Raw genomic sequence first — 115,343 nt, forward strand, 5'->3', positions numbered from 1 at the left:
CAGGGTAACCGCATCCCCCACCTTCGCATCCACGCCGGTCACGGTACCGGTAATTTGCATGATCCCGCCGTCGGCTAAAATTTCCTTAATATTAATAAGGTCATCACCCGCGACGGTATCGATATGTACCGTGTTTTCCGCGAAGTTGTCGACATGCACGCTGTGGGTGTCGGTGGCAATCGCCAGATTGCCCACCGCATCGTGAGAGGTGACCGTTACCTTCACGTCCATATAACCATCGACTTTTGCAACGTTGTTGGCAAAATCGGCTGCGTTCACCGCAATACGATAGCCCAGCGTGCTATTGCCGAGATCGATGATCTGACCGTTATACTGGTGGCCATTGATCTCTACCAGTACCGGGTCGCCCGCTTTCGCGTCTTCTCCGCTGACGGTTCCGGAAATCACCTGGTTACGCATATACAGCTCAGCACGATTCAGGGTGTTATCTGTCGTGACATCATCAATCGTGAGGGCGTTATGTGCCTGGGTATCCAGCACCACTGTATGGTGCGCGAACGCAGTCACTTCGTTGCCCGCCGCATCGTGGCTGACCAGCGTCACCTGCACATCGTTAGCCCCCTCTTTGAGGGTTGCGGAAGGCACAACGATTTCATAGCGTAGCTGGCCATGATCGTCGAAAACCGTGCCGTGAAACGCTTTGCCCTGAATGGTCAACGTGACCGGATCACCCGCTTTCGCATCACCGCTGGCAATGCCAGAAATAATGGTCGGCATACGAAACTCATTAGCGTTGACGACATCATCATTCGCCACCGTTTCAATGGTCACGGCATTTTGCGCATACAGGTCGTTATCGACATGATGATCCGTGGAAACAATGGTGGTGTTTCCTGCGTCGTCAGTAGAAGTTAATGTGGCATGAATATTCGGGTCATTCAGTAACCCCTGAGTCAGTACCGGGATGGTATAAGTCAGAGTCCCATTACCGGGGTCGGTAACAACGCCGGTATATTCGTTACCATCAACCAATAAAGTAACGATATCGCCGGGTTTAGCATCGCCGCCGACCGACCCGTGGATCAGCGTTTGCAGCTGACGTGACTCTTCGTAGTTAATGATGTTATCCGGCGTGACGTTATCAACGGTAATGTCGATGTGTGGTCCGGTAATATCAATCAGTGCATGGTCAAAACTTTCTGCCGTTCGTCCCGTCACATCGGTCGCGATTGCCACCACTGTTACATTTCCCGGAACCAGTCCCCCCAGATCGGTATCAATATTCCAGTGCCCGTTGCTCACCGGAACAGTAACGGTAAATGTGTTTTTTTGGCTATCGGTGAAGGTGAGTGTGATGTGATTTTGATTACTGGTGCCGCTTAAATGGGTCTGGTGGAATTCGCTTTTGTTAATGAAACCGTCGTTGCCGGCAAACTCGGTAATTTGCACCTCAGGCGGGAAAACACTCGCGGAACCTGCATCAATTCCCCCAATTGGCAAGTTGATATCCCAGTTCGGGCTTCCCAGACCTTTGGTGTTAAAACCTGCTGTCGGATCAACCACCTGCCCGGTCAGTTCAAGCTGAACCAGAGTGTGCCCCCCGCCGCCGCCTTCTAAGGTTACCGGTGCTTCATTACCCGCCGCGGTGGCTTCCAGCACCTGCGTCGGGTCAGCGCCATCGGCAATGGCCTTTTGTGCGGCGGCAATATCCTGAGCACTACTTTCCGGATGATGGCTAACCTGTAGCCCATGCTCACCCCAATGGCTATTACGGCCTATATCCAGCGTTTTTCCGTCTGGTAAAGAGATACTTACCGCACCGCTGGCACCGGTCACAATTTCTTCACCGCTATATACCCTGTCGCCTTCATGAACCAGTCGTTGTGCACCATTGGCATCAACTACGTAAACCTGTCCAATAATTGCTTTGATCACACCGAGTAATTTGCTCACCGTAACCTCACTTAATTACCATCATTATTTTTATAAACTCGTTAATATATTAACGAACAAATATCACATTCAATTAATGTAAACATTAATATCTCAATGTAGAAAAAAACACATTTTATAGAATGCAATTACATGAGACTTGACTGGCAAATGAATATAATAAAAAATAACCAAAAATAAAACACGATGTGACAAAACATGTCGCTGAATAGCTGATTACAGGCTTCAATTAAGATAATTCACATTTGTTAATTAATATAACGTGTTTGTAAAAATGGATGATAGCGATGACAACTGGATGTCATAACCGTGAGATATAGGGCATTCATGTCATGAAGAAGCTTTTAGTTTTTCTGCTTTCATGTTTTTCAATAAATGCAGTAAATGCAGAAGACTTACAAAATACAGTTAAAGATGCATTAGCCAATCATCCTGAAGTTAATGCTGCAATTAATAGCCGTTTTTCCTCAGAGCAAGATCTGCGGGCCGCACAAGGTGGTTATTTACCATCACTAAATTTAAACGCAGAGGCCGGGCGCAAAAATGTTGATGATGCAACTACCCGCTCGACTGGTCGCAATAACGGCCTGACTCAGTCCCCTAACGAGGCGACTATCAGCCTTGAGCAAAATGTGTTTAACGGCTTTGCGACCAACAGCGAAGTGGCACGACAAAAAGCGACCGTAGACTCACGCGCTTACAGCGTGATGAACACCAGCGAAAGCACCGCTTATGCGGTGATTCAGGCCTATTTCGACGTGCTGCAACGCGAAGAGTTTGTGCGCCTTGCTGAAGACGATCTGGCAAACCACGAGCGCATTTACGACCAGATAAAACTGCGTACCGATCAGGGCGTTGGGCGCTCCGGGGATTTTATGCAGGCCGAAGCGCGTCTGGCGCAGGCGCGAAACAACCTGCTGACCGAGCAGACTAACCTTGAAGACGCGAAAACCACCTTTGTCAGCGTGACGGGCATGGACCCGCAGGGTTTAAGCCAGCCAGAGAGCATTGACTCTCAACTGCCCACCTCGCTGGAAGATGCCAAAAGTCGGATGGAAAAAAATAATCCATTACTGAAGTCTGCCAATGCGGATATCGAAGCTGCGCACCAGCAGTACGAAGCGTCGAAATCCACCTTCTATCCACGTGTGGACGTTGAGCTTTCCCGCGGGATTAGCAACAACACCGATACCACTCGCGCGCACACCGAAGAGTGGGAGGCGATGGTCAAACTGCATTACAACCTGTACCAGGGCGGCAGCGACAAAGCCAACATGAACTCCCGTGCTTATCTGCACAAGCAGGCCCAGGATGTACGTAATAACACGCTGCGCCAGCTGAATCAGGAGCTACGCCTGGCCTGGACCGCACTGCAAAACGCACGCGCTCAGCTTCCTTCGGCGGAAGAATATGCCGACCGCAGCGTCAAAGTGCGCACGGCTTATCAGGATCAATTTAGTCTTGGCGAGCGTACACTGCTGGATTTACTCGATAGTGAAAATGAAGTGTTCTCCTCTAAACGCCGTCTTGTTGAATTACGTTATCTGGCCATGACCAGTGGCTATCGTATTAGCGAACGCACCGGTGAATTAATGAATATTCTAAAAATTACACCTCCGCCATCGGGGCAACCGGTAGATTCAGCAGAAGAAAATAGCTTACCGGAACTTCATTAATAATTATTAATCCCCAATAAATCTCTGACCTGCATGCTTATAATTAGCTTGCTATTATTTAACCGTGCACGGTCAGAATGGTTGCGAAAATGAGTGCACAAGCCGAATTATTAAATGACGTCCCTGAGAATTATGCTCGTCCTAATTCTCAACATCACGACCCACGTAGCCATAATGACGACCCGTTATTAGATAGCTTACTAATTCTGTGTTCTCTGCACGGAAAACCGGCGAGTCGTTCAACATTAAGCAGTGGCCTGCCATTAGAAAACGATCGGCTCACGCTGAATATATTTCCACGCGCGGCGGCAAGGGCCGGTTTAAAGGCGCGAGTCGTCACGCGCTCACTCGATAAAATTCCAGCGATGTCTCTGCCAGCGGTCTTGTTATTGAACTCTGGGGGAACCGGGGTGTTGCTGGCCTGGAACGATGACGGTAGCGCCCGCTTTATGCCCAGCGAAAGCGAAGGTGGAGAAATTTGCGTTGATGCCGCCACGCTTGAGCAAAACTATGCGGGTAAAGTCATTTTTGCGCATCCGCGCCACGAATTCGATTTGCAGGCAGAGGCCTTTCTGCCGCGCACCAAATCCTGGTTTAAAGACACGCTGAAGCTGTCGCGTTTTCTGTATATGGATGCGGTATTGGCCAGTCTGTTAATCAACCTGATTGCGCTCGGCACACCGCTCTTTACCATGAATGTGTATGACCGCGTCGTGCCAAACCAGGCAACGGTCACATTATGGGTGCTGGCAGTCGGCATCTGCCTGGCTTTTGTCTTTGATCTGATCTTAAAAATGCTGCGCGGTATCTGCCTTGATATTGCAGGTAAGAAAAGCGATCTCATCATCTCTTCGACCCTGTTTGAGCGCATTATCGGCATGGAGATGAAAGAGCGCCCGGCGCGCGTGGGCAGCTTTGCGCAAAACATTCACGAGTTTCAGTCGCTGCGTGATTTCCTCTCATCACTCACTCTGACGACAATTATCGATTTGCCCTTCACCCTGTTACTGCTGATTGTTATTGGCATTATCGGCGGCGCGCTGGCATGGATCCCGGTACTGACATTACCGATTGCCCTGTTGTGCAGTTGGGCACTACAAAAACCGGTCAACGCTGCTGTGGCAAAAACCATGAGCCTCGCCAGCGAACGCCAGGCGCTACTGATTGAAACCCTGAGCAGTCTGGATGCCATCAAAGTGAATAATGCCCAGAGCGAACGCCAGTTCCAGTGGGAACAAACGCTGGGTAGCCTGAGCCGTCTCGAACTGCGGGTGAAAACCTTGTCCAGCCTGGCGAGCAATCTCACCGGCTGGTTCCAGCAAATTTCAGGCGTGGTGATGATCATCGTCGGGGTGTACATGATTATCGACGGCAAACTGAGTATGGGTGGCTTGATCGCCTGCTACATGCTTAACGGTCGGGCACTCATGCCGCTGGGTCAGCTCACCGGCCTTATCGCCCGCTATCAGCAGGCGAAGCTGACCATCAAAAACACTGAGAAAATGATGTCGCTGACGCAGGAGCGCCGTGCGGATGAAAACCCGCTCAAGCGTGAACAGTTACAGGGCAGCATTGAATTTCGCGATGTGGATTTCAGCTACCCGGAGCAACAAAACCTGTCGCTGCACAAAATTAACCTGACCATTCAGCCCGGTGAGCGCATCGGCATTATCGGGCGCAGCGGTTCCGGTAAAAGTTCGCTGAGTAAACTAATCGTCAATTTATACCAGCCGAGCGCCGGGAACCTGCTGATCGATGGTATCGACTCTCGTCAGCTGGATGTGAACGATCTGCGCCACAGCATCGGCTACGTGCCGCAGGACATCCAGCTATTCAACGGCACGCTGCGCGATAACCTGCTGTGCGGAGCGCGCTATGTCGATGACGAAACCATGCTGCGAGCGGCAGAACTGGCTGGCGTCAACGAATTCGCACGCCTGCATCCCGACGGCTATAACCTGCAGGTCGGCGAACGCGGCTCCCAGCTTTCCGGTGGGCAACGGCAGGCGGTGGCGCTCGCGCGCGCACTGTTGCTTGATCCCCCTCTCCTGCTACTGGATGAACCCACCAGTTCGATGGACAACACCAGCGAAGAGAAGATCAAACACGCACTGGCCCCCTGCATTGCGGGAAAAACGTTATTACTGGTCACGCACCGCGCTTCCATGCTGTCGCTGGTTGACCGTCTGATTATTGTTGATAAAGGTCGCATCATCGCAGACGGTCCGAAAGGGGTAGTGATGGATGCGTTGAAAAAGGGGCAAATTAATGCGTCTCGCTGATCTCCTGACTCGTGCCCGCAGCTATATGCAGCACTATTTTCGCGGTCGTGATGAAAATCAAACTGACAGTATTAATGAGGTTAGCCAGGCCATAATTGATGACGCCCCAAGAGTGATACGACTGACGCTGTGGGTGATCCTCGCGCTGGTGGTGCTGTCCTTCATCTGGGCTGGTTTTGCAAAAATTGATGAAGTGACACGCGGTGAAGGCAAAGCGATCCCTTCATCAAAACTGCAAAAAATCCAGAACCTGGAAGGGGGGATTGTTACCGAGCTATATGTACATGAAGGGCAAATCGTTAACGCCGGAACCCCATTACTGCACCTCGATGACACGCGTTTCGCCTCCAACGTTGGCGAAACTGAAGCCGACAAACTCGGTCTGCGCGCCAAGGTAGAACGCCTGACGGCGGAAGTTGAAAACCGGGACTTTGTGATTTCACCCGAGATAGCCAGCCAGGCGCCGGATGTCGCCCGGGGAGAAACCGAGCTGTACAACAGCCGCCGGGAACAATTTCACAACGAAATTTCCGGGCTTGAAGAACAACTGGTGCAGAAAAAACAGGAGCTGCGCGACTTTGAGTCAAAGGAGGATCAGTTTAAGCACAGCCTCGGGTTAATCCGTCAGGAAATCAAAATGTCCGAGCCGCTGCTCGCTTCAGGTGCCATTTCAAAAGTCGAACTGCTGCGCCTGCGTCGTACCGAAGTGGAAACCGCCGGGCAGCTCAATTCTATTAGCCTGTCGCTGCCCAAGGCCACGTCAGAAATTAAAGAGATTGAGAATAAAATCGGTGAAAGCCGTGGCCGTTTCCAGAGCGATGCGCTGGCCCAACTCAATGAAGCTCGCACCAATCTGAGTAAAACCCAGGCAAGCGTTAAAGCACTGGAGGATCGGGTGAACCGTACCATGGTCACCTCACCGGTGCGGGGTATCGTCCAGCAGGTAATGGTGAATACTATCGGCGGCGTCATTCAACCGGGCAGCGATCTGGTGGAAATCGTTCCGCTGGATGACAAACTGTTAATCGAAGCCAAAATCCAGCCGCGCGATATCGCCTTCCTCCATCCGGGTCAACATGCGATGGTGAAATTTACCGCTTACGATTACACCATCTATGGCGGTCTGCAAGGCGAAGTAGTGCAGATAAGCCCGGACACCGTTACCGATAAGCAGGGCCGCAGCTTTTATATTGTGCGTTTGCAGACGGATAAAAATTATCTGGGAACAAAAGAGCATCCGATGCTGATCATTCCCGGCATGGTGGCGAGCGTCGATATTCTCACCGGCAAGAAAACGATTCTGAGCTACCTGTTAAAACCGATTATTCGCGCACGCGCGGAAGCACTCAGAGAACGTTGATAGGTTGCGCTCCCTTACATTTTCGCCGGGGAGCGCATGAGTTTATAACGGCGTGCAAAAAGAGAGCTTTCCACGATTCAGGATGATTTTCCCGTCATTAACCAGCTCCTGTAACACCTTATGGATGGCGCTACGCGAGATATGATTACGGGTCAAAATAAAAGTATACACGGACGTTTTCTCACGAACCCCTGGCTCCATTGCCCAGATATATTTCACGTGTTCAATAATCTGCTCACGTATAGTGCGGTGCGACTGCAACGCCTCACGCTGGAAATAACGTTGAAGATGATGCGTTAAGATATCAAACGCCTGCTTCCATAAGTTTTTGGTCGTAAACAGGTGATCGGCATTTTGGACGCTCATCGCCCACATTTCACAATCAGTATCACAACGTAAATAGTGACCAGCCACTTCCGTACGCATTTGTGGCAGGCCGAGAATAGCAGGTGCAGAAATACTCACGGTCACTAAATCGTTTTCCACACGATAAACAGAGACAGTCCCTTTCTCCAGAAATAGAATATGTCCATCGGTCTTCAAATCAATACGCTGACGTTTTTTACGTAACGACAGCCAGGCATTATCCGACTTCTTCATTTCATCGCCAACGAGCACTACAGCATTTTCAATTTCTTTCTGGAACATGGGACTCTCTACCGCAAATTATGGCTTAGTCAAAAAGATGGTTAAATTTACTCAGCACTAAAAATAAATGTCAGCTCGCAAACAAGCTGACATTTATTCCCATCTACATCTACCACCGGCATTCCCTGGTGCCATTGACGCGTTAAGGTTCATGCTGTTTTCGCGTGGTGGTGCCAGGCAGTATATGGCGCTGTCCATAAAGAATTAATGGCAATCATCTTTGTCGACATTTTTTCATCTTTCTGTTCTTTGCAGAGTAGCCAAAAAGATACAATTAATTGATTTTAATGGGTTTTATTTTCATTAAAAAGTTATCATTCTTGTTATATCATGATACCAAATTGCAACACTTCGCGGTTCTCGCTGTGGGATCAGGTCCATGCTGGTGGTCTTTATAGGCTCAGTGGTATCATGACTAAACAACCACCAGACGCATCATCAAGAGTAGAGACAATATGTCTGAGACTGGCAATGTCAGTTATCTGATTGAAAATAGAATAATATTTACGCCAGCCACACAATGTCTGGCGCGGGTAGATCACCCCAATCAGCGGATAAAACTCAAACACTCAGCGTCGTTATGTCTTTTATTACTTATTCAACATCGCGGGCAAGTGGTTTCTCAAAACGAATTACTGGAATTCGGTTGGGGTAAAAATCACCGCCAGGTGAGTTTCAACGCCTTTTATCAAAGCATTCTCTCGTTGCGTAAAAGCTTGCAGCAGCTGGAGCTTGAACAACCGCTGATCACAACGATCCCCCGCAAAGGGCTGATCATTCAAGAAGAGTTTGATATTCAGGTCATTGAAACACCGGAGGAGAACTCTGCTTCTGCGGAAGAATCCTTAGCGCCAGATGCCACCATTGAGGAATTTTTGGCTGACACACCGCGTCAACCTTTGATAACGGCTGCAGAAACAGTAATGTTGGCACTTACCCTGATAATTTGTGTGCTTATATTATATCCGTGGCAAGCCAGCGATGATTATTTCTCCGGCTATATCACTGCGGATAAAGCACCCACTGACTGTCAGTATTATTTCAATAACGATGCCAGTAATTTCTCCCGGCATACCGCGTTTATCGACAAAAACCCAGGACTGTGTCAGAACCATAAATTTATCTATATCACGACCTATCCTGAGTCTAAGAAACTGTCCGTGCTGGTGTGTCGCTCACCGATAAAAGCCAGGCAAGAAAATGCCTGTCAGTCGGTATATTATCCACGGTATGATAGCTAATGAACTTATATCCCCGAACGTCCCGCATCCAGACAGGTATTATCCTGCTGCTTTGTTTTGCTGCGCTTATTCTTACTGTCGTCTATCGGTACAGTAAGAACAATGGCGAGTTACATGATCTCACTTGCCGCTCTGCCATCGAAATTGTACGCAATACAAGCTCGTTCCGCGGGATTATTGATATTAAAACCGGGGGCAGTAAAGGTATTGTGAATATTGATGGTATTATCAAAGATGCCGAAAATAATGAGCAAACCGTGCAACGCATGGTACTTTTTACACAATCCAGCTACGGCTCAAGCCCGGTTTGGATTTCACAGAAAATCCAAATTTCCAATCGCGAAACGGCTCCCGCCAGCCTTATTCAGGAACTCCTACCCGACTTTTTCCTGACCAACACCAGCGTATCCAACGTCGATTTTTTTGCGCTGAACAGCGCGACATACCTGATTACCAAAGAGGGGATCCCCTATCTGTACTGCCAGAATTATGCTTTGCCGGAAAATGAATAATCAATAAGCGTTCTGGCGGCAAAACCTACGGATGAATCTCAGTCGTTGTCGGTGATAAGATAGACCATTCAGGTCGAGCCAACGCTCGTCGTTACTGCCCATCAGGCGGCTTTCGAATGACAAATTTGTGGGTTTATGTGAGTTTCCAGGGGCTCACGTGAGACTGCCCAGATCCCCAAAAAGATTAAAAAAAGAGCAAAAGCGATATGAAAGAGTCACTTGATACGGACTTCACGAACCACACCCCAATGATGCAGCAGTATCTCAAGCTGAAAGCCCAGCATCCGGAGATACTGTTGTTTTACCGCATGGGCGACTTTTACGAACTGTTTTATGACGATGCGAAACGTGCGTCTCAGTTGCTTGATATCTCCCTGACCAAACGCGGCGCGTCTGCGGGCGAGCCTATCCCGATGGCGGGCATTCCTCACCATGCGGTAGAAAACTACCTCGCTAAGCTGGTCAACCAGGGTGAGTCCGTTGCTATTTGTGAGCAGATTGGCGATCCGGCGACCAGCAAAGGTCCGGTTGAGCGCAAAGTGGTGCGTATCGTCACGCCAGGTACCATCAGTGATGAAGCGCTGTTGCAGGAACGCCAGGACAACCTGCTGGCCGCTATCTGGCAGGACAGTAAAGGTTACGGCTACGCCACGCTGGATATCAGCTCCGGGCGTTTTCGCGTCAGCGAACCTGCCGACCGCGAGACGATGGCTGCAGAATTGCAACGCACCAATCCCGCTGAACTGCTGTATGCCGAAGATTTCGCTGAAACCTCACTGATTGAGGGACGTCGCGGATTACGTCGTCGTCCACTATGGGAATTTGAAATCGATACTGCTCGCCAGCAGCTAAACCTGCAGTTTGGCACGCGGGATCTGATTGGTTTTGGCGTGGAAAACGCCCCGCGTGGATTATGCGCGGCTGGCTGCCTGCTGCAATACGTAAAAGATACCCAGCGTACCTCGCTGCCGCATATTCGTTCCATCACCATGGAACGTCAGCAGGACAGCATCATTATGGATGCCGCCACGCGCCGCAATCTGGAAATTACCCAGAACCTGGCGGGTGGTGTTGAAAACACGCTGGCTTCAGTACTCGACTGCACCGTGACGCCGATGGGCAGCCGTATGCTCAAACGCTGGCTGCATATGCCGGTCCGTGACACCAAAGTCCTCACTGAGCGCCAACAGACCATCGGCGCGCTACAGGATTCCACCGGTGAATTGCAACCCGTGCTGCGTCAGGTCGGCGATCTGGAACGTATCCTTGCTCGTCTGGCCCTGCGTACCGCGCGCCCGCGCGATCTGGCCCGTATGCGTCATGCCTTCCAGCAATTACCAGAACTGCGCGCACAACTGGAAAGCATAGACAGTGCCCCCGTGCAGATGCTGCGCGAGAAAATGGGTGAGTTTGCTGACCTGCGTGAACTGCTGGAACGTGCCGTAGTGGAAGCTCCACCTGTGCTGGTTCGCGACGGTGGCGTCATCGCCCCCGGCTATAACGAAGAACTGGACGAGTGGCGAGCGCTGGCTGATGGCGCAACTGACTATCTGGACAGACTGGAAATTCGTGAGCGCGAGCGCACCGGTCTGGATACGCTGAAAGTTGGGTTTAACGCCGTCCATGGCTACTACATTCAGATCAGTCGCGGGCAAAGTCATCTGGCGCCGATTAACTATGTGCGTCGCCAGACGCTGAAAAATGCCGAACGCTACATTATTCCGGAGCTGAAAGAGTACGAAGACAAAGTTCTGACATCAAAAGGCAAAGCGCTGGCGCTGGAAAAACAGCTGTACGATGAGCTGTTCGACATGCTGCTGCCGCACCTGGCTGATTTGCAACAAAGCGCCAGCGCGCTGGCAGAACTGGACGTACTGGTCAACCTCGCAGAACGCGCTTATACCCTGAATTACACCTGCCCGACCTTCACCGACAAGCCTGGTATTCGTATTACCGAGGGACGTCATCCGGTGGTTGAACAGGTGCTGACCGAGCCGTTTATCGCCAACCCGCTTAACCTCTCGCCTCAGCGACGGATGCTGATCATCACCGGCCCGAATATGGGGGGTAAAAGTACCTATATGCGCCAGACTGCGTTAATTGTGCTGCTGGCCTACATCGGCAGCTACGTTCCGGCGCAGAAAGTGGAAATAGGCCCGATCGATCGGATCTTTACTCGCGTCGGTGCGGCGGATGATCTGGCCTCCGGTCGTTCTACCTTCATGGTAGAAATGACTGAAACCGCCAACATTCTGCATAATGCCACCGAGAACAGCCTGGTGCTGATGGATGAGATTGGACGCGGCACCTCCACCTACGACGGCCTGTCGCTGGCGTGGGCGTGCGCGGAAAACCTGGCTAATAAAATCAAAGCATTAACCTTGTTTGCCACCCACTATTTCGAACTGACTCAGTTACCGGAGAAAATGGAAGGCGTAGCAAATGTGCATCTGGATGCGTTAGAGCACGGCGATACCATCGCCTTCATGCACAGCGTACAGGATGGTGCGGCAAGCAAGAGCTATGGTCTGGCGGTAGCTGCCCTGGCAGGTGTACCAAAAGAGGTTATTAAACGCGCGCGGCAAAAACTGCGCGAACTGGAAAGCATCGCGCCGAATGTTGCTGCAACTCAGGTCGACGGCACACAGATGTCGCTCCTGTCAGCTCAGGAAGAAACGTCGCCCGCCGTTGAAGCCCTGGAAAACCTCGACCCGGATTCGCTAACGCCTCGTCAGGCGCTGGAGTGGATCTACCGGTTGAAGAGTCTGGTGTAACGCCGTAATGCCCGATGACGCTTTGCTTATCGGGCCTACAACACTAAGAGCGCGCACTTCAGAAATGGGTGCGAGAGGCCGAAACCAGGCCATCAGGACGCGGGGTTTCCCCCGCGTTGTTGCTACTTCTTCGGTTCGTAAGCGAGAACAGCTTTAAACTCCACATTACGCTCTTTGATACTTAACTCGCACAGCGAATCTCGTACCATTAACGTAAATCCCAGCACCGTGAAACACAGTACTACAATCGCCACCAGGGCATATTTTGTCAGCATGTCTTGCCTCCCTGCAAAGAAGAGACTAACATCCAAATGGTCTAGGTTTGTACGTTAGCCTCAGGTTGATAGAATTATCTCCTGGGGCTTTTGTCTTTCCGGGACCTTGCAAATGCTCAAAGCCCAGAAAGCCTCAAGCACCCGCAGCTATTCTATTCCAGGTGTCATTTCTTCAAATAAATTAAGCCATTTGCTACGAGCTTGCTCGCAAAATACCGCTGTATGTAGGCCGGGTAAGGCGAAGCCACACCCGGCGTGTTGATTAGCGCTTATCTTCTGCCAGCAGCGGTGGAATACTCGGCACCATCGGTGCGTCATCAATATCTTTTTGCGTCATGCGAAACGCTTGCGGGTAGTGCTCGCGGCAGGTACGGCGTAGAGGCTCAGTATCACGCCAGGTGTATAGACAATGCTGGCACTGATATACCGTCCAGACATCTTTTACCGGCGAGTTTGCCATCACTTCAATATGTTCATCGGCACAACGTGGACAAATCATCTGCTACTCCTTATTTACGGTTGGCCAGCATGGCGGTCAGTTTTTCTGCCCAGGCTTTCGTTTCTGGTAAATCGCATACCGGCTGGCTGTAGTGCCCACGGTTATCCGGCGCAACCGGCGTAGTCGCATCAATAATTAACTTGTCGGTAATCCCCGCCGGACTGGAACCCGGATCAAGCTCCAGCACCGACATATTCGGCAATTGCACCAGATCGCCCGCCGGATTGACCTTCGAAGACAGCGCCCACATCACCTGCGGCAGATTGAACGGATCAACATCCTCATCAACCATAATCACCATTTTCACGTAACCCAGGCCATGCGGCGTCGTCATTGCGCGCAACCCTACCGCACGGGCAAAGCCACCGTAGCGTTTTTTGGTGGAGATAATCGCCAGCAAACCGTGGGTATACATGGCATTCACCGCCTGCACTTCCGGGAATTCAGCTTTCAGCTGTTGATAAAGCGGTACGCAGGTTGCCGGACCCATCAGGTAGTCAATCTCCGTCCACGGCATCCCCAAATATAACGATTCAAAAATCGGTTTGGTGCGATAAGAGACTTTATCGATACGCACGACCGTCATATTACGTCCACCGGAATAGTGCCCGGTAAACTCGCCAAACGGCCCTTCGATTTCACGCTTACGGCTTTCAATTACCCCTTCGAGGATCACTTCTGAACCCCATGGCACGTCAAAGCCGGTGAGCGGCGCGGTAGCGATCGGATACGGACTTTCACGCAGCGCTCCCGCCATTTCGTATTCCGACTGATCGTACTTCAGCGGCGTGGCCCCCATGAGGGTAATGATCGGATCGTTACCCAGCGTGATGGCAATCGGCAGATCTTCACCGCGCTCTTCGGCTTTATGCAGGTGCAGCGCGATATCATGCATCGGTACCGGCTGCAGGCCAAGCTTGCGTTTGCCCTTCACTTCCATACGATAAATGCCGACATTCTGTTTACCGAAGTTGTCCGGATCCAGCGGATCGCGCGACACCACGCAGGCTTTATCAAGATAGAAACCGCCGTCGCCATCGTTCAGGCGAAACAGCGGCAGAATATCAAACAGGTTGATCTCATCACCATCAACACAGTTTTCAGCCCATGCCGGATTGGCGCGACGCTCCGGCGTAACCGGAAATTTATCCCAACGGCGAATAAACTCATCAATCTGTTTTTTCACCGGGGTATTTGGCGGCAGGCCTAAAGAGATGGCGTGATTCTGCCACGAACCGATAGTGTTCATCGCCACGCGGGCATCGGTAAAACCACGAATATTGTCAAACCACAGCGCTGGCGCACCATCACCAATGCGTCCGGTCGCATTGGCTGCCGCAGCCAGATCCGGCTCGGCGTTAACTTCTTCACTGATTTTCAGCAATTGCCCCTGGTCATCCAGCGCTTGTAAAAAGCTGCGCAAATCATCAAATGCCATTATTCATTCTCCTGTGAAAAATTCTGCGCCTGCCGTAAACCCTGCCAGCGACGGGCGTTGGGGTGTTCCAGACCAAACTGATCGAGCACACGCGCAACGATATGCTGCGTAATGTCATCGACCGTTTGCGGGTGGTTGTAATACGCGGGCATCGGCGGGACCATCGCCACGCCCATGCGGGAAAGCGCGAGCATGTTTTCCAGATGAATCGTGCTAAGCGGCATTTCACGCGGTACCAGAACCAGCTTGCGCCCTTCTTTCAGCACCACATCAGCAGCCCGACCCACCAGCCCTTCCGCGTAGCCTGCACGAATACCGGCCAGGGTTTTCATACTGCAGGGGATAATGATCATGCCGTCAGTGCGAAACGATCCAGAGGAGATGGTCGCCGCCTGATCCGCCGGGTTGTGGCAATAATCGGCCAACGCAGACACATCACGGACGCTGTGCGGCGTTTCCAGTTCAATAGTGGTTTTGGCCCACTTTGACAGCACCAGATGGGTTTCCACTTCGGGCATTTCCCGCAACGCCTGCAATAGCGACACGCCAAGCGGTGCGCCGGTTGCCCCGGTCATTCCGACAATTAATCTCATTTAGTTTCTCAATTTTTGTTCGTGTACGAACGTTTTGATTAAAATACTCTCACATAACATTTCGGGCAAGGCCATCGCGCACAGATCGCTAAAGCCGCAATTGTTAAAAAAAGATGCGTAACCCGCTATGATAGAGACTGACAGGAATTCCGGAGCGCTCATGCCGTTACGAAATAAAGCATTTCACCTTTTACGTCAGCTCTTCCAGCAGCATACGTCCCGCTGGCAACATGAATTACCGGACCTGACCAAACCACAGTATGCGGTAATGCGTGCCATTGCTGAACGTCCCGGCATTGAGCAGGTTGACCTGACCGAAGCCGCAGTCTGTACCAAGGCAACCCTTGCGGAAATGCTAAGCCGAATGGAAAAACGGGAGCTGGTCAGGCGTGAACATGACCCGGCAGATAAGCGTCGGCGGTTTGTTTATTTGACCGCACAAGGAGAAGAATTACTGGCCAGCGCAACTCCGTTAGGCGATAGCGTGGATGATGAGTTTCTGGGGCGATTATCTGATGAAGAACGTGAGCAGTTCACACGTCTGGTGCGTAAGATGATGAACTAATCTGCCGGATGGCGACATAAATGTCTTATCCGGCCTACAAAGTCCTGCTCCCCGTAGGCCTGATAAACGCAGTGCCATCAGGCAACAAACATAGAAAAAGGCCAGTCTCAATGAGACTGGCCTTTCTTGATAGAACTTGTGCTTACTCGCGGAAAAGCGCTTCGATATTCAGTCCCTGAGTCTGCAGAATTTCACGCAGACGACGCAGACCTTCAACCTGAATCTGGCGAACACGTTCTCGGGTGAGACCAATTTCACGGCCCACATCTTCCAGTGTCGCAGCTTCGTACCCCAGCAGACCAAAACGACGTGCCAGCACTTCACGCTGTTTGGCGTTCAGTTCGAACAGCCATTTGACGATGCTCTGTTTCATATCATCGTCTTGCGTGGTGTCTTCCGGGCCGTTTTCCTTTTCATCGGCCAGAATATCCAGCAACGCTTTTTCGGAATCGCCACCCAGCGGGGTGTCTACCGAGGTAATACGCTCGTTGAGTCGGAGCATACGGCTGACGTCATCAACCGGTTTATCCAGTTGTTCAGCAATCTCTTCTGCGCTCGGTTCGTGGTCCAGTTTATGCGACAACTCACGCGCGGTACGCAGATAGACGTTCAGCTCTTTTACAATGTGAATTGGCAGTCGGATCGTACGGGTTTGGTTCATAATCGCCCGTTCGATCGTCTGGCGGATCCACCAGGTTGCGTATGTTGAGAAGCGGAACCCGCGTTCCGGGTCAAACTTCTCGACTGCACGGATCAGTCCCAGATTGCCCTCTTCAATCAGGTCCAGCAATGCCAGACCACGATTGCCATAACGACGAGCAATTTTCACCACCAGACGCAGGTTACTTTCAATCATGCGACGGCGGGATGCGACATCCCCACGCAGTGCGCGACGCGCAAAATAAACTTCTTCTTCGGCTGTTAACAGTGGTGAATAACCAATCTCACCAAGGTAAAGCTGAGTCGCGTCCAACACACGCTGTGTGGCCCCCTGCGATAACAGCTCTTCTTCAGCCAGGTCGTTATCACTGGGTTCCTCTTCACTCAAGGCTTTTTCATCAAAAGCCTCTACTCCGTTCTCATCAAATTCCGCATCTTCATTTAAATCATGAACTTTCAGCGTATTCTGACTCATAAAGGTGGCTCCTACCCGTGATCCCTAACGGAACTAGCACGTGAAAGCCTGGTTCCGCCGAATTATCGCTGCGGTAAATAGCGCAGCGGGTTTACGGATTTCCCCTTGTAACGAATTTCAAAATGCAAGCGTGTTGAACTGGTTCCGGTGCTACCCATGGTAGCTATTTTCTGCCCCGCCTTGATTTCTTGTTGTTCCCGGACCAGCATTGTATCGTTATGGGCGTAGGCACTCAGGTAATCATCGTTATGTTTGATGATAATAAGATTACCGTAACCGCGCAGTGCGTTACCGGCATATACGACGCGTCCATCTGCGGTCGCGACAATAGCCTGTCCTTTACTGCCTGCAATATCGATCCCTTTATTGCCACCTTCAGTAGCCGCAAAGTTTTCGATTACTTTGCCGTCAGTCGGCCAGCGCCAGGTAGAGATTGGCGAGCTGGTTGACGTTGAGCTTGCAGTTGATTCGGTTGCGCTAACTGCTGGAGCCGTTACAGGCGCTGTGACAACGGTCCCAGCAGGCTTGTTGTTCGGCAACATTTTATTAGCACTTTGTTCACCTGAATCCTCAGAATACGTAATTGTTGGTTTCGAAGCAACAGCAACGGTGGAATTTTGTGCAGAGTTGGTCACAACTCCTTGCTGTGCTGCATCCGCCTGGGTAATAGCATTACCACCAGTAATCGGTGTACCCGACGCGTTGCCCACTTGCAGAGTTTGACCGACATTCAGGCCATACGGGGCCGGAACGTTATTGCGTTGTGCGAGATCACGGAAATCGTTCCCGGTAATCCAGGCAATATAGAAAAGGGTATCGCCTTTCTTAACAGTATAGGTACTGCCGCCCGTATAGCTACCTTTCGGAATGTTCCCATACTTACGGTTGTACACAATACGACCGTTTTCCATCTGCACAGGCTGTTCCGCGACAGGCTGGATCTGTGTTGACTGTGTGGTCGGACGCTGCACCGGCTGGATCTGTGGCGTTTGCTGTACTGTCGACGTCGAGCCCATTTTTGGTGGAGGCGTAATCAGCATGCCGGAATTGGTGTTCGTTGATGCACTGCCACCAACCGAGTTGACCGGCGCTGGTGGATTCGAGGTATTTGAACAACCTGCCAGCCATAATGAAACCAGTGACAATGCCGCAATGCGGCGAACGGTAAATTTGTGGCTTCCCGCGCTCATTTATCCCCCAGGAAAATTTGGTTAAAACCAGTGACGTAATCACCGTGCAAGGCATCGGACTGGGCACTGGAAACGTGACCACGATACGCTTACTAATTCCAGAATATCCAGGAAAACTCCAGGTATTCAGAGCCTGTATCTACGCAAGCTCCCCTTTTACTAAGGGAACGAAACGTACGGCCTCCACGGTATCGATAATAAATTCGCCTCCCCGACGACGCACCCGTTTCAGAAACTGGTGCTCGTCGCCCACGGGTAAGACGAGAATACCGCCTTCATCCAACTGCATCATCAATGCGGTTGGGATCTCAGGCGGCGCTGCCGTAACAATGATAGCGTCAAACGGGGCTCGCGCTTGCCAGCCCTGCCATCCATCACCATGACGGGTAGAAACATTATGTAAATCAAGCTGTTTAAGTCGACGACGCGCCTGCCACTGCAAACCTTTAATGCGCTCAACAGAGCATACATGGTGCACCAGGTGTGCCAGAATCGCCGTTTGGTAACCAGAGCCGGTACCAATTTCCAGCACCCGGGACTGCGGCGTTAACTCAAGCAGCTCGGTCATCCGCGCAACCATATAGGGCTGCGAAATCGTCTGCCCCTGACCAATCGGCAGAGCAATATTGTCCCAGGCCTTATGTTCAAACGCCTCATCAATGAATTTTTCACGCGGCACGGCGGCAAGTGCATCGAGAACAAGCTCATCTCTGATGCCCTGCGCACGTAATTGTTCAAGAAGAGTGTGTACGCGTCTGCTTACCATTGCGTGTCGGCTCCCACGCTGTCTAACCAGTCAGAAACAACTTCATGCGCGCCGTAGGCGGTTAAATCGACATGCAGCGGCGTAATGGAAACATAGCCTTCATCGACGGCGGCAAAATCTGTATCCGGTCCGGCGTCGCACTTTTCGCCCGGCGGCCCGATCCAGTACAGCGTATTACCGCGCGGGTCCTGCTGTGGGATCACCTGATCCGCAGGATGGCGGCTACCGCAGCGGGTGACGCGGATACCTTTAATCTGATCCAGCGGTAAATCCGGCACGTTGATATTCAAAATTCGCCCGGTGCGCAGCGGTTCACGACTCAGCGCCCGTAAGATACGGCAGGTTACTGCGGCAGCAGTATCGTAGTGTTTATGCCCATCAAGTGAGACCGCCAGCGCAGGAAAGCCCAGGTGACGACCTTCCATCGCCGCCGCAACGGTACCGGAATAGATAACATCATCGCCCAGATTAGGACCTGCGTTAATACCAGACACGACAATGTCCGGACGCGGACGCATTAATGCGTTCACGCCCAGATAGACGCAATCGGTAGGTGTACCCATTTGTACGGCGATATCACCGTTATCATAGGTGAACGTGCGAAGTGAGGATTCCAGCGTCAGCGAGTTAGACGCGCCACTGCGGTTACGATCCGGGGCAACCACCTGTACGTCAGCAAACTCACGCAGCGCTTTCGCCAGCGTTTGTATACCGGGTGCGTGGACCCCATCATCGTTACTCAGCAATATACGCATAATCACCCATTGTGTTAATAAGTTCCCTTACAACACTGGTGGCGAAGCTACCTGCCGGTAGCCAGAAACGTAACTCAACGGTTACGTCATCCCACCAGTTCCAGCTTAATTGTTGTGGATACAGCAACATAGCACGACGCGATGCGTCGACTTTCTCGCGCAATAACAGCGACTGCAGCGCGGTTTCATCAGCAATAGCGGCTTCTTCAAACGCCAGCGCGTCGCGCTGAGTTCCCCACTCACCGCTACCCGGTAATGCCGCTGTAATCATCAATTCTTTATCATCGACGCGACGCTGTAATTCGGTTTGTTCTTCCTGCGTGGCGACAAACCAACTTCCGCGTCCCGACAATTGTAGCGCATCACCGTCAACAACTTGATTAAAGTCTGTTTTTTTCAAGCGTTCACTGACTATCTGATTAAACAACGCGCTACGGGCCGCCGACAACCAAAAACTGCGCTTATTGCGATCGCGCACTGGCGCATCGCTTTGCGCCCAACGCAGCGCCCCTTGCAGGTTGCTGCCGCCAATACCAAAACGCTGAGCGCCAAAATAGTTCGGTACGCCGCGCTCGCTAATCGCCTGCAAACGCGCTTCAACGTCCTCTCGCTGGCTCACTTCACGCAGCACCAGCGTAAATTCGTTACCTTTCAACGCCCCTAAACGCAGCTTACGCTTGTGGCGCGCGTACTCCAGCACTTTACAGCCTTCGAGTTCAAATTTGCTTAAATCAGGCATTGCATTGCCCGGCACGCGCGCGCACAGCCACTGTTCCGTGACTGCATGCTTGTCTTTCTGGCCAGCAAAGCTCACTTCACGGGCGTGAATTTTCAGGAACTTCGCCAGCGCGTCAGCCACAAAACGGGTATTACAGCCGTTTTTCAGGATACGCACCAAAATGTGCTCGCCTTCGCCATCCGGTTCGAAGCCTAAATCTTCGACGACGACAAAGTCTTCCGGATTCGCTTTCAGAACGCCATGGCCTTGTGGTTTGCCATGGAGATACGTCAGATCTTCAAACGCAGTCATTTCGTTGCCTTAATGAGTAACGCCACCGCTTCACAGGCAATCCCTTCCCCACGCCCGGTAAAACCGAGTTTTTCCGTGGTGGTCGCTTTCACGTTAACATCATCCATATGGCAGCCGAGATCTTCGGCAATAAACACGCGCATTTGCGGAATGTGCGGCAGCATCTTCGGCGCCTGAGCAATAATCGTCACATCCACATTACCAAGCGTATAGCCTTTGGCCTGAATACGCCGCCAGGCTTCACGCAATAATTCACGACTATCTGCACCTTTAAAGGCCGGGTCGGTGTCCGGGAAGAGTTTACCGATATCCCCCAGCGCAGCCGCGCCCAGCAGAGCATCGGTTAACGCGTGTAACGCCACGTCGCCATCAGAATGCGCCAGCAATCCTTTTTCATACGGGATGCGCACACCACCAATGATAATTGGGCCAACTCCGCCAAAAGCGTGTACGTCGAAACCGTGTCCAATTCGCATTATGCCTTCTCCTGATATACACAACATCCTCCAGGCAGCCTGAAGAATGATGTATCTAGATAGTTCGGGTCAGATAAAATTCCGCCAGCGCCAGGTCTTCCGGGCGGGTGACTTTGATGTTGTCAGCGCGTCCTTCGACCAGCAGCGGATGAAAACCGCAATATTCCAGCGCCGAGGCTTCGTCCGTAATGGTTGCGCCTTCGTTTAGCGCACGGGTCAGACAGTCATGCAACAGCTCGCGAGGGAAAAACTGCGGCGTCAACGCATGCCATAAATCGGTGCGATCGACCGTATGTGCGATGTCTGTTCGGCCCGGCTCCGCGCGTTTCATCGTGTCGCGCACCGGCGCAGCAAGGATCCCGCCGATGCGGCTGGTTTCACTTATTGCCAGCAAACGAGATAAATCTTCCTGATGCAGGCACGGACGCGCGGCATCATGCACCAGTACCCAACTGGCCTCACCTGCGGCTTGCAAACCGGCCAGGACAGAATCGGCACGCTCGTTGCCACCATCCACCACGGTAATTTGCGGGTGCGCTGCGAGTGGAAGTTGGGCAAAGCGACTGTCGCCTGGGCTAATAGCGATGACGACTCGCGTCACCCGGGGATGAGCCAGCAGCGCATCAACCGAGTGTTCGAGAATGGTTTTATTGCCAATAGAGAGGTACTGCTTAGGACACTCTGTTTGCATTCGGCGGCCAAACCCGGCAGCCGGCACCACGGCGCAAACGTCCATTAAAGTGGCTGCCATGTTAAATCCCTGGACGGTTTATCGATTGTTTTGCCCTGCAGTCTGAGCGCGTTTAGACGCGTCAGGCACCAGACGATAAAAGGTTTCGCCTGGCTTAGTCATACTGAGTTCGTTACGCGCGCGCTCTTCGATAGCCTCTTGCCCGCCATTGAGATCGTCAATTTCGGCAAAAAGCTGATCGTTACGCGCTTTCAGTTTCGCGTTTGTAGCTTGCTGCGCCGCAACATCATCGTTGACGCGACTATAGTCATGTATGCCGTTCTTACCGAACCACAGCGAATACTGTAGCCAGACTAATAAAGCCAGCAACAGCAACGTAAGTTTACCCATCCTGCCCCCTGAAAAACGGCATCAACATCCCATAAACTCCGCTGACAACTTTACATCAACGGACGGGAATGCCGCGACAACGCGGGCAAATGTACCACATTTGCTCGTTGTTACGTATACCCCGTGTAAGGAGAACATAATCTCATTGTTGGTTACGGTTTGAATTATGGCCAGACAGTGAACAACAGCGGCGATCGCGTGAAAGGACGTATGCCTAACCCAGTAGCCACAGAAACAGTGCGCCAAACATTGCGCCAACCACCAGCAGGGTACAGGCAATACTCAGCAGCAATCTCCCCTTCAATAGCGAATGCAGGGCAATACCCGCGACAATCGCCACGGGCAACAACGCGAGGAAAAAGGGCCAGGTATAGAGGAAGAAAAACAGTGTGTTAGGGCCATACATCAGGCACGGGAATCCCAGCGCCAGCAACCACGCGATAAAACCGACCACGGCTCCTGGGAGTGACCAGGTAGTTTCGTCGTCGGCAGCGAAGGTATCTGACTCTGTAATAGTAATGTTATGGCTGTTACGCATATCTAATCCTGTGACTGTGACTGACCGGGCATGCAAGCTCGGGTGTCTCAGGATCTGATAATATCTTCCTGCCTCAGCAGGTCTAATAATTGAGGAACCAAATTTGTTACCAATTGTTCACCATCAAGATGAATCTCTGGCGATTCAGGCGCTTCGTAAACCGAGTCAATTCCGGTGAAATTGCGCAATTCCCCCGCTCGCGCTTTTTTATACAGCCCTTTTGGATCGCGTGCTTCACACGTTGCTAATGGCGTATCGACAAAAACCTCAATAAAACGCCCTTCGCCCACGCGCTCGCGAACCATTTTTCGCTCGGCGCGATGTGGAGAGATAAACGCAGTCAACACCACCAGGCCGGCGTCTACCATTAGATTAGCCACTTCACCAACCCGACGAATATTCTCCTTGCGATCGGCATCGCTAAACCCAAGATCGCTGCACAGACCGTGACGCACGTTATCGCCATCCAGCAGATAGGTGCTCACCCCTAGCTTATGCAGCGCCTCTTCCAGCGCTCCTGCTACCGTGGATTTACCAGAACCTGACAGCCCGGTAAACCACAGCACAACACCACGATGACCGTGGCGTTGTTCCCGCTGTTGCGGTGTAACAGGATGGGCATGCCAGACGACGTTTTCGTCATGCAGCGCCATTATTTTCCTCCCAGCAGATCGCGCGCACCCCAGTGTGGGAAGTGGCGACGCACCAGTGCATTAAGCTCCAGCTCAAACGCGCTGAACTGAGAAGCTGTGGCAAGCTCCTGGACGATTGGTTCACGCACCAGCCCCGCGCCAACGGTAACGTTAGTCAGGCGATCAATGATAATCAGCCCACCCGTAACCGGATTCTGCTGATAGGTATCCAGCACCAGCGGCTCATCAAAAGTCAGATTAACCAGACCGATGCCATTCAGTGGCAGCGCTTCAACGTCACGTTGGGTCAGGTTGTTTATATCGACCTGATACTGCACGCTATCTACGCGTGCGCGGGTCTTCTTGCCTGCGACTTTTATGTCGTAGCTCTGCCCGGGCGACAACGGTTGTTCCGCCATCCACACCACATCAACAGCTGCGCTTTGTACTGCCGGCAGCGTTTCACCGGCATCAAGCAGCAGGTCGCCCCGGCTGATATCGATCTCATCTTTCAGCACCAGGGTGATCGCTTCACCCGCATGCGCTTCCTGTAAATCGCCATCAAAGGTTACGATCCGCGCCACGCTCGACTCCACGCCGGACGGCAGCACTTTGACGCGCTGTCCGACCTTGACGCTACCGGAGGCCAGCGTTCCGGCATAACCACGGAAATCCAGATTCGGTCGGTTCACATACTGCACCGGGAAGCGCATCGGCTGAGTATCAACAATGCGCTGGATCTCAACGGTTTCCAGCACTTCCAGCAGCGTCGGACCGCTGTACCACGGCATACTGGCGCTTTGCGAAGCCACGTTATCGCCTTCCAGTGCAGAGAGCGGCACAAACCGGATATCCAGACTGCCCGGCAGTTGTTCAGCAAAAGTAAGATAGTCTTCGCGAATGCGGTTAAATGTCTCTTCGCTAAAGTCCACCAGATCCATTTTGTTGATCGCCACCACCAGGTGTTTGATCCCAAGCAGCGTGGAGATAAAACTGTGACGACGAGTCTGATCCAGCACGCCTTTACGCGCATCGATCAATAGGATCGCCAGATCGCAGGTCGACGCACCGGTCGCCATGTTACGGGTGTACTGCTCATGTCCGGGAGTGTCCGCAATAATAAATTTACGCTTCTCGGTAGAGAAATAACGGTACGCCACGTCGATGGTGATGCCCTGCTCGCGCTCGGCCTGCAAGCCGTCAACCAATAACGCCAGATCGAGCTTTTCGCCCTGAGTGCCGTGACGTTTACTGTCATTGTGCAGCGATGAAAGCTGGTCTTCATAAATCTGACGCGTGTCGTGCAGCAGACGGCCAATCAGGGTACTTTTCCCGTCATCCACGCTACCGCAGGTTAAAAAACGCAGCAGACTTTTGTGTTGCTGGGCAACCATCCAGGCTTCAACGCCGCCTTCATTAGCAATTTGTTGTGCAAGTGTCGTGTTCATGGCGGCTCCTTAGAAATACCCCTGACGTTTCTTCAGCTCCATGGAGCCCGCCTGGTCGCGGTCAATCACGCGGCCCTGACGTTCACTGGTGGTTGAGACCAGCATCTCTTCGATAATTTCCGGCAGCGTCTGCGCATTCGACTCCACCGCGCCTGTCAGCGGCCAGCAGCCGAGCGTACGGAAACGCACCATGCGTTTTTTAATCACTTCCCCGGGCTGCAGATCGATTCTGTCGTCATCAATCATCATCAGCATGCCGTCGCGTTCCAGCACCGGACGCTCCGCCGCCAGATACAGCGGCACGATGTCGATATTTTCCAGCCAGATGTATTGCCAGATATCCTGTTCAGTCCAGTTAGAGAGCGGGAAGACGCGAATGCTTTCGCCTTTGTTAATCTGCCCGTTGTAGTTATGCCACAGCTCCGGGCGTTGGTTTTTCGGGTCCCAGCGATGAAAACGATCGCGGAAAGAGTAAATGCGCTCTTTGGCACGTGATTTCTCTTCGTCACGACGAGCACCGCCAAACGCGGCATCGAAACCGTATTTATTCAGTGCCTGCTTCAGCCCTTCAGTTTTCATAATGTCGGTATGCTTGGCGCTACCGTGGACAAACGGGTTGATGCCCATCGCCACCCCTTCCGGGTTTTTATGCACCAGCAGTTCGCAGCCGTAGGCTTTCGCCGTGCGGTCACGAAACTCGTACATTTCGCTGAATTTCCAGCCAGTATCAACGTGCAGCAATGGGAACGGCAGCGTGCCCGGATAAAACGCTTTACGCGCCAGATGCAGCATTACGCTGGAATCTTTGCCGATGGAATACATCATCACCGGATTAGAAAACTCGGCGGCCACCTCACGAATGATATGGATGCTCTCCGCTTCCAGTTGCCGCAGGTGGGTAAGTCGTTTTTGATCCATAACCGTTCCTATGTAATGCCGTTATTTTGCTAACGATGCTCAGATAACCTGACTATAGGGAGGGCTGGAGGGCGAATGAAATTACGAATTGGAATGAGTAGTTCCTCAAAGGAATAACGATCCGGAAAAGCAAATATCAAAAAGTGCTTAAGCTACCGGAATTCGGGCATTTAGGAGCAAATGAAATTGTTTTACCTCGATCACGGTTTCATACTAGCGGCTAAAAATTTCTGCTTGGTATTCAGAGCCTATCCCATTAGGCGTACATTGTTGCTGTCAGTTTGGATACGGACAGCGCGGAACAACCGGAGCGTACATGCAGTACGTGAGGATTGTGAGCACTGCCCGGATTCAAAATGACAAATAAAATAGCCAAATGGGATAGGCTCTTAAGGACTCATTATGTTTCTCGCATCGCGCCACCTGACTACCGCCCTGGCGCTCGGCGCGTGCTTCATCTTTCCCGCACAGGCAACATCTTCGCAGCCCGGAGATATCGCAAATACCCAGGCTCGATATATCGCAACGTTTTTCCCTGGCCGCGTGACGGGATCTCCGGCTGAAATGTTGTCTGCTGATTATATACGTCAACAATTTCAGCAGATGGGCTATAGCAGCGATATTCGGACGTTTAATAGCCGTTATGTTTATACCGCCAAAGATAACCGTAAAAACTGGCATAACGTAACGGGAAGCACCGTTATTGCAGCACATGAAGGTAAAGCGCCGCAGCAGATTATTATTATGGCGCACCTCGACACCTACGCCGCACAAAGCGACGCCGATTCCGATGCCAATCTGGGTGGATTAACCCTGCAAGGTATCGATGACAACGCCGCAGGTGTTGGCGTAATGCTGGAACTGGCAGAAAAACTCAAAAACGTGCCGACGCAATACGGTATTCGATTTATCGCCACCAGCGGCGAGGAAGAAGGCAAACTGGGCGCGGAGAACATCCTGAAGCGAATGAGCGCCGCCGAGAAGAAAAACACGCTGCTGGTTATCAACCTCGATAATCTGATCGTCGGCGATAAGCTCTATTTCAATAGCGGTAAGAAAACCCCGGAAGCGGTGCGAAAACTGACGCGCGACCGGGCACTGGCTATCGCGCACAGCCGCGGTATCGTTGCCAGCACCAATCCAGGTCTGAACAAAGACTATCCGAAAGGCACTGGATGTTGTAACGATGCAGAGGTCTTCGACAACGCGGGGATTGCCGTTCTCTCCGTTGAAGCGACCAACTGGAACCTGGGCAAGAAAGATGGCTATCAGCAGCGCGCCAAAAGCGCCTCATTCCCGGCAGGCAACAGCTGGCACGATGTGCGACTGGATAATCAGCAGCATATCGATAAAGCGTTACCGGGCCGGATAGAGCACCGTAGCCGCGACGTGGTACGCATTATGCTGCCACTGGTAAAAGAACTGGCAAAAGCGGGTAAATCCTGAAGAAGGGATCCGGTAGGATGTAAATCTTACCGGCCCCCTTTCCTGTTACCCTTCGTGCAGTCCGCACTCACGCTTCAATCCGAAGAAACGCGTCTCTTCTTCCGCCATACCCGGTTCCCATTTGCGGGTGGTGTGGGTATCGCCTACCGACAGATAGCCCTGATCCCACAACGGATGGTATTTCAAACCGTGTTTTTGCAGATACTGGTAAACCGTACGGTTATCCCAGTCGATGATCGGCAGAACTTTAAACACACCGCGCTGGATAGCCAGCACCGGCAAATGCGCACGACTGCCCGATTGCTCTCGACGCAGACCGGCAAACCAGGTTTGCGCGTTCAGCTCCTGCAGCGCCCGGTTCATCGGCTCGACTTTGTTGATGTCATTGTATTTTTCAATACCTTCAACGCCCTGCTCCCACAGTTTGCCGTAGCGCGCTTCCTGCCAGGCCGCACTTTCCTTCGCCCGGTAGACTTGCAGATTAAGCTTAAGCTTGTCCGTTAACTCATCAATAAACTGATAGGTTTCCGGGAACAGGTAGCCAGTATCGGTGAGGATCACCGGGATATCCGGGCGAATCTGATTTACCAGATGCAGGCTCACTGCCGCCTGGATACCAAAACTTGATGACAGTACATATTCACCAGGCAGGTTTTCCAACGCCCATGCTACGCGATCCTCGGCGCTCAGTTTTTCCAGCTGGGCGTTGGTTTCGGCCAGCGCTAATACGCGATCCACTTTTGGCAGTTCGTTTAGCTTGTTTAGATCGAGTTGGGACATAAGTTCCTCACTGTATGCCTTGCCTGATGGCGCTTCGCTTATCAGGCCTACGCAGGCTGTAGGCCGGATAAGGCATTTATGCCGCCATCCGGCAATTCAGGTTATTCCCAGAAATCACGCGCTGGATCGAGCACCGGGCGAATAATGCCCGCACGCACCGTAAAGTCACCGAAGCCTTCACCCGCTTCGCGCTCTTTCGCCCAGCGCCCAATCAGTTCATCCAGCGATGCCAGAATTTCCGGCTCGGTGATGTTCTCTTTAAACATCCGGGGAATTCGGGTTCCGATACGGTTGCCCCCTAAATGGAGGTTATAACGCCCGGGAGCTTTACCCACCAGACCAACTTCCGCCAGCATCGCACGACCACAACCGTTCGGGCAGCCGGTCACGCGCATGACAATGTTTTCATCACTCAGGCTGTGCTTCGCCATCAGCGTGTCGATGTTGTCGATAAACGTTGGCAGGAAACGCTCAGCTTCCGCCATCGCCAGCGGACAGGTCGGGAACGAGACGCAGGCCATCGAGTTTTCACGCTGCGGAGTGACCGCGTTCATTAAGCCACTCTTCTGCGCAATCTTTTCGATCTTCGCCTTTTCACTCTCAGGAACACCGGCAATGATCAGGTTCTGGTTCGCGGTAATGCGGAACTCACCTTTGTGGATCTTCGCGATCTCAAGCAGACCGGTTTTCAGCGGTCGGCCCGGATAATCGAGGATACGGCCGTTTTCAATAAACAACGTCAGGTGCCATTTATTGTCGATCCCTTTCACCCAGCCGATACGATCGCCGCGACCGGTAAACTCGTACGGGCGGATCGGCTCAAATTTGATCCCCGCGCGGCGCTCAACTTCAGCTTTAAAGGTCTCAATGCCTACGCGTTCCAGCGTGTATTTGGTTTTCGCGTTTTTACGATCGGTACGGTTACCCCAGTCACGCTGCGTGGTCACCACCGCCTCAGCCACGGCCAGCGTATGCTCAAGCGGCAGATAACCAAACTCGCTTGCCGTACGGGCATAGGTTTTCTTATTGCCGTGCTCAATCGACAATCCACCGCCCACCAGCAGATTAAAGCCCACCAGCTTGCCGTTTTCCGCAATCGCCACGAAGTTCATGTCGTTGGCGTGCAGATCGATGTCGTTCTGCGGTGGGATCACGACCGTGGTTTTAAACTTACGCGGCAGATAGGTTTGACCGAGGATCGGCTCTTCGTCGGTGGTCGCGACTTTTTCCTGATCCAGCCAGATCTCTGCATAGGCGCGGGTTCGCGGCAGCAGATGTTCGGAGATCTTTTTCGCCCACTCGTAGGCTTCCGCGTGCAGCTCAGATTCATACGGGTTGGAGGTGCACAGCACGTTACGGTTCATGTCGTTGGCGGTCGCCAAAGCGTCAAGCCCGACGGAATGCAGCATCTGGTGTACCGGCTTAACGTTCTTCTTCAGAATGCCGTGAAACTGGAAGGTCTGACGGTTGGTCAGACGAATGCTGCCGTAAATGGTGTTGTCATGGGCGAACTTATCGATCGCCTGCCACTGCTTGGTGGTGATCACCCCCCCCGGCAGACGACAGCGCAGCAGCATCGCGTGACGCGGCTCCAGCTTTTGCTCGGCACGTTCGGCGCGGATATCACGGTCATCCTGCTGGTACATACCGTGAAAACGGATCAGCAGGAAGTTGTCGCCTTTAAACCCGCCGGTCAGGCCGTCGTTTAAATCTTCGGCAATGGTACCGCGCAGATAGTTGCTTTCCAGCTTCATACGCTCAGCGTCGGACAGTTTGCCTTCGACCACCAATGGTCCTGGATGTTTTTCGCTCATTAGTAGACATCTCGCTGATAACGGCGCTCAATGCGCAGCTCACTTAAAAATTCATCCGCCGCTTCGATATCCATACCACCGAATTCGGCAATCACTTCCAACAACGCCTGCTCAACGTCTTTCGCCATGCGATTGGCGTCGCCGCAGACATAAATGTGCGCACCGTCGTTAATCCAGCGCCACAGTTCCGCGCCCTGTTGGCGCAGTTTATCTTGTACGTAGACTTTTTCTTTTTGATCGCGGGACCAGGCGAGATCGATACGGCTCAGTACGCCCTCTTTGACGTAACGCTGCCATTCCACCTGATACAGGAAATCTTCGGTAAAGTGTGGGTTACCAAAAAACAGCCAGTTTTTGCCTTCGGCTCCGTCAGCCGCACGTTGCTGCATGAATGCACGGAACGGCGCAATCCCCGTACCCGGTCCAATCATAATTACCGGCGTCTGCGGGTTCGCCGGCAGACGGAAGTTGTCGTTGTGTTCAATGAACACACGAACTTCACCTTCTTCTTCCACGCGGTCGGCAAGGAAACTGGAAGCACCACCAGCACGGGCGCGACCTTCTATCTCATAACGCACCACACCCACGGTAACGTGCACTTCGCTTTCCACTTCCGCCAGGGAAGAAGCAATGGAGTACAAACGCGGCGTCAGCGGACGCAGAAGATCAACTAACGCCTGAGCATCCAGTTGCGCCGGAGAGAAGCGCACCATATCGACGATGGGCGTGGTTGCGGCGTAATGCTGCAACTGTGCTTTGTCACCCACTAACGGCAGCAAAGTTTCGCTGCGGGTTAAGGTGGCATAGTTTTCTACGATATTGCCGGTGTTAACCGTCAGCTCGAAATGCCACTGCAACGCTTCAGCAAGCGACAGGGTTTTGCCTTCAACCGTGACCGGCTCATCACCTTTCAGCCACAGCAGTTCAACCAGTTCTTTAACCAGAGCCGGGTCATTCTGATACCAGACGCCCAGCGCATCGCCCGGTTGATAACGCAGGCCGGAATCGCCTAAATCAATCTCAATATGGCGCACGTCTTTTTCAGAGTCGCGGCCGGTAATTTTCTGATTCACCGCAAGCGACGCCGTCAGCGGCGCTTCTTTGGTGTATAGGCTGGTGTGTACTTCATTTACTGCACCGCTCGCGGCAACTTGCACAGACGGTGCCGCAGGCGCACGCGCTTTCAGGACATCAACGAGGCGAGCACGCCACTGCGCAGCGGCGGCCTGGTATTCGACGTCGGCATCTACACGATCGAGCAGACGTTCACCACCCAGCTCAGCCAATTTGGTATCGAAGTCTTTTCCTGCCTGGCAGAAAAACTCATAAGAGGTGTCGCCAAGACCAAACACGGCAAAAGCAGTGTTATCAAGCTTTGGCGCTTTTTTCGAGAACAGGAATTTATGCAACGCCACGGCTTCTTCCGCCGGCTCACCTTCCCCTTGCGTTGACGCCACCACGATCAGCAGTTTTTCATTGGCGATTTGTTTGAATTTATAGTCGCCAGCGTTGATGAGAGTGACGTTGAGCTTCGCGGCGATCAGATCATCGCGCAGGGCTTCCGCCACTCGGCGCGCATTACCGGTTTGTGAGGCGGAGATAAGCGTAATGCCTGGCATTTCAGCGACAGGCGCAGGCGCCACCGCGTTGCTGCCAGGCTGCTGATTCAGCACGCCCCAAAAATAGCCAGAAACCCACGCAAGCTGTGCGGGAGTGAAATCGGTCGTGGCCGCCTGAAGGCGTGCCAGTTGCTCCGGGTTTAGCGGTAGCAAAGCAGAAGGTGGGGCCTGTGTCGTCATGCGTTGTCATGTTCCAGTAAGCAAAGCGGATTTCAGCAATAAAACCCAAACTGAAGATAAGGTTAACGGCGGGGATAGTAACAACTAAAGAAGGGATGGAAATAACAAATAACCAAATGGACTAACCTGTTTTAGTTATAGTTATTAACTGCAAAACAGATTATATAAGCATTTGATATATAAAAAATTACCAAATATTAACGTCATGAATGAATCGTTCTGATACTCAGCACCCTTTTAAATAATGATAAAATTTCCTCTTTACGGTACCCTACCGCGGTTTTTCGCATTCTTGAGAGTAAATAATGTCCACCACCTTGTTTAAAGATTTCACCTTCGAAGCCGCTCACCACCTGCCGCATGTACCGGAAGGGCATAAGTGTGGCCGCCTGCATGGTCACTCATTTATGGTGCGTCTTGAAATTACCGGTGAAGTCGATCCGCATACCGGTTGGATCATGGATTTTGCTGAGTTAAAAGCCGCGTTTAAGCCGACTTACGACAGACTCGATCACTACTATTTGAACGATATTCCTGGCTTAGAAAATCCAACCAGCGAAGTGCTGGCCAAATGGATTTGGGATCAGGTTAAACCTGTGGTCCCTCTGCTGAGTGCTGTAATGGTGAAAGAGACCTGCACAGCGGGCTGCGTTTATCGCGGCGAGTGATTGTAGGCTTGCCGGATGGCAACGCATCTTCTCCGGCCTGCATTGAGCAATAAACTATGGCCGGGTAAGCGAAACGCCCCCGGCACAGTTATCAGGCAATATTCAGATACTTATGGGTTTGCATCGACAGACGCCAGTTTCGCGCAATACAGGTATCAATGCACAAACGCGTCGCATCCTCTTTCTGGCTGATTGGCTGTAAGGCGATGATTCGCGGTTTATCGTCACTCAACGTCGCCAGCAGTTCATCCAGCGCTTCAATATCGCGGACACGGCCAACCGGATGCTTGATTTCATTCGCGCGCTCCAGTGCCTGTGACAGCACATCATAGCCACCGCGCATATTCACCTTCGGCGATACGGTCACCCAGGTATTCGGCGTACAGCGTACTTCGTGCGTGCCGCTGGTCTCTATCTGGCAGCTAAAGCCGTTCTTTTCCAGCAGATCCGTCAGCGGCATCAGGTCATGAATGCAGGGCTCGCCACCGGTGATCACCACGTGACGGGCGGTATAGCCCTGACGCGAAATGACCGCCAGCAGATCTTCGCTGCTCGCAGCACCCCATTTATCGCTCTCTTTGGTCTTAGCCAGGATGCTGTAAAGGGAGACTTCCCGATCCTCAAGCTTATCCCAGGTGTGTTTGGTATCGCACCAGGCACAGCCAACCGGGCATCCCTGTAAACGAATAAAAATGGCGGGGACGCCGGTAAAGTAACCCTCACCTTGCAGGGTCTGGAACATCTCGTTAATCGGGTACTGCATAGCGCTCTCAATATGGGGATAAACGATAATTATCGCAGATCCCCGCCAAAGTATCATGCCCCATCGATGCTTTACGAGGCGATCGCCGCGACAAAGCGTGCCGTTATCTGCTGCGGGCGCGTGATAGCTCCACCAACCACCACGGTATGAGCGCCTAATGCCAGGCATCGTGCAGCACGTTCAGGGGTATCGACGTTTCCTTCTGCCACAACCGGTACGCTAACTGCAGCCAACACATCACGTAAAAAACCGCAGTCGTTTTCCGCCAGCACATGCCCGGCAGTGTCAGCGGTATAACCGTAGAGCGTAGTGCCCACACAGTCAAAACCCAGGCGCTCAGCGGTCACCGCTTCGTCTACGGTGGCGATATCCGCCATCAGCAGTACGGACGGGTAACGAGCGCGGATTTGCGTGACCAGTTCTTCCAGCGATTGCCCACCGGGGCGCGGGCGCGCTGTCGCATCCAGAGCAATAATTTCCGGCTCAACGGTCATCAGTTCATCGACTTCCTGCAAAGTGGCCGTGATAAACACATCGCTACCCGGATAATCACGCTTGATAATCCCAATCACCGGCAGGGAGACACTCTCTTTGATCGCGCGAATGTCCACCACGCTGTTCGCACGAATACCTACCGCACCGCCCTGCGCTGCCGCCAGCGCCATACGTGACATAATAAACGGGCTGTGCAGGGGCTCATTTTCCAGCGCCTGACAGGAGACAATTAATTTACCTTTCAGGGAATCCAGTACAGTTTTCATTACGATAAGATCTCTTCGACTTCGTTTTTAATGATGGTGACATGCGGGCCATAAATCACCTGAACCCCGTTGCCGCGAATAATGACGCCACGGGCTCCGGTCGCTTTCAGCGCCGCTTCATCGACCTTGCTGCTCTCTTTCACCGTCACGCGCAGGCGTGTGGCGCAACAATCCACCTCTTCCAGATTCTCTTTGCCTCCCAGCCCGGCGATCACTGCCGCAGCTCGCTCACTCTGCGGCAGGCCGGATTCAGTCGGCGCTGCGTTTTCACGACCTGGTGTCAACCAGTTAAAGCGGTTAATCAAATAGCGGAAGGTGAAGTAGTAAAGGAAGAACCACGGGATCCCCACCATGGGGACGTACATCCAGTTGGTTTTAGCTTCCCCCTGTAGCACGCCGAAAAGGAGGAAATCGATAAGCCCACCCGAAAAGGTTTGCCCGATGGTGATATGTAAAATATGCGCCATCATAAACGCCAGACCATCGAAGAAGGCGTGAATGACGTATAACACGGGTGCGACAAACAGGAAGGAGAACTCGATAGGCTCAGTGATACCTGTCAGGAAAGAGGTCAGGGCCGCTGACAACAGCAGACCAGCGACAAGTTTTCTGTTCTCAGGCCTGGCGGTGTGGTACATCGCCAGACATGCGCCAAGCAGGCCAAACATCATGGTGATGAAGCGCCCGGACATAAAGCGCGAGGTGCCCGCATAGAACTGCTGCGTATTCGGATCGGCAAGTTGCGCGAAGAAAATACGCTGAGTACCTTCAACTAACTGGCCGTTGACGATTTCACTTCCGCCAAGCGCTGTCGTCCAGAACGGCAAATAAAAGATATGGTGTAAACCCAGTGGGCCAAGCATACGCAGGATGAAGCCATACAACAGCGTCCCCAGATAGCCTGTCGCATCCACCAGACCACCCAGTCCAAAAATGAGTTTCTGGAAATGCGGCCAAACCACCGTCATGACCGCACCCACGACAATCGCGGCAAGGGAGCTAATAATCGGTACAAAGCGCGAACCGCTGAAGAAACCAAGGAACTGAGGTAATGAGACTTTATTGAAACGGCTATGCAGCGCGCAGGTGACAAGCCCAATCACCACCCCACCGAACACACCCGTTTCCAGTGTCTGAATACCCAGCGTCATCCCCTGGCCTACGGCACCGGGATTCTCGTGCGCCAGCGTTCCGTTGAGCGTCAATAAAGCGTTGATGGTGGCGTTCATCACCAGAAATGCCAGCAATGCCGCAAGCCCGGCGGTGCCTTTATCCGTTTTCGCCAGTCCTACTGCGACACCTACCGCAAAAAGCACCGACAGGTTGGCAAACACAATAGAACCTGCGCTGGTCATGATCGTGAAAATTGCCTGTAACCAGTCAACGTCCAAAAATGGATAAGCAGTCAATGTGTTTGGATTCGACAGCGCGCCGCCAATCCCTAACAACAGCCCCGCAGCAGGCAGTACCGCAATCGGCAGCATGAACGATTTGCCGAACCGCTGTGCCTTTTCGAACCATGCGCCCGATGAAGCGCCGCTAAACATTTGCATCATTTTTTCATCTCTCCGATTAATGATGAAAATTTTTATCATATTTAATATAGATAATGAAAATTATCATCAAAATCCAGGAAGCCGATCATACTTTTTTAAAATGACTGGCATCTCTCCCCTGCTTTCCGCCACACTATCAACAGAGAAACGCATTAAGGATTTTGCATGTCAGAAAATGAAAACCTGCTGCTGAGATTGCGCCAGGGCGTTGACGGATATAGCCGAACACAGCAGAAGCTGGGAGAGTTTGTGCTCAGCGATCCGGCAAAAGTTGTCTACCTGACGATTACCGAACTGGCGCGTGAAAGCGACACCAGCGAGGCGAGCGTCACACGTCTGTGCCGCGCACTTGGGTGTAAGGGTTATAACGAATTCAAAATGGCGCTGGCACTCGATCTCCAGCAAGGACAGCCGGTAGAGCACAGCGGGGATGAAATTGACAATGTGGTCAATGAATCCGTACAAGCGTTGCAGGACACAGCAAAATTACTCGACAGGACATTACTGGAATCCGCCGCTTTGGCACTGCATCAGGCCCAGTCGGTACAGATTTATGGCGTAGCGGCCAGCGCTATACTGGGGGAGTATTTACATTACAAACTCCTGCGCCTCGGCAAACCTGCACAATTGTTCAGTGACATGCATCGTGCAGCCATGAACGCCACAACGCTTAACAAAGACACGCTGGTGGTAGCGATTTCCAGTTCAGGTTCGACGCGCGATCTACTGCATGTCGTTAAACTGGCGCGTAAGCAAGGCGTGCGCGTACTGGCGTTAAGTAATACGCCGCGCAGCCCGTTGGCTTCGCTGAGCGATATTCAACTGGTCGCAGCCAAACCAGAAGGTCCGTTGAGTGCTGGCGCGCTAAACGCCAAGGTGGGAGTGATGCTGTTGGTAGAACTACTGACTACGTCGCTGATTGCTCTGGATGAAAAGTACAGTGATGTGAGCCAGCAAACCGCCAGCGCAACCCTTCCTCTACTGCTTTAAGGGCATAAAAAAACCCGCCGCAGCGGGTTTTTACGTTAAGAGTTAAAGAACAGGATTACGCCTGACCTTTGATCTCTTTACGACCGTTGTACGGTGCTTGTTCACCCAGAGCTTCTTCGATACGAATCAGCTGGTTGTACTTAGCAACGCGGTCAGAACGGCTCATAGAACCAGTTTTGATCTGGCCTGCAGCGGTACCAACAGCCAGGTCAGCGATGGTAGCGTCTTCAGTTTCGCCAGAACGGTGAGAGATGACAGCGGTGTAGCCAGCGTCTTTCGCCATTTTGATCGCAGCCAGAGTTTCGGTCAGAGAACCGATCTGGTTGAATTTGATCAGGATGGAGTTAACGATGCCTTTTTCGATGCCTTCTTTCAGGATCTTGGTGTTAGTTACGAACAGATCGTCACCAACCAGCTGGATTTTGTCGCCCAGTACTTTAGTCTGGTATGCGAAACCGTCCCAGTCAGACTCGTCCAGACCATCTTCGATGGACACGATCGGGTACTGTTTGGTCAGTTCTTCCAGGAAGTGAGTGAATTCTTCGGAGGTGAATGCTTTGTTGCCTTCGCCAGCCAGAACGTATTTACCGTCTTTGTAGAATTCAGAAGCTGCACAGTCCATCGCCAGGGTGATGTCTTTGCCCAGCTCGTAGCCAGCTGCTTTAACCGCTTCAGCGATTACAGCCAGAGCTTCAGCGTTGGAACCCAGGTTCGGCGCGTAGCCACCTTCGTCACCAACTGCAGTGTTCATACCTTTAGCTTTCAGAACTTTAGCCAGGTTGTGGAACACTTCAGAACCCATACGAACGGCTTCTTTCAGAGTCTTAGCGCCAACCGGCTGAATCATGAATTCCTGGATGTCGACGTTGTTGTCAGCGTGCTCACCACCGTTGATGATGTTCATCATCGGAACCGGCATGGAGTATTTACCCGGAGTACCGTTCAGTTCAGCGATGTGTGCATACAGCGGCAGGCCTTTTGCAGCTGCTGCTGCTTTGGCGTTCGCCAGGGACACAGCCAGGATGGCGTTTGCACCGAAGTTGGATTTGTTTTCAGTACCGTCCAGATCGATCATGATCTTGTCGATGCCAGCCTGATCTTTAGCATCTTTACCCAGCAGAGCCTGAGCAATTGGGCCGTTAACAGCTGCAACAGCTTTCAGTACGCCTTTACCCATGAAACGGGATTTGTCGCCATCGCGCAGTTCCAGTGCTTCGCGGGAACCAGTAGAAGCACCTGACGGAGCTGCTGCCATACCAACGAAACCACCTTCCAGGTGTACTTCGGCTTCAACAGTCGGGTTACCACGGGAGTCGATGATTTCACGACCGATGATTTTAACGATTTTGGACATTAGATTTTCCTCAGTACAAGTTAAACTAAAACTCCAGACAAACAATGCACCCTAATGGGTGCATTGCCGTTCTAACTTATTTACTTCTTACTTCGCCTGACGCTTCTGATGTTCACTGGCGGCTTTCACAAAGCCGGCAAACAGCGGGTGCCCATCACGTGGCGTGGAAGTAAATTCCGGGTGGAACTGACAGGCCACGAACCACGGATGATTCGGTACCTCAATGATCTCGACCAACTGATCATCACCGGAACGGCCTGCAATACGCAGACCCGCAGCTTCAATCTGTTTCAACAGCATATTGTTGACTTCATAACGGTGGCGATGGCGTTCAACAATTGTCGGCGCGCCGTACAGTTGACGAACCAGGCTATCGTCGCTCAACTGACACTGCTGCGCGCCAAGGCGCATTGTGCCGCCCAGATCGCTCTTCTCTGTACGGACTTCGACGTTGCCGTCTTCATCGCGCCATTCGGTAATCAGGGCCACCACCGGGTACTTACAGTCTGGCACAAATTCCGTGGAGTTGGCGTTGTCCATACCCACTACGTTACGTGCAAACTCAATCAACGCAACCTGCATACCCAGGCAAATGCCCAGATAAGGAATATTGTTCTCACGCGCAAAACGCGCCGTCGCGATTTTACCTTCAACACCGCGGTAGCCGAAGCCGCCAGGGATCAGGATGGCATCAAGACCTTTCAGGATCTCAACGCCACGCGTTTCGACATCTTGCGAATCGATCAGCTTGATGTTGACGGTGACACGATTCTTCAGACCACCGTGCTTCAGCGCTTCGATAACTGACTTATAGGCATCCGGCAGTTCAATGTACTTGCCGACCATACCGATAGTCACTTCGCCTGCCGGATTCGCTTCTTCGTAGATAACCTGTTCCCATTCTGACAGATTAGCTTCCGGACAGTTCAAGCTGAATCGTTTACAAATATAATCGTCAAGGCCCTGAGATTTCAACAGGCCCGGGATTTTATAGATGGAATCGACATCTTTCAGAGAAATCACCGCTTTTTCCGGAACGTTACAGAACAATGCAATTTTTGCACGTTCATTAGCCGGAACTGCGCGATCGGAGCGGCAAATCAGGATATCTGGCTGAATACCGATAGAAAGCAGCTCTTTTACAGAGTGCTGAGTCGGTTTAGTTTTGACTTCACCTGCCGCCGCCATGTACGGAACCAGCGTCAGATGCATAAACAGCGTGTGCTCACGGCCAATTTCTACGGCCATCTGGCGAATCGCTTCAAGGAACGGCAGAGATTCGATATCCCCAACGGTTCCGCCGATTTCGACCAGAACAACATCATGACCTTCACCGCCTTCCAGAACGCGCTCTTTAATGGCATTCGTGATGTGCGGGATAACCTGAACTGTTGCGCCCAGGTAGTCGCCACGGCGTTCTTTACGCAGAACGTCGGAGTAGATACGACCCGTAGTGAAGTTGTTGCGGCGGCTCATTTTGGTACGAATGAAACGCTCATAGTGACCCAGGTCCAGGTCGGTTTCAGCGCCGTCTTCGGTAACGAACACTTCCCCGTGTTGGATTGGGCTCATAGTACCTGGATCGACGTTGATGTACGGATCCAGTTTCATCATGGTTACATTGAGGCCACGGGCTTCAAGAATGGCTGCCAGGGAGGCTGCGGCAATGCCTTTTCCCAGAGAGGATACGACCCCGCCGGTCACAAAAATATAGTTCGTTGTCATGCTGGACCTGAGAAGTTAGGGTGAAACGATGGAATTACCAAGACGGGAAAGTAGTATACCCGAACATGACGAGCGCCACAAACTTTCATTATTCCTCCTCTTCACCAGGCTCACATTAACATCGGGAGTGAGAAAATAGCCCCTTTGGGGTAAATGTTTTTGACGTAAATCAAGCGCTTGTTATTTAAAAAATCACACAAATCGCCCTTGACCGACGAAATCCCTTAGAGATCAATTTCCTGCCGTTTTACCTGTTGCCAGACTTCTTCCATAGTTTCCAGATCAACACCAGTCATTTCCAGACCGCGCGAAGCCACAATTCGCTCAACTTCACGAAAACGCCGCTCAAACTTCTCGTTCGCTTTCTGCAATGCGGTCTCTGCTTTAGTGCCTAAATGCCGGGCCATATTGACCGTAGCAAACAGCAGATCGCCCATTTCCTCCTCCAGTTTAGCCTGGTCGACAACAGCCTGCTTAGCCTCAAACATGACTTCGTCGATCTCTTCGTAAACCTTGTCGACAACCGGTCCTAATGTTTTCCAGTCGAAACCAACATTTGAGCAGCGTTTCTGGATTTTTTGGGCGCGCATTAATGCCGGTAAACTGCGGGGAATATCGTCGAGTGCGGAATGCTGTGCCTTCTGGGCGCGTTCTTCACTTTTGATTTTTTCCCAGCGGGTCAAAACCTCAGTACTGTTACTGGCAGAAACATCAGCAAAAACATGTGGATGACGGCGTTCAAGCTTATCGCTTATCGCAGCACAAATATCATCAAAGTTGAAGCGTCCTTCTTCCTGCGCCATCTGGGCGTAAAACACCACCTGGAACAGCAGGTCGCCCAGCTCTCCGCGCAGGTCGTCAAAGTCTTCACGCGCAATCGCGTCCAGCACTTCATAGGTTTCTTCGAGAGTGTAAGGAGCAATAGTAGAGAATGTCTGCTCTTTGTCCCACGGACAGCCGTTTTCCGGGTCGCGCAGGCGCTGCATAATACCGAGCAGTCGGTCGATTTGATTCATTGGAATGTCCTGAAATTTCAATATAGTAGACCGGATAACGCGACAACCGACATCCAGCAACATAGCAATGCCTGATGGCAACGCTAACGCGTCTTATCAGGCCTACAAGGTTATCCGGCCTACAAAATCATTAATTACCGTGCAAGCGACGTGCGTCGATCACATCCGGTACCTGGTTCAGCTTGCCGAGCACGCGCCCGAGCACCTGCAGGTTATAAATTTCGATGGTCATATCGATGGTGGCCAGCTGTTGTTTGGTATCACTTCGGCTGGCAACTCCCAGCACGTTCACCTTCTCGTTGGCGAGGATCGTGGTGATATCACGTAACAAGCCGCTGCGATCGTTGGCCTGGACGCGAACCACCAGCGAATACCCTGCCGAGTAGCTTTCGCCCCAGACCGCATCAACAATACGTTCCGGCGCATGGGAGCGCAGCTCAGCCAGCTGTTCACAATCCGCCCGGTGCACGGAAATACCGCGTCCCTGGGTAATAAACCCGACAATCTCATCGCCTGGAATCGGCTGGCAGCAGCGGGCGATGTGGTGCATCAGGTTACCTACCCCTTCCACCACCACACGACCGTCGTCTTTACGACGACTCTGCGGTGCCTGCGTTTTCTGCTGAAGCTGTTTCAGTGCGGCGGCATCCTGTTCGGCAGCGCTTGGCTTATTAAACTGCGCCTGCAGGAAGTTCACCATTTGGTTGAGGCGGATGTCTCCCCCACCAATCGCCGCCAGCAACTCGTCCAGCTCATTGAAGCTGTAGCGCGGTAGCAGGTGTTTTTCCGCCTCTTTCAGGCTGATGCCTAAATGCGCCAACTCATCGTCGAGGATCTGGCGACCTGCAAGGATGTTCTTATCGCGGTCCTGTTTACGGAACCAGGCGTGGATCTTCGAACGCCCACGACTGGTGGTTACGTAGCCAAGGTTAGGGTTCAACCAGTCGCGGCTTGGGTTTGGCTGTTTCTGGGTGATAATTTCAATTTGATCGCCCATCTGCAGCTGGTAGGTAAACGGTACAATGCGCCCACCAATTTTCGCGCCAATGCATCGATGCCCCACATCGCTATGAATGTGGTAAGCAAAATCGAGCGGCGTGGAGCCCGCAGGTAAGTCTACAACGTCGCCTTTTGGCGTAAAGACGTACACGCGGTCATCAAAGACCTGGCTACGGACTTCATCCAGCATTTCACCGGAATCCGCCATCTCTTCCTGCCAGGCAATCAGCTTACGCAGCCACGCAATGCGATCTTCATGACCAGAACGCGCCGCGCCTGAAGCGGTACCCTCTTTGTACTTCCAGTGCGCCGCGACGCCCAGTTCGGCATCTTCGTGCATCTGTTTGGTACGGATCTGAATTTCGATGGTTTTCCCGCCCGGCCCCAGCACAACCGTATGGATTGACTGGTAGCCATTGGGTTTCGGATTAGCAACGTAATCATCGAACTCATCCGGCAGATGGCGATAGTGAGTATGTACTATCCCGAGTGCGGCATAGCAGTCCTGTAAACGCTCTGCCACGATACGCACTGCGCGTACATCGAACAGTTCATCGAAGGCTAATTGCTTTTTCTGCATTTTGCGCCAGATACTGTAGATATGCTTCGGACGTCCGTACACTTCAGCTTTGACGCCTTCCGTTTTCATCTCTGAGCGCAAATGACCGACGAACTCATCAATGTAATGTTCCCTGTCGATACGTCGTTCATGCAGCAGCTTGGCTATGCGTTTGTATTCAGCCGGGTGCAGATAACGAAAGCAATAATCTTCCAGCTCCCATTTTAATTGCCCGATTCCCAAACGGTTGGCCAGCGGCGCATAAATATTGGTGCACTCTTTTGCCGCCAGAACGCGTTCATCTTCCGGCGCGTCTTTCACTTCACGCAGATGGGCAATCCGCTCTGCCAGCTTGATGACCACACAGCGGAAGTCATCTACCATTGCCAGCAGCATGCGGCGGACGTTATCGACCTGCTCGGAAGAAACTGAATCGGTATGCGTGGCTTTAAGCTGGCGTATCGCCGCCATATCACGCACACCGTGGATAAGATGAACAATAGATTTGCCCACGCTCTCGCGCAGGATGTCTTCACTGACCACGTTGGCATCAGCCAGAGGGAACAGCATTGCTGCACGCAGCGTGTCGATATCCATGCTCAACATAGAGAGAATTTCTACCATCTCCACGCCACGCCACAGCAGCAGATCCGCATCCGGATGCCCCTGTGTCTGCTGGAGGCAGTACGCCCAGGTTTCGGCTAAGCGTTCACACGACTGCTGGCTGGAGATCCCCAGACTCGCGATCCATTTCTTTGGATCAAACTCACCAGCTTTATTTATATGTGCACTTCTTACCGCAACCATTGTCCTCTCCTTAAGGGGCCAGGCCTGTCGAAGTCGACAAGCCCTACCCATTGTCTTTCATGCTGCATTACAACCCGAAATCCAATGGGTACAAAATTCATTACAAACGCTCAAACAGGACCATTGATTCCAGGTGTCCAGTGTGCGGAAACATATCGAGCATCGCCAGTCGCCGTATGGCGTATCCAGCGTTGAGCAAAGCATCGCTGTCACGAGCCAGCGTTGCTGGGTTACAGGATACATAAACAACGCGTATAGGTTCTAATTTTATAATATGTTGCATCACACCTGCAGCCCCCGCACGCGCAGGATCGAGCAATACTTTGTCGAATCCGTTTTTCGCCCACGGCTGTCGGGTAACATCTTCCTCAAGGTTTTCATGAAAGAATGTCACATTGTGTAATCCGTTATTCAGCGCGTTTTCTCGGCCTTTTTCCACCAACGCAGGAACACCTTCCACACCAACCACGCTTGCTGCCCGAGTTGCCAGCGGTAGGGTAAAATTGCCCATGCCACAGAACAAATCGAGTACACGATCTTCAGGTTGTACATCGAGCCATTCCAGCGCACGGGCGACCATTTGTTGGTTTACCCCTTCATTGACCTGAATAAAATCGCGCGGGCTGAAGGTTAACCGTAGTCCATTTGAGTCATACCAGGGCGATTCTTCTGATATTGATTCCAGTATCTCGCTTTGCGGGGCCAGAAACAAAGACAGCCCCTGAGAATGCGAAAAGCATTCCAGTTTTTCTTTATCCGCAGCACTCAATGGCGCCGTGTGGCGCAAAATCATCAGGGTTCCGCTTCCCGCCTGTACCAGCTCAACATGGCCTAGATGGCGTAACCCTTGCAGACTTTCCAGACACGCTCTGAGATGGGGCAATAACGCCTCAAGCTGGGGCACCAAAATAGGGCATTGTTTGACATCGATAATGTCGCTGGAACCGGATTTGCGAAACCCCATCTGCAATTTTTGTTCTTTTGGCCGATAGTTCAGGCTTAAACGTGCGCGACGACGATAGCCCCACGGGGCATCAGCTATAACATCCGACACCTCACATTTCATTAAACGCGACAACGCCGCGCTTTTGCTACGCTGCTGCAATGAGATGCTGGCATGCTGCTGCTGGCAACCGCCGCACACGCCAAAATGCGGGCAACGTGGCACTTCACGCTGTGGGCTGTCGTTTAAACGTCGTTTTACTTGCGCGCGGGCAAACTGTTTTTTATCTTCGGTAATCACCACCTCGGCGCTTTCCTGGGGTAGCAATTCCGGTATAAACAACGCCTTTCCGTTATGGCGAGCGACGCCCTGACCAAAAGGATCGAGGTCATTGACGGTAACGGTTATGATCTGACGCGTCGTCACGCGTCGTTTTGCAGAGTAGAATTGCGCCATCGACGAGATATTTCTCTATTTAACAGTGTGACCCTAATTGTCCCATAACGGAACTCCATGACCAACTACAGCCTGCGCGCACGCATGATGATTCTGATCCTGGCCCCGACCGTCCTGATAGGTTTGTTGCTCAGTATCTTTTTTGTTGTGCATCGCTATAACGACTTGCAGCGTCAACTGGAAGATGCTGGTGCCAGCATCATTGAACCACTCGCGGTCTCCAGCGAATATGGCATGAACCTGCAAAACAGGGAATCCATCGGCCAGCTTATCAGCGTGCTGCATCGTCGCCATTCCGATATCGTGCGGGCAATTTCTGTTTATGACGAAAATAACCGACTGTTCGTCACCTCTAATTTTCATCTCGATCCGTCTGAAATGCAGTTGGCGACCGGTTCACCGTTTCCCCGTAAGCTGAGCGTCACCCGGCACGGGGATATCATGATCCTGCGAACCCCTATTATATCGGAAAGCTATTCACCGGATGAATCCGCCGTAAGCGACGCCAAAAACACCAAAAATATGCTGGGGTATGTGGCGCTTGAGCTGGACCTTAAGTCCGTACGATTGCAGCAGTACAAAGAGATCTTTATCTCCAGCGTAATGATGCTGTTTTGTATTGGTATCGCGTTAATTTTCGGCTGGCGTCTTATGCGCGACGTGACCGGCCCGATTCGCAATATGGTGAATACCGTTGACCGAATACGTAGAGGACAGCTCGACAGCCGCGTGGAAGGTTTCATGCTGGGCGAGCTGGATATGCTTAAAAATGGCATCAACTCGATGGCAATGTCTCTCGCGGCTTACCATGAAGAGATGCAGCACAACATCGATCAGGCCACCTCTGACCTGCGCGAAACGCTGGAGCAGATGGAAATCCAGAACGTCGAGCTGGATCTGGCGAAGAAACGCGCCCAGGAAGCGGCACGTATTAAGTCTGAGTTTCTGGCAAACATGTCCCACGAGCTGCGAACACCGCTGAATGGCGTGATTGGCTTCACCCGTCTGACGCTAAAAACCGAACTCAACACCACACAGCGCGATCACCTGAATACCATTGAACGCTCAGCTAACAATCTGCTGGCCATCATCAATGATGTACTCGACTTCTCCAAACTTGAGGCGGGCAAGCTGATTCTGGAAAGCATTCCGTTCCCGCTGCGCAGCACGCTGGATGATGTCGTCACACTGTTAGCACATTCATCCCATGATAAAGGGCTTGAGCTGACGCTGAATATTAAGAATGACGTACCGGACAACGTCATCGGTGACCCGTTGCGTTTACAGCAGGTGATCACCAATCTGGTCGGCAATGCCATCAAATTTACCGAAGGCGGCAACATCGACATCCTGGTCGAGAAGCGAGCCCTTAGTAACACGAAAGTGCAAATTGAAGTACAAATCCGCGATACCGGGATCGGCATTCCTGAGCGCGATCAATCCCGTCTGTTCCAGGCCTTCCGCCAGGCGGATGCCAGTATTTCCCGGCGTCATGGCGGAACCGGGCTAGGCCTGGTCATTACGCAAAAACTGGTCAACGAAATGGGTGGGGATATCTCCTTCCACAGCCAGCCGAACCGGGGCTCCACGTTCTGGTTCCATATCAGCCTCGATCTTAACCCTAATGTTCTCGTTGACCGCTCAACCACACTCTGCCTGGCCGGTAAACGACTGGCCTACGTCGAACCTAACGCCACCGCCGCACAATGCACGTTAGATATATTGAGTGAAACACCGCTGGAGGTGATTTACAGCCCTTCATTCTCCGGGCTGCCGAAGGATCACTACGATATTCTGCTGCTCGGCATTCCGGTCACTTTACGCGAACCGCTCACCATGCAGCATGAGCGGCTGGCAAGCGCAGCGGCGATGACCGACTTTTTGTTACTGGCCCTCCCTTGCCATGCGCAGATTAACGCCGAGAAGTTAAAACAGGGCGGCGCGGCGGCGTGTCTGTTGAAACCGCTCACCTCAACCCGCTTACTGCCTGCGCTGACAGAGTATTGTCAGCTGAACCACAGCGCGGATCCGCTGCTGGTAGACGAGAGCAAAATCGCGATGACCGTCATGGCGGTAGACGACAACCCGGCGAACCTCAAGCTGATTGGCGCATTGCTGGAAGATAAGGTACAGCACGTCGTGCTCTGCGACAGCGGGCATCAGGCGGTGGATCGCGCCAGACAAATGCAATTTGATCTGATCCTGATGGATATTCAGATGCCTGATATGGACGGCATTCGCGCTTGTGAACTTATCCACCAGCTTCCTCATCAACAGCAGACACCTGTCATTGCGGTCACCGCACACGCCATGGCCGGGCAGAAAGAGAAGCTACTCAGCGCCGGGATGAACGATTACCTGGCGAAGCCTATCGAGGAAGATAAGCTACATAATCTGCTGTTACGTTACAAACCGGGTGCAAGCACATCGCTGCGGGCACTCACCGCAGAACCTCTTGAGCCAGTCGTCAATCCGAACACGACGCTCGACTGGCAACTGGCATTAAGGCAAGCCGCGGGTAAGAACGATTTGGCGCGGGATATGCTGCAAATGCTGATCGATTTTCTGCCTGAGGTGCGTAACAAAATCGAAGAGCAACTGGTCGGAGAGAACCCCGAAGGGCTAGTGGATATGATTCACAAGCTGCACGGCAGTTGTGGTTATAGTGGTGTCCCCCGCATGAAAAACCTGTGTCAGCTCATTGAACAACAGCTACGCAGTGGAACCAAAGAAGAAGAGCTGGAACCTGAGTTTTTAGAGCTTCTGGATGAGATGGACAACGTTGCACGCGAAGCAAAGAAGCTGTTGGGGTAATATTTGCCGGAAGGCGGCGTGACCGCCTTATCCGGTCTACAGGTTTCGCTGTTTACCGTAGGCACGATAAGCGTCGCGCATCGGGCACATCGCCGAATGCGGCGTAAACGCCTTATACGACCTCCAACTCAGCGTAATTGCTGCCCTGCTTTGAGCGTTGCAGCCACGTTTCTCGCCGTCATTCGCACGTTGTCGCTCGCGTTCTTTAGCGCTTCATCCAGCGTACAAATGGTATAGATGACGCTGAAAACCGCATCCAGCCCATGCTCATGGACCACACCGACATCGGCCGTCAGGCTACCTGCGATACCGATAACCGGCTTGTTGTAACGCTTTGCGACCTTCGCCACGCCAACCGGAACCTTACCGTGAATAGTCTGACTATCAATGCGCCCTTCACCCGTGACAACTAAATCCGCATCCGCAACGCAGGCATCAAGGTGTAACGCATCGGTCACTATCTCAATACCGCAGCGTAACTTTGCGCCGCAAAACGCATACAGCGCCGCCCCCATACCACCAGCCGCACCACCACCGGCCAGATCCAGCACGTTGACGTCCAGATCGCGGGCAATGAGTTGCGCATAGTGCGTGAGCGCCCGATCCAGGCGGGTAATCATCTCCGGCGTCGCCCCTTTTTGCGGACCAAAAACCGCAGATGCGCCCTTTTTTCCAGTCAACGGGTTGGTCACATCGCAAGCAACTTCAATACAGCACCCGGCAAGACGGCTGTCTAACTGAGAAATATCAATCCGGGACAGAGATTCCAGACCGATTCCGCCTTGCGCAATTTCGTTATTTTGCGCATCCAGCAGTTTTGCTCCCAGCGCTTGCGCCATCCCGGCACCGCCATCATTGGTGGCGCTACCGCCAATCCCAATGATGATATGTTCAACGCCAGCGTCCAGCGCATGACGGATTAACTCCCCAGTTCCCCAGGATGTCGTTTTCAGCGGATCGCGTAACCCCACAGGAACCTGTTCCAGTCCGCTGGCGGCCGCCATTTCGATAAACGCCGAGCGCTCATCACCAGATAAACCATAAAATGCCTGAATTGTGTTGCCCAAAGGGCCGGTAACATCAACATGCACAAGGTGACCTTGCGTTGCGGCAACCATCGCTTCGACCGTTCCTTCACCGCCATCTGCAACCGGAATCTTCACGTAATCCGCATCGGGCCAGATCTCACGAAACCCCTGCTCTATAGCCGTTGCCACCTCAAGCGCACTCAAACTTTCCTTATAGGAATCTGGTGCGATTACTATTTTCATAAAGCATCCTTACGCATGTTGACTATGTTAAGCATACACCAGGAGCAAAACCGCTCACTCTATAGGAGCGGTCCTGGATCACTTAGCGAACCATGCACGGACGCTTATTATCAAACGTCCAGTTCGGGATAAGATACTGCATACCCATCGCATCATCACGCGCACCCAGTCCATGTTGCTGGTACAGTTCATGCGCTTTCATGACCTGATCCATATCCAGCTCCACGCCCAGACCCGGTTTTGCCGGAACCTGCACCATGCCACCTTTGATTTCAAACGGCTCTTTGGTCAAGCGCTGATTGCCTTCCTGCCAGATCCAGTGGGTATCGATAGCGGTTATTTTACCCGGAGCCGCCGCCGCAACATGCGTAAACATCGCCAGCGAAATATCAAAGTGGTTGTTAGAGTGCGATCCCCAGGTCAGCCCGAACTCATGGCACATCTGCGCCACACGGACAGAACCCTGCATGGTCCAGAAGTGCGGGTCCGCCAGTGGGATATCAACAGACTGCAACGACAGCGTATGCCCCATCTGACGCCAGTCGGTGGCGATCATGTTGGTGGCGGTCGGCAGACCGGTGGCGCGACGGAATTCCGCCATCACTTCACGACCTGAGAAGCCCTGCTCGGCACCGCACGGATCTTCCGCATAGGCCAGAGAACCCTTCAGATATTTGCCGATCTTAATCGCTTCATTTAGCGACCACGCGCCGTTCGGATCCAGCGTGACGCGGGCCTGCGGGAAGCGCTTCGCCAGCGCAACGATAGATTCTGCTTCCTCTTCCCCGGCCAGCACGCCGCCTTTCAGTTTAAAATCATTAAAACCATACTTCTCATATGCGGCTTCCGCCAGGCGCACTACCGCATCCGGGGTCATCGCTTCTTCATGACGCAGACGATACCAGTCGCATTTCTCATCCGGCTGACTCTGGTACGGCAGCGGCGTTGCCTTACGGTTACCCACGAAGAACAGGTAACCCAACATTTCAACTTCGCTACGCTGCTGGCCATCCCCCAGCAAAGAGGCGACGTTTACGCCCAAATGCTGACCTAACAGATCCAACATGGCCGCTTCGATCCCAGTAACCACATGAATAGTGGTACGTAAATCGAAGGTCTGCAAACCGCGACCGCCCGCATCACGATCGGCAAAAGTATTGCGTACCGCATTCAGCACGTTTTTGTATTCACCTAACGTTTTACCTACCACCAACGGGATCGCATCTTCCAGCGTTTTGCGGATTTTTTCGCCGCCGGGAATTTCACCCACGCCGGTATGACCGGAGTTATCTTTAATAATCACAATATTGCGCGTGAAGAACGGAGCATGTGCGCCGCTCAGGTTCATCAGCATGCTGTCATGACCCGCAACCGGAATAACCTGCATAGAGGCAACCAATGGGGTAGAAAATTGTGCGCTCATAATTAAGTCCTTATTCAAAATTAGTGGCGGCCGAAAACGGGACGTTTACGGTCAAAAGTCCATCCGGGGATCAGATACTGCATTGGGCCTGCGTCATTACGCGCGCCACCGGGCAGCGCCTTATAGGCTTCATGCGCTTTCTGTACCTGATCCCAGTCCAGTTCCACGCCCAGACCGGGCGCATCGGGTACCGAAATTTTTCCGTTTTTAATCTCCAGCGGATTTTTGGTCAGGCGGCAATCGCCCTCCTGCCAGATCCAGTGGGTATCAATAGCCGTTGGATTACCCGGTGCAGCCGCACCAACGTGGGTGAACATCGCCAGGGAAATATCAAAATGATTGTTAGAATGGCAGCCCCAGGTCAGGCCCCAGTCGTCGCATAACTGTGCCACGCGTACCGCGCCAGAAAGGGTCCAGAAGTGCGGATCGGCCAGCGGAATATCTACTGAATTCAGCATCACAGCATGGCCCATTTCACGCCAGTTGGTGGCTATCATGTTCGTTGCTACCGGCAGACCGGTTGCACGGCGGAACTCGGCCATCACTTCGCGGCCAGAAAAACCCTGTTCGGCGCCGCATGGATCTTCGGCGTAGGTCAGAACATCGTTCAGCCCTTTACACAGGGAGATGGCTTCATCCAGCAGCCAGGCACCGTTGGGATCAACCGTAATACGTGCATCCGGGAAGCATTTTTTCAGCGCACGAGCGGTGTCGATTTCCTGCTCGCCAGGCAGTACACCACCCTTGAGTTTGAAATCTTTAAAGCCGTAGCGATCCTGCGAAGCCTGAGCCAGACGTACCACAGCCTCACTATTCATCGCTTGCTGATGACGCAGGTGATACCACTCATGGTTTCCCGGCGTGCTTTCCAGATACGGTAAATCGGTCTTTGTGCGATCGCCCACGTAGAACAGATAGCCGAGTACGGTGACCGCATCGCGCTGCTTGCCCGGCCCTAACAGTTCACAAACCGGCACGTTCAGCGCCTTACCCAGCAAGTCGAGCAATGCGGCTTCCAGCGCCGCTACCGCATTGACCCGTAGTTCAAAGGTCCAGGCGCCTTTGCCAAAGGTGTCAAAATCAGCGGCCTGGTTGCCTTTATGCACCTGCTGCACCACCTTATTCAGGCGCGCGACTTCCTGGCCCAACACCTGCGGAATCGCATCCACCAGCGTCTGATAAATCACTTCGCCACCTGGCGCTTCACCGACACCGGTGTTTCCGGCATTATCGGTGAGCACCACGATATTACGAGTAAAGTATGCGTTATGCGCGCCGCCAATATTGAGCAGCATGCTGTCATGACCGGCCACCGGGATGACCTTCATATCGGTAATAACGGGACTCGATTGTGTTGTCATCATCATTGTCCTGCGACAGGTTTCAGTTCGATACGTTTAATATCGCCCACCAGCACCAGATAGCTCACCACCGCAATCAGCGCATGTACCCCGACGTAAATCAACGCGCCGTTAAACGAGCCGGTAGTCCCGACGATGTAGCCGATAGCAATTGGCGTGACGATGCCGGAGATGTTGCCAAACATGTTGAACAAACCGCCGCTCAGACCGCTGATCTCTTTAGGTGCGGTATCAGCCATCACCGCCCATCCCAGCGCACCGATACCTTTGCCGAAGAAGGCCAGCGCCATAAAGCCGATGATCATCCACTCCACATTGACGTAGTTACAGAACACCATCACCATCGACAGCAGCATACCGAGTACGATTGGCGTTTTACGGGCGATATTCAGCGAACCGGTACGACGCATCAGCCAGTCGGAAATAATGCCGCCGAGCACGCCGCCGGCGAATCCGCAAATGGCCGGAACCGAAGCAACAAAGCCAGCTTTCAAAATCGACATACCGCGAGCCTGCACCAGATAAACCGGGAACCAGGTGATAAAGAAGTAGGTCAGCGCGTTAATGCAGTATTGGCCGATGTAAATCCCGATCATCATCCGTGAACCCAGCAGCTGTTTGATTTGCCCCCACTTCACGCTAAACGGCACTTTAGTTTTGGCTGCCGCCTGATCCATGTTGATCAACGCCCCACCTTCGGCAATGTACTCCAGCTCTTTTTGGTTTACGCCCGGGTGCTGGTTAGGTTCATGAATCACCTTCAGCCAGACGAAGCTGATAATGATCCCGAGGCCGCCCATAAAAAAGAACACATGCGACCAGCCCACTTCATGGGTCAGCCAACCCATGATTGGCGCGAAGATAACGGTGGCAAAGTATTGCGCAGAGTTAAAGATAGCGACCGCCGTGCCCCTTTCCTGTGCCGGGAACCACGCCGCCACAATACGACTGTTGCCAGGGAAGGAGGGCGCTTCAGCTAAACCGACGAGGAAACGCAGAGTAAACAGCGCAACGATAATGCCGAAACCACTGAAGATATCGACAAAACCCTGCAACAGGGTAAACATGGACCAAATAAAGATGGACCAGAAATAAACGCGTTTTGAACCAAAGCGGTCGAGCAACCAGCCGCCAGGAATCTGGCCGATAACATAGGCCCATGAGAAAGCGGAGAATACATACCCCATCCCTACCGCATCCAGACCAATGTCTTTGGCCATCTCCGAACCGGCAATGGATAAGGTGGCGCGATCGCCGTAGTTGAAGGATGTGACGATAAACAGCATCACCACTATCCAGTAGCGAGCGTTAGTGCGTTTTTCCGCGCTGCTCGCCGCCTGACTTAATGAACTCATTGTTGCACTCCTGAATCCTGGCTTTCGCCAGTTCATTCTGTACAGCACCTGTAGGGTGATCAGAATGAGAGGTTAGTGTGTGGCAGTGTTGGTACAGCTCAGGGCCGTTTTATTCTGACTCGCTGCCATTCCGGGAACTGACGGGAAAAGTATATGAAGGAGTGCCACTTGCCCTCACCGTGCATGAACACAACATTAGGGAGGCAGTGAGAAGTTGTTTGGGGCATAAGCCCAAAGTAGTGGAAGTTAGTTCACGTAATTGGGGTTTTATTGCCGGGTGGCGGCTTCGCCTGGCCCGGCTTGCGGTTCAAATGGGGGTTGCAGCCCGTACGGGCGAGGGAGTTATTTAAGCAAGGTTCCCCAGTTTTCTACCCAGGGATTGGATTCGCTTTCCGGTTCAGGATGCTCGCTGGCATCAATCAGCAGCATTTCTCCTACACGGTGGGCGCTTTGTTCCTGCAACAAGGCATCGAACTGTTTGCCGCCATTGCAGAAATTAACGTAGCTACTGTCGCCCAGCCCAATTACCCCGTAATGCAGATTTTGCTGGAAACCGAGATTATCTTTGATCCCTTGAAACAGCGGCACGATGCTATCCGGCAGATCGCCCTGCCCGGTCGTGGAAGTCACCACCAGTACATATTTATCCTGATATGCCTGCCAGTCGTTAAGCTCCGGATCTTCGAACACCGTAGCTTTATGACCCTGCGCCGTCAAAATAGCTTCGGCCTCTTCGGCAACCAGCAGCGCGTTTCCGTACATCGTGCCGACAAAAATTCCAATTTCCGCCATAACCGTAATCTCCTGGGACTTAAGAATCTATCTGCTCATCCTGACCTGACAGCCCGCTGAACTCAACCCTTTCATTCTCAGGGAGAAGTCCACGCCAGCCAAACTGTGATAACGCCTGCATCCAGACGTCATCCAGTCCGGCGCGAATAACCAGCGGTTCGCCGGTGAAAGGATGGGTCAGCGCAAGCTGGCTGGCATGCAGCATCAATCTCTGGCAACCGAAATGCTCTGCGGCGCTGCGGTTTTGCCGCAAATCACCATGCTTGCTGTCGCCGATAATCGGATGGCGCAAGTGCGCCAGATGGCGTCTGAGCTGGTGCTTGCGACCGGTTTTAGGGTCCAGCTCCACCAGCCCGTAACGGGTAGTCGGATAACGCCCGGTCGCTACCGGCATTTCTACCGTTGCCAGGCCACGATAATGGGTGACAGCAGGCTGCGGGCCTTTATCATCGCGGGCAAACTTATCGGCAATCTTATCCAGCTCTTCGACCAGCGGGTAATCCAGCACGGCATCATCCATCAGCCAGCCACGCACAATCGCATGATAGCGTTTCTGAATTTGATGATGTTCAAACTGCTGGGACAGTAAACGCCCGGCTTCGCTGGACAGTCCCATCAGCAGCACGCCGGAGGTTGGTCTGTCGAGTCGATGGGCGGTAAATACGTGCTGACCAATTTGGTCGCGCACCGTTTGCATCACCACCACTTTCTCATCCCGGTCGAGCCAACTGCGGTGAACCAACCAGCCCGAAGGTTTATTGACGGCGACCAGCCATTCGTCCTGATAAAGAATTTCCAGCATCAGGCGTTATCACTTGTAAACAGCGCATCCAGCTCCTGCAATGCAGCCAGGAGAATGTCGCGCTGCGGGTGATCGGCTGCCAGCGCCATTTCGTAATACGGTGCGACGGCAAAAGCCTGCGGAAGCGGCTGCGCGTTATCAATCAACGCATGCATGCGGGGAATCAACACCCACTGCAGCCACTCGACCGGCTCCATGGTATCCATACAAAAAGGCTGCGTACTGGTAAACAGCTGCTCTGCTGGCTCATCCATCCGCCAGTGATGATGTTCACGCAGTAGCGCTTCAAGTGCGTGTAACTGCTGGCGCACACGGTCATGAGTCGTCATGAAATTAACCTCAATGATGAAAAAATCTGGCGCGAAGAATAGCACTAGTGAAGGGAAATAAAAAAAGGGAGCACTGTAAAAACAGTGCTCCCGGTTCGTTTCGCAGCATTCCAGCTACTTTTAGTGCTCCCTGCTCATCCGTGACAACTTTTCCTGTGGTCTTACGACCATGTTCATCCTGAACTTTTGCATCCTGCTCACATCACCCCGATGTGAAAACTTCATCCTGAAGTATCCTGGCCATCCAGACCCGCCGAACATCCTGACCGGCTCTCATTCTCCATCCTGGAGGTGTCCTTTAACGCATCCAGCGTCTTCCTCTTTGCTTCGTCCTGAAGCCTGTCCTTGCAACACCGTCCTGGTGTGTCCTGGCGAAGAGCCATCATCCTGATGTTCTCTTCGTTGTGCGACTCCTTGTCGACAGATATAGAATCGCCTGTTTCGCTTTGTCTTACAAGATGCTTACAGGCTTACCCTTACGATTATTTTCGTATGAAAGTTGACAATAAAACACTAACCAATTGAATAATAATAAATTATTATTTTATCAATTCATTAAGTCTTTACTTATCACCTGGCAATGTCCTACAGGGTTTGTAAGAGATCTCTCACAAGATTCAGGGCAAACTGGATTACAGAACTGGCTTAAGTTGAGTGAGGAATTCCGCAAGTGAAGCCGCCAGCACCGTTCGTTTACGGGTTCCCAGCGTTTCTTTGCACACTTCACCGGACAGATTGCACACCGAAATGACGTCAAGCTCATTATCTTGTGTGGCAATAAAAAGCGTAGGTGATAGCTTGAGGCGCTTTTGCGTAACCAGATGACCAATCAGGTTTTCCTGAACGCGCCTGAAGTCATCTTCACTCCAGGTTTGCAGCAGCGTGAGCTTTTCATCCGCAAACTGCGCGTGCATATCACCAGCAAACTGGGTGGTGTAAAAAGCGTGAACGGCAGGTTGTACCACAATATCAAAGGCCCGTTCAACCGCATTGAGGTTATTTTCGCCGACAAAAGGTTGAGGCCGCCAAAATACGGCATCGTCTGTGGAAGAAATGATACACGGAGAAGGTACGCCATACAGCTCTTCGCTGAGCGGCCAACTGTTGTTTTTTTCATGCCATGCGTCGCAATAACGCGTCGTAAAGGCTATCAACGCCTGCGCTGTCAATTCGTCCACTGATTTCTCTCTTCACAAAAGCCAGGATACACTTGTCGCATAGTGTATCTGGTTTATGACGGTGAAACATGTCCTCTTATGAAAATCATCAGGCGCTTAACGGCCTGACTCTTGGTAAATCAACGGATTACCGAGACAATTACGATGCAAGTCTGTTGCAGGGCGTTCCGCGCAGCCTGAATCGCGACCCGCTGGATTTAAAGGCCGATAACTTGCCTTTTCACGGTGCGGATATCTGGACGCTATATGAACTGTCGTGGCTGAATGCCAACGGCTTACCGCAAGTCGCGGTCGGTCACGTGGAACTGGATTACACCAGCGTAAATCTGATTGAGTCGAAAAGCTTTAAGCTTTACCTGAACAGTTTTAACCAGACGCGTTTTGATTCCTGGGACGCGGTACGCCAGACACTGGAAAACGATCTTCGCGCATGCGCTCAAGGTGATGTCAGCGTGGCGCTGTACCGCCTTGACGAACTGGAAGGGCAGCCGATAGCCCACTTTAATGGGACCTGTATCGACAATCAGGATATCGTCATCGACAACTACCAGTTCAGCACTGCGTATCTGGAAAATGCCGTGAGCGGTGAAAAAGCAGTGGAAGAGACGCTGGTCAGCCACCTGCTGAAATCCAACTGTCTGATTACCCATCAACCCGACTGGGGCTCCATACAAATTCAGTATCGTGGACGGAAAATCGACAGAGAGAAGCTGCTGCGTTATCTGGTCTCCTTCCGCCACCATAATGAATTTCATGAGCAGTGCGTGGAACGTATTTTCAATGACATTCTGCGCTTCTGCCAGCCAGAGAAACTGAGCGTCTACGCACGCTACACGCGACGTGGCGGCCTGGACATTAACCCATGGCGCACCAACACCGATTTCACTCCGGCAACCGGTCGTCTGGTACGTCAGTAATCTTTTTTCTCAATTTTGCGTGTCGGATTCCGCGCGCAAGGTTGTGAAAGGTCATAAGCCAGGGCTATTGTAATCAATAGGGAATGACGTGTTGCGTCCCATAAGGAGTTTACTTGATTACACATATTAGCCCGCTTGGCTCAATGGACATGTTGTCGCAGCTGGAAGTCGATATGCTTAAACGCACGGCCAGCAGCGACCTGTATCAACTGTTTCGTAACTGTTCGCTTGCCGTTCTGAACTCCGGCAGTTTGACCGACAACAGCAAAGAACTGCTGTCACGCTTTGAAAGTTTCGATATTAACGTACTGCGCCGCGAACGGGGCGTGAAGCTGGAACTGATCAACCCACCTGAAGATGCGTTTGTTGATGGACGCATTATTCGTGCGCTACAGGCAAACCTGTTTGCCGTGCTGCGTGACATTCTGTTCGTCAATGGCCAGATCCATAACGCTGGTCGTTTTCAGCATCTGGATCTCGAAAGCTCGGTGCATATTACCAACCTCGTATTCTCGATCCTGCGTAATGCACGGGCGCTGCACGTTGGTGAAGCGCCGAACATGGTCGTCTGCTGGGGCGGTCACTCAATCAACGAGAATGAATACCTGTACGCCCGTCGCGTCGGCACCCAACTGGGCCTGCGCGAACTAAACATCTGTACCGGCTGCGGTCCGGGGGCGATGGAAGCGCCAATGAAAGGCGCTGCGGTCGGCCACGCCCAGCAGCGATACAAAGACAGCCGCTTTATTGGCATGACCGAACCGTCAATCATCGCCGCTGAACCGCCTAACCCGCTGGTAAACGAACTGATCATCATGCCGGACATTGAAAAACGTCTGGAAGCGTTCGTGCGTATCGCCCACGGTATTATCATCTTCCCGGGTGGCGTAGGGACAGCAGAAGAGCTGCTGTATCTGCTGGGGATCCTGATGAATCCTGCCAACAAAGATCAGGTTCTACCGCTGATCCTGACCGGACCAAAAGAGAGTGCGGATTACTTCCGCGTGCTGGACGAATTTATCGTGCACACGCTGGGGGAAGATGCGCGTCGCCACTATCGCATCATCATTGACGATGCGGCAGAAGTGGCGCGTCTGATGAAAAAAGCGATGCCGCTGGTGAAAGAAAACCGTCGCGACACAGGAGATGCTTACAGCTTTAACTGGTCGATTCGTATCGCGCCCGATCTGCAGATGCCGTTCGAGCCGTCCCATGAAAACATGGCCAACCTGAAGCTGTACCCGGATCAACCCGTTGAAGTATTGGCCGCCGATTTACGGCGTGCATTCTCCGGTATTGTGGCAGGTAACGTGAAGGAAGTCGGGATCCGCGCTATTGAAGAGTTTGGCCCGTACAAAATCCACGGTGACCGCGAAATGATGCGCCGCATGGACGATCTCCTGCAGGGCTTTGTTGCACAACATCGTATGAAGTTACCGGGCACTGCGTATATCCCTTGTTACGAGATCTGCGCCTAACCTTCAACACCCGCTAGCAGCGCTATAGCGGTGACAGTTTTGTCCATATCAAAGCCGGGTTTGGCGCACTTGCCTCCCGGCTTTTTTTAGTGATACCAGTCACATAGCTCCGACAATCATATAAATGCCAGTGATGATTCATAAAAAACAGCGAGCTACGCAAACGATTACCTTGAAAAACCAACCGTGATTTATCTTAGAAAATTATTATTAGTCGCCGAAATCATCTAAAAACAACAGTTTTTACAGCTGAACACGCCTATCTTCGCGCCTTCGCTTTCATGAGATATGTCGTTAATGTTAGCCTTCGCGCCCGTAAATTCGCTTTGACTATTTTTTAACAGATTAATGGCCCAAATTTATCCACATAAAAGGTGGATTATTGCATTTGGGATCCCGATCACTGATACATTCATTACTAAAATGTATCTTTCCGCCCGAAAATTATTACGGCGAAAAATTATATAAAAATCGCTCAACGAATTTCGATTTACAGTCGGGTACTTTCTCATTGGATTGACCCCAAACCCGACTTTTTAAGCTTCCTCCAGGAGAAATAGATGGAAAACACTCAAACCAGCACTATCGTTACGGGCCAGACCCGCAGCGCATGGCGCAAAACAGACACCATGTGGATGCTGGGCCTTTACGGCACGGCGATTGGGGCGGGTGTATTGTTCCTGCCGATTAACGCAGGCGTAGGCGGTATGATCCCGCTGATCATCATGGCGATCCTTGCCTTCCCAATGACCTTCTTTGCACACCGTGGCCTGACTCGCTTTGTGCTGTCCGGTAAAAATCCGGGTGAAGACATCACCGAAGTTGTAGAAGAACACTTTGGTGTTGGTGCAGGTAAACTGATTACCCTGCTCTACTTCTTCGCTATCTACCCGATTCTGTTGGTTTACAGCGTAGCCATCACCAACACGGTTGAAAGCTTCCTGACCCACCAGCTGGCGATTACGCCGCCACCGCGCGCAATCCTGTCACTGATCCTGATTGTCGGCATGATGACCATCGTGCGCTTCGGTGAGCAGATGATCGTTAAGGCGATGAGCATCCTGGTATTCCCGTTCGTTGCGGCGCTGATGCTGCTGGCGCTGTACCTGATCCCTCAGTGGAGCGGTGCGATTCTGGAAACCATGTCTTTTGACTCTGCGGCAACCACCGGCAACGGCCTGCTGTTGACCCTGTGGCTGGCAATTCCGGTAATGGTGTTCTCCTTCAACCACTCCCCGATCATCTCCTCCTTCGCCGTGGCGAAGCGTGAAGAGTACGGTGATGAAGCAGAGAAAAAATGCTCCAAGATTCTGGCATTCGCTCACATCATGATGGTACTGACCGTTATGTTCTTCGTCTTCAGCTGTGTATTCAGCCTGACTCCGGCAGACCTGGCAGCAGCGAAAGAGCAGAACATCTCGATTCTGTCTTACCTGGCGAACCACTTTAACGCGCCGATTATTGCCTGGATGGCACCGATCATCGCGATTATCGCTATCACCAAATCCTTCCTGGGCCACTACCTGGGCGCACGTGAAGGCTTCAATGGTATGGTGATTAAGTCTCTGCGCGGCAAAGGCAAATCCATCGAAATCAACAAACTGAACAAAATCACTGCGCTGTTCATGCTGGTAACCACCTGGATTGTGGCGACGCTGAACCCAAGCATCCTCGGCATGATTGAGACCCTGGGTGGCCCAATCATCGCGATGATTCTGTTCCTGATGCCGATGTATGCCATTCAGAAAGTACCGGCAATGCGTAAGTACAGCGGCCATATCAGCAACGTCTTCGTTGTGATTATGGGCCTGATCGCTATCTCCGCTATTTTCTACTCTCTGTTCAGTTAATTCCCCTGCGCCGCTCCTCGGGGCGGCGCACCTCGATACACAATGGACGCCTCATGATTAGCGTATTCGATATTTTCAAAATCGGCATTGGCCCTTCCAGCTCCCACACTGTTGGCCCGATGAAAGCAGGCAAACAATTCACGGATGACCTGATTGCACGCGGAATTCTCACTGACGTAACCCGCGTAGTGGTTGATGTCTATGGCTCTTTATCTCTGACGGGGAAAGGTCACCATACCGACATCGCGATTATTATGGGCCTGGCGGGTAATCTGCCGGATACCGTAGACATTGATGCCATTCCGTCCTTTATCCAGGATGTGAATACTCATGGGCGTTTGCTGCTGGCAGACGGTCAACATGAGGTCGAGTTCCCGGTCGATAAGTGCATGAATTTCCATGCGGACAATCTGTCCCTGCACGAAAACGGGATGCGCATTACCGCACTGGCGGGCGAAAAGGCCATTTACAGCCAGACTTACTATTCCATTGGCGGTGGGTTCATCGTTGATGAAGAACATTTTGGTTTACCGAACAACTCTCCGGTAAACGTGCCATATCCGTATAAATCCGCAGCTGATTTGCAACGTCATTGCCAGGAAACCGGCCTGTCGCTTTCCGGTCTGATGATGCAAAACGAACTGGCGCTGCACAGCAAAGAAGAGCTGGAACAGCACTTTGCTAACGTCTGGGAAGTGATGCGTAGCGGGATTGAACGCGGCATCACCACCGAAGGTGTATTGCCGGGCAAACTGCGCGTTCCGCGTCGTGCTGCTGCGCTGCGCCGCATGCTGGTCAGCAGCGACAAAACCACCACCGACCCGATGGCGGTTGTTGACTGGATCAACATGTTCGCGCTGGCCGTGAACGAAGAAAACGCAGCCGGTGGACGCGTGGTGACTGCACCAACCAACGGTGCATGCGGGATTGTTCCTGCCGTACTGGCGTATTATGACAAGTTTATCCGTGAAGTGAACGCTAACTCGCTGGCACGCTACATGCTGGTCGCGAGCGCCATTGGTTCACTGTACAAGATGAACGCCTCTATCTCTGGTGCCGAAGTCGGCTGTCAGGGTGAAGTTGGCGTCGCCTGCTCCATGGCAGCGGCTGGTCTGGCTGAACTGCTGGGCGGTAGCCCAATGCAGGTATGCATCGCGGCAGAAATCGGTATGGAACACAACCTGGGTCTGACCTGCGACCCGGTTGCCGGCCAGGTTCAGGTACCGTGCATTGAGCGTAATGCCATTGCTTCGGTTAAAGCGGTGAACGCTGCACGTATGGCGCTGCGCCGTACCAGTGAACCACGCGTGTGCCTCGATAAAGTTATCGAGACCATGTACGAAACCGGTAAAGACATGAATGCCAAATACCGCGAAACCTCTCGTGGTGGTCTGGCGATGAAGATTGTCACCTGCGATTAATTCTCAGCACATTTTCGTATCTGTAGGCCGGATAAGGCGCTCGCCGCATCCGGCTTTTATTACCTGCTGGCGCTTCGCTTATCAGGCTTTCGGATAGCGCTCTTTCGCAATGCTCGTCTCCACTCGTCGTGAATGTTACCCTACAGACTAATTTGTTAGGGAGAACACCGTGGCCGTCCACCTGCTCATTGTTGATGCACTGAATCTCATCCGCCGTATTCACGCAGTACAGGGCTCCCCCTGCGTGGAGACATGCCAGCACGCGCTCGATCAGCTGATTGTGCACAGTCAACCCACGCACGCCGTGGCGGTATTTGATGACGAAGCGCGTAACAGCGGCTGGCGTCACCAACGGTTACCTGACTACAAAGCCGGTCGCCCGCCGATGCCTGACGATTTACACCAGGAAATGTCCGCCTTACGCGCCGCTTTTGAACAGCGCGGCGTCTGCTGCTGGGTATCCAGCGGGAATGAAGCCGATGATTTAGCCGCCACTCTGGCGGTGAAAGTTAGCCAGGCGGGACACCAGGCGACTATCGTCTCAACCGATAAAGGCTACTGTCAGCTACTCTCCCCAACGCTGCGGATTCGCGATTATTTCCAGAAACGCTGGCTGGATGCGCCGTTTATCGAGAAAGAGTTCGGCGTACTGCCGCAACAACTGCCAGACTATTGGGGACTGGCCGGGATCAGCAGTTCTAAAATACCGGGGGTTGCCGGTATTGGTCCTAAAAGCGCCACACAACTGCTGGCACAGTTTCCAACGCTGGAGGCGCTGTATGAACATCTGGATGACGTACCGGAGAAATGGCGCAAGAAACTCGAAGAACATCGGGAGATGGCGTTTTTGTGCCGCGATATCGCGCGGCTGCAAACGGACTTACATATCGACGGAAACCTACAGCAGCTACGGCTGGCGCGGTAGTCTTATTTCCGGATGGCGCTGCGCTTATCCGGCCTACTTATCGTACAACCCTGTAGGCCAGATAAACGCCAGGTGATTACCAGGCAGTATGGTACAGCTCAACGATATCCCCAAGGCTCGCTTCACGCGGATTTCCCCCGGTACAAACATCGTCAAATGCGGCTTGCGCCAGCGCAGGAATATCCTCTTTACGGACGCCAACATCGCGTAGATGCAGTGGGATACCTACATCGCGATTAAGGGCGAAGACGGCATCCACCGCCGCTTTGCGTGCATCTGCCAGCGTCAGTCCTTCAACCTTAACCCCCATTACCCGGGCAATATCGCGGAATTTTTCCCCGGTGAATTCGGCGTTATAGTGCATCACGTGCGGCAGCAAAATGGCATTCGCGACGCCGTGCGGCGTGTTGTAGAACGCGCCTAACGGGTGTGCCATACCATGCACTAATCCCAGACCTACGTTGGAGAAACCCATCCCGGCAACGTACTGGCCCAGAGCCATCGCTTCCCCCGCCTGGCTGTCGCCCGCAACGGAACCGCGTAATGACCCGGCAATAATTTCGATGGCTTTAATGTGCAGCGCATCGGTAAGCGCCCACGCAGCCCGCGTGATGAAGCCTTCAATGGCATGAGTCAGTGCATCTACGCCAGTAGCCGCTTTTAATGCAGCAGGCATGCCGTCCATCATGTCAGCATCAATGAACGCCACCTGCGGGATGTCATGTGGATCGACACAAACAAACTTACGCCGATTCTCTTCGTCAGTGATCACGTAGTTAATGGTCACTTCCGCCGCCGTTCCCGCAGTGGTTGGGATAGCCATAACTGGCACGCTCGGGAAGCGTGTCGGCGATAACCCTTCAAGGCTGCGTACATCCGCAAACTCTGGGTTATTGTTAATAATGCCAATCGCTTTACAGGTATCCTGCGGGGAGCCTCCACCAATGGCGACCAGATAGTCTGCGCCGCTTTGCTGAAAGACACTCAATCCTTCCTGCACTACCGCAATGGTTGGATTAGGAATAACGCCTGAATAGATTTCCCATGCCAGACCTGCAGCATCCATTCGGGAAGTCACCTTCTCAACAACGCCGCACTGCACCAGATTTTTATCAGTCACAATCAACGCTTTGCGATAACCACGACGAATAACTTCATCGGTTAATGCGCCAACAGCGCCCCGGCCAAACCATGCCGTTTCGTTCAGAATCATTCTGTTCGCCATCGTTTTATCTCCTATTCCTCAATACGCAATCCGTATGTTTTGAATTTTTCCAGCACAATAGCGATAGCCTCATCATCCAGTACCGGAACCGGATCGGTAATCGCCAGCGTGCTGAGATAAAGCTGCGCCAGCACTTCCACTTCATGCGCTAACCACAGGGCTTTTTCCAGATTTTCTTCGCAGGCGATCAGTCCATGATGCTGCAACAGCGTTGCTTTTCGGTTTTTCAGCGCTACCGCAACGTGCTCGGAAAGCTCACGCGTGCCAAACGTCGCATATGGCGCACAGGGAATTGAGTTACCGCCAGCCGCCGCAATCATGTAATGGATTGCCGGGATTGGCCGGTTGAGAATAGAAACAGCAGTACAATGCACGGCATGATTATGGACCACCGCCTGAGCATCGGGACGCGTCTGATAAGCGGCCATATGGAACCGCCACTCGCTGGAAGGTAATTTCCCTTCTTCGTGCTGCCCCTCAGCATTGATGTACACTATGTGGGATTCGGTGAGTTTGTCATAGGGAATACCCGTCGGGGTAATTAACATCCCGTCCTGGTAACGCACACTTACATTACCCGCAGTCCCCTGATTCAGCCCCAGACGGGTCATTTCCAGGCAGGTATTGATAATCTGCCGTGCCAGCGTATTTCGTTCCATTACTTACCTCTCTCAGTGAGTCAAAATGCGACAACAGAACATTGCTAATACCTCGACGCTCTGTTGATTTAAGCGGGTATTTGCTAACTATCATCATGCTGAATAAAGAGAAGGGAATTTTTAGCACTGGATTTTGTGATGTTCATCAACTAATAACGATGAATAAAAACATGCAAGCATAATATTACAATTGCAAAATGTCCGTTCTTAATAAAACCATTGTAAAACGGTCATTTGCGAATAAATTGTTACCATTGCCCGTTTTCCACTTAACTAATTAATTCGGGCATTATCCCTGTGGCTTTTTAATTTATTTTCCTCAAACGGTCATTGTTTTAAAGAAATTAAAGTGATGATAATCACATAAACCCACACCCTGAGCATAAATGTGACCACCATCATATTAATGGCCGGTTTTTATTTGAAAATGAATTCATGAGTTCATTCATGAAGGCCAATTTTATCTGGCAGGTTACCGGAACTCACCTGGATTAGCAGGTTGGTAAAAATCACCAATCGTACTCTTAAGCTGTTGAACATGCTTATGAACTGATGAGGATGCTATGGGAAACACATCAATACAAACACAAAGTTTTCATGCGGTAGAGCGGGGGCAGACAAAAAATTATGTCATTCCCTTCGCGTTACTCTGTTCACTGTTTTTTCTTTGGGCGGTTGCCAATAATCTTAATGACATTTTATTACCACAATTTCAGCAAGCATTTACATTAACAAACTTTCAGGCTGGTCTGATTCAATCTGCTTTTTATTTTGGTTATTTCGTCATTCCAATCCCAGCCGGGATCCTGATGAAAAAACTAAGTTATAAAGCAGGAATTATTACCGGATTATTCTTATATGCCATCGGTGCAGCATTATTCTGGCCAGCGGCTGAGGTAATGAATTACACCTTATTCCTGATTGGCCTATTTATTATTGCGGCGGGCTTAGGTTGTCTGGAAACGGCTGCCAACCCTTTTGTAACCGTACTGGGCCCGGAAAGCGGTGGTCACTTCCGATTAAATCTCGCGCAAACTTTTAACTCATTTGGTGCCATTATTGCGGTTGTTTTTGGGCAAAGTCTTATTTTGTCTAATGTGCCACATCAATCTCAAGACGTACTCGATAAGATGGCACCAGAACAGCTAAGCGCCTACAAGCACAGCCTGGTGTTATCGGTTCAAACCCCTTATATGATCATCGTCGCGGTGGTTTTGCTGGTCGCCCTGCTGATCATGTTTACCAAGTTTCCGACCCTGCAAAGTGACGATCACAGTGACAACGCTCAGAGTTCATTCTCCGCGTCCCTTTCCCGCCTGGTGCGCATTCGCCACTGGCGTTGGGCGGTACTGGCGCAGTTCTGCTACGTCGGTGCACAAACTGCCTGCTGGAGCTACCTGATTCGCTACGCAATCGAAGAGATCCCAGGCATGACGCCAGGTTTCGCCGCCAACTACCTGACCGGCACCATGGTGTGCTTCTTTATCGGTCGTTTCTCCGGCACCTGGCTTATCAGTCGCTTTGCGCCGCATAAAGTGCTGGCCGCATATGCCCTGCTTGCCATGATCCTGTGCCTGATTTCCGCCTTCACCGGTGGCCAGATCGGCCTGCTGGCCCTGACGTTGTGCAGCGCATTTATGTCGATTCAGTACCCAACCATTTTTTCTCTGGGGATCAAAAATCTGGGACAAGACACCAAATACGGCTCGTCTTTTATCGTCATGACTATCATTGGCGGCGGCATTGTGACCCCGGTGATGGGCTTTGTCAGCGATGCCGCTGGCAATATCCCGACCGCTGAACTGGTCCCGGCGCTTTGCTTCGCCATCATCTTTATTTTTGCCCGCTTCCGTTCACAAACGGCAGCCAACTGAATATTTATCCGAATAACGTGAGGAATCTGTGATGAAAAAAATCAGCTTACCAAAAATTGGTATTCGCCCGGTTATTGACGGACGTCGTATGGGTGTACGTGAGTCGCTCGAAGAGCAAACCATGAATATGGCTAAAGCTACCGCAGCGCTTATCACTGAAAAACTTCGTCATGCCTGCGGCGCACAAATTGAATGTGTGATTGCCGATACCTGTATCGCCGGCATGGCAGAATCCGCGGCCTGTGAAGAAAAATTCAGCAGCCAGAATGTTGGCGTGACGATTACAGTTACCCCATGTTGGTGCTACGGCAGTGAAACCATCGACATGGATCCGATGCGCCCGAAAGCGATCTGGGGCTTCAACGGTACGGAACGTCCGGGGGCGGTTTACCTGGCCGCCGCACTGGCAGCTCACAGCCAAAAAGGCCTTCCTGCCTTCTCCATCTATGGTCATGACGTACAGGATGCAGACGACACTTCTATCCCTGCCGATGTTGAAGAAAAACTGCTGCGTTTTGCCCGTGCCGGTTTAGCGGTTGCCAGTATGAAAGGGAAAAGCTACCTGTCTGTCGGTGGAGTATCAATGGGCATCGCCGGTTCTATCGTCGACCATAACTTCTTTGAATCCTGGCTGGGTATGAAGGTGCAGGCGGTTGATATGACCGAGCTGCGTCGTCGCATTGACCAGAAAATCTATGATGAAACCGAGCTGGAAATGGCGCTGGCGTGGGCGGACAAAAACTTCCGCTACGGCGAAGATCAGAACGCACAACAATATAAGCGTAACGCAGAACAAAGCCGCGCGGTGCTGAAAGAAAGTCTGCTGATGGCTATGTGCATTCGCGACATGATGCAGGGTAACAAAAAGCTGGCAGACAAAGGTCTGGTCGAAGAATCCCTGGGCTATAACGCGATCGCCGCAGGCTTCCAGGGCCAGCGTCACTGGACCGATCAATACCCAAATGGCGATACCGCCGAAGCGTTGCTCAACAGCTCCTTTGACTGGAATGGCGTTCGTGAACCGTTCGTTGTCGCGACAGAAAACGACAGCCTGAACGGCGTGGCGATGCTGTTCGGCCATCAACTCACCGGCACGGCCCAGGTCTTTGCCGATGTGCGCACCTACTGGTCGCCAGAGGCGGTTGAACGCGTCACGGGTAAACCACTGACCGGTCTTGCTGAGCACGGCATTATTCACTTGATTAACTCCGGTTCTGCGGCACTGGACGGTTCCTGCAAACAGCGCGACAGCGAAGGTAAACCGACCATGAAACCACACTGGGAAATCTCGCAGAAAGAGGCGGATGAATGCCTGGCGGCAACCGAATGGTGCCCGGCTATTCACGAATACTTCCGTGGGGGCGGTTACTCATCTCGCTTCCTGACTGAAGGCGGTGTGCCGTTCACCATGAGCCGTATCAACATCATCAAAGGGTTGGGGCCGGTGCTGCAAATCGCGGAAGGCTGGAGCGTGGAGCTGCCGAAAGATATGCACGACCAGCTTGATGCGCGTACCAACTCCACATGGCCAACCACCTGGTTTGCTCCGCGCTTAACCGGCAAGGGCCCGTTCAGCGACGTCTATTCCGTCATGGCTAACTGGGGCGCTAACCACGGGGTGCTGACGATTGGTCACGTAGGTGCGGACTTTATCACTCTGGCTGCCATGCTGCGTATCCCGGTGTGCATGCACAACGTGGAAGACGAGAAAATTTATCGTCCTTCCTCCTGGGCCGCCCACGGTATGGATACGGAAGGTCAGGATTACCGCGCTTGTCAGAACTACGGTCCGCTGTATAAGCGTTAAACATCGAGCGATTGCCTGATGGCGGCGCGGCCTACGAAGCACACGGTTTTGTAGGCCGGATAAGGCGAAGCCGCCATCCGGAAATAGGTAATCTCCCAGGAGCAATTATGAAACAAGAGGTTATTCTGGTTCTCGACTGTGGCGCGACCAACGTGCGGGCCATTGCCGTTGACCGACAGGGAAAGATTGTCGCCCGCGCAGCGACCCCGAACGCCAGTGACATCGCCGCAGAAAACAGTGCCTGGCACCAATGGTCGCTGGAGGCCATTCTGCAACGCTTTGCCGACTGCTGTCAGCGGCTTTCCTTACAACTGGCCGCCTGCCAAATTCGCGGGATCGCCGTCACCACCTTCGGCGTGGATGGCGCGCTGGTGGATAAGAACGGAAAACAACTGTATCCGGTGATCAGCTGGAAATGCCCACGTACCGCAGCGGTTATGGAGAATATCCATCGCTACATGTCACCGCAGCAACTGCAGGAAATCTCCGGCGTTGGGGCGTTTAGCTTCAATACGCTGTACAAACTGGTATGGCTGAAAGAGAACCACCCGCAATTACTGGAACAGGCGCACGCCTGGCTGTTTATCTCGTCGCTTATCAACCAACGTTTAACCGGCGAGTTCACAACTGACATCACCATGGCGGGAACCAGCCAGATGCTGGATATCCAGCAACGTGATTTCAGCCAGGACATTTTGCAGGCAACAGGCATACCGCGTCGCCTGTTTCCGCGCCTGGTTGAAGCAGGCGAACAAATTGGAGTACTGCAACGCGAGGCCGCCAACCAGCTCGGACTTCCAGAGGGTATTCCGGTCATCTCTGCCGGACACGACACACAGTTTGCGCTATTTGGCGCAGGCGCCCAACAGGATGAACCGGTACTCTCTTCCGGCACATGGGAAATTCTGATGGTGCGCAGTGCGCAGGTAAACACCTCCCTGCTCAGCCATTATGCGGGCTCCACCTGTGAGCTGGATAGTCAGGCTGGGCTTAACAATCCCGGAATGCAGTGGCTGGCCTCCGGCGTGCTTGAATGGGTTCGAAAGCTGTTATGGACCGAGGACACGCCCTGGCAAACGTTGATTGATGAAGCTCGGGATATTCCCGCTGGTGCCGAAGGGGTGAAGATGCACTGCGACCTGCTGGCCTGTCAGAATGCGGGCTGGCAAGGGGTTACCCTCAATACTACCCGTGGGCACTTTTATCGCGCCGCGCTGGAAGGACTGACAGAACAGCTGCAGCGGAATCTGCAAACGCTGGAAAAAATCGGCCATTTCCAGGCCACTGAACTGCTATTAGTTGGCGGGGGCAGCCGCAACATCTTGTGGAACCAAATCAAAGCGAACGTTCTCGGGATCCCTGTCAAAGTGCTGGATGATGCCGAAACTACCGTGGCAGGCGCCGCAATGTTTGCCTGGTCAGGCATCGGGGAATTTACCTCCCCGGAGCAGGCGCGCGAACAGGTGCGCTATCAGTACCGTTACTTCTATCCGCAAACCGAATCCGAACTCACAGGAGTCGAGTAACATGCTTAAAACGATATCTCCCTTAATTTCCCCCGACTTACTGAAAGTGCTGGCCGAAATGGGACACGGCGATGAGATTATCTTTTCCGATGCCCACTTCCCGGCCAACAGCATGGGGCCGCAGGTCATCCGCGCTGACGGTCTGCTGGTCAGCGATCTGCTGCGGGCGCTTATTCCGCTATTTGAACTGGACAGCTACGCCCCACCGCTGGTGATGATGGCTGCGGTTGAAGGTGACACTCTCGATCCTGACGTTGAGGCTCGCTATCGTCAGGCACTTTCATTACAGACCCCCTGCCCGGACATCACGCGTATTGACCGCTATGCCTTTTACGAACGAGCACAAAAGGCGTTTGCGATCGTTATCACAGGAGAGCGGGCAAAGTACGGGAATATTCTTTTAAAAAAAGGGGTAACGCCGTAATCTCTGGTCAGAATGCCCGTCAGGTACGGGCATTCATCATTAGATGAGGATCAGAACATGAAAGCGGCGCGCCAGCAGGCAATCGTAGATCTGCTTACTAACCACAAAAGCCTGACAACCGAAGCCCTGGCTTTGCAGCTTAACGTCAGCAAAGAGACCATCCGCCGCGATCTCAGCGAGTTACAGACCCAGGGAAAAGTGTTACGCAACCACGGTCGGGCCAAAGTTATTCACCGGGAAAATCAGGACAGCGGTGACCCATTTCATATTCGACTCAAAAGCCACTATGCACACAAAGCGGATATCGCCCGTGAAGCGTTGGCATGGATCGAAGAAGGTATGGTAATTGCCTTAGACGCCAGCTCTACCTGCTGGTATCTGGCGCGACAGTTACCGGACATCAACATTCACGTTTTTACCAACAGCCAGCCCATCTGCCAGGAATTGGCTAAACGTGAACACATTCAGCTTATCAGCTCCGGCGGTCGTCTTGAGCGCAAATACGGTTGCTACGTTAATCCCTCGCTTATCTCGCAGCTAAAACCACTCGAGATTGACCTGTTTATTTTTTCCTGCGAAGGGATCGACAGCGACGGTGCGCTCTGGGACTCAAATGCAACCAACGCAGACTTCAAATCCATTCTGCTTAAGCGTGCATCGCAGTCTTTATTACTGATCGATAAAAGTAAATTTAATCGTTCGGGAGAGGCCAGAATTGGGCATCTGGATGATGTGACGCATATTGTTTCAGATACACAGCTGATTGAAGCAATCCAGGCCGAATAGGGCGATTACGCCGCCATCCGACCTGGGTTGTAGCCTTATCGCTCGTCGCGACGACCGCCGACGGCAGCCCACAGACGACGTACGTGAACGGTTACTTCTTCACGGTCATGATACAACTGACGCGCCTGAATCTGGGCATTTACACCATGTTCATCAAGCTGGGTCTGAATGTAAGCCAGGTTCTGCGATACCTCTTCGTAGCGTTTTTTCATCGGCAGCTTGAGGTTGAAGATCGTCTCACGACACCAGCCGTTGACCAGCCATTGTGCCATCAGCGCGGCAACCTTCGCCGGCTTCTCCACCATGTCACAGACCATCCACGAAATGTTGTTGCGATTCGGACGGTACTTAAATCCGTCTTCACGCAGCCAGGTGACCTGTCCGGTATCCATCAGGCTTTGCGCCATCGGGCCGTTATCCACGGAGTAAACCCACATGTTGCGTTTAACCAGCTGATAGGTCCATCCGCCCGGGCAGGCGCCTAAATCCACCGCATACATCCCGTTCGCCAGACGCTCATCCCATTCATCGGCAGGGATAAACACGTGCAGCGCTTCTTCCAGCTTGAGCGTTGAACGGCTCGGCGCATCGGCTGGAAACTTCAGACGCGGAATCCCCATGTAAAACGGTGAGTTATTGTCAGGCCAGGAATAGCCGGTATAACAACAGCCAGGGGCGATAAAGAAGACGTGAACCACCGGACGCTTTGGCGTTTCATACTTTGCCAGTACGCCCGCTTCGCGCAGCGCTGCACGCAACGGTACGGTAAATTTACGGCAAAATTTAACCAGCTCTTTGCTTTCATTGGTGTCGGCAACTTCTACTCGCAGATCGCCACCCTTTTCCACCACGCCCTGCAACATGCCAACGATCGGCGTAATGCGATCTTCCGGCGGTAAGTATTGCAGCAACTCGCCCACCACAAACATTTGACGAGCAAAAATCAGCGAACTAAACGGCAGCTCTTTCACTAACTTTTCAGCATCGTCCTGCTGATAGCATTCGAAGATGACGTAACCCGCATTGTCTTTCACGCGGGCAAAACCGAAGATTTCCCGGCGTCCTGCTTTATCCGTAATTTCTGCGGCGCACTCTTTTTCAAAACCTGGGCGACACAACAATACAACCTTATTCATGGCTAACGCCCTTACGTTTCAATCGAATAGCGCCCACTAACATCAGCGCCCAGCCTACGAGGAAGCTGAAGCCGCCAACAGGGGTAACAAACGCCCACAGGCGTAAATGAGAGAGCGCGAGACAATACAGGCTGCCGCTAAACAGCACTGTACCTAATGCCAGAAACACGCTACTCCAGTAAAACCAAATACTAATGCGCCGTTGCATGGCGACGGCCAGGCCAAAGATAGCCAGCGTATGAAACGCCTGATACTCAAGGCCGGTCTGAATCCACCCCATTTCAACAACACCGAGGGTTTTACTCAGAACATGTGCCCCAAAGGCGCCCAACGCCACAAAAATAAAGCCACTTACGGCGGCAAAAATCAGCATAAAACGGCTGGTCATTTGAATACCCTACGTAAATTATTGTTCATAACGAAAGCGGAATTTTTCTTGTTCCGTGGCCGCTTTCGCCAGAATCCACTGACGGAAGGCGGCTATTTTACCCAGTTCTGCCTGACTGTCATGACAAACCAGATAAAATGCGTTTTTGCTGACCAGAACATCGTTAAACGGACAGACCAGACGTCCGGCTTCAATTTCGGACTGCGCCATGACGTTGTTAGCCAGCGCGATCCCCTGTCCATGGATTGCAGCCTGTAGCACCATGGCGCTATGGCTGAAGATAGGTCCTTGCTGTACGTTGATATGATTCAGGCCAAGCTGGCGCGTATAGGCTTGCCAGTCTCGTCGCGACGCATCATGCAATAAAGTGTGTTTTGCCAGGTCGTCCGGTGTCTTTAGCGGTTTATCACCGGTAAGCAACAGCGGAGAGCAGACCGGCAATAAATATTCTGCGTACAATTTTTCCACGCGCAGACCCGGCCAGTTGCCACGTCCGTAGAAAATCGCCACATCAACATCATCAGCCAGTTTGTCTTCCTGACGGTCCACCGCCTGGATCCTGACATCGATTCCCGGATAAGCTGAGTTAAAGCTAGAGAGTCTGGGCACCAGCCATTGGATCGCAAAACTGGGCAATAAACTCACGGTAAGCGCACCTTTTGCACTGCGTGCCTGAAGTTTACGCGTCGCGTCGGTTAATTGCGAAAAAATCTCTTTAATGTCGAGAAAGTAGCTTTGACCTTCTTCCGTTAACAGCAAAGATCGATTGCGTCGACGAAACAGTTTTAGCCCCAAAAAATCCTCAAGTGACTTGATTTGGTGACTTACTGCGGCCTGCGTCACAAAAAGCTCTTCTGCTGCGCGAGTAAAGCTTAAATGACGCGCTGCAGCATCAAAAACACGTAACGCATTTAAGGGTGGTAATCGTTTTGACATGACTTTTAGGCTTTGATGTTAAATGAATTTAACAATTAGCTAACAGGCTGTAACCTATTAGTTTTTTTTATCTGAGCCATTATAAATTGTCCGTTGAGGTTCTACCAGCAAATACCTATAGTGGCGGCACTTCCTGAAGCCGGAACGAAAAGTTTTATCGGAATGCGTGTTCTGGTGGGCTTTTGGCTTACGGTTGTGATGTTGTGTTGTTGTGTTTGCAATTGGTCTGCGATTCAGACCATGGTAGCAAAGCTACCCTTTTTCACTTCCTGTACATTTACCCTGTCTGTCCATAGTGATTAATGTAGCACCGCCAAATTGCGGTGCTTTTTTTTGACCACGTTTCGTCGATGGCCGACCTGCTATTATTGCTCCAGTTCTACCATCTCTTTCACGTCAGTACGGTTAATCTGCTGTTTGTTGCCGTTAGCGTCTTTATACGAAATCATCCCCGTCTCATTATCGGTCTGTGGTTTACCATCAGCTACGATTGATCGGCCATCATTGGTGTGCATCACGTAATTCGAACCAGAACAGGCGCTCAGGGCAAAAGTCAGCATACAGGCAGAAATTATGGCGGCAGTCTTTTTCATCTTCTTCTCCTTAAAGCGATTTATGCTATTAAAAACATACTCCGTAACAGGCAAAATTGTTCGCCTAACGCTATTTAGCATAAGACACTGAACGGGCTTTGCCAGGATATCCAGAGTATTCCGATGGTTAGCACAACCCTTGTATCAATGCCCTTTTTGCGCCACGATCGGTTTACTGAACTGAGGAATACCATGAACGCTTTTAACCCCGCGCAGTTTCGCGCACAATTTCCCGCACTCAACGATGCTGGCGTTTATCTCGACAGCGCTGCTACGGCGCTGAAGCCGCAGGCGGTCATTGAGGCAACCCATCAGTTTTATAGCCTGAGTGCCGGGAACGTCCATCGCAGCCAGTTTGCTGAAGCCCAGCGCCTGACCGCTCGCTATGAAGCCGCGCGGGAAAAAGTCGCACACCTGATTAATGCGTCGGATGACAAAACCATCGTCTGGACCCGCGGCACAACGGAAGCGATCAACATGGTTGCCCAAAGCTATGCGCGTCCACGCCTTCAACCGGGTGATGAGATTATCGTTAGCGCAGCGGAACATCACGCCAACCTCGTTCCCTGGCTGATGGTCGCGGAGCAAACGGGGGCTAAGGTCGTCAAACTCCCACTCAACCCCCATTTATTGCCAGACGTTGAGCGCCTCACGCAGCTCATTACCCCGCGCAGCCGCATTCTGGCGCTCGGGCAAATGTCGAACGTCACTGGTGGCTGCCCGGATCTGGCCCGCGCCATTACGCTCGCCCATGCGGCTGGCATGGTGGTGATGGTTGATGGTGCCCAGGGAATTGTGCATTACCCTGCCGATGTACAGCAGTTGGATATTGATTTCTATGCGTTTTCAGGCCACAAGCTATATGGCCCCACCGGTATTGGCGTGCTGTACGGTAAGCCGGAACTGCTGGAAGCCATGTCTCCCTGGCTTGGGGGCGGTAAGATGATTAGCGAAGTCAGTTTTGACGGTTTCACCACTCAGCCCGCACCATGGAAGCTGGAAGCCGGTACGCCTAACGTTGCAGGCGTTATCGGGCTAAGCGCGGCGCTCGAATGGCTGGCGGACGTCGACGTTGCACAGGCCGAAAACTGGAGCCGGGGTCTGGCGACGCTGGCAGAAGATGCCCTGGCGAAACGCCCTGGCTTTCGTTCCTTCCGCTGCCAGGACTCCAGTCTGTTAGCCTTTGATTTCGCGGGTGTTCATCACAGCGATATGGTCACTCTGCTGGCCGAATATGGCATTGCGCTGCGCGCGGGGCAACACTGTGCACAGCCTCTGCTGGCGGAACTTGGCGTATCCGGAACACTACGCGCCTCATTTGCCCCTTATAATACCCAAAGCGATGTGGATGCGTTGGTCGCAGCCGTCGACCGCGCGCTGGAAATATTGGTGGATTAATGACAAGCCCTCTGTTCGCCGGACACCCGTTTGGCACAACCGTAACCGAAGAGACGTTACGCAATACCTTTATCCCGCTTACTCAGTGGGAAGATAAATATCGCCAGCTGATTCTGCTGGGTAAGCAGTTGCCGGCGCTTCCGGATACGCTAAAGGCGCAGGCCAAAGAAATTTCGGGCTGCGAAAACCGCGTCTGGCTGGGGCATACTCTTCATGAGAATGGCACTCTGCATTTCTTCGGCGACAGCGAAGGTCGAATAGTACGCGGGCTGTTGGCGGTATTACTCACGGCGGTCGAAGGTAAAACCGCAGCCGAGTTACTGGCGCGTTCGCCGATGGCGTTATTTGACGAACTGGGTTTACGCGCGCAGCTCAGCGCCTCGCGTAGCCAGGGGCTGCATGCTCTAAACGAGGCGATTCTCGAGGCGGCCCAGAAAGTCGGATGACGACGCAGATACGTCTTATCCGGCCTACAACACTGCACGAACCGTAGGTCGGATAAGCATAGCGCCATCCGACACAATCAGGCCTGACGCGCGGCCTTCGCCATCATCTTCTTCAGCGCATGGGAGACAGCAACAAAGCCAAAGGTGGCTGTCACCATGGTAGCCGCGCCAAACCCGGACGCGCAATCCATACGCTTCGGCCCTTCCGCCGTCGCTTTCATAGCACATACCGAGCCATCCGCCTGCGGGTAAACCAGCGCTTCGGTCGAGAACACGCAGTCCACGCCCAGCTTGCCTTTGCTGTTTTTCACCACGCCAAAATCGCTTTTCAGCCGCTCACGCAGCTTGGCCGCCAGCGGATCCTGGATGGTTTTTGCCAAATCAACGACCTGAATCTGCGTAGGATCGATCTGTCCGCCCGCACCACCGGTGGTCACCAGCGGAATTTTGTTACGCCGACAGTACGCGATCAGTGCCGCTTTTGGGCGCACGCTATCAATCGCATCGATGACGTACGAAAATCCTGCATTCATATATTCAGCAACGTTATCTGGCGTAACAAAATCATCGACCACGTTCACCCGGCACTCCGGGTTAATTTGTCGGATACGCTCCGCCATCACTTCAGCTTTTGCCAGACCGACGTTATCACGCAGCGCATGGATCTGGCGGTTTGTATTGGTGACGCACACATCATCCATATCAATGAGTGTGATAGCGCCAATACCGGTTCGCGCCAGCGCTTCCGCCGCCCATGACCCTACTCCGCCAATCCCAACCACGCAAACGTGCGATTGGGCAAACAGCTGCAACGCATTTTCGCCATACAGACGTGCCGTACCACCAAAACGTTGGCGCCAGGCATCGCTAATAACCACAGACATAGAACCTCAAATTCATTAATACCGAGCAGTCTGACTACCTGATGTCGGCTACGCCTTATCAGGCCTACTCAATAATGTAGGCTTGATAAGCGAAGCACCATCCGGCAATTAACCGCTGAACACGTTACCCGCACCCGGCGCTGTTTTTAGTACCCATACGCGACCGTAGTGATTATACCACCCGGCACGGTGTCCGGCGTCAGCGCCAATACCCTGATAGATGTCGAAGTGTTGCCCTTTAATAGCCCCACCCACATCTAACGCCACCATCAGGCGCAGTTCGTACTGGCCGGTAAACTTGCCGTTATTGTCCAGTAACGGGACTTCCGCCAGTAACGTTGTGCCCGCAGGAATGATACTACGGTCAGAAGCTACGGACGCGCGGCCAATCAGCGGCACCGCGCTGGCCCCTTTCACCGGAGCAAAAGATTGCGGTTTAAAGAAGACAAACGATGGGTTCTGCTCCAGCAGCTCACGCACTTCGGCTTCGCTGTGCGTCTCACCCCAGTGGCGAATAGCCTGCATCGACATATCTTCTTTTTTCACTTCGCCACGGTCGATAAGCACTTTACCGATACTGCGATAGGCGTGGCCATTTTTCCCGGCATAGCTAAAGAAGTTGAGCGGGCTGCCATCGCCAAAATCGATGTAGCCACTGCCCTGAACATCCATAATGAAGTTATCCATCAGGGAGTTGCTGTATGCCAGAATATAATTGTCGCTTAGCGCGCCCGCGTAGATCTCGGCACGAGAGGGTAAGCGCCCACGTTTTGGCGGCATGCGATAGATAGGATACTGAAACTCGCCCTGGCGCGTATGGCGCGCCTGGATAACCGGTGTGTAGTAACCGGTAAACTGGACGTTACCGTAGTTGTCCGCCCCTTCCATTTGCCAGGCATCAATACCAAACTGGCGCATACTGCGCGTATCACCGCCCGCACGTAACCATTGCTGGATAGCGTTGTAGACGTTGCTCTGGTTGCCGTACAAACGTGGCGAAGCGCTGCGAATTTGATTAACCTGCTCGGCGAAATCACCGGCATTGATTGGCGCGCCAACCGCATCAGGCTGGTTCACCAGTGAGAAAGGCTGGGTAAATTTCCCGTCTTTATACTGCTGCCCACGATCGGTGGGTTTTGAGGAACACGCGGCGAGCATCGCGACTACAGCTCCCGCCAGAAGATATTTTGCCCAACGTCCTTTCATTGTTCTCGTCTTATGTTGCCTGAATGCGAGACGAAGATAACAAACCCCCGAACCTAATGAAATGCGTATACATACCCGAACGCAAATTTTGAGCAAAAAATAATCCAGAATGCGTTGTTTTTGTTCATTTTCACCCTAAAAACGTGATCAAGGTGAAAAAAGGGTTGCATGAAAATGCGAGCAGAGTATAGTGCGCATCCACGGACGCGGGGTGGAGCAGCCTGGTAGCTCGTCGGGCTCATAACCCGAAGGTCGTCGGTTCAAATCCGGCCCCCGCAACCAACACATTAAACACCTTAACGGGTGTTTTTTTGTTTCTGTTGCCCATAAAAAAAGCGCTTTTCAGCGCTTTTTTGTTATCCCCTTCTCGCCAGCGTCGCCCCATCGGCAAAGTAGGCTTTAATCCCTGCCAGAATCGACTCTGCAACTTCCTGCTGGAAGGTCGCCGTTTTGAGTTTACGCTCTTCCTCAACGTTACTGATAAATGCCGTTTCGACCAGAATAGACGGGATATCTGGCGCTTTTAGTACCGCAAACCCGGCCTGTTCAACCTGATTCTTGTGCAGATTGTTGATTTTGCCAAGCTTGTTCAATACCGCTTTACCAAACTTCAGGCTGTCGGCGATGGTCAGCGACTGCACCATATCGAACATGGTGTGGTCGACGTAGCGGTCACCGCTCTTACTGACGCCACCAATGAGATCCGAGGCGTTCTGGGTCTGCGCCAGATATTTCGCGGCGGTACTTGTCGCGCCTTTGGTCGAGAGCGCAAACACCGACGAACCGCTGGGTTGTCGACTGGTAAAGGCATCGGCGTGAATAGAGACAAACAGGTCAGCACGCTGCTTCTGCGCTTTCGCCACGCGGACTTTAAGCGGAATGAAGATATCTTCATTTCGTGTCATAAAGACCTTCATGTTGCCCTCTTTCTCTATGAGGGCTCGCAGGCGGCGGGCAATCTGCAGCACCACATCCTTTTCACGCGTCTTGTATTTCCCCACCGCACCGGAGTCTTCTCCGCCGTGGCCCGGATCCAGCATAATGACAATGGGACGATCGCGCCCCGCTTTACCCGGCTGTGGGCCACTTTGTGCAGGTGGCACCTGTTTATCCAGATCGCCCTTGTTGTAATCTTCCAGCAATGCCAGCAGCGGGTCCTGAACGTCCTGGGCATTCGCGGGATAGAGATCCATCACCAGACGTTCTTTAAAGCCTGCCACCGGAGCCAGCGCGAAAAGTTGCGGCTTCACATTCTGTTTCAGCTCGAACACCATCCGCACGGTCTTTGGATCAAACTGGCCAACGCGCGCAGACTTAATATACGGATCGTCAGGACGAATCTGCGTCCCAATGCCCTTGAGCACCGAGTTCAAATTAACGTCTTCAATATCCACAACCACACGCTCAGGATTACTCAGGGCAAACTGTTTGTATTTCAGCAGACGGTTAGATTCTACCGTGACGCGAGTGTAGCTGGACGCAGGCCAGATACGGACGGCAACGACCTGACTCACGGCCGCCAGACCCACCTGGCTGACGCTCAAAAGCCACATAGCACCCGCACCTTTCAATAAACGGCGGCGACTGATTGCTGAATTGGATCCCGACATGCTTCTCCCGAGCAAAGAAATCTTTTTTAGAGGTAATACGTAAAACGTCCGAATTGACCGGAAACTTTAGCGAATGACGCATAATCTGTCATCTATAAAAGGGTAAACATTCTTTTTATATTCACGGCATTACTGAGAAAAATCTTCGGCATGGGTAAAAATTACGCTTGCGCACAGCGCAAAAACAGAATAAAAATACACAAATTACGAATAATCATGCAATGAGGGTGTGCCGTGGTGAAGGAGCGTAGAACCGAACTGGTACAGGGATTCCGCCATTCTGTTCCCTATATCAATACCCATCGGGGAAAAACGTTTGTCATTATGCTGGGCGGCGAAGCCATCGAGCATGAAAATTTTTCCAGTATCGTCAATGACATTGGTCTTCTTCATAGCCTCGGCATCCGCCTGGTCGTGGTCTATGGCGCACGACCGCAGATTGATGCCAATCTTGCGGCGCATCATCATGAGCCGGTGTACCACAAAAATACACGCGTTACCGACGCTAAAACGCTGGAGCTGGTCAAACAGGCTGCGGGTTTACTTCAGCTTGATATTACCGCCCGCCTGTCGATGAGCCTGAATAATACGCCATTGCAGGGTGCTCACATCAATGTGGTCAGCGGTAATTTTATTATCTCTCAGCCGCTGGGCGTTGATGACGGCGTAGATTACTGCCATAGCGGGCGTATTCGTCGTATTGATGAAGATGCCATTCACCGCCAGTTAGACAGTGGCGCAATTGTGCTGATGGGCCCGGTTGCCGTTTCCGTCACCGGTGAGAGCTTTAACCTGACGTCAGAAGAGGTCGCCACGCAGTTGGCTATCAAACTGAAGGCCGAGAAAATGATCGGCTTTTGCTCCTCTCAGGGTGTCACCAACGATGACGGCGATATTATTTCCGAGCTGTTTCCTAACGAAGCTCAGGCTCGCGTTGAGTTGCAGGAAGAGAAAGGCGATTACAGCTCCGGCACGGTGCGCTTCCTGCGTGGGGCAGTGAAGGCCTGTCGCAGTGGCGTACGCCGCTGCCATCTGATCAGCTATCAGGAAGATGGTGCATTGCTGCAGGAACTGTTCTCCCGCGACGGGATCGGTACGCAGATCGTGATGGAAAGCGCCGAGCAGATCCGTCGCGCTACCATTAACGATATCGGCGGGATTCTGGAGCTTATCCGCCCGCTGGAGCAACAAGGTATTCTGGTTCGCCGCTCGCGCGAGCAGTTGGAAATGGAGATCGACAAATTCACGATTATTCAGCGTGATAACCTGACCATCGCCTGTGCCGCTCTGTACCCTTTCCCGGAAGAGAGAATTGGCGAAATGGCGTGCGTGGCAGTGCATCCGGACTACCGTAGCTCGTCACGCGGGGAAGTGTTGCTGGAACGAATCGCCGCGCAGGCCCGGCAAATGGGGTTGAGCAAGCTGTTTGTGTTAACCACACGCAGCATCCACTGGTTCCAGGAGCGCGGCTTCACGCCGGTGGATATCGACCTGCTGCCGGAAAGCAAGAAAGAGATGTACAACTATCAGCGGCGGTCAAAAGTGCTAATGGCGGATTTGGCATAGGAGTGGTTGCCGGATGCGGCATAACAGCCTTATCCGGCCTACATCGCTGGCACATTTTTTTAGGCCGGATGGCGCTGACGCTTATCCGGCCTACATCTACATCATGCCGTCATTAAATAATGCTGACAGTCCGCTGCGACGTTCAGTGCGGGTGGTAATGGCGCGGCTCAATATCCGCTCATCGGCATACAGCGACAAGCGGCGACGCGCGCGGGTAACGGCGGTATAGACCAGCTCGCGGGTAACCACGGGTGAATGCTGGCTGGGTAAAATCAACGCCGCGTGGTCAAACTCAGATCCCTGCGATTTGTGCACCGTCATCGCCCAGGTGGTTTCATGTTCAGGCAAGCGGCTGGGCTGCACCGATTTGATAGAACCATCCGGCAACGCAAACCACACCCTCAGGCCCTGTCCACGGTCGAGGGCAATGCCGATATCACCGTTAAATAATCCCAGCGAACTGTCATTGCGCGCGATCATCACCGGCCTTCCCTCATACCAGCGGCTATGCGTCGAACGATGTATTTTACGTTTTTGCGCCATCACCTGCTCAATGCGTTCATTCAAACCACTAACGCCAAACGGACCTTCCCGCAGGGCGCATAGCAGTTGATACTCATTGAAGGCCTGAATGACAGCTCCCGGCTCTGCGCCCTCGCGCAGCAAATCCAGGTAATGCCCATAACCCGCCAGCGCCTCATCCAGCATCGCGGCGTAATCCTCGCTGCTGTGTAGAGTGCGTTTTTCGATGTCGCTAAATCCCTGCTGGAAAATCGTTTTTATCGCAGATTTATCGCCGCAATTAATCGCAGCGGCCAACTGACCGATTCCGGAATCGCTGCCGAAACGGTAGCTCTTTTGCAGCAGGCACAGACTGTCGCGCAGAGCAGCAGCCTGAGTTCCCGTACCTGCCGGAATAGCGCTTCCGGTCAGGCGACTGAGCTGGCGGGCGCGTTCCGGGGTAAACCCGTCACCGACGAAAGCACAGATATCCCCCAGCACCGCCCCCGCTTCGACGGAAGCGAGCTGGTCGCGATCGCCCAGAAAAATCACCCGTCCGTGCGGCGGCAGCGCATCGATAAGGCGCGACATCATCGGCAAATCGATCATCGAGGCTTCATCCACCACCAGCACATCCAAATGCAGCGGGTTTCCCGCATGATGACGCAGGCGCTGACTGCCAGGCTGAGCGCCTAATAATCGATGCAGCGTACTGGCGTCATCGGGGATGCGTTTCTTTTGCTCATCGGTTAGCGGTAGTTCTCGTAGCGCCGCTCCTAGTGAGGAGGTCAGGCGCGCAGCCGCTTTTCCCGTTGGCGCCGCCAGTCGAATACGACAGCGCTCACCGTCTGCCATTTGAATCAACGCCGCCAGCAGCCTTGCGACCGTTGTCGTTTTTCCCGTCCCCGGTCCGCCGGAGATCACCGATATCCGGCGGGTCAGCGCGACAGCAGCGGCCACTTTTTGCCAGTTAACCCCCTCAGAGGATGGGAACAGCGATGCCAGCGTGTGGGTCAGCCGTTGTTCATCCACTTCAATGGCGTGGTTCACTTCACTAAAAAAGCGAGCTACCGTACGTTCGTTATGCCACATCCGGTTCAGATACAGGCGATCGCCGTACAGCACCAGCGGCGTAGGTTGCTCGCCACGACTTACCGCACTGGAAGCCAACAGACATTCCGCCCAGTCTTCAGGCTCGCCCGTTTCAGCGAGCCAGGCGCTTAACAGAGGATGCGCGTCCTCGCTCAGAGATAACCGTGAAAGCGGTAAGCAGACGTGCCCTTCTCCCGCTTCACAGCTGAGCAACGCCGCAGCCAGCGCAACAGCTGGGTTGTCACTTCCGGCAACCGCCAGCGCGAACTGAGCATCCAGAGGCCGGAGCTGTTTTTGCTCAACAGCCTCCAGAAATCGTTTCTGGATTGTCATAACATCGTCTCCTGCACCGCACCGGCAAACATCTCGTCCATCAATGCAATCAACTCTCCGTCAGGTCGGGTCGCGTAAATTCCCTGCTGCGGATTTTCACTGTCAACGCCGCGCAGGAAGAGATAGATAACGCCGCCAAAATGGCGTTCATAATCGTAATCAGCAATGCGATGGCGTAAGTAGCGATGCAGCGCGAGGGTATAAAGTTGGTATTGAAGGTCGTAGCGATGCGCCTGCATGGCAGAGGCCATCGCCTGCTGCGTATAGGCAGAGCTGTCTTCGCCCAGCCAGTTCGATTTGTAATCGAGCAGGTAATAACGCCCCTGGTGGCGGAATACCAGGTCAATAAAGCCTTTCAGCATGCCGCGAACCTGCATAAAGTCCAACGCAGGGCACCCCGCCGAGAGCGGATCGTATTGGCGAATTAACGCATCAAGCTGGTTGGCCATTAACGGCTGCGAAATCGGCAGATAAAACTCCATCTCCACCTGTTTTTCACGCGCGGATAGCTGGCTCAAACTCACGCCCGTCTCGTTGAGAGGCGCCTGCAAAATGGCGTCCAGCCATTCGGTCAAAACCGGCGTCCAGTGTGCGTCATAACCGCCCAACGCCAGTTGCTCCTCGACCCAATGCGGATCCACCGGTTGCGTAAAATCGAGATCTTCAAACAGGCTATGCAAGAACGTACCTGGCGAAGCGCCGCGCGGGAACTGATGCGGTGTAAGTCCTGATTCTTCAATAACCTCACCGACGCCTGCGGCATCGATATCCAGTCGTGGGATCAGATCCTGCGCGATACCCTGTCCACGCTGTTGCAGACCGGAATAACTGGTCACGCGCCAGCTATCACCGGGCTTACGCTGCAGTATTTTTGCACTCAGTTCGCTGCTAACAGCCTGCGCAACCTGCCAGGGTTCACCGTCAGGCTGCGCGGGAGTCTGGCAAGCAATATCGTTGCTGCAAAGCGCTTCAATCGCGCTACGCAGACCCACGGCATCCATCGGCTCGCCTTTTTGCAACAGGCGACCAAGGGCGCTCTGATGCACATCGGTATCCCCTTTTTTATCGCCCCGACGTCGTACCAACGGCGCAACGCCAAGGCTGCAATGCCATACCGAACGGGTTAGCGCGACATACAGCAAACGCAGGTCTTCCGCCAGACGCTCTGCTTCGGCTAGCTCAACGCTCTCCTCGGCATCGCTGAGATCCAGCACCGCTTCAAAAGAGCTGCGATCGTGATAGAAAGCCTGATCCTGAACGCGGAAATTGGTGATAAACGGCAGCCAGACCAGCGGATATTCCAGCCCTTTCGATTTATGGATGGTGACGATTTTGACCAGATGCTTGTCGCTTTCCAGCCTGAGCTGCTGGCTTGACGCGTTGCTGTCGGGTTCAAGAATATGCTGGGACAACCAGCGCACCAGCGCATGCTCGCTTTCCAGCTGCGAGCCCGCTTCCTGCAACAGTTCGCTGATATGTAAAATGTCGGTCAGTCGACGTTCGCCTCCCGCCGTCGCCAGCAGGTTCTCCGCAATCTGGCGAGCTGTCATCAGCGCACGCAGCATCGGCATCACGCCGCGTTTATGCCAGATCTGACGATAGCCATCGAACTCTTCGACCACCGCATCCCAGGCATTTTCGTCGTTATTTAACGCTTCAAGATCCTGCGCATTCAGCCCCATCATTGACGTTGCCAGCGCGCTACGCAGCGTGTTCTCACGCTCCGGCGTCATCACCGCCTGCAGTACCCACAGCAACTCCTGTGCTTCCAGCGTTTCAAATACGCTGTCACGGTTGGAGAGGTAGACAGAGGGAATGGCCAGTTGCGTCAGTGCATCACGGACCAGCGCCGCCTCCTGGCGGCTACGAACCAATACGCTAATGTCCGACGCGCGTACCGGGCTGGATGCTTTGCCACTTACCAGTTGCGCTGCGCCAGAATGCCCGGCCTTAAGCCAGTCGCGAATTTGCGTGGCGCACACCTGCGCCATGTAGCTCTGATAATCGCCTACGCCGCAACTTTCTCCTTCCATCAGCCACATACTCATAGCGGGCTGCGTTTCGCCGCGTAAAACAAACCGTAACCCCTGGTTTTTTTCTGCGGATTTTACCGGGCTGAAAGGGATTTCGCGGAACATAAAGGCGTCGTCCATCTGGCTGAAAAGCGTATTCACGCTATTGACCATGCCGGGGGCCGAACGCCAGTTGGTATCGAGCGTATAGTGTGCGCTGACTTCGCTGCGCGCCTTCATATAGGTGAAGATATCCGCGCCGCGAAACGCGTAAATTGCCTGTTTCGGATCACCAATTAGCAGCAGTGCGGTATCCGGCTGATGCTGCCAGATCCGACGAAAAATACGGTACTGCTGTGGATCGGTATCCTGGAATTCATCGATCATGGCGACTGGAAAACGAGTACGAATAGCCGTCGCCAGCGCATCGCCGCTTTCACTGCGCAACGCCGCATCCAGACGGCTGAGCATATCGTCAAAACCCAGCTCGCCGCGGCGACGTTTTTCCTCGGCAACTGCCGAGCGGATCTCCGCCAGCGCCCGGGTGATCACCAGATCGCGGAGAGTTAACGGTTCGCTAAGCAGTTCATCAATAGCGACAAACAGCGGGTGCTGAGGGGTTATCCCACCCGCTTTGGTGCGCTCTTCCAGAAAACGCTGTGAGAATTTCTCCAGCGCGTCAGGAAGCTGGTAACTTTGTGTTTCTTCCTGCGCCCACGCGCTGATCTTTTCGATCCACTTGCCCTGATTACCGCGATTAAATTTACGCCGGTCAATTCCGGAGGCTTCCATCAGGCCATCCAGCTCATCAACAGAATCACGCCATTGCTGCTTGATCTGGTTAATGCGTGCGAGAATTTGTTCATGCCGGGAGGCCAGCGTTTCGTCATCAGACGGTGGCGCCTTGATAACCGGCGCTTCCCCCTGCAGATAGCGATCGATATCTCTCAACAGCGCTTGCGGTCCTTTCCACGTTTCAAAAACCACCTGCGCAATGTCGCGGGGCAGCGGGTAGCAGTGCCGACGCCAGAAGTCCGCGCAAGCCTGATAGCGCAGCAGCGATTCATCTTCTATCAGCTGCTGTTCGAACAGCATGCCTGACTCAAAGGCGTTGAGACTGAGCATACGCTGACAAAAGCCGTGGATGGTAAACACCGCAGCTTCATCCATCTGTCTTTCAGCCAATAGCAGCCACTGCGCGGCCTGTTTTGTATCGGCAATTTCATCTAAAAAACGGGCATATAGCGGGTTGTCGGTGGTTTCACGCAGGCAGGCAATTCGCAGTTCATGAATATTGCTACGAATTCGACCGCGCAACTCTTCGGTAGCCGCCTCGGTGAAGGTGACCACCAGCAGTTCTTCGACGGTCAGAGGACGAGGAAAGGCGGCAGAGCCGCCCAATCCAAGCAGTAAACGTAAATACAGGGCGGCGATGGTAAAGGTTTTACCGGTGCCCGCAGAGGCTTCAATCAGACGCTCGCCCGTCAGGGGCAAGCGCAGTGGATCAAGGGACTCAGCGGCATCATTCATTCTTATCACTCATCAGGGGTAAGGTTTGCTGCAACGCGCTGACGGTCTGCCACACTTTCCAGCCTTCCGGGTGCACATATTCTGCTTTCCCATTCTGACTGCCGGAAACCTGTGACAATATCGCCATGCCTTGCGGCTCAACCACCGCCTGATGGAAGAAGTCGGCAAGTTTTTGCGGCGTCAGCAGTTTAATCTGAGCCACTATTTTATCACGTGAATCGAAGCGCATATTGCCGCGATCAAAATCTTTGCTTAACTGTGAGGCTTCTGCCCCCAGCGTTTGCGGCGCCTGCAGCATTTGCGCAATAATCGCCTGCTGAATTTGCGCAAACTCTTCAGGTTTCATCGCCCGCAGCTTCGCTTCCGCCGTCGGGAAGAACGCTTTATAACGCTCCCAGAGGTAAGACGGCTGCTTATCACTGCTTTGCAGCAGGAACCCCATTCCCCACTGACGGCCAACGCTCATCGGGAAAGCAAATACGGCGTAGCCTAACTGTTCTTCAGTACGCAGCTGATTGTAGAACCACGGCTGAACAATCTGACCTAACATAGCGCTGTAGGCTGAACTGGCGTATTCATCGTATCCGGTTGGCACAAATACCGCGGCCAGCGCTGAATCCGTGCTGCTGCCTGCTTTTTCAAAGATGACGGACTGCTTCTTGTCCACAACCACATCTTTGTTGCGACACCACTGTGACCCGTTCGCACCTAGCTGTTTTTGGATATCCCGCGCCATGCTCGTCGTCTGAGCTTCGCTCATATTGCCAATGACCAGGAATTCAGGTCGCGCACCGGTTTTTAAGGCGTCGCGGTAGGTCATCACCTCTTTCAGGGTGATGGAAGGCAGCAGTTTACGGCGCTCGTCGCGGGAGAAGTACGGCACCTGAGAAAGCATCTGCACCGGCATAATAGCCTGATCGTAAGCTTTACCCTTTTCTGCGGAATCCATCATCTGGGCATACCAGGATTTCGCCTGTTCCAGCTGTTCGTCCGTTGAGGTGTAGCTGAAATAGCCGCTCAACAGCGCCTGAAAAAGCTGCGGCAAACGTTGGGTGTAGCCGTTGGCGTTAAGCATCAACCCATTGTTAGCGTTGGTAGAGAAACCAATTCCACCTACCGATGCCTGGTTACTTAACTGATCGAGCGCAATCCCTGCCAGGTAATCGTTAAGTGCGAATAAGACCTGGTTGCGGGCGCTGTCCATGGCTTTCGGATTACGCAGGATCACGCTGACGTCAGCCTTTGGCTCGCTGGCAAAATACTGGCTCGGGGCATACACCACACGTAAATCCGGCTCATCAACGATCAGCTCAGGATGAGCGTATTTTTTATCCGTCTTAATCAGCGTGAAATCATCCGGAATGTAGGGGTTCAACTCCGGTAACGACAGCGCAATGCCCTGCGCTTTTTGCTGCCAGTCGTCAAAGGTTTTGTCGCTGATTTTATCCACCTGGTAAGGCGCATCGACAAAATAAGCGGTTTTATTATGCGGCTCTTTCGCGCTGATATACCAGATACGCGCATTCTGCGGCGTCATCATTGCCAGACGTTGCTCAACGGCTTTCGCATCGTACTGGTCAGCAATATTCACCGCATCCAGCGTATGCTCGACGGGAACGCGGATCATAGTATCAGCCAGCCATTCCACGTAGTCCATATCACGGGTGATGGAGGGATAACGGAAATCGAGATCCAGCACGTGCGCCAGCTCGTCAAAATAGCGTTTATCGACACCTTTCTCGCGTAACAAATTGAGGTAGCTAAAGATTGCCGCGACAACTTCATCGCGGTTCGCCAGCCCCTTGTCGGTTAACGTCGCGGAAATGGCTAATACGCCGCTGTTCCCGTTGACCACCGGATCGGAGTCCGCGCGAATACCCTCAACCAGGCCCTGCTTTTGCAGCCAGTCAGACAACGTGCCCGGGCTACGATTGCCAATCAGGTAGGTCACCAGTTCATCGGTTTTACTGCGGAACTGCGCGCTGTTGTTATCGATACGAAACTCGACGCGCAATACTTTACGCGGCATTGCCGGAACATAGTGGATGATGATGCCCTTTTGCGCATCAGTGACGACCGGTACGGTAATTTCAGGCTTTGCGATATTCCTGTTCGGTACGCGCCCAAAGGTGTCAGCCGCTATCCGCGCCAGCTCTGGCAGCGGTTTATTGCTATAAATCACCGCCTTCATCAGGTTAGCAGAGTAGTACTTTTCATGAAATTTTTGTAATGCCTGCACCACCGGGTTGCCCGGTTTATCGCTTAATGTCTCGAGATTCCCGCCAGAGAAACGCGAGCCAGGGTGCGCCGGGTTGATCGTCTCAGCGCTAACCTGCGCCATACGCATCCCGTCTCGGGTACGCGCCAGCGTCAGCTCGGAGTTAACCGCGTTACGCTCGCGGTCGGCATATTTTTTATCCAGCAATGGATCGGCAATAGCATCCGCCAGGCGATCCACCGCCCCCACCAGCGCGTCGTTTTCGACTTCAAGATAGAAGGCCGTACGATAAGGCGCAGTACTGGCATTGTGGCTACCGCCGTGCATTTTCAGGAATTCAGCCAGGCTGTCCGGCTGTGGGTATTTTTTCGAGCCCATCAGACACATGTGTTCGAGATAGTGCGCCAGCCCCTGATGATCGTCCGGATCTTCCAGCGAGCCCACGGGGACTACCAGTGCAGAAAGGGATTTCACGGCCTGAGGATCGGATACCAGCAGCACAACCATGCCGTTATCAAGGCGCACGGCCTGATACTGACGGGTGTCTTTATCGCTTTTACGGATGGTTTCAGCTAAAGGCTGCCAACCGGTATCTGCCTGACTTACGGGAACCCAAAGGGCGACGAACAACAGTAATGCACTGAACCAGGTGCTGCGGGGCATTCACAAACCTCATCATTAACGAATTCACCTGTTCACTACAAACCACGTATAAATACATGACCTGAACAGGGCAAGACTATGTGCTGAACGAGCCAGCATCTTCTCTTTGTAAGAATCAGTCCGTGACAGAATGCGCATCATAGTGGAAGCCATCAAATTGCGCAATTTTTATACAATCATCATGACTGATTAAAGCGAAAAATCGGTAACAGGTAGCGCTGAGACTGTAAAACAATAGCCTCCTGAGTATCAGCATCCAGTTGACGCCAAAGACGCTGATACCAGATATCATCACCTTCGCCACGTACCATCATGTTGCCTTCATAGGCTTGCAGAAACTTACTGCGCGCTTTTTGCAACGTTGCATCGTCATCTAACATGGCATCATTTGCGGCGTCATAACAGGTTTTTATCCATGCACCACCGCTTTCGGGTAATACCATCAACGGTGACGACATGCCTTCCCGATACCCCTCAATGAGTTGCGACAGGTACAGCAACGCCTGTTCTGCATCCAGCGGCGGAAAACGCCATTCTCCGTCTTTACGCAGGAACAATCGGCTCTCTCCCCTACCGCCACTGGCACAATAGACAAGATGTTCCAGCCAAAGTTGCACACCCTGCGCAATGCTTATCAAAGATGGGCGCCAGCGCAACAAACCATCCTCTTGCACCTGCGGCAGCCAGCCGGTGATTTGCACGCCGTGACAGTTAAGATCGATTTCCATGCTCTGACAGGGCTGACGACAGGCGATAATGCGTTCAGCCAGCGACTGCATTTCCTGACGCTGCGTATCCCACAGAATTTCGCCAAACGGCCCATAGGGTAGCGCGCCCGCCGCACGAAAACGGCGGAACAGTCGTTCAGCATCGTTCTCTTCAACCAGCGTATTAAGCAATTGCTGATTAAGCTGGTAGCGGGTCAACCCTTCAAGAGTGAAAGGTTCCGTATCCGGGATCTCGCTCTCTTCAGAGCGGAAGTTGACCCTCAAACGCATCTGGAAAAAGGCGCGTACCGGATGTGCCCAAAATCGCTGCAGCGTTTCCAGCGTTAGCGTTTCTGGCATTTCAAAAGGAAGAGGCTGCACAAAATCCGTGTGCGCTTTTCCTGACAGACTCGCCGCAGGCAGCCATTCCCGGGCATAGCTTTGCTGTTCACCCGGCAAATAGTTTTGTGCATCAAAGGGCATACGGGTATGCAAACGGGTTATGTGCGCTTTTACCCTTGCCTCGCTTTGATCGCAGGTCAATGATTCATCGCCCGGTAGGTAGTGGCTTTGCCCAATGTAGTCCATCAGTTCTTGTACCAGCACCGACGGGAAGCGCTCGCTGTTATCCTGAATAGAGCGGCCAATGTAGCTGATGTAGAGCGTCTGCTGTGCCGAAATTAATGCTTCGAGGAACAGATAGCGGTCATCATCGCGACGACTGCGATCGCCCCGCATCGGTTTTTGGCTCATTAAATCAAAGCCCAGCGGCGCAAGTTGACGTGGATAAACCCCATCGTTCATACCCAGCAGGCACACCACTTTGAACGGAATGGAGCGCATCGGCATCAGCGTACAAATGTTAACGGGACCCGCCAGGAAGCGCTGGCTGATGCGTTCCTGGTCAAGGCGCTGGGCCAGCTCATCACGTAACAGAGAGAGCGGTATTGCATCGCCGTACTCGGCCCCTAAACCTTCAGTGATAATAGCCTGCCACTGCTGTTCAATCAGCGTCATCGCCGCTTCGGTGTCCGCGTCCGGCAGGAAGAAATCATTAAGCATTTCCCGACAAACGGGTAGCCACTCTTCCAACGGACGTTCCTGCGCTAATCCTCTACGCCAGAGATTAAGCTGCATCAGCAACGAGGCCAGATGCCCTACCAGTTCGGCAATCAAACCGCTGGACTCATCGTAAGGCAACACCGATTGCCACTCGCCCTGCGCGCTTTCCATCGCGTAGCCGAGCAGCATACGCGTTAAACCAAATTGCCAGGTATGCTGACCTGTAGGCGGAAGTTCCAGTTCACGCACGTTATCGTCGTCAATTCCCCAACGAATCCCGGATTCATTGACCCATAAGCGAAGATAGCGCAGCCCTTCTTCATCAATGTTGAAACGCGCCGCCAGCACGGGGACATCCAGTAACGCCAGGACATCCTCGGAGACAAAACGGCTATCCGGTAGAGACAGCAGACTAATAAAAGCCTGTAAGACGGGATGAGACTGGCGTGCCCGACGGTCAGATATTGCATAAGGTAAGTAACGCTCGGCTGGCGCGCTACCAAAGACCGACTGAATGAATGGGCTGTAGCTGTCGATGTCCGCCACCATCACGATAATATCGCGCGGCGTCAGCGTTGGGTCCGCTTCCAGCATGGCCAACAGCCGGTCATGAAGAATTTCCACCTCGCGCTGTGGGCTATGGCAGACATGGAAAGTCACGCTGGTGTCGTTCAGCTCAAGCCGTCGTTTATTGTCGCTACGGGAATATTCTTCCAGCGTAACGCCCGCTACGGCATGACTTTCGAGTTCCAGAATATCTGATTGAATATTATGCAAAAGGTTGTCAGGTGTAATGTCGACAAACGCATCCAGTTCCTGACTGTTTTCCAGCTCCGAAAGCAAATAAATGTAATCACGCCCCAGCTTGCCCCACGAGGCCAGCATCGGGTTGCCCACATCCTGTTCGCCATCGCTGTTAAATAATCCTTCGGCTTTCTGATTATCACGAAACAGCGGCAGATGCCGTTCTTCAAAGCTGTGCCGACGCTGACGTGCCATCAGCTTCGCCAGCCAGGCAGGATCTTTAATATCCCCCCAGTAGTAGCGACAAGGGTTGGTAAACAGCAGATGAATATCAATGTGCTTACCCAGTGCCTGCAATGCCTGCAAATAAACCGGCGGCAGCGCCGAAATACCGCAAATAAAGACGCGAGAAGGCAGTCCCTGCGGGCACTCGGACGCGTTTTCCAACGTCTGAATAAATCGTTGGTATAAATTGGCACGATGCCAGCGCGGCTGGCCCAATTCCGCGGTGTATTCCACCAGCGCTTTCCACAACGGTGCCTGCCAGGCCTGAGACTCGCCAAGTCCCTCAACCTGTCGCCCCGCTTCCCACTGGGTCAACCAGTCAGGGCGGTAGACTAAATACTGGTCGAAAAGGTCAGCCGCGCGCGAGGAAAGCTGAAAAAGCTTACGTTTATCAGTGTCGTCCGTCAGATAGTGGCGTAGCAATGCGAAGTCATCGCTATCCAGCAATTGTGGCAACAGCGTCATCAACTTCCAGCTCATGCTCTGTTTGCTGAACGCACTCTCTTTCGGGATATCCGGCAGCACGCGCACAAACATATCCCAGATAAAACTCGCGGGCAGCGGAAAATCGATATTGGCGGCAATACTAAACTTCTGTGCAAGAGTCATTTGTAGCCACTGCGCCATACCGGTACTTTGAACCAGGATCATCTCAGGCTCAAAGGGGTCGTCCAGCCGCTCGCGCTCAACGATAAATTCCATTAACGCTTCCAGCACATCCAGACGGTTGGAGTGGTAGACCCTTAACATAGCGACTCCTGACTACTGACGATTCGGGCAATGCAGACGCGTCATCTGACCCTGCCTGCCGAGGGGTGAAGAAATTATAACGTTGATGCTGACACATCCCGCTCTCGTTGTCTGCATTCGGTTAACCTGCCAGTTCACAGGCGATGAAAACGGGTACAGCTGGGTTTGCTGCCAGGCGTGGCGCCAGAGTTGCTGATACTGGTTTCTGATGATAAAGCTGTTCATTAGCACCCGCTGATATCCTGACAACGCGGTCACAATCATTACCATTAGTACCATTGCCAGTATCACTTCCGGCAGACTAAAGCCACGCTGTCTGTTCAGGGGATCTGGCATAACGTCTGCTCCTTTAGCGGACAAAAATCGCTCCAGCCACGCGCCGAGAATTCTATGTTGCCATCAATAACCGCCCCCTGACGCCATAACGATATCTCTTCATAGTGGGCAATAAGCAGCACAAAATTATTGGTAAGCAGACGCAGGCAAACCGCGGCATCCTGCGTGGGAACGCGCCGACACTGTACGGCGGGTTGTAAGCGCCAGGGCTGCGTACGCCCCCATTCCATCGCGGATTGCACTACCGCCTGACGCTGCAGCGCCTGACTTTGTGTGACCACACGCGCAGCAAAACTGGCCTCCTGTCTGCTAACGCCTTGCAGCAGCAGACTACCGAGCACCAGCAGCAACAGGACCATTGTCAGAGAGGATACGCCTCTCTCACGGTTCATAGGTTGAATCCCGTAACGCTGTAGATCGCTTCAACAACTTTTTGTGGTTGGTCATTGCTCACTCCACGCAAACGCAGCGTAAGAAGCGGGGAATATCCGCTGTAATTCAGCCTTTCAACCTGGAATGCCTCAATCTTCATCGTGGCCGGATCGGTCATTTTCTCCCATCCTTTGCCAGTGCAGCCGGTGGCTCCACGCACGGTTTCCAACACCTTGTCCTGTAAACGAAACCCAATAGAATCAGCCTCTTTCACGGGACTGCTTTCCCAAACGCCATTGCTGTTGGCATCCCAGCGGGCAATAACACAGTCTCCCTTAGCCGATATCACCAGTCCCTCTCCGACACAGTTTCCCCGGCAATATCCCGCCCGCTGAAGATGCTTCGCCACGGTGTAGACCCGCTGCCATATTTCATCTTCCAGTACTAACTGGCGGGTGTTACGCAGAATCTCTCGCTGTAGCGCCGGTAAAAATCGCGCTGAGCTAAGCAATAAAATACTGCTAATCGCCATGGCAATGAGCATCTCCAGCAGTGAAAATCCCCGTTCGTTTACTGACATAATCTGGCCTCATCGCGCTCGCAAAGCCTGATTCGTCCCCAGCCAGACACCACCACGCGCCATTCCCCTGCCGTATTTTTCAGGCGTATATGTCCGGCCCATGCCGTATTGCGCAGTCCAAAAAAGGCCAGTGAAGGTGTTATCTCTGCCATTTCGACGTCATCCCAGGGCGGTGTAAAAACCAAAGACGAAACGGGTCGACACGTGGTTTGCGAAGCCGCAGAGCTGACAAAACACCATGATGTGCCATCCCGAATCACGCTTATCACGTGATCGCGGTTACGCCAGTTAGCATCTTCACGCAGTTGCAGCAGGTAGTCCCGCACCTGGCAGGCTGTCTGCCACAGCCGCTGCTGTTGCTGCCAGCGCTGCCAACCATACAGCCCAGATGCACCAAGCGCCGCGACAATCAGCATCGCAATGAGAGTTTCGAGAAGCGTGTAACCTTGTTGTTTTTTCATGTCGCCAGTATGGCGTGAGGAAAATGAATAACGAGCGGGAAATTCGGTTTCTACGGCGAGCTATGGGGAATATTTAGCGCGTTACAGGCCGTTGCAATATTTCAGGAATCCACGCCGAAAAACGCGATTTGAGACAAAAAAAACCGACGCACATGGGCGTCGGTTGTGACAGCCTGAAACAGGTTAGATAGCTACCGGCGCTTTAATACCCGGGTGCGGATCGTAGCCTTCAATTTCGAAGTCTTCGAAGCGATAGTCAAAGATTGATTCAGGCTTACGTTTGATAACCAGTTTCGGCAGCGCGCGAGGTTCACGGCTAAGCTGCAGATGCGTTTGATCCATATGGTTGCTGTACAGGTGCGTGTCGCCGCCGGTCCAGACAAAATCACCCACTTCCAGATCGCACTGCTGCGCCATCATGTGTACCAGCAAAGCGTAGCTGGCAATGTTAAACGGCAGGCCGAGGAACACATCGCACGAACGCTGATACAGCTGGCAGGAGAGCTTGCCATCCGCCACGTAGAACTGGAAGAACGCATGGCACGGTGCCAGCGCCATTTTATCCAGCTCACCGACGTTCCATGCGGAAACGATGATGCGACGAGAGTCCGGATCATTTTTCAGCTGGTTTAGCACGGTGGTGATCTGGTCGATATGGCGACCATCTGGCGTAGGCCACGCGCGCCATTGTTTGCCGTAAACCGGGCCTAAATTACCGTTTTCATCCGCCCATTCGTCCCAGATTGAGACGTTGTTTTCATGCAGGTAGGCAACGTTAGTATCGCCCTGCAAGAACCACAGCAGCTCATGAATGATCGAGCGTAAATGGCAGCGTTTAGTCGTAACCAGCGGGAACCCTTCCTGCAGATTAAAACGCATCTGATGACCAAAAATGGAAAGCGTTCCGGTTCCGGTACGGTCGTTTTTCTGTGTGCCTTCATCCAGCACTTTTTGCATCAGTTCTAAATACTGTTTCATGGTTCCTCAGGAAACGTGTTGCTGTGGGCTGCGGCGGTACGCCCAAACCATCATAATAATGCCTGCGACAATCATCGGGATAGAGAGGATCTGCCCCATGCTGATGTACTGTACCCAGGTGCCGGTAAACTGCGCATCCGGCTGGCGGAAGAATTCAACAATAATACGAAACGCGCCATAACCAATCAGGAACAGACCGGATACCGAACCCATCGGGCGCGGTTTGCGAATGTACAAGTTCAGAATGATAAACAGCACAACGCCTTCCAACGCCATCTCATAAAGCTGTGAGGCGTGGCGTGGCAGCGAGCCGTAGGTATCAAAAATAGACTGCCATTGCGGGTTAGTTTGCAGCAGTAAAATATCTTCGGTACGGGAGCCGGGGAACAGCATGGCGTACTTGAAGTTCGGGTCAACGCGTCCCCACAGCTCACCGTTGATAAAGTTGCCCAGACGCCCTGCACCCAAGCCAAACGGAATCAGCGGGGCAATGAAATCAGAAACCTGGAAGAACGAACGCTTAGTGCGTTTGGCGAAGATAATCATCACCAGGATCACACCGATAAGTCCACCGTGGAAGGACATACCGCCGTCCCAGACGCGGAACAGATACAGGGGATTATCGAGGAATAACGGGAAGTTATAGAACAGTACGTAACCAATACGCCCACCGAGGAAAACCCCGAGGAAGCCCGCATACAGTAAGTTTTCTACTTCATTTTTGGTCCAGCCACTGCCCGGACGATTCGCGCGGCGCGTCGCCAGCCACATCGCGAAAATAAACCCCACCAAATACATTAAGCCGTACCAATGAAGCGCGACGGGTCCGATTGAGAAAATGACCGGATCGAAATCCGGAAAATGCAGATAGCTACTGGTCATCTGTCACCACAAGTTCTTGTTATTTCGCTGAAGTCAGACAGCAATTGATAAGCGCGCCTGCATAATGCAGGCGCTCCAAAGGTGCGAATGATAGCACAAGGGGTTAGAAGCGGATGCCGGGAAGATGTAAAAGATCTGTATAGGTAATCTCTATCCCCCGTAATACCTGATAGCGCTACGCTTGTCAGACCTACAATCCCCCGCGAATCAAGCCCCCCATGCCACGACGCTCCATGAAGGCCGCTACCTGATGGCGTACTTCTGTTGCCATCTGTGCCTCCAGGCTGCGCTGCGCCAGCGTTTGCGCCTCATCAAAATCGATATGGCGCAGCAGATATTTTACGCGAGCGACAGAACGACCGTTCATCGACAAATGACGGAAACCGAGACCGATCAGAATAGCCACGCACATCGGGTCGCCCGCCATTTCACCACACAGGCGCAAATCGATACCGCTTCTTTCGGCTTCCTGCGCAATCATCGCCAGCGCACGCAACATCCCCGGATGCAGGCTGTCATAAATGCTGGCTACCCGTGTGTTGTTACGATCGACGGCCAGTATGTACTGGGTAAGGTCGTTGGTTCCAACCGAGATAAAGTCTATCCGGTTTGTCAGATGCGGCAGCATGAACACCATCGACGGAACTTCCAGCATGATGCCAATGCGCGGTTTCGGGATCTCGTAACCGATCATCTCCTCCACTTCGCGTCCGGCGCGTTCAATCAAACGTCGCGCTTCGTCCACTTCATCGATGCTGGTTACCATCGGCAGCAAAATGCTCAGGTTTCCGGTTGCCGCATTCGCACGCAGCATAGCGCGAACCTGGATCAAAAAGATCTCCGGCTGATCGAGCGTTATGCGGATCCCTCGCCAGCCAAGGCACGGGTTCTCTTCACTGATCGGCATATAGGGCAGCTGTTTATCGGCGCCGACATCCAGCGTACGCAGGGTCACCGGCTTGTCGTTAAACATTTGCAGCATCCCCTGATACTGCGCAACCTGTTCTTCTTCCGAAGGAAATCCGCTTTGCAGCATGAACGGGATTTCGGTGCGATAGAGGCCAATGCCGTCGATTCGGCTACCCAGCTTTTCTTCATGTTCCGGGCTGAGACCCGCATTGAGCATCACCTTCACGCGCTCGCCGCTTTTCAGCTGTGCTGGCTGGTTGACGTCGTCTTCCGCCAGGCGGCTCAGCTCAATTTCTTCACTGATAAGACGCTGGTATTCCTGGATCAATACCGGTTCCGGATCGACCAGCAGTTCACCGCGATAACCGTCCACCACCAGCGTACGGCGATGCAGCACCGACGGCTGGATATCGGCCCCCATAACGGTAGGGATACCCAGCGCACGCACCATAATTGCCGCATGAGAGTTGGCTGCGCCGTCCCGGACAACCACGCCAACTAACCGGTCCTGAGGAAGCTCCGCCAGCGTGGTTGCTGAAAGTTCATCCGCCACCAGCACAAAGCGTTCCGGCCAGGCATTCGGCCCCTGGATAGAGTCATCAAGGTGGAACAGCAGACGCTGGCCCAGCGCGCGTAAATCTCCGGCCCGCTCTTTGAGGTAGTTATCGCTCAGCGCGGCGAACTGTTCGGCAAACTTTTCGATGATCGTTTTAACCGCCCACTCGGCCACCGAACCGTTATCCACTTCCGCAAACAGCTCGCGGCGCAGACGGGTATCGGAAAGCAAGTGCGAGTAAAGATCAAAGATCGCCGCCGTTTCTTTCTGCGCCCCAGCGGTAAAACGCTTGCTGTAGCGGCGGAATTCGTTCGCCGCCTCTTCCAGCGCACCAGTCAGTCGCTCGCGTTCAAGCACTGGATCCAGCGTTGAAGCCTGGTAGACCTGTTCCATCAACGGCAGCGTCGCATCCTGCCAACCTTCGGCTATTGCCACACCGGGAGCGGCAGGCAGCGCACGGATACGTGTTTGACGGTATTGACCGAACAGCGCGTTTAGCTGCGACTGCGAAAGTATGGCCGCCATTTGCGTGGCGAGCGTGACGAGGAAAGACTCTTCACTTTCATCGTACTGACGCAGCTCACGCTGCTGCACCACCAGCACACCTAAAAGCTGGCGACGCTGAATGATCGGTACGCCTAAGAATGCACGAAAACGCTCTTCTTTTACCGAAGGAATGTATTTAAAGCTGGGATGTTTTTGCGCATCGGCGAGGTTGATAGGTTCCGCCAGCCTGCCAACCAGGCCAACGATACCTTCATCAAACGCGAGTGCGACAGTGCGACCACGTGGTTTTTTTAGTCCCCGGGTCGCCATGAGGTAATAACAACGTCGATCGTGATCGGCCAGATAGACCGAGCAGACCTCGGTATCCATCGCAAGACAGATATCGGTAACCAGTATATTCAGCGCTTCGTTCAGACGCGGAGCACTGGCCACCTTTTCGACTATTTCGCGCAGGCGGGTGAGCATAATTTGCGTAGCTTAACCTCTTTTACGTCTGTACGCAGGTGCGCTTTGCGGTTTAGGAGTGCTCTCCTGAAGCGCCATGACAACACTTGCGAATTCTTTCATCACCCTGCGATAGACATCGCGTTTAAATGACACCACCTGTCGAACCGGATACCAGTAACTCACCCAGCGCCAGCCGTCGAACTCAGGTGTACTGCTGGTTTGCATATTGATTTCAGCATCGCTACTGACCAATTGCAGAAGAAACCATTTTTGTTTCTGGCCGATACAAACCGGCTTCGTGTCCCAACGCACCAAACGTTTCGGTAACTTGTAACGCAACCAGTTACGAGTAGAAGCAAGGATCCGTACATCTTTACGACTGAGACCCACTTCTTCAAAGAGTTCCCGGTACATCGCCTGCTCTGCTGTCTCTCCTGCATTGATCCCACCTTGTGGGAATTGCCAGGAGTGCTGACCAAATCGCCGGGCCCACATGACCTGCCCCTGGCGGTTACAAATTACTATCCCTACATTCGGGCGGTAGCCATCGTCATCAATCACCGGACTACCTCAACATAAACCTTATATACAAACGATTGTTTCACACTCCTGAGGGGCGGTAAACCACTCTGTTAAGGGTGCGATATTCTAATAACAATTGAATAACTCACAGTTAAAGGCCGAGTTATAAACAGAAGAAGGGCAAGCAAGGCGATTTTATTCACCTTTTCTGTGGATATAGTTGTGAAGAAGTACGGAATTACTATGGGAAAACCCAGAACAGTCCGAATAAGACATTCGTCACATATCAAAAATACTCTTATACATTCATAAAGTTAAAACCGATCCACGCAGATAAACACACAGAAATGTGATGTGCATCACGCATACGATCTTCACGCTGATGAAAGATCGACCAGCGTTGGTTTTATCCACAGATTATGCCAATAAGTTAGGCACAATTTGTGTGAAAATTCGATTTTCGTCGCACGTCAAGGCTGTAAATTGAAACAGTAGTGGGGGTTTTTCACAGTTATCCCATCTTTCTGTGGATAACATGGTGTAAGATCCTGTTCATTGTCAGTGACCAGAATTGGAAAACCCGCTTCGCTGTTGCGCAACTCTGCGAACGTGAATCTAAAAACCAATATAAATCATAGAATTGAATAAAGCATGTGGAAAAAGATAAACTCTGTCCATACGGTATAAAATCACTGCTCATTTTTTCACCTAAGGGTTAACCCGATGCCAGAACTCCGTCCGTTGCTTTCTCCCCCTGAATCTGAAGCCCAGTTGCTGAGCCAGGCACGGCAGCTTTCGGGCTACGCGTTAGGAGAATTAGCGGCAATGGCGGGAATCATTACGCCGAAGGATCTTAAGCGCGATAAAGGCTGGATTGGCGTCCTGCTGGAAATCTGGCTCGGTGCCAGCGCGGGCAGTAAACCAGAGCAGGATTTTGCGGCGCTGGGCGTGGAGCTGAAAACGATCCCTGTGGACAGTCTTGGCAGACCGCTGGAAACCACCTTTGTGTGTGTGGCGCCGTTAACCGGCAATACCGGCGTCACCTGGGAAACCAGCCATGTACGGCACAAACTCAAACGTGTTCTGTGGATCCCGGTAGAAGGCGAACGCAGCATCCCTCTGGCTGAGCGCCGCGTCGGCTCTCCCCTGCTGTGGAGCCCGAATGAAGAAGAAGACCGGCAATTGCGTCTGGACTGGGAAGAGTTAATGGACATGATTGTGTTAGGTCATGTCGAACGCATCACCGCTCGCCATGGGGAAGTACTGCAACTGCGTCCTAAAGCCGCCAACGCCCGCGCGCTTACCGAGGCCATTGGCGCCAACGGCGAACCCATCCTGACCCTGCCACGCGGCTTTTACCTGAAAAAGAACTTCACCCGCGCATTGCTTGAGCGACATTTCTTGTTCCAGGCGCAATAGGCACCGTCCGGCCTTTCACCCGCCGCGTTACGGGCCTATAATTACCGCTTCTTTTTTTTGGCAGGACTTTGTTCGATGTTATTTGCATGGATAACCGATCCTAACGCCTGGCTTGCGCTCGGTACGCTGACGCTGCTGGAGATCGTTCTTGGGATCGACAATATTATTTTCCTTTCTCTGGTTGTAGCCAAACTCCCGACAGCGCAACGCAATCATGCCCGACGTATTGGGCTGGCGGCGGCGATGATCATGCGTCTGGCACTGCTGGCTTCTATCGCCTGGGTAACGCGGCTGACAAACCCGTTATTCGAGCTGTTTGGCGAGGCGATATCAGCACGCGACCTGATCCTTCTGCTGGGGGGATTGTTCCTGATCTGGAAAGCCAGTAAAGAGATCCACGAATCCATTGAAGGTGAGGAAGAAGGTCTGAAAACTCGCGTATCCTCTTTTCTGGGTGCGATTGTACAGATCATGTTGTTAGACATTATCTTCAGTCTGGATTCCGTGATTACTGCGGTAGGCTTGTCCGATCATCTGTTTATCATGATGGCGGCGGTGGTGATTGCCGTAGGCGTCATGATGTTTGCTGCTCGCCCGATTGGTGAGTTTGTCGATCGCCACCCTTCGGTAAAAATGCTGGCGCTCTCGTTTCTGATTCTGGTCGGTTTTACGCTGATTCTGGAAAGTTTCGACGTCCACGTTCCGAAAGGATATATCTATTTCGCCATGTTCTTCTCTATCGCGGTAGAGACCCTGAACCTGTGGCGTAATAAAAAAAATCCGCTCTGATGAAATCCATCGCTCCCCGCAAGGGGAGCGAATGCCAGCCACACCTACCCCTTCTCACAGTTTAAGATTTTACTGCTTTCACCCTGCACAACTTCGCGTTATTACTAAACTATTGTCAGACGCAGGCCATGTGAGGATAAGCAGATGAAAAAATGGGCAGTTTTGATTTCCGCCGTAGGACTGGCTTTTGCCGTTTCCGGATGCAGCAGCGATTATGTAATGGCGACAAAAGATGGTCGAATGATCCTGACCGATGGAAAACCAGAAATTGACGATGATACCGGTCTGGTGAGCTATCACGATCAGCAGGGCAATGCGATGCAGATTAACCGCGATGATGTGTCTCAAATCATTGAACGCTGATGGTTGAGGTCAGCAGCGCGCTGGCCTTAACAATTTTACTTCCCTTTTTCTCTTCCCTCAGCCATTTTTATAATCCTTATGTCGTGATTATAAAAAGGAAACGGCTATGCAATATCACCGTATACCCCACAGCTCGCTGGAAGTCAGTACACTGGGGCTGGGCACAATGACGTTTGGTGAACAAAACAGCGAAGCCGACGCACATGCACAGCTCGATTATGCCGTAGCACAGGGCATTAACTTGATCGACGTTGCCGAGATGTATCCGGTACCGCCGCGTCCTGAAACCCAGGGCCTCACCGAAACCTACGTAGGTAACTGGCTCGCCAAACACGGCAGCCGCGAAAAGCTGATCGTTGCTTCTAAGGTCAGCGGACCATCACGTAACAACGACAGCGGCATTCGACCGAATCAGGCGCTGGACCGTAAAAATATCCGTGAAGCGCTGCACGACAGCCTGAAAAGACTAAAAACCGATTATCTGGATCTGTATCAGGTTCACTGGCCGCAGCGCCCGACCAACTGCTTTGGTAAGTTAGGCTACAGCTGGACAGACTCCGCGCCAGTCGTTTCCCTTCTCGATACCCTGGACGCGCTGGCCGAGTTTCAGCGCGCCGGGAAAATTCGCTACATCGGCGTTTCTAATGAAACCGCGTTTGGCGTGATGCGCTATCTGCACCTGGCGGACAAACACGATCTGCCACGCATCGCCACCATCCAGAACCCCTACAGCCTGCTGAACCGCAGCTTTGAGGTTGGACTGGCTGAAGTGAGCCAGTATGAAGGCGTTGAGCTGCTGGCTTACTCTTGCCTGGGCTTCGGTACGTTAACCGGGAAATACCTGAACGGCGCGAAACCTGCCGGTGCACGCAATACGTTGTTTAGCCGTTTCACGCGCTACAGCGGCGAGCAGACGCAGAAAGCCGTTGCGGCCTATGTGGATATCGCGAAACGCCATAATCTGGATCCCGCGCAAATGGCGCTGGCATTCGTGCGTCGTCAGCCGTTTGTCGCCAGCACTTTGCTGGGCGCCACGACGATGGAGCAGCTAAAAACCAACGTTGAAAGTCTGCATCTGGAGTTGAGCGAAGAAGTACTGGCAGAGATTGAAGCGGTGCATCAGGTGTATACCTATCCTGCACCGTAACAGTTAGCGCCTGATGGCGCTACGCTTATCAGGCCTACAGACAACTTCCCTGTAGGCCTGATACGGCAACAGCATACAACAGACTAATGGCGGCGCTGCCAAATCCACAGCGCCGCAATCGCCAGCGCAAACAGCGCACCAAATCCAATACCAATCGCAACAGCCGGGATCCCCACCAGCACCGCCAGTGAGTAAATACCGAGCATCAACAGCATCGCGCTGTTTTCACCCAGGTTTTGTACCGCTATCGCATTACCTGCGCCGACGCTTTTCTTACCCCGTTCCTGCAGCAACGCATTCAGCGGCACCACAAAGAAGCCACCCGACACGCCGATAAGCATCAGCAATGCGTAGGCCGGAAGCAGCGAATGTTGAAGAGAGAAAATCAGCACCACGACGCCAATCAGGATCCCCGCAGGCATACAGCGCGAAACGGTTTCCAGCGTTACCAGCTTCGCTGCCGCACCCGCACCGACCACAATCCCGATCGCTACCATGGCATTGAGGTAGGTCGGCGTGGCGTTATCGGTGATGCCGAGCGCCACCGGGACCCACAGCACCAGCAGAAAACGCAGCGTAACGCCCGCGCCCCAAAAAAGGCTGGTTCCCACCAACGAGAAGCGTGTTTCACCGTTGCGCCACAACGATGAAGCCGCACAGAAGAAACTGCGCGTCATTTTCCCCAGATGCCAGGACTGGCCAGGACGAGCCGCGGCCAGTTTCGGGATATACAGGTTAGCCACCACCGCGCCAGCATAGGCCAGGGCACAGGCAGAAAGCGCGGCAATTACGTGCCAGTCGGCCAGAACGCCGCCGGCGACAGAACCGAGCAAAATCGCGGCAATGGTGGAGGCTTCCATCAGGCCGTTAGCCTTCACCAGTTTGTCGCCGGTAGTCAGTTCACCGAGAATGCCATACTTGGCTGGTGAATACGCCGCCGCGCCGATTCCCACCAGCGTATACCCAAGAAACGGATTAATGCCGAAGCAAATACTCGCCGCGCCCAGCAATTTCAGAGCGTTCGCGAACATCATCACTCTGCCTTTGGCAAAGCTATCCGCCACCTGTCCAACAAAGGGGGCAAAAAGGATGTAAGCGCCCACAAACACCATTTGCAGGATCGGCTGACTCCAGTCCGGATAAAATTGCTCCTTCAGCAACGCCAGCGTAGCAAACAGCAACGCGTTATCGCCAAACGCCGACAGAAACTGTGCGGCGATAACGGACATCATCCCTTTGGACCAGATTGAAGTGTTAGTGTGCACTGACTCACTCATGTTGTTTTTCCGGCTCATCGACCCAGCTTTTCAGCGTAACAAAATCCGGCTTACCGCTGCCGAGTAATGGGAGTTGCTTCAGGTGGCGAATATCACGCGGTACAGCGAGTTCAGGTACGCCGTGCGCCCGCGCATACTGCTGTAGTTTTTCACGCGTAAGTTCGCTATCGGTAGTGAACAGCACCAGCGCCTCACCTTTGCTGGCATCACTCTTGATCGCCGTGGCGTGCATTTTGTCTGCAGATACCGCCAACGCAAGTTGCTCAACCATTTCCAGCGAAACCATCTCTCCGGCAATTTTAGCGAAACGCTTAGCGCGCCCCTGAATCTGTACAAAGCCGTTTTCATCAAAGCGCACGATGTCTCCGGTGTCATACCAGCCGCGCTCAATCTCACCTTGCGCATTCTCTGCTGTCGGCACTTCCAGCACGCCAGGTTTTTCGACGCGCAAATAACCGCTCATAATATTAGGACCTTTCAGCTGTAAACGCCCACCGTCCTCAATTCCCGGAACGGCCAACAGTCGAGCATCCATACCAGGCAAGATGCGCCCTACCGTTCCCGATTTTGCCGCCATTGGTACGTTAATCGACACAACCGGCGCACATTCCGTCACGCCATAGCCTTCAAGAACGCGCAGGCCAAATTTCTCCTGCCACAGCTGCTTTGTGCTGTCCTGAAGTTTTTCCGCTCCCGCCACCACATAGCGCAGGCGGTGGAAATCGTACGGATGCGCAAAACGCGCATAGTTGCCGAGGAACGTTGAAGTACCAAACAACACGGTGCAGTTCCGGTCGTATACCAGCTCTGGCACAATGCGGTAATGCAGCGGGCTGGGATAAAGAAACACTTCTGCGCCAGTCAGTAGCGGCGTGAATAATCCCACCGTCAGGCCAAAGGAGTGGAACAGCGGCAGCGCCGACATAAAACGGTCATCGGCGGTGAAATCGGCAATCGTTTTGATCTGCTCAACGTTCGCCAGAATGCTTTTATGACTGTGAACCACGCCTTTCGGATGGCCTTCTGAACCAGAAGTAAAGAGGATCACCGCAGCGTCTTCCGGCTGTTGCTTCACCTGCGCCAGATGAGGTGCCAGCAGATGTGAGAAAATCCACAGCTTATCGCTGAAGGTCACATCAGCTTTTAAGTCTTCCAGATAAACCCAACGCACCTGGGTGAGCTGTTCCGGTAAATGCCAGAGTTTGCCTTTATCGAGAAACTGTCGGGATGTGAAGATCGTTTTGATTTCAGACGCAGTAATGGCGCTGGTTAATCCTTTCACGCCCGCGGTGTAGTTCATCATGGCCGGAATGCGTCGACGCGCAATGGCGCCAAAAATGACCGCTGCGCTGATCCCCGCGTTTGGCAGCATCAGGCCGATTTTTTCACCTTCGACGCTGTATTTTTCCAGAATACGGGCCACAAAGAGCGTCTTTGTCAGCAGTTTGCGGTAGCTGTCCGGGGTAAAGTTAACATCTTCAATGCAGTTTTTGCCTGCGCCAAAACGGTATTTCGCTGCCAGCAGCGACTCGTATAGCGTTTCACGCGGACGAACCGCCATGCGTGCTTCCATCATAATTTGATGCAGCATCTCTCCGGCGATTTTGCGGCGATCGCGAGCACGCGGTGCTTCCGGCATCGGCAGTTGTGTCGGCGGTAGGATATGTAAGCGGATGCGCGGGAAGAATCGCTGTTTAACCAAACCTTTCAGGCGGCTAAAGCGGGAAAGCTCCGCGCCTTCAATGCGCACAGGAACGACCGTCGCCCCAGACTTTGCGGCGACAAACCCCGCGCCGTCATAAATTTTCATTAACGAACCGGACGTCGAAATACGTCCTTCCGGGAAAATAACCACCGGACGGCCCTGTTCGACCAGACGAACCAGATGTTTAATCGACATCGGTTTAGTTGGATCTAACGGTACGAAATCAATCAGCGGAGTTAGCCAGCGCATATACCATTGCTGGCTGATAGAGGTGTAAACAGCGAAGACGGGACGAATCGGTAAAAAGAGCGCCAACAGGATGCCGTCTATAAATGAGACATGGTTGGGAGTGATTAGAACGCGTTCTCCCTGTAGCGCGCTGACATCGCCCGTGACGCGAACGCGGAAAAGCACGCGAAACAGATTACGAAAAAAGCCAAATAGCATCTCAACTCCCTGTGCCATTAATTATATAAACATCAATGGTGGGAGAGTATACGAGTTGGGGAATGGGCGCGACAGGTAACTGGTAAATACAATCCGAAAAAAAACCTGCGCATCCGCGCAGGTTGGTGCAAGAGACAGGTACGAAGTGCGTACCGAATAATCTCACCAATCAATACCTCTGGGATCTTGATTGTGGTCGTCAGCAGCCAGATACGCCAGTGCGAAAACGCAAAGGAATGAACCCAAATGCAACGAGTTGTGTAAATTATCGGTTACTGTTACAGATAGGCTGAAGGTAAAAAAAAACCTGCGCATCTGCGCAGGCTGGTGTAATTCTAGTGATCAACCCGAAAGTTGATTTCACCTATCAATACCTCTGGGATCTCAACTCTAGCAATCTGCTCAGTTCCCTCACCAGCGAACAATCGCAACAGCACATCGCAAAGTGTAAGCAAAAATTAGCATTTTCTATTTTCTGTCTTACTTCGCTCGTGTGCGCTCACATTTGCGACGTTCTGACAGGCAATCTGCTTGAACAGCCAGCCATTTTCCGTAACACTGACGGAATGTAAGCGTTTACCCACAACAGGTACTATCATGGCGACCATAAAGGATGTAGCCCGACTAGCTGGTGTATCAGTCGCCACCGTTTCTCGAGTGATCAATGATTCCCCTAAAGCCAGCGAAGCATCGCGCCTGGCCGTAACAAGTGCAATGGAATCACTCAGCTACCACCCCAACGCCAATGCGCGTGCGCTGGCACAACAATCCACAGAGACCATCGGTCTGGTGGTGGGAGATGTGTCCGATCCATTCTTTGGGGCAATGGTTAAAGCTGTCGAGCAGGTGGCCTATAACACCGGTAATTTTTTACTGATTGGTAACGGCTACCATAACGAACAGAAGGAACGACAGGCGATTGAACAGCTCATTCGCCACCGCTGCGCAGCCCTTGTTGTCCACGCAAAAATTATCCCGGATGCTGAGCTGGCATCACTCATGAAGCAAATCCCCGGCATGGTATTGATTAACCGAATTCTGCCGGGATTCGAACAACGCTGCGTTGCCCTTGATGACCGTTTCGGCGCCTGGCTCGCGACCCGACACCTCATTCAACAAGGCCACACGCGCATTGGCTATCTGTGCTCCAATCACACGATTTCAGATGCGGAAGATCGTCTGCAAGGCTATTACGACGCGCTGGCAGAGAGCAATATTCCTGTCAGCGATCGCCTGGTAACGTTTGGTGAACCGGATGAAAGCGGCGGTGAACAGGCTATGACCGAGTTACTTGGCCGTGGCAAAAACTTCACTGCGGTAGCCTGCTACAACGACTCAATGGCGGCTGGTGCCATGGGGGTATTGAATGATAACGGCATTGATGTGCCGGGAGAAATCTCGCTGATTGGTTTTGATGATGTGCTGGTTTCCCGCTACGTGCGCCCGCGTTTGACCACGGTGCGCTACCCGATCGTGACGATGGCAACCCAGGCTGCCGAACTGGCGCTCGCGCTGGCGGAGAAGCGTCCCGTGCCTGAAATTACCCACGTTTTTAACCCAACTCTGGTGCGTCGCCATTCCGTTTCGACGCTGACAGAGCCGGGGAATTCATCGTCAAACGATTAACCAGGATAGCGTTATGACTACGATGTTGGACGTTTCACGACACGCAGGCGTCTCAAAAGCGACCGTTTCGCGCGTACTGAATGGCACGGGTCAGGTAAAAGAGAGCACGCGCCAGAAAGTGTTTAAGGCCATGCAGGCACTTGATTATCGGCCTAATTTTTTAGCGCGCTCTTTGGCAAACCGCACCAGCAACAGCATTGGTCTGGTAGTTTCCACATTTGATGGATTCTACTTTGGCCGCCTGCTGCAACAGGCTTCACGCCAGACGGAATCTCACGGCAAGCAGTTGATCGTCACCGACGGCCACGACACACCAGAGCGTGAGCAGGAAGCCGTGCAAATGCTGGCGGACAGGCAGTGCGACGCCATTATTCTCTATACCCGCTATATGAGTGAAAAGGCGATTATGTCGTTGATGAACAGCATTGCTATGCCCTTGCTGGTCATCAACCGTGATGTCAGCCAGGCCCGCGATCGCGCAATTTTCTTTGAACAGGAAGACGCGGCCTATCAGGCGGTCAATTATCTGATCTCCCAGGGCCATAGCGATATTGCTTGTATCACTGTGCCAGGCCATACGCCTACCGGTAAATCACGCCTGATGGGGTATCGTAAAGCGCTGGAAAAAAACGGTATTCCCTGGGATCCCGATAAGGTCAAATACGGCGACTCCACGATGACGCGAGGCTATGAGGCCTGCCGTGAACTGCTGGAGGAAGGGGTGAAATTTAGCGCCCTGTTCGCCTGTAACGATGACATGGCATTAGGCGCATCAAAAGCGTTACATCAGGCCGGGCTGAGGATCCCAACGGACGTCTCACTGTTTGGTTTTGATGATGCGCCCAGCGCCAAATGGCTGGAGCCGGGGCTGTCTACCGTATATCTACCGATTGATACAATGATAACCACGGCAATCGACCAGGCTATCCGGCTGGCCAACGGCGAGAGCGTCGAGCCAATCCCACCGTTTACCGGCAAACTGGTACTACGTGACTCAGTAACGCTCGGGCCATACTTTAAGTAATCAAATGCCGGATGGCGGCGCAAGCGCCTTATCCGGCCTACAGGCCCCGCAGTTAATATCGTAGGCCGGATAAGCGTAGCGCCATCCGGCATTTCACAACGCTGTAATCAGATTAATTCCAGCGCTAACAGCTCATCAATGGTCTGGCGACGGCGAATTAGCCGCGCCACGCCGTTATCGAACAAAACCTCCGGCAGCAGCGGGCGGCTATTGTAGTTTGACGACATTGACGCGCCGTACGCCCCGGTATCATGCAGCACCAGATAATCGCCCGGCACCACCGCAGGCAACAGTCGGGTTTCCACATTTCCGCCCTCCTGCTGGGTAAACACATCGCCAGATTCGCACAGCGGCCCGGCTACCACGGTTTCCCGTTGCGGGGTGTGTTCCAGAGAGCGACCATCCCCTGCCAGCGCTGAGATATGGTGATAACTACCGTACATGGCCGGGCGCATTAGATCGTTGAAGCCCGCATCGATCAGCACAAAGTGGCGGCTACCCATCTCTTTTACGCTACGTACCTGCGCCACTAACACACCGGCTTCCGCGACCAGAAAACGACCCGGCTCTATCTCAAGTGCGACCGGGTGGCCCAGGTGTTTAGCAATCTGTTCACGCGCAGCGTTCCACAATCCAAAGTAGTGATCGGTATCGATCGCCTCTTCCCCTTCGCGATACGGGATTGATAAACCACCGCCCGCGGAGATCGCCTCCAGATCCTGACCAAATTCAACCACCTGGCGCACCATTGCGCCGCACACCTGCTCCAGATGGCCGTAGTCTACGCCGGAGCCGATATGCATATGAATCCCCACCAGCTTCAGCTTATAGCGCTGAATCACCTCCAGCGCCGCGGGAAGATCGCTATACCAGATCCCGTGCTTGCTGTTTTCACCGCCGGTATTGGTTTTCTGGCTGTGCCCATGTCCAAAGCCAGGGTTTACGCGTAGCCACACGCGATGGCCCGGCGAGACCTGGCCCAGTTGTTCCAGCATATCCACCGACCCGGCATTTACCGGAATGCTCAATTCATGCACCCGCGCGAGCGTCGCTTCATCAATCATATCGGCGGTAAAGACGATTTCATCTTTCCCCGGTACGAAGCCTGCCGCCAGCGCACGTTCAATTTCGCCAAGCGAGACGGAATCAACCTTCACGCCCTGCTCGCGCATCAGGCGCAAAATATGAATATTCGAACATGCCTTTTGGGCGAAACGCACCACGTCAAACTGACTCAATTTGGCAATCTGCGCGCGGATAATCTGAGCATCATAGACCCACACCGGGCAGCCGAATTCGGCAGGCAGGCGCAGCAGGTTGTCGGCGGTCAGGTCAGTGTCAGTACTATTGAGTGGGCGTGGCATGGTGTGCTCCGATATTGGCTTTTTTATGATTACGCCACAGCCCGAAAAGAATAAAAAATATCGTTTTATCGTGAGTCTATGCAAAAATGATATGGATTGATTCATTCGAGGATTGCCCATGCCCGCCGTTAACCTGCGACACATCGAAATTTTTCACGCCATCATGACGGCAGGCAATCTGACAGAAGCCGCGCGCATGCTACATACCTCGCAGCCCACCGTCAGCCGGGAACTGGCCCGATTCGAGAAAGTGCTGGGATTAACGCTGTTTGAACGCACGCGTGGCCGACTGCACCCAACCGTGCAAGGGTTACGTCTGTTTGAAGAGGTGCAACGTTCGTGGTATGGCCTTGATAGAATTGTGAGCGCCGCCGAAAGCCTGCGTGAGTTTCGCCAGGGCGAATTGTCGATTGTTTGCCTGCCGGTATTCTCACAGTCTTTTTTACCGCCGCTGCTGCAGCCATTCCTCGCACGCTATCCACAGGTCAATATTCAGATAGTGCCGCAGGAGTCACCGCTGCTGGAAGAGTGGCTGTCGGCGCAGCGCCACGATCTGGGGTTAACGGAAACGCTGCATACGCCTGCCGGAACGAAACGCACCGAATTGCTGGCGCTGGATGAAGTGTGCGTGCTGCCGCAGGGCCATCCGCTGACTAAGAAAGCGGTGTTAACGCCGCAGGATTTTCAGGGAGAAAACTACATCAGCCTGTCGCGCACCGACAGCTACCGTCAGCTACTGGATACACTGTTTAATGAGCACCAGGTGAAGCGCCGCATGGTGATTGAAACCCATAGCGCTGCTTCAATTTGTGCAATGGTGCGGGCGGGCGTTGGGATCTCGGTGGTAAACCCACTGACGGCGCTGGATTACGCCAGCAGCGGAGTCGTTATCCGCCGCTTCAGTATTTCGGTACCCTTTACAGTCAGCCTGATTCACCCACTTCATCGCCCCGCCTCGGCGCTGGTTGATGCTTTTACGGCACATCTGCAGGCCCATCTACCGAGGCTTATTGACCCGCTGGAGGCTATTTTGCATCCGCAGCCGAAAGCATAAACGCCACCGCATCTTGCGCATGGATTGCCGCGGTGTCGAAAACCGGTAGTGGGCTTAGCTCGGTGGGAACCAGCAGACCAATCTCGGTACAGCCAAAGATCACCCCTTGCGCCCCCTGTTTCGCCAGTTGGTCGATGACGCCCAGGTAATAATCGCGGGAAGCCTCGCTGAATTCACCGAGACACAGCTCGTCGAAAATAATCTGGTTTATTTTCTGACGATCATCAGCTTCAGGGATCAGCGTGCTAATGCCAAATTCAGTCTGTAAACGCCCGCGGTAAAAATCCTGCTCCATGGTGTAACGCGTACCCAGTAGCGCCACGTTGCTCATTTGCTGCTTTTGTATCGCCCGCCCCGTCGCGTCGGCAATATGCAGAAACGGCACATCACAGGCGCTTTCAATCGCCTCAGCAACTTTGTGCATGGTGTTGGTACACAGCACAATTCCTTGCGCCCCGGCTTGCTGTAGCCCTATGGCGGCCTGCGCGAGGATCTCACCGGCTCGCTGCCAGTCACCGCTTGACTGACAGGCTTCAATCTCGTGAAAATCCACGCTGTGCAACAGAATCTGTGCCGAATGCAGTCCACCCAGACGCTGTTTTACCCCTTCATTAATGAGTCGATAATAAGGAATGGTAGATTCCCAGCTCATACCGCCTAACAGACCGATCGTTTTCATCATTTCCCCTGACTCGTTGTTGTCTCTCCAGTGAACCAAAGATGTGATCAACTTTCCACATCTGTTGGCGTGCATTTCTTTTTTTAATTTTCTGATATAGCTTTAATGAAACGTTGCTTTAATTAATTACAGGAAGGCCGGATGTTTATTTTTCATAAAGAGACCACGCTTGACGATCTGGGCAATGGCGTTACCCGGCGCATTCTTGCTCACGGCGGTAACATGATGGCGGTTGAGGTGAACTTCGAGCAAGGCGCAATCGGCCCGATGCACAATCATCCGCACGAGCAGTTGACTTACGTGTTGTCCGGTGAGTTTGAATTTACCATCGGCGAAGAGAAACATATCGTTAGGGCGGGCGATACCCTGTATAAACAGCCCAACATTATGCATGGCTGCGTCTGCTTAAAACCGGGAACGCTGCTGGATACCTTTACCCCAATTCGCGAAGATTTTCTTCACGGGTAAGGCGCTAATTAAAAAAACCGGGTCGCGTTGACGCTTTCCCGGCCTATAAGAGACTCCACTCGCAGGCCGGATAAGGCTGAACCGCCATCCGGCATGCTTATCTGACTTACACCCCAATATCTCTTAACTTCTCGCCAGCCATCAGCTTACGTTCGATATGCTCCAGCGTGACGTTTTTGGTTTCTGGAATCAGCCAGAACGTAATACCAATAAATACGACGTTCAGCGCAGTATAGAGCCAGAACGTACCGGCGGCGCCAATGCTGTCGAGCAGCGTCAGGAACGTTGCGCCAATGATCATATTCGACACCCAGTTGGTGGTGGTGGAGCAGGTAATACCAAAATCACGGCATTTCAGCGGCTGAATTTCCGAACACAGGATCCACACTACCGGCGCGGCGCTCATCGCATAGCCTGCAATACACATCATCGTCATGCCAACTGACAGCCAGGATAGCCCACTGGAAGCCGTGCCGTTATCAAACTGCATCAGACAATAACCAAGCACCAGTGTCCCGATGGCCATTACGCTGAAACCAATTTTCAGCGCCGGTTTACGTCCTGCTTTGTCGACCGTGAAGACGGCAATAAAGGTGGCGAACATAAACGTTAAGCCAACTACCAGCGTGGCAATCATCTGCTGCTCTGTGGTGGTAAAACCCGCCATTTTAAAAATGCGCGGCGCGTAATACATGATGATGTTCATCCCGGTGAACTGCTGCATCGCCTGCAGTAACATTCCGAGGAAAACCGCGCGACGCACGTTACGGTTAATTTTAAACAGCGCCCAACCACCCTGCTTCAGCTTCAGGCTTTCACGGATTTCGTTCAGCTCATCGCGGGCTTTTTCTGACGTATCGCGCAACATGCGCAGTACTTCTTCAGCTTCGATGTGGCGACCTTTCTCCGCCAGCCAGCGCGGGCTGTTGGGCAAGAAAACAACCAGAATAATCAGCAATACAGCCGGAAGCGCCAGCACGCCAAGCATAGCGCGCCAGTTACCGCTGTAGCTGAACGCGGTATCGGACAAAAAGGCCAGAACGATACCCAGCGTCACCATCAGCTGATACATACTGATCATCTTGCCACGCACGTTTTCGCTGGCCATTTCGGAGAGATAGAGCGGTGCGGTGTAAGACGCGATCCCCACCGCTACGCCCAGCACCACGCGGGCAAAAATGAGCATTTCTACGCTGGAGGCAAACGCCGAGCCCAGAGATCCGACGACGAAAAGGATCGCGCCCGCCATCAGGCTGTATTTGCGCCCCAGGCGGAATGACAACCAACCGTTAAAAAGCGCACCAATTGCCGCACCCAGCATCATGCTGCTTACCACCCACTCCTGCAGGCGGCTGGTCAACACAAAGTGATCGGTGATAAAAGGCAACGCGCCAGCAATCACGCCAATATCCAGGCCGAATAACAACCCTGCGACAGCCGCAGAGATAGAAACAAACATATTCATACGTCGCGTATCGCGCACTGGGCGCGGCGCTAAAGCAGCATCATTATTTATTGAGACCATTTTTTCCTGCCAGATACAGAGTAACCATGCCATTGAAAGTAAGGGATCCCTTGCAGGAAGCGTCAGGCGGGAAACGGCAAAAACATGGATTAAATAGCTACACCACATGGTTATGTGATGGATATTCCAATTTTAAAATTTACCGACAATCACTCAATTAAATTTAACTAATTGATATTAAAGAATATTAAAAACAATAAATTTATACGTATGAAATTTAATATGGAATAATTTATAACCACAATATGGATTTTAATGATCCGAATATAAAAAAACCCTGCCAGAGGGCAGGGTTTAACGGTTCTGGAAAGCGAATTAACGTGCCAGCCAGCCGCCATCTACTGCAACGGTATAGCCGTTGATATAGTCAGATGCGCTGGACGCCAGGAACACGACAGGCCCCATAAGATCGCTCGGCAGACCCCAACGACCCGCCGGAATACGATCGAGGATTTCTGCGCTACGTTGCTCATCAGCACGCAGCTGTTGAGTGTTATTCGTCGCCATGTAACCCGGTGCAATCGCGTTGACGTTGATGTTATGTTTTGCCCACTCATTCGCCATCAGACGGGTAACGCCCATTACGCCGCTTTTAGACGCGGTGTAAGACGGCACGCGGATCCCGCCCTGGAAGGAAAGCATAGAGGCGATGTTGATAATTTTGCCGCCGTTACCCTGAGCGATAAAGTGCTTCGCCGCGGCCTGAGACATAAAGAACACGCTCTTAATGTTCAGGTTCATCACGTCATCCCAGTCTTTTTCGCTGAAGTCGATCGCATCGTCACGACGGATAAGACCCGCGTTGTTGACCAGAATATCGATATGGCCGAATTCTGCCACTGCGCGCTCCAGCAGCGCCGGAATACCATCGATTTGACGCAGATCGGCGGTCAGGCTTAAAAAACGGCGGCCCAGTGCGGTCACGCGTTCGATGGTTTCTGTCGGTTCAACAATGTTGATACCGACGATATCGCAACCTGCTTCAGCCAGACCAAGCGCCATCCCCTGACCCAAACCTGTGTCACAACCGGTCACAACGGCGACTTTACCTTCAAGAGAGAATGCATTCAAAATCATTGTAAATCCTTAATTTTTTATAATGCCCACCGCAGCAGGCACGGCTGTCGCCCGCAACTAGCGCAGATCTTTTACTGCAACATGGTCCATATCATCAAAGACCTGGTTTTCGCCGACCATGCCCCAAATGAACGTATAAGCTTTTGTGCCGACACCGGAGTGAATAGACCAGCTTGGAGAAATCACCGCCTGCTCGTTGTGCATCACAATATGACGCGTTTCCTGAGGCTGACCCATCATGTGGAAGACGCAGGTATCTTCTTCCATATTGAAGTAGAAATAGACTTCCATACGACGTTCATGGGTATGACACGGCATGGTGTTCCACAGGTTACCCGGTGCCAGTTCAGTCAGACCCATGCTCAACTGG

97 protein-coding genes and 1 tRNA gene (1 of these 98 running past the window's edge) are annotated in these 115,343 nt (G+C 52.7%); 33 read left to right on the top strand and 65 right to left on the bottom strand.

What is annotated here, in order from left to right; genetic code table 11:
• A partial coding sequence (locus tag OGX89_RS15595) for a retention module-containing protein (RefSeq protein ID WP_286560761.1) occupies window positions 1-1,914 on the bottom strand: 1,914 nt, incomplete at its 3' end.
• Between the two features lie 332 nt (window positions 1,915-2,246).
• Between OGX89_RS15595 and OGX89_RS15600 the strand changes: the two genes are divergently transcribed.
• From OGX89_RS15600 to OGX89_RS15610, 3 genes are all read left to right on the top strand, one after another.
• Window positions 2,247-3,590 carry a TolC family outer membrane protein gene (locus OGX89_RS15600; protein WP_126956680.1) on the top strand — a complete coding sequence of 448 codons (1,344 nt, stop codon included), beginning with the start codon at window positions 2,247-2,249 and terminating at the stop codon, window positions 3,588-3,590.
• A gap of 89 nt (window positions 3,591-3,679) precedes the next feature.
• Entirely contained in the window at window positions 3,680-5,872 is a 2,193-nt protein-coding gene (locus OGX89_RS15605; RefSeq protein WP_232397710.1) for a type I secretion system permease/ATPase, read from the top strand.
• Window positions 5,859-7,232: an HlyD family type I secretion periplasmic adaptor subunit gene (locus OGX89_RS15610; RefSeq protein WP_003825825.1), complete on the top strand. Its 1,374-nt coding sequence runs from the start codon at window positions 5,859-5,861 to the stop codon at window positions 7,230-7,232. Before OGX89_RS15605 ends, OGX89_RS15610 begins: the two co-directional genes overlap by 14 nt.
• Before the next feature lie 42 nt (window positions 7,233-7,274).
• On the opposite strand, the gene OGX89_RS15615 is transcribed toward OGX89_RS15610, so the two are convergent.
• Window positions 7,275-7,880 carry a helix-turn-helix domain-containing protein gene (locus OGX89_RS15615; RefSeq protein ID WP_003825823.1) on the bottom strand — a complete coding sequence of 202 codons (606 nt, stop codon included), beginning with the start codon at window positions 7,878-7,880 and terminating at the stop codon, window positions 7,275-7,277.
• Between the two features lie 455 nt (window positions 7,881-8,335).
• Here OGX89_RS15615 and OGX89_RS15620 point away from each other — a divergent pair, with 455 nt between their 5' ends.
• The 3 genes from OGX89_RS15620 (at window position 8,336) to mutS (ending at window position 12,407) form a co-directional block, all read left to right on the top strand.
• Entirely contained in the window at window positions 8,336-9,121 is a 786-nt protein-coding gene (locus OGX89_RS15620) for a winged helix-turn-helix domain-containing protein (RefSeq protein ID WP_063940956.1), read from the top strand.
• Window positions 9,121-9,633: a YqeJ family protein gene (locus tag OGX89_RS15625; RefSeq protein ID WP_003825820.1), complete on the top strand. Its 513-nt coding sequence runs from the start codon at window positions 9,121-9,123 to the stop codon at window positions 9,631-9,633. The genes OGX89_RS15620 and OGX89_RS15625 overlap by 1 nt, the downstream gene beginning before the upstream one ends.
• A 206-nt stretch (window positions 9,634-9,839) precedes the next feature.
• Window positions 9,840-12,407, top strand: coding sequence for a DNA mismatch repair protein MutS (gene mutS, locus OGX89_RS15630; protein WP_126956676.1), 2,568 nt, complete (start codon window positions 9,840-9,842; stop codon window positions 12,405-12,407).
• Window positions 12,408-12,529: 122 nt separating this feature from the next.
• Here the strand turns inward: mutS and OGX89_RS15635 are convergent, their stop codons facing one another.
• The 4 genes from OGX89_RS15635 to OGX89_RS15650 all read right to left on the bottom strand — a co-directional run bounded on the left by OGX89_RS15635 (window position 12,530) and on the right by OGX89_RS15650 (window position 15,212).
• Complete coding sequence (locus OGX89_RS15635; protein WP_126956674.1) at window positions 12,530-12,682, bottom strand: Hok/Gef family protein; 153 nt, start codon at window positions 12,680-12,682, stop codon at window positions 12,530-12,532.
• A gap of 262 nt (window positions 12,683-12,944) precedes the next feature.
• Window positions 12,945-13,181 (bottom strand): non-oxidative hydroxyarylic acid decarboxylases subunit D, encoded by a 237-nt coding sequence (locus tag OGX89_RS15640; RefSeq protein WP_126956672.1) that lies wholly within the window; start codon window positions 13,179-13,181, stop codon window positions 12,945-12,947.
• Window positions 13,182-13,191: 10 nt separating this feature from the next.
• Entirely contained in the window at window positions 13,192-14,619 is a 1,428-nt protein-coding gene (locus tag OGX89_RS15645) for a non-oxidative hydroxyarylic acid decarboxylases subunit C (protein WP_003825816.1), read from the bottom strand.
• Entirely contained in the window at window positions 14,619-15,212 is a 594-nt protein-coding gene (locus OGX89_RS15650; protein ID WP_063940954.1) for a non-oxidative hydroxyarylic acid decarboxylases subunit B, read from the bottom strand. Before OGX89_RS15650 ends, OGX89_RS15645 begins: the two co-directional genes overlap by 1 nt.
• Window positions 15,213-15,372: 160 nt before the next feature.
• Here OGX89_RS15650 and OGX89_RS15655 point away from each other — a divergent pair, with 160 nt between their 5' ends.
• The gene (locus OGX89_RS15655) at window positions 15,373-15,777 is read left to right on the top strand and encodes a MarR family winged helix-turn-helix transcriptional regulator (RefSeq protein ID WP_003825812.1); all 405 of its coding nucleotides are present in this window, start codon (window positions 15,373-15,375) and stop codon (window positions 15,775-15,777) included.
• A gap of 142 nt (window positions 15,778-15,919) precedes the next feature.
• On the opposite strand, the gene rpoS is transcribed toward OGX89_RS15655, so the two are convergent.
• The 12 genes from rpoS to cysD all read right to left on the bottom strand — a co-directional run bounded on the left by rpoS (window position 15,920) and on the right by cysD (window position 25,746).
• Complete coding sequence (rpoS, locus tag OGX89_RS15660; protein ID WP_000081498.1) at window positions 15,920-16,912, bottom strand: RNA polymerase sigma factor RpoS; 993 nt, start codon at window positions 16,910-16,912, stop codon at window positions 15,920-15,922.
• A gap of 62 nt (window positions 16,913-16,974) precedes the next feature.
• Window positions 16,975-18,057: a murein hydrolase activator NlpD gene (gene nlpD / locus OGX89_RS15665; RefSeq protein WP_232397711.1), complete on the bottom strand. Its 1,083-nt coding sequence runs from the start codon at window positions 18,055-18,057 to the stop codon at window positions 16,975-16,977.
• 184 nt (window positions 18,058-18,241) lie between these two features.
• Window positions 18,242-18,868 carry a protein-L-isoaspartate(D-aspartate) O-methyltransferase gene (locus OGX89_RS15670; RefSeq protein ID WP_003034172.1) on the bottom strand — a complete coding sequence of 209 codons (627 nt, stop codon included), beginning with the start codon at window positions 18,866-18,868 and terminating at the stop codon, window positions 18,242-18,244.
• Window positions 18,862-19,623, bottom strand: coding sequence for a 5'/3'-nucleotidase SurE (gene surE, locus OGX89_RS15675; RefSeq protein ID WP_003825728.1), 762 nt, complete (start codon window positions 19,621-19,623; stop codon window positions 18,862-18,864). Before surE ends, OGX89_RS15670 begins: the two co-directional genes overlap by 7 nt.
• Entirely contained in the window at window positions 19,604-20,653 is a 1,050-nt protein-coding gene (truD, locus tag OGX89_RS15680; RefSeq protein WP_003825726.1) for a tRNA pseudouridine(13) synthase TruD, read from the bottom strand. The genes surE and truD overlap by 20 nt, the downstream gene beginning before the upstream one ends.
• Complete coding sequence (gene ispF / locus OGX89_RS15685; protein ID WP_003034167.1) at window positions 20,650-21,129, bottom strand: 2-C-methyl-D-erythritol 2,4-cyclodiphosphate synthase; 480 nt, start codon at window positions 21,127-21,129, stop codon at window positions 20,650-20,652. Before ispF ends, truD begins: the two co-directional genes overlap by 4 nt.
• Window positions 21,130-21,184: 55 nt before the next feature.
• Window positions 21,185-21,880 carry a 2-C-methyl-D-erythritol 4-phosphate cytidylyltransferase gene (gene ispD, locus OGX89_RS15690; protein ID WP_003825722.1) on the bottom strand — a complete coding sequence of 232 codons (696 nt, stop codon included), beginning with the start codon at window positions 21,878-21,880 and terminating at the stop codon, window positions 21,185-21,187.
• An 18-nt stretch (window positions 21,881-21,898) separates the two neighbouring features.
• Window positions 21,899-22,210: a cell division protein FtsB gene (ftsB, locus tag OGX89_RS15695; RefSeq protein WP_003034163.1), complete on the bottom strand. Its 312-nt coding sequence runs from the start codon at window positions 22,208-22,210 to the stop codon at window positions 21,899-21,901.
• Between the two features lie 214 nt (window positions 22,211-22,424).
• Window positions 22,425-22,748, bottom strand: a complete 324-nt coding sequence (locus tag OGX89_RS15700) for a DUF3561 family protein (RefSeq protein WP_003825718.1) — start codon at window positions 22,746-22,748, stop codon at window positions 22,425-22,427.
• A gap of 47 nt (window positions 22,749-22,795) precedes the next feature.
• Entirely contained in the window at window positions 22,796-23,401 is a 606-nt protein-coding gene (gene cysC, locus OGX89_RS15705) for an adenylyl-sulfate kinase (protein ID WP_003034157.1), read from the bottom strand.
• Entirely contained in the window at window positions 23,401-24,828 is a 1,428-nt protein-coding gene (gene cysN, locus OGX89_RS15710) for a sulfate adenylyltransferase subunit CysN (RefSeq protein WP_126956668.1), read from the bottom strand. Before cysN ends, cysC begins: the two co-directional genes overlap by 1 nt.
• Before the next feature lie 9 nt (window positions 24,829-24,837).
• Complete coding sequence (cysD, locus tag OGX89_RS15715; protein WP_003034152.1) at window positions 24,838-25,746, bottom strand: sulfate adenylyltransferase subunit CysD; 909 nt, start codon at window positions 25,744-25,746, stop codon at window positions 24,838-24,840.
• 402 nt (window positions 25,747-26,148) lie between these two features.
• Between cysD and OGX89_RS15720 the strand changes: the two genes are divergently transcribed.
• On the top strand, window positions 26,149-27,192 hold the full coding sequence (locus OGX89_RS15720) for an aminopeptidase (RefSeq protein WP_003825714.1): 1,044 nt from the start codon (window positions 26,149-26,151) through the stop codon (window positions 27,190-27,192).
• 45 nt (window positions 27,193-27,237) lie between these two features.
• Here OGX89_RS15720 and cysH read toward each other — a convergent pair whose 3' ends face one another.
• From cysH to cysJ, 3 genes are all read right to left on the bottom strand, one after another.
• Window positions 27,238-27,972 carry a phosphoadenosine phosphosulfate reductase gene (gene cysH / locus OGX89_RS15725; protein ID WP_003825712.1) on the bottom strand — a complete coding sequence of 245 codons (735 nt, stop codon included), beginning with the start codon at window positions 27,970-27,972 and terminating at the stop codon, window positions 27,238-27,240.
• Window positions 27,973-28,073: 101 nt separating this feature from the next.
• Entirely contained in the window at window positions 28,074-29,786 is a 1,713-nt protein-coding gene (cysI, locus tag OGX89_RS15730) for an assimilatory sulfite reductase (NADPH) hemoprotein subunit (RefSeq protein WP_003825711.1), read from the bottom strand.
• On the bottom strand, window positions 29,786-31,585 hold the full coding sequence (gene cysJ / locus OGX89_RS15735) for an NADPH-dependent assimilatory sulfite reductase flavoprotein subunit (protein ID WP_126956666.1): 1,800 nt from the start codon (window positions 31,583-31,585) through the stop codon (window positions 29,786-29,788). The genes cysI and cysJ overlap by 1 nt, the downstream gene beginning before the upstream one ends.
• A 305-nt stretch (window positions 31,586-31,890) precedes the next feature.
• Here cysJ and queD point away from each other — a divergent pair, with 305 nt between their 5' ends.
• Complete coding sequence (queD, locus tag OGX89_RS15740) at window positions 31,891-32,253, top strand: 6-carboxytetrahydropterin synthase QueD (protein WP_003825707.1); 363 nt, start codon at window positions 31,891-31,893, stop codon at window positions 32,251-32,253.
• A gap of 91 nt (window positions 32,254-32,344) precedes the next feature.
• Here the strand turns inward: queD and queE are convergent, their stop codons facing one another.
• The 3 genes from queE to OGX89_RS15755 form a co-directional block, all read right to left on the bottom strand.
• On the bottom strand, window positions 32,345-33,016 hold the full coding sequence (queE, locus tag OGX89_RS15745; RefSeq protein ID WP_003034139.1) for a 7-carboxy-7-deazaguanine synthase QueE: 672 nt from the start codon (window positions 33,014-33,016) through the stop codon (window positions 32,345-32,347).
• Window positions 33,017-33,087: 71 nt separating this feature from the next.
• On the bottom strand, window positions 33,088-33,777 hold the full coding sequence (locus tag OGX89_RS15750; RefSeq protein ID WP_126956664.1) for an N-acetylmannosamine-6-phosphate 2-epimerase: 690 nt from the start codon (window positions 33,775-33,777) through the stop codon (window positions 33,088-33,090).
• Window positions 33,777-35,333, bottom strand: a complete 1,557-nt coding sequence (locus OGX89_RS15755; protein WP_003825703.1) for a maltose/glucose-specific PTS transporter subunit IIC — start codon at window positions 35,331-35,333, stop codon at window positions 33,777-33,779. The genes OGX89_RS15750 and OGX89_RS15755 overlap by 1 nt, the downstream gene beginning before the upstream one ends.
• A gap of 165 nt (window positions 35,334-35,498) precedes the next feature.
• Between OGX89_RS15755 and OGX89_RS15760 the strand changes: the two genes are divergently transcribed.
• Window positions 35,499-36,323 (top strand): MurR/RpiR family transcriptional regulator, encoded by an 825-nt coding sequence (locus OGX89_RS15760; RefSeq protein WP_063940947.1) that lies wholly within the window; start codon window positions 35,499-35,501, stop codon window positions 36,321-36,323.
• A gap of 55 nt (window positions 36,324-36,378) precedes the next feature.
• Here OGX89_RS15760 and eno read toward each other — a convergent pair whose 3' ends face one another.
• From eno to rlmD, 5 genes are all read right to left on the bottom strand, one after another.
• Window positions 36,379-37,677: a phosphopyruvate hydratase gene (gene eno, locus OGX89_RS15765; RefSeq protein ID WP_003034129.1), complete on the bottom strand. Its 1,299-nt coding sequence runs from the start codon at window positions 37,675-37,677 to the stop codon at window positions 36,379-36,381.
• Window positions 37,678-37,764: 87 nt separating this feature from the next.
• Window positions 37,765-39,402: a glutamine hydrolyzing CTP synthase gene (gene pyrG, locus OGX89_RS15770; protein ID WP_003034127.1), complete on the bottom strand. Its 1,638-nt coding sequence runs from the start codon at window positions 39,400-39,402 to the stop codon at window positions 37,765-37,767.
• A gap of 224 nt (window positions 39,403-39,626) precedes the next feature.
• A complete protein-coding gene (mazG, locus tag OGX89_RS15775; RefSeq protein ID WP_003825693.1) occupies window positions 39,627-40,418 on the bottom strand; it encodes a nucleoside triphosphate pyrophosphohydrolase in 792 nt (263 codons plus the stop codon).
• 130 nt (window positions 40,419-40,548) lie between these two features.
• Window positions 40,549-42,783 (bottom strand): GTP diphosphokinase, encoded by a 2,235-nt coding sequence (gene relA / locus OGX89_RS15780; RefSeq protein WP_003825690.1) that lies wholly within the window; start codon window positions 42,781-42,783, stop codon window positions 40,549-40,551.
• A gap of 100 nt (window positions 42,784-42,883) precedes the next feature.
• Window positions 42,884-44,182, bottom strand: coding sequence for a 23S rRNA (uracil(1939)-C(5))-methyltransferase RlmD (rlmD, locus tag OGX89_RS15785; protein WP_008785684.1), 1,299 nt, complete (start codon window positions 44,180-44,182; stop codon window positions 42,884-42,886).
• Between the two features lie 57 nt (window positions 44,183-44,239).
• Between rlmD and barA the strand changes: the two genes are divergently transcribed.
• Window positions 44,240-46,996 carry a two-component sensor histidine kinase BarA gene (barA, locus tag OGX89_RS15790; protein ID WP_003825687.1) on the top strand — a complete coding sequence of 919 codons (2,757 nt, stop codon included), beginning with the start codon at window positions 44,240-44,242 and terminating at the stop codon, window positions 46,994-46,996.
• A gap of 128 nt (window positions 46,997-47,124) precedes the next feature.
• Here the strand turns inward: barA and OGX89_RS15795 are convergent, their stop codons facing one another.
• The 8 genes from OGX89_RS15795 to syd form a co-directional block, all read right to left on the bottom strand.
• On the bottom strand, window positions 47,125-48,267 hold the full coding sequence (locus tag OGX89_RS15795; protein WP_003825686.1) for a glycerate kinase: 1,143 nt from the start codon (window positions 48,265-48,267) through the stop codon (window positions 47,125-47,127).
• 82 nt (window positions 48,268-48,349) lie between these two features.
• On the bottom strand, window positions 48,350-49,690 hold the full coding sequence (gene gudD, locus OGX89_RS15800; RefSeq protein WP_003825684.1) for a glucarate dehydratase: 1,341 nt from the start codon (window positions 49,688-49,690) through the stop codon (window positions 48,350-48,352).
• 20 nt (window positions 49,691-49,710) lie between these two features.
• Window positions 49,711-51,051, bottom strand: coding sequence for an enolase C-terminal domain-like protein (locus OGX89_RS15805; RefSeq protein WP_032934086.1), 1,341 nt, complete (start codon window positions 51,049-51,051; stop codon window positions 49,711-49,713).
• Between the two features lie 2 nt (window positions 51,052-51,053).
• Entirely contained in the window at window positions 51,054-52,406 is a 1,353-nt protein-coding gene (gudP, locus tag OGX89_RS15810) for a galactarate/glucarate/glycerate transporter GudP (protein ID WP_003825678.1), read from the bottom strand.
• A gap of 342 nt (window positions 52,407-52,748) precedes the next feature.
• Window positions 52,749-53,198, bottom strand: coding sequence for a flavodoxin (locus tag OGX89_RS15815; RefSeq protein ID WP_126956662.1), 450 nt, complete (start codon window positions 53,196-53,198; stop codon window positions 52,749-52,751).
• Between the two features lie 19 nt (window positions 53,199-53,217).
• Entirely contained in the window at window positions 53,218-54,000 is a 783-nt protein-coding gene (gene truC / locus OGX89_RS15820) for a tRNA pseudouridine(65) synthase TruC (RefSeq protein WP_003825671.1), read from the bottom strand.
• A complete protein-coding gene (locus OGX89_RS15825; protein WP_126956659.1) occupies window positions 54,000-54,329 on the bottom strand; it encodes a YqcC family protein in 330 nt (109 codons plus the stop codon). Before OGX89_RS15825 ends, truC begins: the two co-directional genes overlap by 1 nt.
• Window positions 54,330-54,961: 632 nt before the next feature.
• Window positions 54,962-55,507, bottom strand: a complete 546-nt coding sequence (gene syd, locus OGX89_RS15830; RefSeq protein WP_003825668.1) for a SecY-interacting protein — start codon at window positions 55,505-55,507, stop codon at window positions 54,962-54,964.
• Window positions 55,508-55,575: 68 nt separating this feature from the next.
• Between syd and queF the strand changes: the two genes are divergently transcribed.
• The 5 genes from queF (at window position 55,576) to xni (ending at window position 62,098) form a co-directional block, all read left to right on the top strand.
• Window positions 55,576-56,424 (top strand): NADPH-dependent 7-cyano-7-deazaguanine reductase QueF, encoded by an 849-nt coding sequence (gene queF, locus OGX89_RS15835; RefSeq protein ID WP_003825665.1) that lies wholly within the window; start codon window positions 55,576-55,578, stop codon window positions 56,422-56,424.
• A gap of 113 nt (window positions 56,425-56,537) precedes the next feature.
• Window positions 56,538-57,902 carry a nucleotide 5'-monophosphate nucleosidase PpnN gene (ppnN, locus tag OGX89_RS15840; RefSeq protein WP_003034076.1) on the top strand — a complete coding sequence of 455 codons (1,365 nt, stop codon included), beginning with the start codon at window positions 56,538-56,540 and terminating at the stop codon, window positions 57,900-57,902.
• A 560-nt stretch (window positions 57,903-58,462) separates the two neighbouring features.
• Window positions 58,463-59,752 carry an HAAAP family serine/threonine permease gene (locus OGX89_RS15845; RefSeq protein ID WP_003034073.1) on the top strand — a complete coding sequence of 430 codons (1,290 nt, stop codon included), beginning with the start codon at window positions 58,463-58,465 and terminating at the stop codon, window positions 59,750-59,752.
• A 53-nt stretch (window positions 59,753-59,805) separates the two neighbouring features.
• Window positions 59,806-61,173: an L-serine ammonia-lyase gene (locus OGX89_RS15850; protein WP_003034070.1), complete on the top strand. Its 1,368-nt coding sequence runs from the start codon at window positions 59,806-59,808 to the stop codon at window positions 61,171-61,173.
• Window positions 61,174-61,342: 169 nt separating this feature from the next.
• Window positions 61,343-62,098 (top strand): flap endonuclease Xni, encoded by a 756-nt coding sequence (gene xni, locus OGX89_RS15855; RefSeq protein WP_063940943.1) that lies wholly within the window; start codon window positions 61,343-61,345, stop codon window positions 62,096-62,098.
• A 76-nt stretch (window positions 62,099-62,174) separates the two neighbouring features.
• Here the strand turns inward: xni and fucO are convergent, their stop codons facing one another.
• Both fucO and fucA read right to left on the bottom strand, forming a co-directional pair.
• Window positions 62,175-63,323, bottom strand: a complete 1,149-nt coding sequence (gene fucO / locus OGX89_RS15860; protein ID WP_126956657.1) for a lactaldehyde reductase — start codon at window positions 63,321-63,323, stop codon at window positions 62,175-62,177.
• Window positions 63,324-63,334: 11 nt separating this feature from the next.
• Entirely contained in the window at window positions 63,335-63,982 is a 648-nt protein-coding gene (fucA, locus tag OGX89_RS15865) for an L-fuculose-phosphate aldolase (protein ID WP_003825656.1), read from the bottom strand.
• A gap of 563 nt (window positions 63,983-64,545) precedes the next feature.
• On the opposite strand from fucA, the gene fucP reads away from it, so the two are divergent.
• The 5 genes from fucP (at window position 64,546) to fucR (ending at window position 70,399) form a co-directional block, all read left to right on the top strand.
• Window positions 64,546-65,856 carry an L-fucose:H+ symporter permease gene (gene fucP / locus OGX89_RS15870; protein ID WP_008785696.1) on the top strand — a complete coding sequence of 437 codons (1,311 nt, stop codon included), beginning with the start codon at window positions 64,546-64,548 and terminating at the stop codon, window positions 65,854-65,856.
• A gap of 31 nt (window positions 65,857-65,887) precedes the next feature.
• On the top strand, window positions 65,888-67,663 hold the full coding sequence (fucI, locus tag OGX89_RS15875) for an L-fucose isomerase (protein WP_003825648.1): 1,776 nt from the start codon (window positions 65,888-65,890) through the stop codon (window positions 67,661-67,663).
• A 107-nt stretch (window positions 67,664-67,770) separates the two neighbouring features.
• Window positions 67,771-69,189 carry an L-fuculokinase gene (fucK, locus tag OGX89_RS15880; protein WP_126956655.1) on the top strand — a complete coding sequence of 473 codons (1,419 nt, stop codon included), beginning with the start codon at window positions 67,771-67,773 and terminating at the stop codon, window positions 69,187-69,189.
• A 1-nt stretch (window position 69,190) separates the two neighbouring features.
• Complete coding sequence (fucU, locus tag OGX89_RS15885; RefSeq protein WP_048215640.1) at window positions 69,191-69,613, top strand: L-fucose mutarotase; 423 nt, start codon at window positions 69,191-69,193, stop codon at window positions 69,611-69,613.
• Window positions 69,614-69,670: 57 nt separating this feature from the next.
• The gene (gene fucR, locus OGX89_RS15890) at window positions 69,671-70,399 is read left to right on the top strand and encodes an L-fucose operon activator (protein WP_003825642.1); all 729 of its coding nucleotides are present in this window, start codon (window positions 69,671-69,673) and stop codon (window positions 70,397-70,399) included.
• A 35-nt stretch (window positions 70,400-70,434) separates the two neighbouring features.
• On the opposite strand, the gene rlmM is transcribed toward fucR, so the two are convergent.
• From rlmM to OGX89_RS15910, 4 genes are all read right to left on the bottom strand, one after another.
• Entirely contained in the window at window positions 70,435-71,535 is a 1,101-nt protein-coding gene (rlmM, locus tag OGX89_RS15895; protein WP_063940941.1) for a 23S rRNA (cytidine(2498)-2'-O)-methyltransferase RlmM, read from the bottom strand.
• Window positions 71,528-71,923 carry a DUF423 domain-containing protein gene (locus tag OGX89_RS15900; protein WP_003034037.1) on the bottom strand — a complete coding sequence of 132 codons (396 nt, stop codon included), beginning with the start codon at window positions 71,921-71,923 and terminating at the stop codon, window positions 71,528-71,530. Before OGX89_RS15900 ends, rlmM begins: the two co-directional genes overlap by 8 nt.
• A gap of 18 nt (window positions 71,924-71,941) precedes the next feature.
• Window positions 71,942-72,859 (bottom strand): glycine cleavage system transcriptional regulator GcvA, encoded by a 918-nt coding sequence (gene gcvA, locus OGX89_RS15905; protein ID WP_003034035.1) that lies wholly within the window; start codon window positions 72,857-72,859, stop codon window positions 71,942-71,944.
• A 365-nt stretch (window positions 72,860-73,224) separates the two neighbouring features.
• Window positions 73,225-73,452 carry a YgdI/YgdR family lipoprotein gene (locus OGX89_RS15910; protein ID WP_003825635.1) on the bottom strand — a complete coding sequence of 76 codons (228 nt, stop codon included), beginning with the start codon at window positions 73,450-73,452 and terminating at the stop codon, window positions 73,225-73,227.
• Window positions 73,453-73,644: 192 nt separating this feature from the next.
• On the opposite strand from OGX89_RS15910, the gene csdA reads away from it, so the two are divergent.
• Both csdA and csdE read left to right on the top strand, forming a co-directional pair.
• Window positions 73,645-74,850: a cysteine desulfurase CsdA gene (csdA, locus tag OGX89_RS15915; RefSeq protein WP_126956653.1), complete on the top strand. Its 1,206-nt coding sequence runs from the start codon at window positions 73,645-73,647 to the stop codon at window positions 74,848-74,850.
• A complete protein-coding gene (gene csdE / locus OGX89_RS15920) occupies window positions 74,850-75,296 on the top strand; it encodes a cysteine desulfurase sulfur acceptor subunit CsdE (protein ID WP_126956651.1) in 447 nt (148 codons plus the stop codon). The genes csdA and csdE overlap by 1 nt, the downstream gene beginning before the upstream one ends.
• 77 nt (window positions 75,297-75,373) lie before the next feature.
• Here the strand turns inward: csdE and tcdA are convergent, their stop codons facing one another.
• Entirely contained in the window at window positions 75,374-76,180 is an 807-nt protein-coding gene (gene tcdA / locus OGX89_RS15925; protein ID WP_003825630.1) for a tRNA cyclic N6-threonylcarbamoyladenosine(37) synthase TcdA, read from the bottom strand.
• A 108-nt stretch (window positions 76,181-76,288) separates the two neighbouring features.
• Window positions 76,289-77,386, bottom strand: coding sequence for a murein transglycosylase A (gene mltA, locus OGX89_RS15930; RefSeq protein WP_115454812.1), 1,098 nt, complete (start codon window positions 77,384-77,386; stop codon window positions 76,289-76,291).
• 205 nt (window positions 77,387-77,591) lie between these two features.
• Between mltA and OGX89_RS15935 the strand changes: the two genes are divergently transcribed.
• A tRNA-Met gene (locus OGX89_RS15935) sits at window positions 77,592-77,668 on the top strand.
• 74 nt (window positions 77,669-77,742) lie between these two features.
• On the opposite strand, the gene amiC is transcribed toward OGX89_RS15935, so the two are convergent.
• Complete coding sequence (amiC, locus tag OGX89_RS15940) at window positions 77,743-78,996, bottom strand: N-acetylmuramoyl-L-alanine amidase AmiC (protein WP_003034016.1); 1,254 nt, start codon at window positions 78,994-78,996, stop codon at window positions 77,743-77,745.
• A gap of 234 nt (window positions 78,997-79,230) precedes the next feature.
• Here amiC and argA point away from each other — a divergent pair, with 234 nt between their 5' ends.
• Entirely contained in the window at window positions 79,231-80,562 is a 1,332-nt protein-coding gene (argA, locus tag OGX89_RS15945; RefSeq protein WP_003034012.1) for an amino-acid N-acetyltransferase, read from the top strand.
• Window positions 80,563-80,658: 96 nt separating this feature from the next.
• Here argA and recD read toward each other — a convergent pair whose 3' ends face one another.
• The 12 genes from recD to rppH all read right to left on the bottom strand — a co-directional run bounded on the left by recD (window position 80,659) and on the right by rppH (window position 99,048).
• Window positions 80,659-82,488, bottom strand: a complete 1,830-nt coding sequence (recD, locus tag OGX89_RS15950) for an exodeoxyribonuclease V subunit alpha (protein WP_126956649.1) — start codon at window positions 82,486-82,488, stop codon at window positions 80,659-80,661.
• Window positions 82,485-86,030 carry an exodeoxyribonuclease V subunit beta gene (recB, locus tag OGX89_RS15955; RefSeq protein ID WP_126956647.1) on the bottom strand — a complete coding sequence of 1,182 codons (3,546 nt, stop codon included), beginning with the start codon at window positions 86,028-86,030 and terminating at the stop codon, window positions 82,485-82,487. Before recB ends, recD begins: the two co-directional genes overlap by 4 nt.
• Window positions 86,023-88,911, bottom strand: a complete 2,889-nt coding sequence (ptrA, locus tag OGX89_RS15960) for a pitrilysin (protein ID WP_126956645.1) — start codon at window positions 88,909-88,911, stop codon at window positions 86,023-86,025. The genes recB and ptrA overlap by 8 nt, the downstream gene beginning before the upstream one ends.
• A gap of 179 nt (window positions 88,912-89,090) precedes the next feature.
• The gene (gene recC / locus OGX89_RS15965; RefSeq protein WP_126956643.1) at window positions 89,091-92,459 is read right to left on the bottom strand and encodes an exodeoxyribonuclease V subunit gamma; all 3,369 of its coding nucleotides are present in this window, start codon (window positions 92,457-92,459) and stop codon (window positions 89,091-89,093) included.
• A gap of 12 nt (window positions 92,460-92,471) precedes the next feature.
• Entirely contained in the window at window positions 92,472-92,795 is a 324-nt protein-coding gene (locus OGX89_RS15970; protein WP_126956641.1) for a prepilin-type N-terminal cleavage/methylation domain-containing protein, read from the bottom strand.
• On the bottom strand, window positions 92,780-93,187 hold the full coding sequence (locus OGX89_RS15975; RefSeq protein ID WP_003825615.1) for a DUF2509 family protein: 408 nt from the start codon (window positions 93,185-93,187) through the stop codon (window positions 92,780-92,782). Before OGX89_RS15975 ends, OGX89_RS15970 begins: the two co-directional genes overlap by 16 nt.
• The gene (locus tag OGX89_RS15980) at window positions 93,184-93,747 is read right to left on the bottom strand and encodes a prepilin peptidase-dependent protein (RefSeq protein WP_126956639.1); all 564 of its coding nucleotides are present in this window, start codon (window positions 93,745-93,747) and stop codon (window positions 93,184-93,186) included. The genes OGX89_RS15975 and OGX89_RS15980 overlap by 4 nt, the downstream gene beginning before the upstream one ends.
• On the bottom strand, window positions 93,738-94,208 hold the full coding sequence (locus OGX89_RS15985; protein WP_126956637.1) for a prepilin peptidase-dependent protein: 471 nt from the start codon (window positions 94,206-94,208) through the stop codon (window positions 93,738-93,740). The genes OGX89_RS15980 and OGX89_RS15985 overlap by 10 nt, the downstream gene beginning before the upstream one ends.
• Window positions 94,209-94,391: 183 nt before the next feature.
• Window positions 94,392-95,186 carry a thymidylate synthase gene (gene thyA / locus OGX89_RS15990; RefSeq protein WP_003033990.1) on the bottom strand — a complete coding sequence of 265 codons (795 nt, stop codon included), beginning with the start codon at window positions 95,184-95,186 and terminating at the stop codon, window positions 94,392-94,394.
• A 6-nt stretch (window positions 95,187-95,192) separates the two neighbouring features.
• Window positions 95,193-96,068, bottom strand: a complete 876-nt coding sequence (lgt, locus tag OGX89_RS15995; RefSeq protein WP_003825606.1) for a prolipoprotein diacylglyceryl transferase — start codon at window positions 96,066-96,068, stop codon at window positions 95,193-95,195.
• Between the two features lie 190 nt (window positions 96,069-96,258).
• On the bottom strand, window positions 96,259-98,505 hold the full coding sequence (gene ptsP, locus OGX89_RS16000; protein ID WP_003825604.1) for a phosphoenolpyruvate--protein phosphotransferase: 2,247 nt from the start codon (window positions 98,503-98,505) through the stop codon (window positions 96,259-96,261).
• A gap of 12 nt (window positions 98,506-98,517) precedes the next feature.
• Window positions 98,518-99,048: an RNA pyrophosphohydrolase gene (gene rppH / locus OGX89_RS16005; RefSeq protein WP_003825602.1), complete on the bottom strand. Its 531-nt coding sequence runs from the start codon at window positions 99,046-99,048 to the stop codon at window positions 98,518-98,520.
• A 684-nt stretch (window positions 99,049-99,732) separates the two neighbouring features.
• Between rppH and mutH the strand changes: the two genes are divergently transcribed.
• The 4 genes from mutH to OGX89_RS16025 all read left to right on the top strand — a co-directional run bounded on the left by mutH (window position 99,733) and on the right by OGX89_RS16025 (window position 102,727).
• A complete protein-coding gene (gene mutH / locus OGX89_RS16010; protein WP_003825600.1) occupies window positions 99,733-100,428 on the top strand; it encodes a DNA mismatch repair endonuclease MutH in 696 nt (231 codons plus the stop codon).
• Between the two features lie 75 nt (window positions 100,429-100,503).
• Window positions 100,504-101,217, top strand: a complete 714-nt coding sequence (locus OGX89_RS16015; protein WP_003033961.1) for a TerC family protein — start codon at window positions 100,504-100,506, stop codon at window positions 101,215-101,217.
• A 144-nt stretch (window positions 101,218-101,361) separates the two neighbouring features.
• Window positions 101,362-101,580: a lipoprotein YgdR gene (gene ygdR, locus OGX89_RS16020; RefSeq protein WP_000758660.1), complete on the top strand. Its 219-nt coding sequence runs from the start codon at window positions 101,362-101,364 to the stop codon at window positions 101,578-101,580.
• A gap of 106 nt (window positions 101,581-101,686) precedes the next feature.
• On the top strand, window positions 101,687-102,727 hold the full coding sequence (locus OGX89_RS16025) for an NADP(H)-dependent aldo-keto reductase (protein WP_003825597.1): 1,041 nt from the start codon (window positions 101,687-101,689) through the stop codon (window positions 102,725-102,727).
• Window positions 102,728-102,810: 83 nt separating this feature from the next.
• Here the strand turns inward: OGX89_RS16025 and lplT are convergent, their stop codons facing one another.
• Window positions 102,811-104,004: a lysophospholipid transporter LplT gene (lplT, locus tag OGX89_RS16030; RefSeq protein WP_008785713.1), complete on the bottom strand. Its 1,194-nt coding sequence runs from the start codon at window positions 104,002-104,004 to the stop codon at window positions 102,811-102,813.
• Window positions 103,997-106,156, bottom strand: coding sequence for a bifunctional acyl-ACP--phospholipid O-acyltransferase/long-chain-fatty-acid--ACP ligase (aas, locus tag OGX89_RS16035; RefSeq protein WP_003825593.1), 2,160 nt, complete (start codon window positions 106,154-106,156; stop codon window positions 103,997-103,999). Before aas ends, lplT begins: the two co-directional genes overlap by 8 nt.
• 597 nt (window positions 106,157-106,753) lie before the next feature.
• On the opposite strand from aas, the gene galR reads away from it, so the two are divergent.
• Entirely contained in the window at window positions 106,754-107,782 is a 1,029-nt protein-coding gene (gene galR / locus OGX89_RS16040) for an HTH-type transcriptional regulator GalR (RefSeq protein WP_003033945.1), read from the top strand.
• 13 nt (window positions 107,783-107,795) lie between these two features.
• Window positions 107,796-108,806, top strand: a complete 1,011-nt coding sequence (locus OGX89_RS16045; RefSeq protein ID WP_008785715.1) for a LacI family DNA-binding transcriptional regulator — start codon at window positions 107,796-107,798, stop codon at window positions 108,804-108,806.
• Between the two features lie 107 nt (window positions 108,807-108,913).
• Here the strand turns inward: OGX89_RS16045 and lysA are convergent, their stop codons facing one another.
• Window positions 108,914-110,170 (bottom strand): diaminopimelate decarboxylase, encoded by a 1,257-nt coding sequence (lysA, locus tag OGX89_RS16050; protein WP_126956633.1) that lies wholly within the window; start codon window positions 110,168-110,170, stop codon window positions 108,914-108,916.
• A gap of 118 nt (window positions 110,171-110,288) precedes the next feature.
• Between lysA and OGX89_RS16055 the strand changes: the two genes are divergently transcribed.
• Window positions 110,289-111,224, top strand: a complete 936-nt coding sequence (locus OGX89_RS16055) for a LysR family transcriptional regulator (protein ID WP_008785717.1) — start codon at window positions 110,289-110,291, stop codon at window positions 111,222-111,224.
• Here the strand turns inward: OGX89_RS16055 and OGX89_RS16060 are convergent.
• Window positions 111,196-111,903 (bottom strand): aspartate/glutamate racemase, encoded by a 708-nt coding sequence (locus OGX89_RS16060; RefSeq protein ID WP_063940932.1) that lies wholly within the window; start codon window positions 111,901-111,903, stop codon window positions 111,196-111,198. The genes OGX89_RS16055 and OGX89_RS16060 overlap by 29 nt on opposite strands.
• Window positions 111,904-112,044: 141 nt before the next feature.
• Between OGX89_RS16060 and OGX89_RS16065 the strand changes: the two genes are divergently transcribed.
• Window positions 112,045-112,371, top strand: coding sequence for a cupin domain-containing protein (locus OGX89_RS16065; protein ID WP_003825583.1), 327 nt, complete (start codon window positions 112,045-112,047; stop codon window positions 112,369-112,371).
• 106 nt (window positions 112,372-112,477) lie between these two features.
• Here OGX89_RS16065 and araE read toward each other — a convergent pair whose 3' ends face one another.
• From araE to kduI, 3 genes are all read right to left on the bottom strand, one after another.
• Window positions 112,478-113,896 carry an arabinose-proton symporter AraE gene (gene araE / locus OGX89_RS16070; protein ID WP_003033926.1) on the bottom strand — a complete coding sequence of 473 codons (1,419 nt, stop codon included), beginning with the start codon at window positions 113,894-113,896 and terminating at the stop codon, window positions 112,478-112,480.
• A 315-nt stretch (window positions 113,897-114,211) separates the two neighbouring features.
• The gene (gene kduD, locus OGX89_RS16075) at window positions 114,212-114,973 is read right to left on the bottom strand and encodes a 2-dehydro-3-deoxy-D-gluconate 5-dehydrogenase KduD (RefSeq protein ID WP_003033923.1); all 762 of its coding nucleotides are present in this window, start codon (window positions 114,971-114,973) and stop codon (window positions 114,212-114,214) included.
• Window positions 114,974-115,030: 57 nt separating this feature from the next.
• A protein-coding gene (gene kduI / locus OGX89_RS16080; RefSeq protein ID WP_003825578.1) for a 5-dehydro-4-deoxy-D-glucuronate isomerase crosses the window boundary here: on the bottom strand, window positions 115,031-115,343 show its end. The gene runs 524 nt beyond the window's last position; only the last 313 of its 837 coding nucleotides appear in the window; its start codon lies beyond the right edge, outside the window; it ends in the stop codon at window positions 115,031-115,033.

Origin of the sequence: Citrobacter sp. Cpo103 (genome assembly GCF_030332605.1) — a bacterium.
Taxonomy (GTDB): Bacteria; Pseudomonadota; Gammaproteobacteria; order Enterobacterales; family Enterobacteriaceae; genus Citrobacter; species Citrobacter portucalensis.

Bases quoted from the DNA above. Each gene is read 5' to 3' on its own strand.
- OGX89_RS15625 (WP_003825820.1), top strand. From the start codon at position 9,121: ATGAACTTATATCCCCGAACGTCCCGCATCCAGACAGGTATTATCCTG.
- thyA (WP_003033990.1), bottom strand. From the start codon at position 95,186: ATGAAACAGTATTTAGAACTGATGCAAAAAGTGCTGGATGAAGGCACA.
- OGX89_RS15720 (WP_003825714.1), top strand. From the start codon at position 26,149: ATGTTTCTCGCATCGCGCCACCTGACTACCGCCCTGGCGCTCGGCGCG.
- OGX89_RS15815 (WP_126956662.1), bottom strand. From the start codon at position 53,198: ATGGCGGAAATTGGAATTTTTGTCGGCACGATGTACGGAAACGCGCTG.
- gudD (WP_003825684.1), bottom strand. From the start codon at position 49,690: ATGAGCGCACAATTTTCTACCCCATTGGTTGCCTCTATGCAGGTTATT.
- barA (WP_003825687.1), top strand. From the start codon at position 44,240: ATGACCAACTACAGCCTGCGCGCACGCATGATGATTCTGATCCTGGCC.
- recC (WP_126956643.1), bottom strand. From the start codon at position 92,459: ATGTTAAGGGTCTACCACTCCAACCGTCTGGATGTGCTGGAAGCGTTA.
- lysA (WP_126956633.1), bottom strand. From the start codon at position 110,170: ATGCCACGCCCACTCAATAGTACTGACACTGACCTGACCGCCGACAAC.
- cysI (WP_003825711.1), bottom strand. From the start codon at position 29,786: ATGAGCGAAAAACATCCAGGACCATTGGTGGTCGAAGGCAAACTGTCC.
- OGX89_RS16015 (WP_003033961.1), top strand. From the start codon at position 100,504: ATGTTATTTGCATGGATAACCGATCCTAACGCCTGGCTTGCGCTCGGT.
- ygdR (WP_000758660.1), top strand. From the start codon at position 101,362: ATGAAAAAATGGGCAGTTTTGATTTCCGCCGTAGGACTGGCTTTTGCC.
- cysH (WP_003825712.1), bottom strand. From the start codon at position 27,972: ATGTCCCAACTCGATCTAAACAAGCTAAACGAACTGCCAAAAGTGGAT.
- cysD (WP_003034152.1), bottom strand. From the start codon at position 25,746: ATGGATCAAAAACGACTTACCCACCTGCGGCAACTGGAAGCGGAGAGC.
- cysN (WP_126956668.1), bottom strand. From the start codon at position 24,828: ATGAACACGACACTTGCACAACAAATTGCTAATGAAGGCGGCGTTGAA.
- relA (WP_003825690.1), bottom strand. From the start codon at position 42,783: ATGGTTGCGGTAAGAAGTGCACATATAAATAAAGCTGGTGAGTTTGAT.
- ptsP (WP_003825604.1), bottom strand. From the start codon at position 98,505: ATGCTCACCCGCCTGCGCGAAATAGTCGAAAAGGTGGCCAGTGCTCCG.
- OGX89_RS16025 (WP_003825597.1), top strand. From the start codon at position 101,687: ATGCAATATCACCGTATACCCCACAGCTCGCTGGAAGTCAGTACACTG.
- rlmM (WP_063940941.1), bottom strand. From the start codon at position 71,535: ATGAATAAGGTTGTATTGTTGTGTCGCCCAGGTTTTGAAAAAGAGTGC.
- truD (WP_003825726.1), bottom strand. From the start codon at position 20,653: ATGACTGCGTTTGAAGATCTGACGTATCTCCATGGCAAACCACAAGGC.
- lgt (WP_003825606.1), bottom strand. From the start codon at position 96,068: ATGACCAGTAGCTATCTGCATTTTCCGGATTTCGATCCGGTCATTTTC.
- OGX89_RS15795 (WP_003825686.1), bottom strand. From the start codon at position 48,267: ATGAAAATAGTAATCGCACCAGATTCCTATAAGGAAAGTTTGAGTGCG.
- OGX89_RS15805 (WP_032934086.1), bottom strand. From the start codon at position 51,051: ATGACAACACAATCGAGTCCCGTTATTACCGATATGAAGGTCATCCCG.
- fucK (WP_126956655.1), top strand. From the start codon at position 67,771: ATGAAACAAGAGGTTATTCTGGTTCTCGACTGTGGCGCGACCAACGTG.
- OGX89_RS15825 (WP_126956659.1), bottom strand. From the start codon at position 54,329: ATGACGACTCATGACCGTGTGCGCCAGCAGTTACACGCACTTGAAGCG.
- fucR (WP_003825642.1), top strand. From the start codon at position 69,671: ATGAAAGCGGCGCGCCAGCAGGCAATCGTAGATCTGCTTACTAACCAC.
- aas (WP_003825593.1), bottom strand. From the start codon at position 106,156: ATGCTATTTGGCTTTTTTCGTAATCTGTTTCGCGTGCTTTTCCGCGTT.
- gudP (WP_003825678.1), bottom strand. From the start codon at position 52,406: ATGAGTTCATTAAGTCAGGCGGCGAGCAGCGCGGAAAAACGCACTAAC.
- OGX89_RS15900 (WP_003034037.1), bottom strand. From the start codon at position 71,923: ATGACCAGCCGTTTTATGCTGATTTTTGCCGCCGTAAGTGGCTTTATT.
- OGX89_RS16055 (WP_008785717.1), top strand. From the start codon at position 110,289: ATGCCCGCCGTTAACCTGCGACACATCGAAATTTTTCACGCCATCATG.
- amiC (WP_003034016.1), bottom strand. From the start codon at position 78,996: ATGTCGGGATCCAATTCAGCAATCAGTCGCCGCCGTTTATTGAAAGGT.
- csdA (WP_126956653.1), top strand. From the start codon at position 73,645: ATGAACGCTTTTAACCCCGCGCAGTTTCGCGCACAATTTCCCGCACTC.
- OGX89_RS15845 (WP_003034073.1), top strand. From the start codon at position 58,463: ATGGAAAACACTCAAACCAGCACTATCGTTACGGGCCAGACCCGCAGC.
- OGX89_RS15600 (WP_126956680.1), top strand. From the start codon at position 2,247: ATGAAGAAGCTTTTAGTTTTTCTGCTTTCATGTTTTTCAATAAATGCA.
- mutH (WP_003825600.1), top strand. From the start codon at position 99,733: ATGCCAGAACTCCGTCCGTTGCTTTCTCCCCCTGAATCTGAAGCCCAG.
- ptrA (WP_126956645.1), bottom strand. From the start codon at position 88,911: ATGCCCCGCAGCACCTGGTTCAGTGCATTACTGTTGTTCGTCGCCCTT.
- eno (WP_003034129.1), bottom strand. From the start codon at position 37,677: ATGTCCAAAATCGTTAAAATCATCGGTCGTGAAATCATCGACTCCCGT.
- rpoS (WP_000081498.1), bottom strand. From the start codon at position 16,912: ATGAGTCAGAATACGCTGAAAGTTCATGATTTAAATGAAGATGCGGAA.
- lplT (WP_008785713.1), bottom strand. From the start codon at position 104,004: ATGAGTGAGTCAGTGCACACTAACACTTCAATCTGGTCCAAAGGGATG.
- OGX89_RS15650 (WP_063940954.1), bottom strand. From the start codon at position 15,212: ATGAGATTAATTGTCGGAATGACCGGGGCAACCGGCGCACCGCTTGGC.
- OGX89_RS15620 (WP_063940956.1), top strand. From the start codon at position 8,336: ATGTCTGAGACTGGCAATGTCAGTTATCTGATTGAAAATAGAATAATA.
- fucU (WP_048215640.1), top strand. From the start codon at position 69,191: ATGCTTAAAACGATATCTCCCTTAATTTCCCCCGACTTACTGAAAGTG.
- OGX89_RS15605 (WP_232397710.1), top strand. From the start codon at position 3,680: ATGAGTGCACAAGCCGAATTATTAAATGACGTCCCTGAGAATTATGCT.
- mutS (WP_126956676.1), top strand. From the start codon at position 9,840: ATGAAAGAGTCACTTGATACGGACTTCACGAACCACACCCCAATGATG.
- OGX89_RS15610 (WP_003825825.1), top strand. From the start codon at position 5,859: ATGCGTCTCGCTGATCTCCTGACTCGTGCCCGCAGCTATATGCAGCAC.
- tcdA (WP_003825630.1), bottom strand. From the start codon at position 76,180: ATGTCTGTGGTTATTAGCGATGCCTGGCGCCAACGTTTTGGTGGTACG.
- cysJ (WP_126956666.1), bottom strand. From the start codon at position 31,585: ATGACGACACAGGCCCCACCTTCTGCTTTGCTACCGCTAAACCCGGAG.
- OGX89_RS15750 (WP_126956664.1), bottom strand. From the start codon at position 33,777: ATGAAAACTGTACTGGATTCCCTGAAAGGTAAATTAATTGTCTCCTGT.
- csdE (WP_126956651.1), top strand. From the start codon at position 74,850: ATGACAAGCCCTCTGTTCGCCGGACACCCGTTTGGCACAACCGTAACC.
- surE (WP_003825728.1), bottom strand. From the start codon at position 19,623: ATGCGTATATTGCTGAGTAACGATGATGGGGTCCACGCACCCGGTATA.
- OGX89_RS15850 (WP_003034070.1), top strand. From the start codon at position 59,806: ATGATTAGCGTATTCGATATTTTCAAAATCGGCATTGGCCCTTCCAGC.
- ftsB (WP_003034163.1), bottom strand. From the start codon at position 22,210: ATGGGTAAACTTACGTTGCTGTTGCTGGCTTTATTAGTCTGGCTACAG.
- OGX89_RS15700 (WP_003825718.1), bottom strand. From the start codon at position 22,748: ATGCGTAACAGCCATAACATTACTATTACAGAGTCAGATACCTTCGCT.
- OGX89_RS15985 (WP_126956637.1), bottom strand. From the start codon at position 94,208: ATGAAAAAACAACAAGGTTACACGCTTCTCGAAACTCTCATTGCGATG.
- OGX89_RS16060 (WP_063940932.1), bottom strand. From the start codon at position 111,903: ATGAAAACGATCGGTCTGTTAGGCGGTATGAGCTGGGAATCTACCATT.
- OGX89_RS16065 (WP_003825583.1), top strand. From the start codon at position 112,045: ATGTTTATTTTTCATAAAGAGACCACGCTTGACGATCTGGGCAATGGC.
- OGX89_RS15760 (WP_063940947.1), top strand. From the start codon at position 35,499: ATGTCAGAAAATGAAAACCTGCTGCTGAGATTGCGCCAGGGCGTTGAC.
- recD (WP_126956649.1), bottom strand. From the start codon at position 82,488: ATGACAATCCAGAAACGATTTCTGGAGGCTGTTGAGCAAAAACAGCTC.
- OGX89_RS15980 (WP_126956639.1), bottom strand. From the start codon at position 93,747: ATGTCAGTAAACGAACGGGGATTTTCACTGCTGGAGATGCTCATTGCC.
- queD (WP_003825707.1), top strand. From the start codon at position 31,891: ATGTCCACCACCTTGTTTAAAGATTTCACCTTCGAAGCCGCTCACCAC.
- OGX89_RS16045 (WP_008785715.1), top strand. From the start codon at position 107,796: ATGACTACGATGTTGGACGTTTCACGACACGCAGGCGTCTCAAAAGCG.
- OGX89_RS15635 (WP_126956674.1), bottom strand. From the start codon at position 12,682: ATGCTGACAAAATATGCCCTGGTGGCGATTGTAGTACTGTGTTTCACG.
- OGX89_RS15645 (WP_003825816.1), bottom strand. From the start codon at position 14,619: ATGGCATTTGATGATTTGCGCAGCTTTTTACAAGCGCTGGATGACCAG.
- cysC (WP_003034157.1), bottom strand. From the start codon at position 23,401: ATGGCGCTGCATGACGAAAACGTCGTCTGGCATGCCCATCCTGTTACA.
- recB (WP_126956647.1), bottom strand. From the start codon at position 86,030: ATGAATGATGCCGCTGAGTCCCTTGATCCACTGCGCTTGCCCCTGACG.
- OGX89_RS15655 (WP_003825812.1), top strand. From the start codon at position 15,373: ATGCCGTTACGAAATAAAGCATTTCACCTTTTACGTCAGCTCTTCCAG.
- fucP (WP_008785696.1), top strand. From the start codon at position 64,546: ATGGGAAACACATCAATACAAACACAAAGTTTTCATGCGGTAGAGCGG.
- ispF (WP_003034167.1), bottom strand. From the start codon at position 21,129: ATGCGAATTGGACACGGTTTCGACGTACACGCTTTTGGCGGAGTTGGC.
- queF (WP_003825665.1), top strand. From the start codon at position 55,576: ATGTCCTCTTATGAAAATCATCAGGCGCTTAACGGCCTGACTCTTGGT.
- OGX89_RS15975 (WP_003825615.1), bottom strand. From the start codon at position 93,187: ATGAACCGTGAGAGAGGCGTATCCTCTCTGACAATGGTCCTGTTGCTG.
- queE (WP_003034139.1), bottom strand. From the start codon at position 33,016: ATGCAGTACCCGATTAACGAGATGTTCCAGACCCTGCAAGGTGAGGGT.
- OGX89_RS15615 (WP_003825823.1), bottom strand. From the start codon at position 7,880: ATGTTCCAGAAAGAAATTGAAAATGCTGTAGTGCTCGTTGGCGATGAA.
- OGX89_RS15640 (WP_126956672.1), bottom strand. From the start codon at position 13,181: ATGATTTGTCCACGTTGTGCCGATGAACATATTGAAGTGATGGCAAAC.
- kduD (WP_003033923.1), bottom strand. From the start codon at position 114,973: ATGATTTTGAATGCATTCTCTCTTGAAGGTAAAGTCGCCGTTGTGACC.
- fucA (WP_003825656.1), bottom strand. From the start codon at position 63,982: ATGGAACGAAATACGCTGGCACGGCAGATTATCAATACCTGCCTGGAA.
- fucI (WP_003825648.1), top strand. From the start codon at position 65,888: ATGAAAAAAATCAGCTTACCAAAAATTGGTATTCGCCCGGTTATTGAC.
- rlmD (WP_008785684.1), bottom strand. From the start codon at position 44,182: ATGGCGCAATTCTACTCTGCAAAACGACGCGTGACGACGCGTCAGATC.
- OGX89_RS15970 (WP_126956641.1), bottom strand. From the start codon at position 92,795: ATGCCAGATCCCCTGAACAGACAGCGTGGCTTTAGTCTGCCGGAAGTG.
- OGX89_RS15755 (WP_003825703.1), bottom strand. From the start codon at position 35,333: ATGATGCAAATGTTTAGCGGCGCTTCATCGGGCGCATGGTTCGAAAAG.
- galR (WP_003033945.1), top strand. From the start codon at position 106,754: ATGGCGACCATAAAGGATGTAGCCCGACTAGCTGGTGTATCAGTCGCC.
- araE (WP_003033926.1), bottom strand. From the start codon at position 113,896: ATGGTCTCAATAAATAATGATGCTGCTTTAGCGCCGCGCCCAGTGCGC.
- gcvA (WP_003034035.1), bottom strand. From the start codon at position 72,859: ATGTCAAAACGATTACCACCCTTAAATGCGTTACGTGTTTTTGATGCT.
- mazG (WP_003825693.1), bottom strand. From the start codon at position 40,418: ATGAATCAAATCGACCGACTGCTCGGTATTATGCAGCGCCTGCGCGAC.
- pyrG (WP_003034127.1), bottom strand. From the start codon at position 39,402: ATGACAACGAACTATATTTTTGTGACCGGCGGGGTCGTATCCTCTCTG.
- truC (WP_003825671.1), bottom strand. From the start codon at position 54,000: ATGCTGGAAATTCTTTATCAGGACGAATGGCTGGTCGCCGTCAATAAA.
- OGX89_RS15910 (WP_003825635.1), bottom strand. From the start codon at position 73,452: ATGAAAAAGACTGCCGCCATAATTTCTGCCTGTATGCTGACTTTTGCC.
- mltA (WP_115454812.1), bottom strand. From the start codon at position 77,386: ATGAAAGGACGTTGGGCAAAATATCTTCTGGCGGGAGCTGTAGTCGCG.
- ispD (WP_003825722.1), bottom strand. From the start codon at position 21,880: ATGGCAGCCACTTTAATGGACGTTTGCGCCGTGGTGCCGGCTGCCGGG.
- fucO (WP_126956657.1), bottom strand. From the start codon at position 63,323: ATGGCGAACAGAATGATTCTGAACGAAACGGCATGGTTTGGCCGGGGC.
- OGX89_RS15670 (WP_003034172.1), bottom strand. From the start codon at position 18,868: ATGGTAAGCAGACGCGTACACACTCTTCTTGAACAATTACGTGCGCAG.